Below are 110,255 nucleotides of genomic sequence, written 5' to 3'. Positions count from 1 at the left end.
TGCAGTTCGTCGTCGGCAGCCATCAGCGACTGGAGCGGGAGGCCGGTCATCAGGTCGCCCCCGTTGCCCTGGTAGACGCCGACGTTTCCGACCGGGTTCTGGGTCACCTTTGACCCGCTCCCGTAGACGGCGTTGTCGACGGTCGAGAAGTAGTACTGGGTGTTGATCCACTGGGTGACGACCAGCGGGCCCGCGAAGATGGCTTCGAGTGCGTCGCCGTCGGGGTCGGTCGACCAGTCGTACGAGTGGAGGAAGGCGCGGCCGTCGAGGTCGAGATTGCTGGTCAGTTCGCGGGGCCCGATGACGAAGCCAGCGTTGCCAGCCAGTCCCCATTCGGGACGCGTCTCGGCCCAGTCGGCGGCCCTGCGCTTGGTCTCGCTGACACCCTTCGATTCGGCAGCGTCCATCGACGCTGTCCGTTCGGCGGCCGCGTTCTCGCGAGCGGTGGCGAGGTCAGCACGCAACTGCTCGATGTCGGCAGTGTGGCTCTCCGGCACGTCGTGGTCGTACAGCTGGACCTCGTCGGTCGTCGTGTTGTGCTCGCCGGCGACGAAGACGGTGTCGTCGGGGATGTCGAAGCCGCGGTCACGGAGCGCCGTCTTGACGTCCTGGTCGTTACAGATCGCCGCGAGGACACGGGCATTCGGACCGCCCGGATTGCCGGCACAGGCACCACAGTCCAGACTCGAATCGTACGGGTTGTTCGTCGTCTCACTGGCGTGGCCGGTGAAGACCACGAGGCGGCTGAACTCGTCCCAGCCCATCAGTTCGAAGGCGGTGGCGGCGTACTCGACTTTCTCCTCGGCGGTCAGCCCGACCGGGAGATCGCCGGCGTAGGTGTACTGGTGGTGGACGACCTGGTCACAGAACTCGTGAGAGTCGGGCACCGCGTCGTCGGCAGTGTCGAACAGGTCGGCGACGCGGCCGGGAACGAGCGTGCGGGCCGCGAGCGCCAGCCCGTATCCACTGCCAGCGTTCTCCACGAAGCCGAAGGCGGTGGCAGGGTTCGATTTCAGCGTCTTGACGACTCCGCTCGCGGCCTCGCGGATGCTCGACCACCGGTCGTGGGTCGCCTGCGTGTCTCTGTCGGTTGGAATCTCGCAAACGTGGTGCTCTGGCTCGAGAATCGGCGGACAGGCATCGACCGACACCTCGGAGTCGTATCCCTGGTACTCCATCGGGATGCCGAAGAAGCCGGCGTAGCCGTGGGTTTCGTAGTCGCCCGTGGCCTCGATGTGCCGGCGGATGACCTCCGACCGGGTGTCGATACAGAAGACCAGCTGGGCGTCCGGGCGGCCTGCGGACTCGCGCTCGTCGAGGGACTGGCTCTCGGCGGCGACGCTCTCGACGAGTTCGGTCCGGTAACTTGCCTCCCAGGCGTTCAGGAACGCTTCCGCGAGTTCGTCGGCGGAGTCCGCGTCGGTGCTCTCGGGACCGGTCGCGGGGTCGATGTCGGCACCGAAGCTCTCGAGCAGCGAGAGGCGGACCGCGAGATAACCCGCAAGCGTGATCGGGTGGGTCGACTGCCAGACGTCCTCCTTCTCGGCGCGCTGCTTGATGAAGCCGGCCCAGCCGGGGAGCGCGGCCAGTTGTTTCTCGAAGATGGGGACCCACTGGCTCTCCGGGTACGGTTCCAGCACGGCTTCGATGGCTTCGAGTGGCGTCTCGGGCAGCGCTGGGGCGGCGCACTCGTCGGGGACGTCACCGTCGTGTGCAGCGACGTCCCGGAACGCGGTGTAGAACCCGGCCTCGCGGTTCGGCATCGACCACTGCGCACAGCCCTCGTCGAGGAAGGAGGACAGCCACTTCGTCAGCACGTGGTCGACCTGCTCGGTGGCGGTGTCCGGGTCAGCCGAATCGGCGGTGGTGTCCATACGCGCAAGCAGCGTCTCCGGGTCGTCCTCGAACCCGCGTGCTTCGAGCTCCGAGTCGAGTAGCTCGGGGTCGATCTGGCCGGCGTCGAGCGCTGCCTGGAACGCCGCCGGATTCGGATAGCCGCGACCACCCAGCAGGTGGCTCGCCTGGGTCACCGCCTCGCCGAACGGCAGGTGTTCGAACCCCGAGAGGGGGTTGGCCGTGACGAAGGAGTGGAGCGGCCACACCGACCCGACGGTGGTCGCTGCTTTCTCGATGCTGTTCTGGATGGTGGTTTCAGTGTTCATTGTAGTCCTCCTTGGTTGTCAGCACGGTGCTGGATGGGGGTTGACTCGCGTTCACGAGCAGCACGTAGAGACGCTGGCTGCGTTCGTGGATGCCGGTCTCCATGGCGCCGTAGATGGCGAGGAAGACGACGGCCACGATGACGTGGAGCACGGTCAGGTCGGTCGGCGCAGTGACGACGGGGAGCCCGGTCAGGAGTCCCAGGATCGTCTCGTAGACGAGGGCGTAGACGGTGATGGCCGGGAGGAAGACCAGCGGGACCGCGCCGTAGCGGACCATCGCCGGGAGCGAGGCGTGCTGGACCACGCTACGGGCCGCATGCAGCGTGGTGAGGACCACGAACAGGACGAGCAGGAGCCCGGTGTCGAGTTTCGTCCCCTTCCCCGTCAGCGCCGCGAACAGTGCGCCCCCGGCGAGTCCGGTCAGGAGCGTGACGGCGACACCGACCACGCTCGTCGTGTTCCGGGGCGTCCCCGTCGGGCTGGCGTGTTCGACCTGTGCGCCCGCGCCGAGGAACTGGTAGGCTTTGTAGAACCCGTGTAACACGAGGTGGGTGATGGCGGCCCCGAAGAAGCCGAGGCCGGCCTGCAGTATCATGAATCCCATCTGCCCAACCGTCGAACAGGCCAGTTTGCTCTTGACGTCCGACTGGACGGATTTGAGGAGCTTTCCGAGTAACGCGCTGGCCGCGCCGACGCCGGCGACCACGAGCATGAGACCGGGGTCGGCGGTGATGACCGGCGCGAAACGGAGGAGCAGGATTCCGCCTGCGTTGACGAACCCGGCGTGCATCAGTGCCGACGCCGGCGTCGGTGCGGTCATCGAGGAGAGGAGCCAGGTGTGGAACGGGAAGAGCGCAGACTGGATCATCGCGGCGAGCACGAGGGCACACGCGGCGACGAGCCACAGCGGCCCCCCGAGCGTCCCGGACGCCGTGGCGAGACCGGAGACGGTCGTCGCCCCGGTCGCCCACCACAGCGTCGTCAGCGCGACACCGAGGAGGACGCTGCTGGCGAGGAAGTACCGGCGGCCGACCGTCGCCGCCGCCTGTGCCTGTTTCCAGCCGGTGGCGGTGCCGATGAGTTTCGCCATCAACAGGCCCATCGCCAGCCACAGGAACCCGAACAGGGCGATGCTGTCGGCCGCGACGAGTCCCATCACGACCAGGGTGAAACCGAACACGGTGCCGAAGAACTCAGTCTCGTGGTCGCTCCCCGCCATGTAGCGGCGCGAGTAGCTGTGGACGATACCACTGAAGAAGGTGACGACCACCCACATCAGGACGGTCAGCCCGTCGATGGCGACCACGCCAGGAACCTCCCACGCGCCACCGAACTGGGCTCGGGCGGCGAGTGCAGCGATACTCGCGGCGAACAGCGACCACACGAGCCACGTGAATGCGACGGGCACGAGCGGCGAGTCGACCGTCGTGTCCGGGAGTGCTCCGACCGTCCTCTTCGAGGTTTGTCCTGACATCGTTTGTCCACCGTAACGACTCCTCCTGGCAACCGAGACGAATCGGTATACCAGTATCAGTCGTCTTCACCCGAACGGTGAACAGATTGACTATTAAATCTACTCATTTTCACAAATTGTTCGCATAATACTTGATTATAGAACGTTATGGTTTCTCACACCGTGCGGGTGGGCAACTGCGCATGGAACACGAGAGAACAGAGTCGAGCCGCGTCCCGTTCATCCACGGGCAGTCTTCTGCTGTTCGCGCGCGGCAGTACCAGCTATCGATGTTTGGGGACAGTTCGGTCGCGAATAGAGAGATTCTTACCGAATTGTTCGGGATTCCTTCCGGAGATACCAGACCAATCTGGTCCGATACGTGGGTACGGCGGTGCACGCAGTACTCGTCCTCGTCGGGCAGTCGTCCGACGCCATCGCGCGCGGACGGCTGACACGTCTTCGATTATTGGTCGGTCTCCGTGCGCCCGCCGGAATCGAATTTCCCGAACGGCGTCGTCTCGTGGCTCCGAACGAGGACTTCGTCGGTGACGTTGAGTCCCATATCGAGCAGTTCCTGTGCCACGGGCGTGATGTCGCCGTCTGACTCGCCAACGGCAGTCACGAGGAGGTTCTGTTCGCCGGTGACCAGTTCCTGAACCGACACGACGCCGTCGATCTTCAGTATCTCGGGGACGAGTTCACCACGTCTGGGTATCGACGCGGTGCAATAGAGCATCATTCGAAGCGGATAGCCCGACTGCTGATAGTCGATGCTGGCGCTGTATCCTTTGATGATGCCCTCGGATTCGAGACGCGAGATGCGCTTGCGGACGGTACTGTCCGAGGTCCCGGTTCGTTCGGCGATATCTCCGGACGACATGTTTCGGGCATCTTCCTGCAGTGCATAGAGAATCGCTCTATCCACGTCGTCTATCTCCTTGTCAGCCATACCAGTGGGTCCGCGGCAAAGGTACTTTATTTGTAGGTTGCTCCGGTTCCCTCGTTCCCTGCTTTCGCCTTCCAAAGTTCCTGACCTGCCGGGGATGACGTCGTCACCGCAAGAGACCGAGCTCTTGGCACTGACCGGAGAGCAGGGAAGACGTGTATGCCTTTTTCTCGGTTCGATGCAATAATGCAGTATCCGACGATGGTCTCGCTCCCAGAGCCGCTCCGCACACTGAAACCGAGCCGGCGTATCAGACACGTAATCTACTACTTCACCGGTCTGGTGATGCTCATCCTGTTCTACACGGTGGCGTACAACTTTGCGATGGCACGGGTGGAAGGCGTCGAACAGTCCATCTTCGCGTCGTTCGAGTTCGTCATCCAGACGATGACGACCACCGGCTACGGGCAGGACTCGGACATCTGGAGCCACCCTATGATGTTCCTGTTCGTCGCCATGATACAGATATCGGGCATCGCGACGGGCTTTTTCACGCTTCGCCTCATCATCATTCCACTGTTCACCGGTGCAGAGATAAATCTCGACGACCGGCTCAGCTCGAAGAACGGCCACGTCATCATCTGTGAGTACCGCCGGGACTCTGCGGTCCTCCTGGACGAACTCAGGGGACTCGATATCGATTACGTGCTCATCTCCTCCTCCAGAGAGAACGCCGAGGCGCTCTCGAACCAGGGCTACGCGGTGATCGACGGCTCCCCGCAGGAGGCAGAGACGTTCGAACGGGCGAGTATCGACACCGCACGGGCCGTCATCACCGACGCGGGGGACGCGAACGTCAACACGATACTCACCGTGCGGTCGGCCAGACCCGACATCGACCTCATCGCACTGACCGACGACAGCTCTATGACGGACATACTGCGCGACGTCGGCGCGGACACCGTGCTGTCACCACACGGTGTGCTCGGCCATCGCCTCGCCGAGAAGGCCGTCGCCTCGTTCAGTTCCGAACTCAGGGACACCATCGAGATCGGCGGGGACACGAAACTGATGGAGCTCCCGGTCTCGGACTCGAGCGAACTGGTCGGTCGCAAAATCAGGGAGACCCGGGTCAGGGAGCGAACGGGGGCGACCATCGTCGGGGCCTGGATCGACGGCGAGTTGCAGTTACCGCCGAGCCCGGACGCCGTCGTCCGTCCGAACACTGTCCTGCTGGTGTCGGGAAAGGAGAGCGCGCTCAAGGAACTGAGCGAGTTCACCCGGCCCCCTCGCGCGTTCACGGAACACGAGCGCTTCGTCCTCGTCGGGTTGGGGGAGGTTGGTCACGCCGCGAGGACGGTCATCCAGGAAGCGGGCGGACAGGTCGTGACAGTCGATATCGAAGACCGGCCCGAGGTTGACGTGGTGGGCGACGGCGGCTCGCGAGAGGTCTTGCGAGAGGCGGGCATCGAGGACGCCGGGGCCATCATCATCGGCGTCCCCGACGATTCGGTAGCGCTCCTCGCGACGGTGCTGGCACAGTCACTCAACCCGGAGATAGAGGTGCTCGTTCGTGTGAGCGATGCCGACACCACGCAGAAGGCGTTCACCGCCGGTGCCGACTACGTCCTGTCGGTTCCGCGGGTGAGCGCCAGGATGGTCGCCAAGGAGATACGTGGCGAGGACGTGCTCGCGCCGGCGAGCCAGGTCCGTCTCGTCCGTGTGCCGGCCACCCCGCTCGCCGGGTCGACCCTGATGGAGTCGAGTATCTACGAGCAGACCGGGTGTCGCGTCATCGCCATCGAAGACGGTGAGGGAGAGACGGTGGCGGTCGACCCCCAGTGGCAGTTCACCGGGGACGAACGGATAACCATCGTCGGGTCCGACGAGGGGGTGCAGCGGTTCCTCAAGCGGTTCGACGTCACGCCGACCGAGATGTCCTGATACCCGGCTCGTCGATTCTGTGTCGAACGTTTATCGTGCACTAGACATATCCCGGCAGCGGTGGTAGAGAGAGCAATGACACGACAACAACTGTCGAACGGCCTCGCAGCCACCCTGGAACGCGGCGGCGTCGCGCTCGGAGTGCTCGACAACACCTACAGCCCGACACTCGTCGAGTTCTACGGGGAACTCGGCGTCGACTTCGTCTGGCTCGACCTCGAACACGGTGGACCGGACCCGTGGGACGCGGGGCGGATGGAGGACCTGCTGCGTGCCGCAGACCGGACGGACCTCGAACTGCTCGTTCGACTCCCCGGTACGGACCCGACACTGCTCCGTAAATCCCTGGACCTCGGGGTCCGGAACGTGTTCCTCCCACGCGTCGAGACCGCAGCAGAGGTCCGAGCGGCCGTCAAGTCCGCACGGTTCCGCTACGATGGGGCCCCCGGCGACCGGGGGCTCGGGGCACCGCGGGCCAGACGATGGGGACTCGGTGCCGACTACATCGACACGGAAGACCGCGAGACGATGGTCGGCGTCACCATCGAGACGGAAGAATCCGTCGAGAACCTGGACGAGATCCTTTCGGTCCCCGAACTGGGGTTCGTCTTCATCGGCCCCCTCGACCTCTCGGTCTCGCTCGGGCATCCCGGAGAGATCGACCATCCGGCAGTCCAGGATGCGGTCGAGTCGGTTCGCTCTCGGGCCATCGATGCAGGGGTTCCCGTTGGTGGCCTCGGCTTCGGGATGGACGACGTCAACCAGAAGGTGGCAGACGGGTACCAGCTGCTGAACCTGGGGAGTACCACCGGTGCGCTCGAGCAGGCCGTCACCGGCTGGTTCGACGCGTACGAGGGGGAGTCGGCGGAAGAGTAGGGTTGTTGGAGGCAAAAGGACCCTCTCGGACGGCGGAGAATCGGAGGAATCGGCAGGTACCGGACCATGCTGAGCGACAGGTGCCGACGGCGGTGGCGGTCCGCGTCGGCGAGAATCGGCACTGTGTTCGGCAGACAGGAGCCCGGCCACCCGAGGTAGTGTATGGCAGACGTTCGGGGCGGTGCGTTGCTCCCTGTCGGGTGATTACCTCACCCTCACTCTACCGTAAGCGCCCCCCAGCCATAACATGCGCAGATTCTGGCACGTGACGAAACCACCGTGCGGGAACCGCGTAGAACGGCTTCGAGCAGGTGACTCGTCACCGTCGCCCGGGAACCGGAGGCCGTCCCGCCGTGTGTCTCGCGCCGCTCACAGAACCGGTGGCGTAATACGCCGGCCACGGCCACTTCTTTGCAACCAATGGGGACGCGACTCACCGACGCCATCGAGGACTACCTGTTGCTGTGGATACTGCTGTCTGTCGCCGCCGGGCTCGCCGTCCCCGCGGTCGCCGTCGTGACCGAAGCCTCGACCCTCGTCCTCGCGGTGATGATCGGGAGCATCTCGCTGACGCTCTCGGTCGACGAGTTCCGGCGAATCGAGTCGCGAGCGCTCGGGGTCGTCCTCCTCGGGCACGTCCTGATGCCGTTCCTCGCGTTCGCCGTCGCCCACGCCCTCGGTCTCTCGCCCGAACTGACTGTCGGGTTCGTCATCCTCGGTGCGGTCACGCCGGAACTCGTGACGCCGGTGATGACCGAACTCGCGGACGGAGACACGGCGCTCGCGACGACTGCACTGGTGGTCATCGGCGTCGGGAGCGTCGGGTTCATCCCCGCCGTCGTCGCCCTCCTCGCCGGCGGTATCGACGTGCCGACGCGCCCGATCGTGGAACAGCTGCTTCTGGCCGTGGTCGCACCGATGCTACTCGCCGTGGGTCTGCGGGCGTGGCGACCCGACCGTGTCGGGGCCTACGACGAGTTCTACCCCGCCGTCTCCGCGACGATGGTCGTCGTCATCATCGGTGGCGTGACCGCGGCGAATGCGGGCGTCGTCCGGTCGAACCTGTCGCTGCTCGCCGGCGTGGGTGCGGGCGTCGTGGCCCTGAACGTGCTCGGGTACGGCGTCGGCTATCTGCTCGGAACGTGGTCGGCCCGGCCGACCCGTATCGCCTCGGTCCTCTCGGTCGGGATGCGCGATTTCGCCGTCGCCGCCGCACTGGTCATCGCGGCCGGCCTGCCGACCATCGCGTCGCTTCCGGCGGTCGCCTTCGGGGTGGTGGAGATGGCGACGAGCGCGGGGCTCGCGAAGTGGTTCGGTCGGGCGGAGTGAGTCCGCACAGCAGCTCTCGGGGAAAAGCGGTGGTCGGTCAGTCGGTGGCAGACCCGTCCTGAGCGACAGTTGCCGGCAGGGGTGGCAGCCCCCGCCGGCGAGAATCGACACTGAGATTTGGCAGACAGGAAGTCGGCCCACCCCCGGTAGTGTATGGCAGACGTTCGGGGCGGTACGATGCTCCCTGTCGGGTGATTACCTCACCCTCACTCTACCGTAAGCGGTCCCCGGAGATAACACATCCAGTTGCTGAGTGGTGACGAAATCGCGGGGCGGGAACCACGTCGTCTACCACTGGGCCCGCTCCGAAATATCCTATAAAAACTCCGATGCATCTTTCTTCCTCGCAGCGAGACATGTCTGTATGCCCTCCAGCCGCCGTCGGCAGTTCCTGCAGGCTGCTGGCCCTGTCACGATGCTGTCACTCGCTGGCTGCACCATGGTCCAGGAACGTCTCGGTGACCTCCGGCGCAGTGCTCCCGAGCGACGGGTCGCTCCCGACTGGCAGCCCGCACCCGGAACGTGGGCCCAGCAGGGGTACGGCCCCGCGAACACCAACTACAACCCGCATGCGACGCCACCGCGCACCGAGCCCACGGTCGACTGGCGACGCGAGTTCGACTACTCGTCACGCGATGGCGGTTCGTTCGTCGTCGCCGAGGGACGGGTGTTCGTCGAACAGGAGTACGAACTGCTCGCCCTCGACGCCAGCGACGGACAGGTCCTGTGGACGCGCAGTACCGACGCACCGGCGCAACTGGCGTACGTCGATGGCCGGCTCTACCAGTTCAACTGGGACACCCCAGAAGCGGACATCGTCGCCTGGTCGCCGGACGGTGAGGAACAGTGGCGGACGACCATCCCGGACCAGATTCGAGATATCCACGAACAGTCCGGATACGTGTTCGTCGCGGGTCGGAGCCAGTACTGGACGCTCCACGCCGACACCGGGGCAATCGTCCGTGAGCGGGGCGACTGGGTTCGGAACATGGCGACGGCTGGCGAGGGACTGTACGCTGCGTTCGCGGGAATCCTGGTCAGGTACGAGGTCGACGGCCGAACGCTGTCGGAACGCTGGCGGGCGAAAAGCGACTATCCGGCGGTCTCGGGACACCCGGTGGTCGGAGAGGGTCGAATCTACGTCCCGCAGCACAACTTCCTCGACGACGGCGAACCCGTCGTGGTGTACGACACGGCTGGGAAGAAACGAGGTGGATTCGATGGTGACGGAACCTCGTATCTCACCCTCCTCGGCGACGGTTCCGTGCTCGTCCCGACGGAGCGTGACGGTGGTGGCCTCGTCGCGCGACGACCGGACGGCAGCCGACGGTGGCGGGCGGATGTGACGGGGCGAGCCGAGGCGATAGCCGCCGACGGGATGGTGTTCGGCGGGTTTCCACTGACCGCCCTCGATGGCGAATCCGGCGAGCGTCTCTGGGAGCTGGACGTGGGCGGCCCGCGTCGCCTGGCGGCCGTGGACTCCACGCTGTACGTGCGAACCCACGACAGTATGCTCGCGTTGCGGGCCTGAGGTCGGGAACGAGGAGAGTGGGCCGGTTCGTCAGACTCTACAGCCCGGCGACGTCCTCGATGGCGTCGGTCAGGGCCTTGATGGACTCGACGTCGTGTTCGCCCATGTGGCCGATACGGAACGTCTTCTCGCCGAGCGCGGAGCCGTAGCCGTTCGAGAAGACCATGTCGTACTTCTCGGAGACCTCCTCGATGGTCGCGGCGACGTCGATGCCCTGCGTGTTCTCGATGCAGGCCACCGTCTGGGACTCGTAGCCCTCCTCGGGGAACATGTCGAAGTGCTCGTACGCCCAGTCACGGGTGTACTCGGCCATCTCGCGGTGGCGCTCGCTGCGCCCCTCGTGGCCCTCCTCGAGCATGTACTTCATCTGCTTTCGGTAGGCCAGCATGACCGGAATCGCGGGCGTCGAGTGCGTCTGGCCCTTGCGGTCGTAGTAGTCGATGCAGCGCTGGAAGCCGCCGTACCACGACGCCGAGTCCTTCGAGACCTCGCGGTCGTAGGCGTCCTGGCTGACGGTACAGATGGCGAGCCCCGGGGGCATCGCGAACGCCTTCTGGGAGGACGCAAAGAGCACGTCGATGTTGTGCTCGTCGATGTCGACGTGATCACCACCCAGTGACGAGACCGCGTCGACGACGAAGTAGGTGTCCGGGTACTCGGCGATGAGGTCGCCGATCTCCTCGATGGGGTTACGGACCCCGGTCGAACTCTCGTTCATCACCGTCGCGACCACGTCGTAGTGCTTGTCGCTGGATTCGAGTTCTGCGCGGATGTCCTCCGGCTTGATCGCCTGCCCCCACTCGTACTCGAGTCGGTCGACGTTCTTCCCCAGTCGCTCGGCGACGTTGGCGTGGCGCTCGCTGAAGCTGCCACAGGTCGGGACGAGGATGTTCTCGTCGACGAGGTTGAGCGTCGAAGCCTCCCAGAACTCGGTGCCAGAGCCCGTGAGGATGATGACGTCGTTATCGGTGCCGAGGAACTCCTTCGTGTCCTCGACGATGGTCGTGTAGAGGTCCGTCATCCGGTCCATGCGGTGGCCGAACATCGGTTCGCACATCGCGTCGATGACGTCCTCGCGCACCCCGGTCGGGCCCGGGATATACAGTGTCTTGTCCGGATAGTCGTCCGTGTATTCGCGTTTCTCGGTCACTGAACCACCTGAATACGAACCACTGCGTCGCGGGGTATGATGGTACTTGTGATACCGGACCCATTGACGGGGCGGGACGCGAGAGGACCGCGGATGGTCGATACTGCAGTCCCGTCAGTAGAGACCCAGCGGGCGACAGGCGTCGAACCGGTCGTCCGTGAGGTACACCGCGCCATCCTCGACTACGACGGCGATGGGTGTGAGGAACTCCCCACGGCACGGCCCGCGGGTGCAGAAGCCGTCGTCGCAGTTGAACTGTGCACCGTGTTTGTGACAGACGATCTGCTCGTTCGTGACGAGTGCACCGAGGCCCCGGTCGAGTTTCACGTCGGGTTCGTGCGGACAGGCGTTCTCCCACGCGAGGACCGTCTCTCCCGCGCGACAGAGGATGGCCTCGATGCGATACCCGCCAGCTTCGACCTCGAACCGGAGCGTCCCGTTCGGGGGTATCTCGTCGAGTGTCGCGATTCGCAGATGCTCGAGTGCCGGGTCGGAACCGGTGTCGATGCCCATGCAGATGGTTTTAGGCGGGCCTAAAAAAGCGTTGTCGAGGGGGTCTGAGTACTCACCTGTTAGGGAGTATCGTGATGCACGACGGTCGCCTCGACTGCAGGTAATGAAGATAGTCCGCGCCGGCGTGGTCCTCCTCGTGCTCTGCCTGCTGGCGGTGCCCGTGCTGGCACACGTGCCGAGTTTCCCCGTCGACAATACCAGTCCCGAGCGGGCGGTCGAGGTCCCGGACGCGGTCAAGTCGTGGTCGTTCTACGACCGGCTCGACACGGGTGACGCGAAGTACTACCGGTTCTCGCTGGACGCTGGCGAGCGACTCCAGGTGTCGACGTTCACACCCCGGGACGGCGAGTTCACTCCTTCCATCGTCGTGATGAGTCCGTCGCTCGACGGGACCGAGGGCGTCCCGGCTGGCGTGACCGTCCCCGACGGGATGGGCGCTGTCGTGGTCGAAGGCGAGCGACCTGCCCAACCTGGCTACGAGCCGTTCGCGCCGTCGGCCAACTACCAGACCGCCGAACTCTCCCGGTCGGTCGAGTCACAGACGACCTACCTCGTGGCCATTTACGAACCCGAGAACCGGAGCGGCCCGGCCGGTGTCGCCCTCGGCTACTCGGAGGAGTTCTCGCCGGTCGAGTACCTGACCGTCCCGTTCGACCTGGTCCAGACACACCTCTGGGAGGGGAAGCATCCGCTCGTCGTCCTCGGCCCGTTCATGCTCACGGTGCTGGTCGGACTGAACCTCGTCTGGGAACGGCGAGGCCGCGACTGGCTACAGACGCCGGCGCTGGTGCTGCTGGCCGCTGCCGGTCTGGTCCTGGTCGGAACCGGCGTGAACACGCTCGTCCAGATGGGGCTCGCGCTGTGGCACACCGGCCCGACCGCCGGGGCGGTGGTCACTGCCATCTTCGTCGTCGTCCCTGTGGTCTGCGGGCTCTGGGCGGTCCGACTCGCGCTTCGGACGGACGGGACGGTGGCCGTCGGAACCCGGCTCGGGCTCGCGGTCGCAGGTGTCCTGTCGCTGGTGACCTGGGGTGGGTTCATCGTCGGACCGGTGGTGTTGCTGGGGATGGCTCTGGCTCCGGCGCGACTGGTAGAGGCGTAGGAAGCGGCGAACCGGACACACCGTCTCGTGTCCGTGCTCGGCGATGGTGTAGAATGGAGGCCGGGTACGAAGTGGCAGACCCGTCCTGAGCGACAGTGGCCGGCGGCGGTGGCAGTCCGCGCCGACCGAGATCGGTACTGAACTTGGCAGGCAGGAAGTCGGCCCACCCCCGGTAGTGTATGGCAGACGTTCGGGGCGGTACGTTGCTCCCTGTCGGGTGATTACCTCACCCTCACTCTACCGTAGGCCGTCCCCGAAAATAACACGTCCAGTTCCCGACTGGTGACGAAATCACGGGCCGGGAACCCGAGATCGGGTGCTGTCATGGCTATTCCGCGTGCGACCACGGTCCGGGGCGACCACGACACTCAGGACAGCCACGAGCCGTCGGCCACGATACCGCCACGGTAGGTCCAGACCCTGCTGCGGCCGACCAGCACGCCCCCCTTGCCGCCGGTCGTCAGCTCCGCCTCGCTGAGCTCGCCGTCGCGGTACGTCGCCTCGAGCTCGACCGTCGTGTCGACCTCGGCCTCGAAGCCGTCGTAGATGAACGCCGGACACGGCTCCGGGCCGGTCCCCTCGCGGCGGAGTCTGATGTCCACCAGCGCCTCACCGTCCGCGCCGGTCCGGTGGGTCACCGACACACGTTCGAACTCCTCGGGGGCGACGTCGACTGCTGCCTCGGCGAGGAGCGACTCGAAGGCGCGCGAGTCACGGAACCGTCGCTCGTATCGTCTCGCTTCGGCACCGTCGAGCTGGTGCTCCTCGACCATCTACCTGAGTATCGTCGAGGAGCCTGATGAGTGCTCTGGCAGAACGGTGCCAGTCCGTGCGGGACTGGCGGGAGTCGAACGCGGAGGAACGGGAGGTGTACCCGGGGCGAGGGACGGCGCTGCCGGGGCTACGAACCCGGTTCGACGCCGTGCCCCGGTCCCGACGGGGCGATGGTCGGGCCGAAGGCGGTGTCGGTGACGTCCTCGGCGAGCAGGAGGTTCCCGTCGAGGTCGACGTAGTCGAACGCGCCGAGGCCGGCCACGAGGTGGGCACTCGTGTGGATGCCGACCGCGCTCTCCAGCATACAGCCGACCATCAGCTCCAGGTTCGCCCCCCTCGCGATGTCGGCGATGGCCGCCGTCTCGAGCAGGCCGGACTTGCCCAGTTTGACGTTGATGACGTCGGCCGCGTCCTCGCGGACGACCCGGATGGCGTCGGCGGGCGAGAAGACGGCCTCGTCGGCAGCAACCGGCACGGAGACGCTGTCTCTGACCCGGGCGAGCCCCGCGATATCGTCCTTCGCGACCGGCTGTTCGAGCAGGGCGAGGTCGATGCCGCGCGCGGCGAGGCCCTCGACGAACCGCTCGGATTCGGCCGGGGTCCACCCCTGGTTCGCGTCCACCTTCAGCGTCGCCTCCGGGGCCGCCTCGTGGACGGCGACGACCCGTTCGAGGTCGGCGGCGACGCGCCCACCGGTCTTGACCTTGAGCTGGTCGAAGCCAGCCTCGGCCGCAGCCCCGGCCCGCTCGCCTGCCGTCTCGGGCGGCAGGATGGGCACCGTCAGGTCGGTCTCGACGGGGGTCGCGGGCCCGCCGAACAGCTCCGAAAGCGGAATCACCCGCTCGCGACAGTAGGCGTCGAGGATGGCCGTCTCGACCGCGAACAGGGCCGAGACGGCTCCCGGGAACGCGTCCCGGAGTTCACGCACGAGGGCCCGGTAGTTCCGCACGTCGCGACCTTCGAGGAGGGACGCGGTGGCCTGGGCCGTCGCGAGCGCGGCGCGCTGGGTCTCACCGGTCACCGGGGGGAGGGGTGAGCCTTCGCCGTACCCCCGGACGCCGGAGTCGGTCTCGACCGTCACGAGTACGTTCCGGGCCTGTTCGCGCGTCCCGAGGCTTATCTCGAACGGCTCCCGGAGGGACAGGTCGTGCGCGCTCGCGGTGAGGCTGGTGATGGTGGTCATAGCGAGTCACGGACCGCGGCGAGCAGTTGGCTCGGCCCGTCGGCCTCGTAGACGTTCGCGGCCGGCAGGTCGTACAGGTCGGCTGCATCCTCGCCGTCGGCCCAGGTCGAGACGGCGGCGACGGGGGCATCCGAGAGCGCTTCGATGGCGCGTCGTTCCGCCTCGACGCCGGCGACCGACAGCCGGTCGAAGTGTGTCCGGGTCTTCCGGGACGGGTCGTCGACCAGCACGACCGCGTCCGGGGCGGCACCCTGCAGAATCGAGAGCGTCACGCCCGAGTACGCGTGGTGCGTGAGGGCTGCCTGCCCTTCGACGAAGACGAACTCGTGGTCCGCTGCGACCGCACAGACGAGGTCCTCGACGACGCCGGCGGTGAAGTCCGCAGGGACGCGGTCGATGACGACCCCGCGGTCCGCACCGATCATGATGCCGGTCTGCCCGGTCGCGACCCAGCCCGCGTCGAGGCCGGCCGCCTGTGCGGCCTGGTACAGTTCGAACGTCGTGGTTCGCTTGCCCACCGCGCAGTCGGTCCCCATCGTCAGGACGACGGTGGCGTCCACGTCGAGGGACCGACCGTCGGCCACGCGCAGGTCGGACTCGGCGGGTGGTTTTCGCACATCGAACAGCGCGACACCACAGTCGTCGGCGAGGCCCTGCCACTCCTCGTCCTCGCTGAGGAAGACGTGCAGCCCCGAGACCACGTCACAGCCCGCGCGCATCGCCTGCTGGATGTCCTCGACCCAGGCGTCCGGCAGGGCACCGCCGGCGGGGGCGACGCCGATGACGAGCGCCGCTGCGTCGGGGGCCGTCTCCAGGGCCTCGGCCATGCTATCGACGACCGGGACGTCCGAAACGTCGTCCCTGCCGAGGACGCTGCCCGCGTCGGAGGCGGCACAGGTGGAGTCGATGACGGCCTGTGCGTCGAACAGCTCGCTGTGCATCACCACGCCGTTGGCGGTCTTCCCCCCCGTCGTGCCGAGTTCGCCTTCCGCGAGCACGATGACGGGCGTTGCCGGGTCGAACGCCGAGTAGAGGTTCATATCCCGGAGTCTCACGGAGTCGACCAAAGTACCAGCACCAGACATGTCCGGTGGGGGTCGGACACCCGTGCGACGACCAGACATGTCCGGTGGTGGGTATTAGCACGATACTCGACCAGTACTCTCCGTAGCATACCCATGTCACAAGCTGACAATCAGAGTACGGCCGCGATATTCAAGCGGCTCGTGAGTGGACGGTTCGGAAAGATAGCCCTGCCGGCGATAATCCTGCAGTCGGTGCTCATCGGCGGTGGCTACGCCAGTGGCCGCGAGGTCGTCACCTACGGCGCGAAGTACGGTTCGGCGGGCTGGTTGTCGATACTCGCCATCTTCGTCGGGTTCACCGTGATGGCCATGCTGACGTTCGAACTCGCCCGGACGTTCCGCGTGTACGAGTACAAGGGCTTCATCAAGCAGATAATCGGGCCGGCGTGGCCGTTGTTCGACGTCATCTTCCTCGCCATGGCGGTGCTCATCATCGCCATCATGGCGTCGGCCGCGGGGAACATCATGGAACAGACCATCGGCATCCCCTACCTCGGTGGCATCGTCGGCATCATCGGGCTGGTCGGCGTCCTGACGTACTTCGGTGCGGGCCTCATCGAGCGCTTCAAGATGGTCGGCACCGGCTTCCTCTACCTCGCCTACATCACGTTCGGCGTGGTCGTCCTGTCCCAGGTCTGGGGTGACGTCACCACGGTGTTCGCGAGCGCGAACACCTCGTACGTGGCTGACGCGGGGCTGGGGTCGGTCCTCTCATCCGGCGCGCTGTACGTCGGCTACAACCTCGCGGTGTACCCGGCCGTGTTCTTCTGTCTGCACCGCCAGGAGACGCGCAAGGAGTCCATCGTCTCCGGCCTGCTCGCCGGGCTGTTGATGACGATTCCGTTCACCCTGACCTACCTCGCACTGCTCGGGTTCTACCCGTCCGAGGCCGTCATGGGTGCCGAGGTGCCGTGGCTGGCGATGCTCGACCAGATCGGTAGCCCGGCCATCATCGCGCTCTACGGCGTCGTCATGGGCTGGACGCTCATCGAGACGAGCGTCGGCCTCATCCACGCCATCATCGACCGCGTCGACGAGAGCATCAACCAGCTGTCGACGGCGACGTTCGAGGACGCCGACGGCCTCACCCGCCTCCAGAGCGGCCTGCTCGGCGGCAGCATCCTCGTGCTCGCGACCATCCTCTCGCGGGTCGGCATCATCGCACTCGTCGCACAGGGATACACCATCATGGCGTACTTCTTCATCGCCCTGTTCGCCATCCCCCTGCTGACCGTCGGCCTGTACCGTATCGTCAACCCGACCGTGACCCTGCCGCTGCTGGACGTCCGGAACAACCGCCCCCAGCAAGAGAGGAATTAACACCGATAGTCAGCAACAGTACGAGGAGACACACATCATGGCACCCGATACACACGGCGAGCCGTCCACGCAGGGCGACGCGCCTGCCGGCGGCCCGACCCCGTCCGGCCAGGACGGCTACCAGCTCGTCCTCAAGCTCTCGCATCCCGACTGCTGGATGCGAGAGGTGACCGCCGAGACGGACGCGCGGTTGCTCGTCAACGCGGTGTATCTCGTCGAGGGGCACGTGAAGACCCACGTCGTCGGCTACGGCGAGTCGACGGCGGCGCTGGACGACCTCGTCAGGGTGACCACCGATTCCGAGCACACCGATTCGGTGACCGAGATGTTCAACCAGCAGGAGTTCGGGAGCGACTCCGTGCTGTCGAACAAGGCGCGCCGGAGCCTGCTCGTGGAGTACGACCCCGACGACAGCATCCACGACGCGCTCGTCTCACGCGGATTCCTGCCCCAGGAGCCCATCCGTATCCGTGACGGGTGGGAGTTCTGGACGGTTGCTGTCGACTACCCGCGCGAGAAGATCCAGGACCGACTGGACGCGGTGCGCGAGGAGAAGGACGCGGACATCGAGGTCCAGAAGATCACGAGCAGGAGCAGCGTCGACGCGCCGACGCTGGACGTCGAGACCCTCTCGGACCGCCAGCGCGAGGTGTTCGAGCTCGCCAGGGAACGTGGCTACTACGACCGGCCGCGGAACGTCTCGGGGAACGAGCTGGCCGAAGAAGTCGGCATCTCGAAGACGACGCTCCACGAGCACCTGCGGAAGGTCGAGGCCAAGCTGCTGGGCTCGAACTGACCGTCGCGACGAGCCAAGCGGCTCTGTCATCGACGTTCGAAAGAAACAGCGAGCGACGCGTGTCGGCTTAGTCGTCCGAGACGCCGAGGTCTGCGTCGTTGTCGTACATCGAGAAGCGTGCGACGTCGATGTGCTCCGAGAGCACGTACGCGCCACCCACGAGCAGGATGAACCCGATGAGCAGCGCCGGGACGGCAGGGAGACCGTAGCCGCTCCCGAGGAACAGGATCGTCGCGATGCTCCCGGCGAGGACTGCGTACGGGATCTGCGTGTTGACGTGGTCGACGTGGTCGCTCGCGGCGAACATCGACGAGAGCACGGTCGTGTCCGAGATCGGCGAACAGTGGTCACCGAACAGCGCACCCGTCAGGATAGCCCCGATGGCCGACGGGAGCGGTGCGCCGAGGTTGAACGCCAGTGGAATGGCGACCGGGAACAGGATGCCCATCGTCCCCCACGACGTGCCGATGGCGAACGAGATGAGCACCGAGGTGACGAACACGATGGCCGGCAGCATCGCGGCGGTGATGACGCCCTCGGAGATGCCGACGATGTACGGCCCGACACCCAGCGTCTGGGAGACGGCACCGATGGACCACGCGAGCGAGAGCACCGCGACCGGGAACATCACCATCTTGAAGCCCTCGAAGATGGCGTCGGAGACCGGTTCGAGCCCGATGCGGGCGTGCCCGACCAGGATGGCGAGGATGCTCCCCGAGGCCGCGAAGGCCGCCCACAGGATGGAGTCGGCCGTCGAGGCGTTCGAAATCGCGTCGACGAGTGCGGTGGTGAGGCCACCGAAATCCCCGTTCGACAGTGGCGTGAGGACGCCACTGATGGTCAGCCCGCCGGTGAACAGCAGGCTGAATCCGGTCATGAACACCAGCGTCACGATGGGGACCGCGAAGTACCACCAGCGCGGCTCGACGTGTTCGGGCGTCTCGATGTCGTCCTCCTGGGTCTCGATGAGCGGGTCCGCCCCGTCACGGAGGACCTTCCCGGTCTGTTCGGCCCGCTGTTCGGCGCGCTTCATCGGGCCGAACTCCCAGTCGGTCAGGATGACGACGAACACCAGCGCCATCGCCAGGATGCTGTAGAACCGGAACGGGAGGCTCTGGATGAACATCACGAACGGGTCGGCCTGGATACCGAGGTTCTCGAACTGCTGGCGGATGAGCCCGACCTCGAAGCCGAGCCACGTCGAGACGACGGCGATGCTTGCCGTCGGCGAGGTCGTCGAGTCGAGGATGTACGCGAGCTTCTCGCGGCTTATCTCGAACTTGTCTGTGATGGGCCGCATCACGGAGCCCGTGATCATCGTCGACGCGTAGGAGTCGACGAAGATGAGCATCCCCAGCATCGAGGTGCCCAGCTCCGCCTGCTTGCGCGTCTGGATGCGCTCGGCGATGCGGGTCGCGAGCGCCGACATCCCGCCGGAGAGGAAGATCATCCCCAGCATCGCGCCGACGAAGAATGTGAACAGCAGCAGTTTCATGTTCCACGTTGCGGTCACGTTGCTCACTACGAACTCCAGCGCGCGGGCCGCTCCTGCGATCGGGTTGTAGCCGACCAGGATGGTTCCACCGAGCCAGATCCCCGAGAACAGCGACAGCAACACCTGTCGCGTCTTGAGGGTCAGGCCGATGGCGACCAGCGCTGGCAGCAGACTGATGACGCCGTACGTTTCTCCGGGCATTGTCCGTCGGGTGCTTCCGGATTCCGATTGAAAAATGTAATGTTTTGCCTCATCTAAACCGAACGTATTGGCGTTCTAACAGGCAGATTCCTTCGAAATCGCCAGTTCAGTTCGTCCCGGCCGCGTCCACCGTCTCGTCGCCTTCTCGCGTCCACTTCTTCTCGACGGTCCCGTTCGCGAGCACGACCACGTCGCCGTTCTCGAGTTGGATGCGCGATTTTCGCAGGCCGATGCTCCTGACCTCGCCGGTGAACCCATCGGTCGTGACGCGGTAGCCGGGGTTGAAATCGGGGTCGCGCAGCAGGTAGACGCCGGCGACCGTGTCGGCGATCATCCCCGAGAGCGCGTAGGAGACACCGAGGGCGATGAAGCCGGTCGCGGTGCCGAGACTGGCGGCCACGTCGCCCATCCCGAGTATCTTCAGGAGCGCCAGTCCGGCGGCGAACCAGAGGAAGACCCCGATGACGGTCACACCGAGGCTAACGATGAGGTCCTGTTCCTCCGGGTAGAGGGCGTCGAGGGCGCTGTGTGCCAGTTTGAGCACTATCTTGATACCGACGTACGAGAGGGTGAGGAAGACGAGTCCCATCACGAGCCGGGGGAACGTGTCGAGTACCCCCTGCTGGAAGGTGGTGAGCGTCTCCTGGACGAGGTCGAGCAGGAAATCGGCTGGGCCAGCCATGGTCGGTGGATGACCGCCCCGGACAAAACGGTTTGGTGACACTACCCGTCGGTCACTCTTCGTCGGCCTGCCCACCCAGCCGGCCGGCGAGTTCGTCGGCGACGCCGGTCAGGTGCGCCGTCCCGAACAGGGCGACGAGGAGGCCGCCGAGCGTGTTGTAGGTGAGGTCGAGGACGGTATCGTCGAGGCCGTACTGCGTGAGGATACTCCCGCTCCCGAGGAGCTGGGCGACCACGCTGATGTAGAACTCGATGAGTTCCCACACCACGCCGAAGGCCATGACGAACACCAGCAGGTAGACGAACAGGAAGCGCGGGGGCAGGACGATGGCATCGGTGTGCTCTTCGAGCGCCCGGGCCACGGCGTAGGCGACGCCGGCGACGAGCGACGACGAGAGCGCGTGGGTCATGTGGTCCCACCACCAGGTCGAGCCATAGAGCGTCGCGAGGTCCGCGCCGGGAAGCGGAAGCGTCCCCAGCGCGTGCAGGAACATCGCGACGGTTATCCACAGCACGAGCCCGACGCTCATCGTGAACTTGTAGTTGCGTTCGAGGTAGGCCGGCAACAGGGTCACGAGGAGGCCGACGGCGGCGTTGATGGCGACGCCCGCGTTCCCCAGCCAGACCCCGACCGACAGGATGCCGAACATGACCGCCTGGAGGGCGTGGACCAGCGTCACCTGCCGGTCCGGCGTAAGCCCGACGCGACGCGCGACGCTCATAGGGGTTCCACCTCCTCGAACGACGGCGCCGTCGCAGGCTGCCGGAGCCGTTTCCGGAAGTACCACCGGAAGATCGCACCGCCGACGAGCCCCCCGAGCAGGGCCGCGGTGAAGATGTGCATGAGTTCCGTGTTCGTCTCGACGAAACTCGTCCCGAGGTACGCTGCCGAGGCAGCCGACCCGACCGCCCAGTAGCCGGCGAACGCGAGCGTCGTGAGCAGAGTGAACGCGACGGCGAACCCCGGCGTCATCCTGACGCTCGTGGTCAACTGGAGCGTCGAGACGAGCAACATCCCGAGGGCGGCGATACCGACGCCGGTGAGGACCAGGGCGACGAGACCGGTCGCTCCCACCGTGTTCCCGAACAGTGGAATCGTCGCGAGGAGCAGCAGTGGCCACGGGACGGTCCGTGTCCACGTGCCCGACACCAGTGCTGGTACGACCGCGATGCCGGCGGCCGTCCCCGCCAGAATCACGTCGACGACCCGGAGCGAAACCAGGCTATACACCGTCGCGACGACGAGGAACGCCACCAGCACCCAGGTGACGACCGCGTTCACCTTCCCGCCCGATACGAACCAGTCCGATTGTAGTTGCTGCGCCATTTCGTACTCCCCCGAGGACCGACCGACACGCATGTGGTAGCCCTTCACATGGGACGAGGAACCAGGGTCGAATAAGGATTGTTCGGTGGCGCTGGGGAATCCAGGGCCAACGCCCCAGTTCCAGTGTTCATCGGCCGGACACGTCTGCTCTCGTCCTTATCAGGAAAGCGCCCGTCTGACTAGGTACCATGGGACTGTTTCGGAAGTTCGGTCGGCGCTTCGGTCGGCTCAGCGAGGAGGCCCGCGAAGCGAAGGAGGCGAACGCGACCTACCGCTGTAGCGAGTGCGAGGCGGGCTTCTACGAACACGAGGGGAAGTGTCCGGAGTGTGGCGCGGCGGTCCTCGTCGAGCGGGATTCGTTCGACGGCCCGGAGGCGGACGACGAGTCCGCGGACGAGGGACCCACAGACGACGAACCGACGCCGGACCCAGCCGAAACCGAGGAGCCAGAGTAAGCATCGGTTCGCGCCGGCTAACGTTGTTGAGCGCGTCCCGAGACGTCTCACCATGGTCGATGGTGGCGACGAAGCGCGGTCGCTGGTTCACGAGACCGTCGGACTGGCCGCGGTACTGGCTGTTTCTTCTGGGAGTCATCTACCTCTGCTCGCACCTGTTCGAAGCGGTCGAGAAACGGGTGACGTGACGCCTACTCGGTCGGCCGGACCAGGATATGGGTCGCGAGCGACTCGGGGAGGCTCTCTCGCCCGGAGTCGCCGTCGACCGACACCGTGACCATCCCGAAGGGTGCGACCTCCTCGACCGTGAGCCGGGCAGCCGGTTCGATGCCGGCAGCGACCAGGTACGAGAGGGTCTCTTCGTCCTGCGTCGTGATGCGGGTCACCTCGACGCGGGACGACTCCGCGACCTCGACGAGGGCGACCGCGTCGGTGTCGGCGCGGACCGCCAGCTCGGCGTCCGGAATCGGGTCGCCGTGTGGGTCGAACGCGGGATGGCCCAGTTTGCGGTCTATCTCCCGGCAGAGCCGGTCGCTGATGTGGTGTTCCAGCGCGTCCGCCTCGGCGTCGACCTCGCTGATCGCGAAGCCGAACTGGTCGGTCAACAGGGTCTCGACGAGCCGGTGCTTCCGGACGACTTCGAGGGCCGCCTGCTCGCCAGCAGGGGTGAGGACGATGGGGCGATACGGCTCGCGGTCGATGAGGCCACGCTCGGCGAGCGTGTCGAACATGCTCGTCACGGTCGGCTGGCTGACGCCGAGGCGGTCGGCGAGCGTGGAGTTCGACACCCGACCTTCCGAGGCCCGTTCGAGGGCGTAGATGTGGCGCAGGTAGTCCTCCATGACCGTGGTCAGGGACCCGGTCTGGTCGTCGTCCGGTGAATCAGGGCTTGCGGTCGCCATCTCAGTCGGAGGTGGGCTGGCTCTCGCCCGTTTCGATACTGCCGACCTCGGGGGCGGTGTCCTCGCGGCTACGAGCCTGTATCTTCCCGATGAAGACGCTGACGGTGTAGATAGCGACGGCGACGAGGACGATGACGCCCCCGGCCGTGGCCTCGCCGTAATAGGCCGCGCCGATGCCGAGCAGGACGGCTATCTCGGCCAGGACGACCGAGACGAGCAGCGATTCGGTGAAGCTGCGGGACACCTGGGCAGCCCCGGCGACCGGGACGACCAGCATCGCGGCGACGAGGATGACGCCCATTATCTGCATCGCGCCGACGACGACGAGCGCGGTCAGCATCACCATGACGCGGTTGTACCAGTTCACGTTGATGCCGGAGACGGCGGCGGCCGTCTCGTCGAAGGTGACATAGAGGAGCTGGTTCCGGGTGAGCGCGACCACGCCCACGATGATGAGGAACAGCACCAGCAGGATGGCGGCGTTCTCGGCCGACACCGTCGAGAGGTTCCCGAACAGGTACTGGTTGATGCCCACGGCGAGCCCGCCGGCGTTGATGCTGATAAGCACCGTCCCCAGCGCGAACCCGGTCGAGAGCACGATGGCCATCGACACGTCGTTGTACGCGCCGGTCGCCTCGGAGATGAGTTCGATGAGCAGCGCCGCGATGACCGCGACGACGACCGCCGTCAGGTACGGCGAGACGCCGAGGTTCAACACGGCGTTCAGGAACAGCCCGATGGCGACGCCTGCGAAGGCGGTGTGGGCCAGCGCGTCACCGATGAGCGCGAGCTGTCGGTGGACCAGGAACGTCCCGATGAGGGGAGCCATCACGCCGATGCAGAGCCCGACGAGGATGGCCCGGTGCATGAAGCCGTACTGGAGCAGCTCGATACCGGTCACGTCGTACAGCCCGTTCATCAGCGCGGTCCACAGCGAGAGGAACCAGTAGAACGGGGCGAGAACCGGGTCGAGGGGACTGCCGGACTGGAGTGCCAGGCCGGACAGGGTGGCGGCTCCCGTCATCGCGAACCACCCAGGAACGTCGCCGCCGTCCCGAAGGCACGGCTGAGCGCATCACTCTGGACGAACTCCTCGGTCGGGCCGTCGAAGTATATCTCGCGGTTGAGACAGACCACGCGCTCGGCGTGTTCGGTGACCGCGCTCAGGTCGTGTTCGATGAGGAGCACGGTGATTCCCTCCTGGTTCAGGGATTCGAGCAGGTCGTAGAACGCGTCGACCGACTCGGCGTCGACGCCGACGGTCGGCTCGTCGAGCACGAGCAGGTCCGCCTCGCCGGCGAGCGCCCGGGCGATGAACGCCCGCTGGCGCTGACCGCCGGAGAGCTTGGTGACGCGGCGATTCTTGAACCCGGTCATGCCGACGGTCTCCAGCGCGCGGTCGACGATGGCCTCGTCCTCGGCGGAGAGGCGACCGAAGCCGACGTGGGGGAACCGCCCCATGCGGACGACCTCCCGAACCGTGATGGGCATCTCCTTCGAGGCGCTGGCGTGCTGGGCGACGTAGCCGATGCGAGCCCCGTCGTCGAACTCGTGGGAGGGTTCGTCGAACAGGCGTGCTTCACCCGTGTCGGGCCGCAAGAGGCCGAGCATGAGCTTCATCAGCGTCGACTTGCCCGAGCCGTTCGGCCCGACCACGGCGACGTACTCGCCCTGGTCGATGCGCAGCGAGATGTCTTCGACCACGGGGGTCGCGGTGTACCCGAAATTCACGTCCGAGAGGTCGACGACGGCCTCGCCAGCGACCGTCGCGTCCTCGGTGGCGGGCGTCGTCGTGCTCATTCGAAGTTCCTCCACTCCTCGGCCCAGCCGTCGGGGCCGACTTCCTCAGGCGACTTGTTCCCGAGCACGACTTCGAACGTGGGCATGTTGATGTTGTACGCGATCTCCTCGTAGCCCCAGTTGTTCTCGACCCAGTCCTCGCGGACCCCGGCGTAGGGCGTGACGGGGAAGTACCCCGAGACGTCCGTCTCGGCGATGAGCTGCTTCGCGGGTCTGCGCGTCTCGAACACGCCGGCACCGATGTACTCGATGCCGTACTCGTCGATGGTGTCTTTCGCCTTCGTGATGTCGGAGGGCTTCACGTCGCCACTCGCAGCGAGGTTGACGACCAGCGGGCGCATCTCGACGCCGTAGCGGGCACCGATGTACTGGAAGGCGTTGTGCGCCGCCAGCTGGACGACCTTGCGGTCCGCGCGGTCGAAGACGTCCTGGTAGTCCGCGTCGATGGTGTCGAGCACGTCGGACTTGTACGTCTCGGCGTTGCCGCGAATCGTCTCCTCGTGCTCGGGTGCGAGGTCGACGAGGCCCTCGGCGATGTTGTCGACCGACACCTTCGCGCGCTGGGGGTCGAGCCAGAAGTGCGGGTCCATCCCGCGACCCTCGCCGACACCCTCCTCTTCGGGGTCGAGGCTGGCTGCCAGGTCGGTCAGTTCGACGCCCTCGCGGACGTTGATGAGCTGGGTGTCCACGTCGTCGTCCTTCAGCGTCTGGATGGCGCGGTCGGCCCACGGCTGGAAGTCCTTCCCGACGTGGATGAACGCGTCCGCCTCGATGATGTCGCGGGTGACGCTCGCGTTGGGCTCCCACCCGTGGCCGTGCAGCCCGGTCGGGATGAGGTTCTTGACCGTGATGGGGGTGTCCCCGGTGAGTTTGCGCGCGAAGTCGAAGAAACTGAAGAAAGACGCGACTGCGACGGGGCCGTCCTCGGAGCTGCTCCCGGAGCCACCGCCGTCGCCGGAGCTGGTGCCGCCGGAGACACTGCCGAGACAACCAGCGAGGGCGGTGCCGAGAAGACCAGAACCTGCCGCTAATGCACGCCTACGAGTTACTTTTCGTCCGCTACCGGAACCAAAGTTGCGTTCTGCCATTACTTGGCTTAGAGATACGCTGCTATTTAGAAGTATTGTTCTAAATTAGGAATTAGACTAATCTAATCCTTGGTGTCAGACACCCCCGGAGATGCGGTCTGCCGGAGAAGATTCCGGTCGTCCGGGCTGTACGGCAGCCATACTACTTCGCCCCAAGAGCTTTCCATGGCCGCTTGCTGGTGCCGGTATGAACGACGAACGGGCGAGCGTGCCGGTAGCGTCACGACGGCGGGTCCTGCAATCGGTCGCGGGAGCCGGTGTGGCCTCGCTCGCCGGCTGTTCGTTGCTGGAGCGGGAATCGGACGGAACAGCAACGACCATCGAGGACGACCGCGCGCTGGAGCTGGCCGAGCGGTTCGCACCGCGTGTCTCGTTCGACCGGCACGAACGGTGGTTCCCGACGGATCCGCGCAGCTACGAGAGCGAACAGGACGGCGAGACCGTCGTCGACGGCTTCGACGCGTTCGACGGGTACACGAAGCGGTTCGCGGACGCGGGGGAACCGCCGGAACCGACGGTCTTCTACCACGCGGTCGAGTACGAGGAGTCGCCCCTGGCGGTGGTCCAGTTCTGGTTCTACTCGGTGTTCGACCAGTTCACGACGAACTTCCACTGGCACGACTGGGAGCTGCTGCAGGTGTTCGTCGATACCGACAGCGGCGACCCACAGCTGTTCGTCGCCAGTGCACACTCGCGGAAGGTGCCGAACAACGAGCACCTGGACCCACAGGTCCGCCCGCGAATCCTCGCCGAACTGGGCTCGCACTCCAGCACGGTCTCGCTCAACGAGCGCCCGGAGAGCTTCCAGCGGTTGCCCGTCGGCGATGTCGCGGCCGACATCACGAACCGCTCGCTTGAAGGCCTCGCGACGTTGTCGGATATCCCCGTCGCGTACGGTCTCCCGCGGGACGAAGGGGGGAGACTTCCCTACCTCGTCCCGGAACTCGACGGTGAACCCATCTACGAGCACGCCCAGCTCCCCTCGGTCGACAGCGACAGTCTCATCGACGAGGACCTCACGGTCCGGTCGTTCGCGGAACTGTCGAGTCCGCCGTCGCTCCCCGCCCGCGAGCGTGGGCTCGCGATGGACCACGCGGGGAGCGACGACGGGAGTGCGGACGTGAACTACGACCTGCTCCCGACGACGGCGGTCGAGCACATCTCGGCGTTCACCGGCCCGCAGTTGAGCTTCGAGTTCGCCATCCCGCAGTTCGCCGAGGACGCGTTCGCGAGTCACATCACCACGTCCGGGGTTCCCTGGCAGCAGCCCCGGTACGACGACCCCGCCGCCGACATCTCGGAGCCGGCACACCGAGCGACCCTCGCGGACCGGTACGATGCTATCGGGCAACCGAGCCCGATCAACAGCGTGGTCGCCGCGGTCTCGCGGACGGTCTCCTCCGACGACGCCCCCGACGGGCAGGGCGTGACGACCGAGTCGACCTCGGCCGAGAACATCGCACTCCTCGAAAGCGAGCCGGAGGCCGTCCCGACGTTCCGGGGCATCGCGATGGTGCAGGACGTCCCGGCCGGCGACCACCGGCTCACCGTCAACGGGGCCGGCTTCGAACCGCACAGCGAGTCGGTGACCGTCAGCGACGACGGGACACCCACGGCTGCCGGTGTCGAGGGCGAGATTCCCCTCGTCGCGAACGAGGACGCGGTGAAACTCCAGATCGACGCCGAGGGGACCGACGCCACCCTGTCACGCCTCGCGGTCGATGACGACTTCGGCGGCCGGCTGTACGACGCCCCGATGGACGGGCGAGACGCGGTGTACGTCCACCGCGGCGGCGCGTACACCACGGAGGTCAGGGACACCGACGATGCGGTCGGGGCGTTCCGGGTCCGACCGGACGACGGCGAGCAACCGATGACCATCGAGAAGCCTGACACGGGCAAGGCGTCGCTGGCGAGCTTCCTCGGCGATATCTCGCGGGAGACCGCGGCTGACGTGAAGACGGCGGTCGACGACGATGACGACACGGACAACGGCATGGCGAACGCCATCGACGGGCTGGTGAACGCGCTCGAGGCCATCGCCGACTCGGCCGACCGGGCAGCCGAGCGCGCCGCCGCGGGCGAGCGCGGAAACGCGGACAAGGCGTTGCAGGCCGTCACCGATTCGCTCGAACGGGCGTCCGAACGTCTCTCCGAGGCGCGCGAGTCGCTCCCCGGTCCGGTCGGCGACGCGGCCAGGCGACGCCTCGACCAGGCGAACCAGCGGGCCGAGCAGGCGCTCGACGCCGAGAAACTCTGAGAACCGACCTGCGGTTCCAAAACCACTTAGCCCCGGGGACCCCTCCCGACCCACATGAACCGGGACCGCTTCGTCACGCTCTCGCTGGTCGCGTTCGGACTGGTGGTGACCAGTTTCATCGTCCTCGGGGTGAGCAGGATATTCCTCGGCTACCGCACGGCACAGCTCCTGTCGGCACCGATCGGTCTCGTCGGGTTCACGCTGGTCGTCGTCCTCTTCCTCGATGCGGTCAAGACCAGGGTCGTCGGCTCACGGGAGTAGCGAATCGACTCGCAGGGGGTCGGTCGGTCACCCGTCGTGGAGTTCGAATCGCTCGCGACGGTACAGGTCGGTCTCGTCACTTGCGTCCTCGTCGAGTTCGTAGCCGTAGGCGAAGCTCCTGTCGTCGGGGTAGACGTGGAGCGAGCAGCTCCGGACGGGGCTGTAGACGGCGTGGATATCGTTCTCGCGGGGGTCGACCACCGCTGCCTCACCGGGTTCGGTCACGTCGCAGTCGAGGATGGAGAGCGTGTAGTGCTCCTCGTCGACCTGCTCGGCGGTCATATCGACGACGTGGAGGAGTCCGTCGACCAGCACCTCGAAGCACGGTCGCCCGTGGTGTTCGTGGGGAACGAGGCTGTAGCCCGGTGGCCACTCCATGAAGCGGATGACGTGGCCACCCGGCGCTCCTGCGACCTTCTCACGGGTGTAGTGGTCCGAGTCCGCGGGTGCCGGTTCCACCCCGTCGAAGAACCCCGGCTCCGCGATGGCCGCCTGCAGGAGACCGGGTCCCTCCTCGATGAAGACCTCGTCACCGCGGTCGAGGAGGGAACCAAGTCGGTCGTACACGTCGCGGACCTGTGCGTTCGGACCGGTCACGGCGTCCTGACTCATGGCACGCGGTACTCGACTGGCTCCTAAAAGTGTATGCCCCTTCGTCGTCGCTATCGGCAACAGTAGCCGACAAATAGTCGATATTTCTGGAATATCCCCAGTGATTATCACAGACTGGAGCCCCAGCCGTTCTCTGTCGCAATATTGCCTCGAACTATGACGAGGTCTCGCCACGCCGTCCGGGACGGAAGAAACGGTTTTTCCCCGCCCGGCCGAAGCGTGGTGTATGAACGTGAACGCGGTGGCCGACCTCGGCCCCGATGAACGACGCGCGCTGTTCGAGCGCGACGCCGGTATCGACGAGATCCGCGGGGACGTCCGCGACATCGTCGAACGGGTCGCCGAGGAGGGCGACGTTGCGGTCCGGGAGTTCTCCGAGGAGTTCGACGGCGTGGCGGTCGGGAACCTGGAGGTGTCCGACGCGGCCGAGCGCGCCTACGAGGACCTGGACGACGAACTGTGTGCGACCATCGAGACGGCGGCGGCGAACGTCCGCGAGTTCCACGAGCGACAGGTCCCCGAGGACTGGCGCGACGAGTTCGGCGGGGACGGGACACGGGAACTCGGCCGGCGCTTCCGCCCGCTCCAGCGCGTCGGCGTGTACGCGCCCGGTGGGACCGCAGCGTACCCGTCGTCGGTCATCATGGGGGTCGTCCCGGCGAAGGTGGCCGGCGTCGACGAGGTCGTCGTCTCCACCCCACCCGCCGAGGAGATGAATCCCGTCACGCTGGCGGCCATCCACGCTGCCGGCGCGGACGAGGTGTACTCGGTCGGCGGCGCGCAGGCGGTCGCCGCGATGGCCTACGGGACCGAATCCATCCCGGCGGTCCAGAAGGTCGTCGGGCCCGGCAACCGCTGGGTCACGGCCGCGAAGGCAGAGGTCCAGGGCGACGTCGCCATCGACTTCCTCGCCGGGCCCTCCGAGGTGCTCGTCCTCGCCGACGAGACGGCCACGCCCGAGTACGTGGCAGCCGACCTGGTCGCCCAGGCCGAACACGACCCGAACGCCTCGGTCGTCTGTGTTACCGACGACGAAGCCCTGGCCGAATCGGTCGCCGAATCGGTCGAGGAACAGGCTGCCGAGCGCGAGCGCGAGGAGACGATCCGCGAGGCCCTCGACAACGACGCCTCGGGCGTGTTCGTCGCCCGGTCGATGAGCGAGGCCATCCTCTTCGCCGAGGAGTACGCCGCAGAGCACCTCTCCATCCAGGCGGACGACGACGAGGCACTCCTCGCGCGCATCACCAACGCTGGGAGCGTCTTCCTCGGTCCCTACACCCCGGTCGCGGCCGGTGACTACGCCTCCGGGACGAACCACGTCCTCCCGACCGGCGGCGGCGCGAAACTGCACGGCGGCCTCTCGGTCGACTCGTTCGTGCGGTCGACGACCGTCCAGCGACTGGACCGCGACGGACTCGACTCGCTCGCCGACACCATCACGACGCTCGCGGACGCGGAAGGACTGGACGCCCACGCCGAGAGCGTCCGCAGGCGGTTCGACTAGTCGAGGTTCTCGGGAGCCAGGTCGATGTCGACGCCGATACCACAGACGGCGATGGGTTCGCCGTCGTCGTCGGTGAGCAGCGTGGCGCTGATGCGTTTCGGTACCTTCTCGCCCGACTTCGTGAGTACCCGCGCCTCGTAGACGACGGTCTCGCCGTCGTGGACCCGTTGGATGACGGATTCTATCTTCTCGTGGTCCTCCTCGGCGAAAAAGGCCTCCGGCGGGAGCTCACGCATCTCTTCTTCGGTGTAGCCCATCAGGTCCTGGAGCGCCTGGTTCCAGCGCCACGCCGACCCGTCAGGGTGTGAGATGTAGAACGTGTCGGGCAGGGCGTCGAGGGCAGCGTCGAACAGTTCGCGCTCCTCCCTGAGCTCTCGTTCCGCCTCGTGCTGTTCGGTCACGTCGCGGGTGTTGACGACCAGCCCCTGGACGGCGGGGTCCTCTTGGCGGTTCGTCGCCCGCGATTCGAGGACGTGCCAGGTCCCGTCACCGTGCTCGAACCGGTAGGTCGTCGACGGCCGTCGCGCCGGGTCGTCGACGCACTCGTCGAACGACCGAATCACCTCCTCGCGGTCTTCCGGGTGGACGTAGTCGAACGAGCAGTCGCCGCGGAGGTCGTCCGGTGGGTAGCCGAGAATCTTTTCGGCGGCCGGACTGACGTACTCGAACACCCCATCGACGTCCAGAATCGCGACCGAGTCCGAGGAGTACTCGATGAGCGCCTGGTAGCGCTCTCTGTTCCGGCGTCGCTCGCGCTCGGCCCAGTGCTTGGCGACGGCGTTCTCGATGCGGTTCGCGAGGACGAGATACCGGTCGGTGCCGCCACCCTTCTGGAGGTACTCGGTCACCCCCGCCGAAATCGCCCGACTGGCGATCTCCTCGCTGCCTTTCCCGGTGAACAGGATGAACGGGAGCGAGAGGTGGCGTTCCTGGACCGCAGAGAGGAACGTCAGCCCGTCCATACCGGGCATATCGTAGTCGCTCACGATACAGTCGAACGTCGTGTCACCGTCGAGGTGCGACAGGGCCGCCTCGACGTCCGTCTCGGTCTCGACTACGATCTCGTCGTGCTCGCGCTCCAGCATCGTCTTCGTCAGGTCGAGCAGTGCATCGTCGTCGTCGACATGCAACACGCGGATGGAGCGCGACATTCAGTGGGAGAATTCGCCGATGGGATTTAGAAGTATTGGCACACCGCCTGACATGTAATGCGTCCCCGGCAACACAGTTAACATCCGTGGCACCGATAGTTCGTAGCATGAGCACGGGAACTGCAGACGGGGAGGTCGGCCCCCGTATCGAGGTGTCGGAACTGGCCGCCGAGGAAGCCCTCTCGCTGCTCGAGGGAGAGGGGTTGGATACCGACGTCTCGGGACTTCGGCTGTTCGTTCAACAGGGGGGCTGTGCTGGCCTCTCCTACGGGATGCGCTTCGACGACGAACCGGAGCCCGACGATACGATCTTCGAACACCACGACCTGCGTGTCTTCGTCGATCCGGCCAGCCTGAAGTACATCGAGGGCAGCGTCCTCGACTACGAGGGTGGCCTCCAGGGCGCGGGGTTCCACGTCGAGAACCCGAACGTCGTCAGCGAGTGCGGCTGTGGCGAATCGTTCCGGACGTAACGACGACCGCTTTTCTCCGCGAGTCTCTGTCTTCCTGATGTGTTCGGAGTGATGACCACGTCCTCGACCCGGCAGTGGGAGTGTAGGGTCGTGGCCGTGTGGTCGCCGGGCTTCGGCCGTGAGACGAACGACACGAACCGATGAGAAGGACGCGAACCGCAAGCCCGCGTCTGACCGGGCGCGGGTCGCTGTGGAATCGCTCGTCGCTTACTCTTCGAGCTGGAAAGCCACCTCCACTTCGGCCTGGTATTCGCGATTCTCCGCCGAGGCGATCTCGACGCCGAGTTCCTGTACCTCGATCCAGTGGACGTTGTTGAGTGTGTCCTGTGCGCGGTCGATGGCGTCGTCGGCAGCGGCTTCGAAGCTCTCCGAACTCGTGCCGATGAGTGTTATCTTCTTGAATACCATTCATGTGCTACCACTCACCATGGTAACTTAAAGCTAGCCGCGTCGTCGGTCGGTTTTCGGGTGAGGGCTTGCGTGGTCAGGTCGTGTCCTGTTCGAATCGGGTGCGAATCGCGCCGACCACGTCCGTCAGGTACGCCTGGCCCCAGATGGCGACGATGAGACCCCCGAGGGTATTGAACAGGAGGTCCCGCATGGTGTCGTCGACGCCGAACTGCGTGAGGACCGCCTTCGACCCCATCACGTCTCCGAGCAGCCCCAGCGCGAACTCGACAACCTCCCAGATGACCCCGAAGGCGATGACGAACGAGAGGATGAACACGAACGTAAAGCGGGGCGGGAGGTAGATGTCCTCGCGGTGTTCGTCCAGCGCCCGGACCGTCGCGTAGCCGGCACCCGCGACGATCGAGGACGACAGTGCGTGGGTCATGTGGTCCCACCAGGAGGTGGCGACGTAGAGGTTCTTCGACATGCCGGGCAACCCGGCGGTCCCGAGCGCGTGCAGGAACACGGCCGAGGTTATCCAGAGCGTCAACCCGGTGTCCATCGGGATGCCGTAGTCGCGTTCGAGCAGCGCCGGCAGTTGCAACACGATGATACCGAGGCCAGCGTTGACGACGACGCCCGGGCTCGGCTGGTACAGGCCGACGAAGAAGAGCCCGACGAGACCGATCTCCATGGCACGGCTCAACCGGTGCTGGGTACGCTCCGAGATGCCGAGGTAGTCTCGGATTCTCATTCGTCGGCCACCTCGTCAGTGAGTTCCTTCAGCCGGTCGTGGGTGACCTCCTCGGCGGCTTCGAGCGCCCGACGGGCGACCTGTCGCCGCCGGCGGAAGTACAACTCGAAGATGACTCCGGCACCCAGTCCAGCGATGGTCGAGTAGACGAACTCCCACATCAGCAGGTCGAGGTCGTCGGGCCCCTCGTAGAACGCCGTCCCGAGGTAGAGATGTGAGATCCACCGGATGATGGCCCAGACGCCCGCGGCGGCGAGTGTCATGACGACGACGGTGAGGATGGCGAAGCCGACGGTCATCCGGACCGAGGTGAACACGTGGAGTTCGACCGCGACGATGAGTGCGACAGCCGCGACCGCGAGGTACGTCGCGAGCGCACTCGACAGCGCGTTCGTGGCGAACACCCGGCCGATGATGGGCAGCGCTGCGAGGGCGAGCACCTCCCACGGGAGCATCACACGGGGCGACCGGAACGCGACGGGTGGGACGAGCGCGAGTGCCGTGACGCCCGCAGCGAACGCCGCCCAGACGCGTTGACCGACGAGCGCCTCCTCGACGGCGGTCAGGGCGACGAGGAGGACGAGCGCCCACGCGAGCACGGCGTTGAGGCGATGTTCTTCGAACAGCCGACCGAGGTCCTGCGCCGACATACCGGGGGGTTGGAACCCGGCCCGTAAAAAAGGCTACCCGACGCGCCAGCTATCCCAGGGAGACCCCGAGCGAGCCGAGCGTCGCCAGCGAGTAGAGCACGGCGTACGCCGCGAGCGCGAGCGTGACCGCGGCGAGGCCGGTCAGGAACGCAGAGAACAGTCGGGCGGCGTCCCACTCGCGCTGCAAGCGCCGAAGCGACCGGAGCAGGCGGGCGCGGAACACGTCGGGGGCGGCCGCCACGGTCCCGACCGCGAGGATGCTGAAGACGAAGTGGTAGGAGACGTCGAGCGTCGGCGGTGGGATGAGGAACGCGACGCCACCGTACGCCACCCCGGCGAGGGCCCGAACGTCGAACGTCGGTCGGAATTCGTTGGAGGCGTCGAGGACGACCCAGACCGCGAGCCAGACGGTCAGGAGTTCGAGGGCGAACGCACCGAGCAGGTGGAGGGTCGGGTCGGGCGCGAGGGTGACGATATCGGTGAACAGGACGGTGTCGAGGGGCCACAGCATCGCGGGTGGCTCGCCCGTGAACAGGTCGCCCCACGGGTGGCTGGCGAGGCCGAACAACGCCAGCGCGAACGTCTCTCTCGCGCGGAGGGCAGTGCGCCACCAGACCGCCAGCGCGACGCCGACGCCCATGAGGGCGAACGCGCCCATCACGACGAACCCGAGCAGTCCGTGCTTGACGGTGGCGACGAGGATGAGCGTGCCGAGGAGGAACGTCCCCGCCAACCGGGCGTGGTGTACCCAGCGCCCCCTGACGGTCCAGAGGGCGAAGCCGACGGCGGCGAAGGGTGCGACGACGAGCGAGTGCGTCATCGCGCGGTGGACGACCGTGCTCGCGGACCAGAACGCGTTCGTGACGGCGAACACGCCGGTGAAGTCGGCGTGGGCGACGCCGACGATGGCGTACACCATGTCGGCGTCGGGGACGGCCGCGAACGCGCCGGCGACTGCGCCCGCGAGCAAGGCGCGCTCGCGGTCAACGCCCACGGCACGCCCGAGGAGGGCGACGAGGGCGAACGCCAGCAGCGCGTGGCCGACCATCATAACTACTGATGGTATGACAGGGGACCGGATAAGTTAGTCGCCGAAATGTGGGTAGTGCTACCGCGCCTCTGGGCGGTTCGGCAGGGCCTCGGCCAACTTCTCGACCGGGTGCGGCGGTGCCTCGGCCCCGGGTCGGTCGCCGAGCTGGGTGCGACAGGACGCGCCGGGTGCGACCGGCGTGCCCGCGGCTGCGTCGACCTGGTCGAACAGGATGCGCCCGATGGCCTGCGAGAGGTCGTAGTGTTCGGCCCCGTAGCCGAAGCTCCCGGCCATCCCGCAACAGCCGGAGTCCAGCGCCTCGACCCCGTAGCCAGCCCGGCGGAGGACCCCGACCGCGTGGTGGTCCCGGCCGATGGCCTTCTGGTTGCAGTGCCCGTGGTAGACGAGAGGTTCGTCGGGCGCGTCGAAGTCGATGCGCTCGTCGAGGCGGTGCCGGTCGAGGAAGCCACAGACGCCCGCGGTGGCAGCCATCACGGCATCGCGCTCCGGGTTCTGGGGAAGCAGGTCGCCGTACTCGTCCTGTACCATCACGGCGTCGGCCGGTTCGATGAAGACGACGTGCCAGCCGTCCTCAACGTGGGGCGCGACGTGGTCGACGAATTCGGCGGCCCGCGTTCGGGCCTCGTTGAGGAAGCCGAGCGAGTAGGCGGGGCGGCCGCTCGGCCCGAGGTCGGACGGGACCGAGACGTGGACCTGGGCAGCTTCGAGGACCGCGACGGCGGCTTTCCCGACCGCCGGGTCTGTGTAGTTCGTGTACGTGTCTGGGACGAGGACGACGCGGTGCTCGGCGTCGGATTCCGAAACCGTGGGTCCGCGGGACGTGAACCAGTCCGTGAAGCTCTCGCGCTCGAACGTCGGCAGTTCTCGTTCGGGGGCGACACCCGCAACCCGCTCCGCCACGGCGCGGGACCCAGGAACCTTCGTGGCCCAGTTCGACACCGGGGCGAACGTGCTGCCGAGTTCGGCCCACCGGTCGATGTCGCGAAAGAGCCGGTCGCGGAGGCTCGCACCCTCGCGCTGGTGGTGCTGGTGTTTCACCTCCGCCTTGAGCTTGGCGAGGTCGACCCCGGTCGGGCAGTCGCTCGCACAGCCCTTGCAGCCGACACAGAGGTCCAGCACCTCGGACTGGAAGCGCTCGGAGTGAATCTCGTCCTCGTCGAGTTCGCCCGAGATGGCCGCCCGGAGCATGTTCGCCCGACCGCGGGTCGACTGTATCTCCTCCTGGCTGGCGCGGTAGGTCGGACACATCGTTCCCGAGCCCTCCTGCCGGCAGGTGCCACAGCCGTTGCACAGTTCGACGAGGTGGCCGAAGCCGCCCTCGTCGTCGAAATCGAGCGTGGTCTGCGGTTCGACCGTCTGGTAGGCCGGGCCGTAGCGGAGGTTCTCGCGCATGTCCGCGCCGACACCCCGGTCGCTGGCTGGCCCGTGGTCGTCGGCCGAGTCGCGGTAGACGACGTTGCCCGGGTGGCACAGCCACTCGGGGTCGAAGGCGGTCTTGACGCGCTTGAAGGCGTCCCAGAGCTCGTCGCCGTACATCTTCGGGGTGAACTCGGTCCGGGCCATCCCGTCGCCGTGCTCGCCCGAGAACGAGCCGTGGTACTCGAGGACGAGGTCGGTCACGTCCTCGGCGATGGCGTGCATCGTCTCGATTTCGTCCCCGGACTTGAGGTTGAGGATGGGCCGGATGTGCAGGGTGCCGACCCCGGCGTGGGCGAAGTACGCCGCCGAGGTACCGTGTTTCTCCAGAATCTCCTCGAACTCCTGGACGTACTCGGCGAGTTGGGCGGGTGGCACCGTCGCGTCCTCGATGAACGGGTACGGCTTCGGGTCGCCCTCCAGCGACATCAGGAGCGGAATCGCGGCCTTCCGGAGCTTCCAGAGCTTCGCCTGCTCGTCGGGAGAGAACGCTTCGATGCGGTCGAAAGCGTCGCCCTCGGTCTGGAGCGTTCTCGTGACCTCGGCCATCGCCGCCTCGAAGTCCTCGTGCAACTCGGAGTCGAACTCGACCATCAGCAGGGCCGCCGAGCCGTCGGGAATGGGTTCGGCGTACTCGGCGTAGGCTGCCGAGTCGCGTGCCATCTCGACGACCCGGTCGTCGACGAGTTCGACCGCGCTCACGTCGTGGGAGAGGGCGTCGGGAACCGCGGCGAGTGCCGTCACGAGGTCGTCGTAGGCGTAGACCGCGAGCGCCCGGCTCTCGGGACGGGTCACGAGGTCGAGTTCGGCCTCGACCACGACGCCCAGGGTGCCCTCTGCACCCACGACGAGCTTCGCGAGGTTCATGACGCGCTCGCCGTCCTCCTCGCGAATCACCTTGTGGAGGTTGTACCCCGAGACGCTGCGCTTGAGGTCGGGATACCGTGACTCGATTTCGGTCTCATGGTCCTCGACGATGTCGCGGACCGCCTGGTACAGTTCCGCGACCCGGTCCTCACGGGCCACCAGCTCGTCCCACTCGGGCGAGTCGAGCACCACGTCGCCGAACTCGGCCAGGGTCCCGTCGGCCAGGACGACCTCGACCTCGCGAACGTATGCGTCGGTTATCCCGTACCGCACCGAGTGCGCGCCGGTCGAGTTGTTCCCGATGCCGCCGCCGACCGTCGCCCGGGCCGAGGAGGCCGGGTCGGGCGCGAACTGCAGGCCGTGCGGTTCCAGAACTGCGTCGAGGTCGTCCTGGACGATACCGGGCTGGATGCGGGCCACCTGGGCCTCCGGGTCGACCGAGAGCACGTCGTCGAGTTCGACGGAACAGTCGAGGACGACGCAGCCGGGGCCGATTCCCTGCCCCGCCAGCGAGGTCCCCGCCCCGCGGGGCATGATGGGCACGTCGTGCTCGGCCGCGACCGAGACCGCGGCCTGCACGTCGGCCGCGTCCTGGGGGACGACCACGCCCGCCGGACGAGCCTGATAGATGCTCCCGTCGGTGGCGTACAGCACCTGCGCGTACTCGTCGAACCGGACCTCGCCGTCGACCGCGTCACGGAGGTCGGCCGCGAGGTCGGCGTACGCCTCGTCATCGGGGTGGTCGAAGCCGAGCGCGTCGTGGCTGGGGCGTGGAGAGCCGTCGGTGGCCATTGTCGCATGTGAGCAGTGGACATGGTTTAACCGTTCGGGGGACTGCCGGTGACACCAGCTTTTTTGACCCGACATGGCCAACCCAAACTCATGTCCGAGATTCCTGACGCGCCCGACGTGGGCGAACTGACACCACCGAATCGAACCTTGATGGGCCCCGGCCCGAGCGACGTGCATCCCCGTGTTCTCCGGGCCATGAGCACCCCGCTCGTCGGCCACCTCGACCCCTCGTTCATCGAGATCATGAACGAGGTGCAGGAGCTGCTCCGGTACACGTTCCAGACCGGGAACAAGTGGACCATCCCGGTCTCGGGGACCGGTTCGGCCGCGATGGAGGCCGCCATCGGGAACGTCGTCGAACCCGGCGACACGATGCTCGTTCCGACGAACGGCTACTTCGGCGGCCGGATGGCCGAGATGGCCCGCCGCGCCGGCGGCAGTGTCGTCGAGGTCGACGCGCCGTGGGGTGAACCCCTCGACCCGGCCGACGTGGCCGACGCCTTCGACACGCACCAGCCAGACGTGTTCGGGTTCGTCCACGCCGAGACGAGCACGGGTGTCCGCCAGCCACAGGTCTCCGAACTCACGAGCATCGCCCACGAGCACGACGCGCTCGTCATCGCGGACACCGTCACCAGCATCGGCGGCGTCGAGCTTCGCGTGGACGAGTGGGACATCGACGTGGCCTACGCCGGGCCGCAGAAGTGCCTCTCCTGTCCGCCGGGTGCCTCGCCCCTGACGCTCAACGACGCCGCGATGGACAAGGTGCTCGCCCGCGAGGAGCCCGCCCGCTCGTGGTACCTCGACCTCTCGCTACTGGAGGGCTACTGGGGCGACGAGCGCGCCTACCACCACACCGCGCCCATCACGAACGTCTACGCCCTGCGCGAGGCGCTGCGCCTCGTCGCCGAGGAGGGCATCGAGAACCGCTGGGAGCGCCACCACGAGATGGCCGGCGCGCTGAAGGCCGGTGTCGAAGCGATGGGCATGCAGATGAACGCCGCAGAAGAGTTCTGGCTTCCGAGCCTGAACGCGGTCCGCGTGCCCGAGGGCGTCGAGGACGGCGAGGTCATCTCGCGGCTCATCGACGACTACGACCTCGAGATCGCGGGCGGGCTCGGCGCGCTCTCGGGCGACATCTTCCGCATCGGCTGTATGGGTCACTCGGCGCGCCCGAAGAACGTCTCCTACCTGATGAGCGCGCTGGGCGCGGTGCTCGACGATATCGGTGCTGACGTCGACGCAGAAGCCGGTATCGCGGCGACGGCGAACCGACTGTAGTCGGCCCGACCGTCACCCTCTCTCTGTTCTAACTCGGTGGCGCGCGCTCGACCTCGTACTGGTCGTTGTCGTCGACACCGATGACGGCCCATTCGTAGCCGGGATTCGCTTCCTGGACCCTGCGACGAACGCGCTGTGCCCGCTCTTTGTTGGTCACGAAACAGTGCAGCGAGTCTGTTCCCGCGATAGGTGGCTCACGTAAGTCCGTGGTCGCGGTCACGTGCACGACCTTCCAGTCGCGTTCTGCTCGGAACTCGTCTCCGTCCCCAGTGACGGTGTACCCCAGGCGGTCGAAAACCCTCCTGGCCTGCTCGCCGATGTGGCGGTTCGTGTTAACAGGGCACATTCGCTAGTCCGTACCGCACCGAAGGTAATAAATATTCACCCGTTTTTCACGTTTGAAATCAAGACAGCTCGCGAAGTACGTTCGAGAAGTAAATCGAGACGTGATTTCTCACCAGACGTTCTGGAATTCGCGGCGGTTCGGCGGCTCTTACTCGTGGGCGGCGTCCCACTCGGTGGGCTTGCGGAGGTTCCCACACGCGTTGCACTGGATGCGGCCCATCGTGTCCATCGCGTTGTCGAACGTCTCGCAGTTCACGCAGAAGTAGCCGTACTTGCGCTCCTGGTCCGGGGTGCGGTAGGTGACCATGAAGGGAGCCTTCGACCCGCGGTCACCCTCGCGCTGGGAGACGTACACCGTCTCGCCATCGTCGGTGGTTCGTTCCTCCAGTGCGGATTCGCTCATGGCCACGGTTTGGGAGGGAGCCCGCTTAGGTCTGTTCGTCCGGGCTGTCGGACACGACGCTGGTCGAAGCCCGCAAGAAATTTCTCTCCCGCCAACAGGATTTTCGACGTGACCCTCCGCGTCCTCCACTACGCAGACCTCGAAGCCGCCTACGACGTGCCCGAGCGGGTCGGTCGCCTCGTCACCGCCATCGACGAGCTTCGCGACGACCACACCGTCGTCACCGGGGGTGGCGACACCACCGGTCCCAGCGTCCTCTCGATGGCGACCGGCGGCCAGCAGGCCCTCGACTTCTTCGAGTCGGTCCAGCCCGACGTGGACGTCTTCGGCAACCACGAGTTCGACGATTCACCAGAGCGAGCCCGGGAACTCGCCCGCGAGTCACCACAGACCTGGCTCAACGCGAACGTCTTCGACGACGGGGTGCGCTTCGCCCGCGAGGAGACCTCACCCATCACGACCGTCGAGACGGCCGGTGGGACGGTCGGGTTCTTCGGACTGTCACCCCCGGACCTCGCCGACATCAAGCCCCACCTCGACTTCGACGTGACGGACCCGGTCGAGGCGGCCACCGACGCGACCCACGTCCTCCGCGAGCAGCACGACGTGGACCACGTCGTCGGCGTCTCGCACTGCGGTGACGACACCGCCCTCGCCGAGCACATCGACGCCGCGGCCGTCCTCGGCGGTCACGACCACGAAATCCGTGACGAGGTGGTCGCCGGGACCCGGCTGGTCCGCACGGGCGCGGCCGGCCGGTACCTCGTGGACGTGCGCATCGAAGACGACGGCAGCACGAACACGCGCTGGCACGACGTGACCGAGTTCGAACCGGACGAGAACATCACGACCGCCCTCCACGACCGGCTCGCCGACCTCGGCCTCGGCGAGACCGTCACGCGAATCGACGGCCCGGTCTCCCGGGACGTTCGAGACGGAGCCTCGCCGGTCGGCCACTTCGTCGCCGAGGCGTTCCGCCGGGCTGGTGACGACGGCGATGCCGAGGTCGGCCTCATCAACAGCCTGACCATGCGGGACTGCGGCGTGCCCCTCGACGGCGAGGTGACGCTTGCCGACCTGCACTCGCTGGTGCCCTTCGGTGGGCAGCTCGTGATGCTCGAACTCACCGGTGCTGACCTGCGCGCCGTCGCCCGGGAGGCGGCTGGCTGGCACCTCGACCGCGACATCGAGCTCTGGAACGGCCAGTTCGCCGGGCTCGAACTCACCTGGAATCCGGCCGCGGGCCGGGTCGAATCGCTCTCGGTCCACGGCGAGCAGGTCGTCGTGGATGGCGATCTGGTCGCACCGGACCAGCGGTTCTCCGTGACGACCATCCGGTACCTCGCCGTCGAGGACGTGGAGTACCCGACCCTCACCGAGGACCAGGTCGTCGCCGAACCCGGCGGGGTCCACGACGCGATGGCGACACAGGCCCGCGAACACGGGATTCCGACCCGGCCGCCGGGCTGGCTGACGCGTCGACAGGCAGGCGAGAAGCCGAAGCCGACAAGTCGGTAGTCCGAGTCTCCCGACGCATGCCCCTCCGCATCCTCCACTACGCCGACGTCGAACGCGCGACCGACGACCCCCAGACACTCGGTCGTCTCGTCGGCCTGATTCACTCCCTGCGCGACGAGGAGACGCTCGTCGTCGGTTCGGGCGACAACTTCGCGCCCGGCGTGCTCTCGCTCGTCACGAAGGGCCGGCAGGTCCTCGACTTCTACGAGGCGGTCCAGCCCGACGCGGACACGTTCGGGAACCACGACTTCGACCACGGTCTCGAGGTGACGAGGGACGTGGTCCGCGACGCGCCGATGCCGTTCGTCTGCGCGAACGTGTTCGACGGCGACGGCGACGACGCCGACCGCTTCGCCAGCGAACACGGCACCGTCCCCTGGCTCGTCGCCGAGGCTGGCGAGCATCGCGTCGGCCTCGTCGGCGTCACGACGCCGGACACACCCGACATGAACCCGAAAGCCACGTCACTCGACTTCCGCGATCCGGTCGATGCCGCGGCCCACGCGGTCGATGCGGTCCGCGAGCGCGACGTGGACCACGTCGTCGTGCTCTCGCACCTCGGAAGCGGTGACGACCTGCTCGCCGAGGCACTCGACGTGGACTGCATCCTCGGCGGGCACGCCCACAGAGAGCGAATCGACACCGTCGACGGGACGCTCGTCGTGCGTCCCGGTGCGACCGCCAGCGGCCTCGGCGAGGTCGTCTTCGACGGCCGCCCACGGGCCTATCGCCACCCGCTCCGGGACGCACCGGTTCACGAGGGCGTGGTCGAGGCACTCGAAACTCGTCGGAAAGCAGCCGGGCTCACCGATGTCGTGGACACGGTCGACGACCCGATTCGGGTCACCAGAAGCGCGAGCAAGCAGGGCGAGAGCCGGCTCGGCAACCTCGTCACCGACGCCTACCGATGGGTGGCCCAATCCGACGTGGCCGTCCACTCGACCGGTGGCCTGCGCCCCGGCGACGACCTCGCTGGCGAGGTGACTGCTGCGGACCTCGTCGGGCTGTGCCCGTTCGACAACGAACTCGTCCTGGTCTCCCTCACCGGGGAGCAACTCCGCCGGACCGTCGCGAACCTCGGTCTCGTCCAGTACGACTCGGCCGACATCGAATCGCACTGGTTCGGCCACGTCAGTGGCCTGGCGCTCGTCTGGGACGACGAGCGCCGGGCCGCCCGGTCAATCGCGGTCGCCGGGGAACCAGTGGACGACGACGGGACCTACACGCTCGCGACCTCCGAGTACTACGTCGAATCCTCGCACCTGTTCGACGCGTTCGGGCCCGAAGACGTGACCGAGCGCCTGGGACCGCAGTACGAAGCCATCGTGGACTACTGTCGGACGAACGGTGTCGCGGCGTCGGTCGAGGGACGCATCAAGCGCCCGCTCCTCGACGGCCGGACGGTGCTGTCGCGCCAGGACTGAACGGAAACCCGGGGCCAGACCGTGTCGAAGCGTACTTGCGAGACCCACCGCAAGCAACCGTGTATGTCCCCCCGTCTTCTCCACTACTCCGACGTCGAGAACGCCTACGACGACCCCGAGCGCATCGGTCGCCTCGCCGGCACCATCCAGGACCGCGACGGCGACGACGCCCTGGTCGTCGGGACCGGTGACAACACCGCCCCGGGCGTGCTCGCGCTGGTCAACGAGGGCCGCCAGGCTATCGACTTCTTCGAGGCCATCGACGCCGAACTGGAGACCTTCGGGAACCACGACTTCGACTTCGGGGCCGAGGCGACCCAGGACCTCGTCCGCGACTCGCCCCAGACCTGGCTCACCGCCAACGTCCGCCAGAACGGCGACCGCTTCGCCACAGCCCACACCGAGACGTGGACCATCCGGGAGGTCGACGGTGCCCGAATCGGCTTCTTCGGTGTCACCGACCCCCGGACGCCCTCCATCAACCCGGCGGCCACCGGCCTGCGCTTCACCGACCCCATCGCGGCTGCCGAAGAGGCCGTCGCAGACCTTCGCGCCGAGGGCGTCGATTACGTCGTGGCGGTGTCGCACCTCGGCAGCGACGACGAGGAGCTCGCCGTCTCGGTCGACGTGGACTGCATCCTCGGCGGCCACGTCCACAGCGTCGTCGAGGAGCACATCGACGACACGCTGCTGGTCCGCCCGGGCGTCAACGGTGCAGCCATCTTCGAGGTCGAACTCGGCCCCGATGGCGCGAGTGCGACCCGTCACGACCCGAGCGACGGCCCTCTCGACGAGTCGGTCGCCGACGCGCTCCGCGCCCGGATGGACGAGGCCGACCTGACCGAGGTCGTCGCCGAAGTGGACGAACCCATCGCACGCAGCCACGCGGCAGCCTTCCGCGGTGAGAGCCGAATCGGGAACTTCGTCGCCGACGCCTACCGCTGGGCGACCCGATCCGATGTCGGACTCCAGAACTCCGGCGGTATCCGCGAAGGCGACGACCTCGCGGGCGAGGTGACCGTCGGCGACCTCATCTCGGTCGTCCCGTTCAAGGAACCCGTCACGGTCGCCGAACTGACTGGACAGGAGTTGCTCGACACGCTCCGGCAGGCCAGCGGAGCGAACGTCGCCTTCGGCGAACCCGACTGGTGGCACGCCCACCTCTCCGGCGCGCACGTCACCTGGGACCGCGAGACCCACGAACTGGTCGAGGCGACCGTCGACGGCGAGCCCATCGACCCCGACGCGACCTACACGCTGGCGACGACGGACTACCTGTTCCACACCGACCACGAGTTCCCGGCGCTCGACGACCAGCACCGCACGGGAACCTTCGACATCCAGTACGAGGTGCTGGCCGCCTACGCCCGCGAGTGCGGGGTCGACCCCGTCGTCGAGGGCCGTATCGTCTGGAACGGCGACGACTGAGGCTGGGTACCTACTCCGCGACGCTGATGAGTGAGAAACGTTACGTGTAATCGTCGACTAGATTCGCCAGATGACACGCGTCGTGGTCCCCGTCCGGTATCCGCTGACGAAGCATTCCCGTCGCACCCTCGAATCGGCTGTCGAGGTGGCTCGCGAGCACGAAGCCGCGCTGACCGTCCTCCACGTCAACCTCTACCAGGAGTCCAAGCGCGTGACTCGCGCCGACCTGAAGCGAGCGACCGAGCGGGAGTTCGGTCCGCTCGAACACGTCCGGTACGTCGTCCGGCGTGGCTTCCTGGTCGAGGAGACCATCCTCGACGAGATCGCGTCCGAAAGCGCCGACATCGTCGTCATCGGGAACAAGCAGGCCGGCCGCTGGCGACGGATGCTCCAGAAACTCGTCGACGACCCCAACATCGACCAGTACCTCAGGAGGAACCTCGACTGTGAAGTGATAACCGTCAAGGCGGCCTGACGGGTTATTCGGGCCCGCGACCGCCGGTTCCCGGTGAGTCCGACTCCATCGAGCCGGTGCCACCTGCACTGCCCGGACCCTCGGCAGCTCCATGGGCGCCAGCGCTCCCCGACCCACCCGGGCGCGCATGGCCGTTCCCGTCCATCGAGACGGGCAGTTCGCCGCTCGTCTCGTCGAAGACGACGTGCGAGTGCGGGTACGCGATGGCCACGTCGGCGTCTTCGAGCTTCGTCCAGACGTTCTCCTGCACTTTCGACCGGACGGTCAGCAGTTTGTAGGGCTGTTTCGCCCAGTAGCGCAGCGTCAACTTGACGCCGTGGTCGGCGTAGTCGTCGATGTAACACGTCGGGGCTGCCGGGTATCGCGCCGCGCCGATGCGGATGTCCGGGCCACCCGGGATGACCATGTCGACCTCCTTGGCCGCGTCCGCGATGAGTTCGCGAGCCTCGTCGAGGTCACCCTCGTAGGTCACGATGATGGAGAGCGACAGTCGTGTCCGCTCGTCCTCCGCGGAGTAGTTGATGACGTCCCGGCCGCGGATAGAGGAGTTGTCGATGACGAGGAACGTGTTGTCGAGCGTGAATATCTTCGTGTACCGGATGGTGATGTCCTCGACGAAGCCGGTCGTCTGCCGGTCCGCGAGTTTTATCATGTCGCCGATCTCGTAGGGCTGGTCGGCGAGGACGAATACCCCGTTGATGATGCTCCCGACGATGGGTGCGAGGACGATACCGAGCACGGCAGAGAACACCGTCACCGAGAGCAACACGTTCCCCAGGCCGAGGCCCACGAGTGGTGCGGCGATAGCGAACGCGAGGCCCATCACGCCGAGGCGGACCATCCGGAGGACCGTCCGGGTGACACTCGGGCGCTGGAGTCGCTGCGCGATGGTTCGGCCGAACAGCCGGACGACGAGCTTCGAGAGGTACCAGGCGAAGACGATGATGGCCACCGCCAGCACGAGGTTCACCAGCTGGTCGCTGGGGAACCACTCCGGGACGATTCGGTCGAGTTGCCCGGCGAGAACGTCGCTCACGGCGTCGACGCCACTCGCGTCGTCGGTGGTCGTCGTCGTCCCCGGATTCGAGCCGTCACCCGCCCCGCCAGGCGAGGTCGTCGTGGTTTCGGCCCCGGGGGCCGTCGTCGCCGACGTGTTCGTCCCGTCCTGGTCGAAGACCGCGCCCGCTGGCATGTTCGACCCCTCACGCCCACCCGAGAAAAGGGTTGGGAAGACGGAGAGAAGGCGAGACCCGCTCGAAGAGACTCTGTCGGCGTGCCGACGGTGAGATCATTCCGGGAACGGGCGGTCGAGCTTGGCCGCCAGGTCAGCTTCGACCGCATCCCACTCGGAGTCGAGGATGCTGCAGAAGACGCTGTCCTGGGGCTCGCCGTGGATGAGCATATGCTTTCGGAGGATACCCTCCTCGGTCGCGCCGATACGGTCGAGCGCATCCCGTGCTGGCTGGTTCCGGGCTGCGGTCTCGAACTGCACGCGGACGCAGTCCCAGTGCTCGAACGCGTGTCGAAGCATGAGGTACTTCGCCTCGGTGTTGGCGGGTGTCCGTTGCTGGTCAGGGGTCACCCACGTCCAGCCGATCTCGACGCTCCGGTTCGCCGGCCGAATGGCACAGAACCGGGTGGAGCCGATCACCTCCCCGGTCTGCTGACGGACGGTCGCGAACGGAAGAGAGGTCCCATCCTCCTGCGCCGACAGCGCTTCCTCGACGAACGCCCGCATCGCATCCGGCGTGGAGTAGTCGTCGGCGAACCAGCGGAAGATGTCCGGGTCGGCCCCGGCCGTCTGCAACCCGTCGAGGTGGTCCTCGACGGACAGCGGCTCTAACTGCACGTACTCCCCGTCGAGTGTCGTCGGTTCGACGTTCATAGCGCTAATCGACGATAGCCGCCGATAACGTTTCGGATGCTGACAGTGCTGTCACAGGTCGCTCAGACAGTCACCAACCGGCCACCGCTGTGGATGGGCGCAGTCGAACATCGCCCACATTGACAGGATTCGATTCTGGAACCCAGTGCTACTCGGATTTCAGTAAATCATTTAGGGTCAGCCCGCAGTGTGTACGATATGCCATCAGACGATCTCCGCGGAACCATCGAACGCGTGGGGGACCGGTTCAATCTCGGGGAGTACGAGATAGACGCCTACCTCACCGTCCTCGACCACGGCCAGCTCACGGCGAGCGAAATCGCCGACCGGACGGAGATTCCCCAGCCCCGCGTGTACGACACGGTCCGAAGCCTCTCCGACAGGGGCCTCGTCGAACTCCGCGAGTCCCGCCCGATGAAGATAATCGCGGTCGACCCCGACGACGCCTTCTCGGACGTGCAGTCGTCGCTCGTCGAGATGGTCGACGAGCTCGCGGCCCGGTACACCGCACCCGCACGGGACACAGAGGCAGTGTCGCTCGTCAAGTCGCGCTCGACCATCCTCCGGTACCTCGAGGAGGTCATCGACGCCGCCGAGTACGAACTCTCGCTCTCCCTGACGCCGGACCTGCTCGAACGCTTCCAGGACCTCCTCGCGACCCGGCACCACGAGGGTATCAGCATCGAGTTGCTCGTCACGCCCGCCTCCAGCGCGCCGGACCCGGACGAGTACGACTACAGCCGCGTCGCGACCTCGGTGCGGGCTCGCCGCGGCATCACCAGTCCGGTCATCGCGGTCGCCGACGGCGAGTACTCCATCTACGCGACCCAGGACGCGCTCCGCGACGACCAGGACCGCTACGGCGTCATCTTCAACCGCTCCGCGCTCGGCTTCCTCGTCTCTGGCTTCTTCGGGACCGTCCTCTGGACGACCGCGAGCGAACTCTACAGCAACGGCGAGGACCGACCGTTCCCCCGTCGCTACTCCTCGATTCGGCGCACCGTCAAGGACCTCATGGAGGAAGGTGGCGAGTTCTACGCGACCATCGAGGGCCGCGACGTGGAGACGGGCGCGCCCCGCATCGTCCGTGGCCTCATCACGGACATCTCCTTCGAGATGACCGAGGAGGTCGCCGGACTCACCCTCGAAACCGAGGACGGCGAAGCGCTCACTGTCGGTGGGCGCGTGGCCGCACTCGAGGACATCGAGGCACACGAGATAACGGTCGGCCGGAACGAACCCCCTAAAATCGACCGCTGAGGCCGTTCTTCCGCCGACTCAGAGCTCTTTCTCACCGTTGTCCGTGACGACCGACTCCAGCAGCGACACCGGCGTCTCGTCGTAGGCCGGGTTGCGCACGTCGAAGCCCTCTGCAGGCTCGCGCATGACCTCGCTCGGCGAGCGGAACTCGTTCTCGAAGATGAACCCGTCTTCGATGACCTTCGCACCCGAGCCGACGACGGTCACCGGCACGTCGCACTGGGCCGCCGTCGCCGCGATGGGGAAGGTCCCGACGCGGTTGTACAGCGTGTCCTCGACGATGCAGTCCATCCCGATGAGGACCCGGTCGCACTCGTCCATGTAGTAGCCTGCTCCGCTGTCGGTGAGCAGGTGGGTCTCGACACGGTCGTTCCCGGCGAGGGTCCGGGCCGTCTTCCGGCCGAGGTAGCGCGGGCGCGCCTCGGTGACGAAGACGTCGATGTACGCGCCATCGCGGGTCGCCAGCTCGATGGCCTCGAGGACGGTCGAGGAGTAGTCGTGTGTCAGGATGGTCGTGCCGTCCTCGACGAGCGACTTCGCGTTCTCGGCGGCACGGTGCTTGCCGTGTTCCACGTCGTCGACGACCGACTCGATGGCCTCGCTCAGCGCGGCCTTCGCGTCGTCGACGGTCTCCGGTTCGGCCCGGGCCACCGAATCGACGACCCCCCGCATCGCGTTGTGGAGGGAGGCGTGGGACTGGTTCGCCCGCTGGAGCGCCTTCGCGTTGCGCTCCAGCCCGCGCTCGAACTCCTCGACCGTCGCGTACTCGCGGTCGAGCAACTCACGGAGGGCTTCGGTCGCCTTGATGGCGACGACGGACGAGGAGTGCGTCTGCATCTCTTCGATCTCCTCGACTGTCTCGTCTATCATGTCCTAACCGTCTGCGGTGGCGGTGAAAATCCTTTCCACTACGCGGGTCGGGTCGCCCGGGAGCCGCCCAGCTAAGGTCGTCCGGTCCCAACGACCGGCATGGTCGAAGTCACGTACTACTGTCCGTACTGCGAGGCGCTCACGAGCCTGGAGCGCGACGCCTACATGGCGGACAAGTGTGTCACCAGGGAACCGCTCGACGGCTGGACCTACGAGAGCACGACGGGCGAGTACGAGGACGCCGACGGGGTGGAGTTCGTCTGTCTCGGCGACGCCGACCCGGACCAGGACGGCTGCGGTCGGACGTTCTACCTGAACTTCGTCAAGTTCGCAGACGGCGAGGAGGTCCCCCACCGGATGCCCGACATCGACCGACCGCGGTTCGACTTCAACGCGTAGGGACCGGGGCGTGTCCTTTTTAGCTCGCCCTGTTCTGTAGGGCGATGATGGACGACGAGATACTCGACCACCAGCGCGAACTCGTTCGCCTGCTCGAAGAACAGGGCTGGGACGTGACCGAGACGGAGCTCTCGGTGTACGAGAGCCCCTGGGAAGACGAAGACACGCCGGAGGCGAGCATCACGCTCAGCGCGCGCAAGGAGTTCCCACCGGAAGACGACGAGGGGGACGACGACAACCCGTACCGGGTGAAGTGAGTCGGGGCTCGAATGGTGGCGAACAGGCGGCACCAGCTCTCGGTCGCACGCCCGGTGTGCCGCACAACCGCCTCGGCCGGAACGTGACTGCTCTCAGACCACGCAGTGTCTGGCTGCCCCATCACGGATAAACGCTCGTCGCCCGACTGCCGGAAAACATTGAACTGGCATCACTGCGGAACTCGAAGCGATGAGTAGCACCGCCGCGCTCGCTCTCGGTGTCGCGACGCTGCTCCCCTTCGGCGTTCTCCACTGGTGGGTTCGGAAGCGAGGCGGGACTGACGGTCCCTTCTACCGGCTCTACCGCATTGGCTTCCCGGTCTGTGTCGTGACGACCGCACTCGCGCTGGCGCTGGCGCTGGCGGTCGCGCTGCCCGGCGGCCTGGTTCAGGGCGAGTTCCTCGGACGGGTGGACCTGCTGGTGGGCGTTGCTCTCGTGGCCGCGGTGGGCGGATTCGCGGTCGCGACCGCCGTGGTGGTCACCGGTGACAGAACGGGTGAGTCGGCGTGAACCTCTCGGACCGACAGCGCAAGTTCGTCGCCGGCGTCGCACTGTTCCTGCTCGTGACGAGTCTGCTCGCCATCGTCGCCGCCGCCGGTGGAAAGTACGGTACCAGCGAGAGCGTCGTCGAATCGCTGGGGTTCGAGTCGTCCCAGTCGCTGGTCGCGGCGTACGGGCTGGGCGGGCTCGCGGCGGCACTCGGGCTCGGAAAACTGGTCAGTATGAACAAGAGCGACGAGGAGCGTCACGGGCTCGACGACCGCTGAGAGTCGCTAGCCCTTGATGTTGCAGACGGGGAAGGTCCGGACGACCTTGTCCCCGATACCGAGTGCGTCGCTGACGCGGACGACCTCGTCCACGTCCTTGTACACACCAGGGGCTTCCTCGGCGATGGTCGCGCCGGACTGGGCCTTGACGTAGATGTGCTGTTGCTCGCGAAGCTCCTGTTGCACGTCGCCGCCCCAGTAGTCCTTCTTCGCCTGGGTGCGGCTCATGAGCCGGCCTGCACCGTGAGCGGTCGAGCCGAACGTCTCCTTCATCGAGTTCTCGCCGCCGCGGAGGACGTAGCTGCCCGCGCCCATGCTGCCGGGGATGATGATGGGCTGGCCCACGTCCTGATAGGCGGGCGGGAGTTCGGGTCGGCCGGCGGGGAAGGCCCTGGTGGCCCCCTTGCGGTGGACGTACAGTTCGCGCTCCTCGAACTCGACGGCATCCTCGTCGGGGACGGCCTCGCCGTTCGCGTCGATGCCGACCCTGTGCGTCTCCTTCTTCCCGATGTTGTGGGCCACGTCGTACAGCAGGTCCATCTCCATGTCCTCCCAGTCGCGGCCGAACACCTTCTCGAACACCTGCCGGGTGCGGTGCATGATGAGCTGGCGGTTCACCCACGCGAAGTTGATGGCGGCACACATCGCGCCGTAGTAGTCCTCGGCGAGTTGCGAGCCGGCAGGCGCGGCGGCGAGTTCCTTGTCCGGGAGCTGCTTGAGGAGGCCCGCGTGGGTCTTCTCTATCTTGCGGAGGTAGTCGGTGCAGGTCTGGTGCCCGAGGCCGCGCGAGCCACAGTGGATGAGGACGACGACCTGGTCCTCCTCGAGGCCGAACTCTGCTGCGACGTCGTCGCGGTACACGTCGGTCACACGCTGGACTTCGAGGAAGTGGTTGCCCGAGCCGAGGCTGCCGACCTGGTTCTTGCCACGGTCCTTCGCCTTCTGGGATATCTTCGAGGGGTCGGCGTCGTGGCGCACGCCTTCGTCCTCGCAGTGTTCGAGGTCTTCCGGGACGGCCCAGTCGTTGGCCAGCGCCCACTCCATCCCGTGGTCGAGGATGTTCTCGATGTCGTCGATGGTCCCCTCGAACACGCCGCCGCCGCCGAGCCCGGACGGGATGTTGGCGAACAGCGCCTCGACGAGTTCCTCCTCGCGACCCTTGAGGTCGTCGTAGGTCAGGTTCGTCTTCATCATGCGGACGCCGCAATTGATGTCGTAGCCGATCGCGCCCGGCGAGATACAGCCGTCCTTCGCGTCCATCGCACCGACCCCGCCGACGGGGAAGCCGTACCCCTGGTGCCCGTCGGGCATGCAGATGGCGTACTTCGTGATGCCGGGGAGCTGAGTCGAGTTCTTCAGCTGTTCGAGCGTCTTGTCGTCGCTTATCTCCTCGAGCAACGACTCGCTGGCGAGCACGCGTGCCGGGACGCGCATCTCCCCTTCCTGTGGAATCTCCCAGACGTAGTCACGAACCTTGTGGAGGGTGACGTCGCCTGCCTCGTAGGTGTCCATACCTGAAGATGGACGCGGCACCCCGGAAAGGATTTCGTTGATGGTCCCGCGGTTTCTCCCGCCCACCGGGGAATCAGACGTCCAGCACGACGTACGCCCGCCAGCCGTCGTCGGTCTCCTCGACGGTCATGTCGGAGTAGGTGACCGCCTTGATGTCGCGGGCGTTCACGTCGCTCAGGGGGACGCCCCGTGCGCTCCCGGCCAGGTGCCACTCGCCGGCTCGCTCCTGGACCGTCGCCTGGTTGTCGACCGGCAGGACGAGGCGCACGTCGCGCTCATAGATGAGTTGGTCGAGGTAGTCGAACAGGAGGGCTTCGACGTTCTCGGCGTCGATGTCGACCGAGAAACGGTCGCCGGAGTCGGGCCACTCGTCGCACATCGCGGCGGTGAGGCCGTCGGCGACGGCGGCGAACGTCTCGTCGAGGGAGTCGCCGGTGGCCTCGACGGCCACGTCGGCGGTGTGCTCGCGGAGCTGGAAGCTCATGGGGTGTCACTACTCGCCACGTCCGCCTCTGTCTGTCGGTTCTCGATGGGGTCGGTCGCCTCGTCCTCCGGTCGGCGGTCCATGCGCCCTTCGGCCTGCTCGAACGCCGCCATCTGGCTGAGTTCGGCCTCGGAGAGACGTGCATCGCCGTTCGACGCGGCGTCACCCGTCGCGACGCCCGTGGTCACGATGGTCCGGATACCCTCCTCGACGGTCATATCGACGTCCTCGACGCGGTACTCGGGCACGTGGACGAGGTTCCCGCCCATCACCGGGTTGGGCGCGAGCGGGAGGAACAGCGTCACCATGTCGTTGCGGCCCGCGGCTGCCTGGAGTGCGGACGGTGTGTCGGCGGTGAGGAACCCGAGCGTGTACGTGTCCTTCTGGGGGAACTCGACCAGTTTCACGTCACGGAAGTTCTGCTGGTCGCTCTCGACGATGACGTTCGACATCTCCCGGAAGCTGTCGTACACCGAGCCGATGCCCGGAATCGCGCTGATGAGGGCGTCAGCGTACTCGATGCCGCGCTCGCCGTAGGTGAACCGCGTGAGAAAGCCGAGGCTGAGGATGGTCCCGACGAGGAGAACCAGCGTGAGGGCCTGCAGGACCAGGTCGGCGGTCGCGGGCGTGATGGCCGCGAAGAGCTGTGCCTCGGCCGGACTCAGGTTGTACGCCTGGAGGAACTCGACGAAGACGGAGAGGAACGCGAACACGTACCCGGCGAGGACGTTCAGGACGACGACCGTAACGATGAGGGGGACGACGATGGCCAGTCCGGCCACGAAGGCGTCCCTGATGGTATCGACGACGGTCCGACCGGCCTCGCGGGTGCGTTCGAGTTCCTTCCCATCTGCTGACAGCATTGCTAACGCAAACGGGTCGGGGCGTTGAAAAACCAGGGCCAACACGGTTCGACCGCCCCAGACCGCGGTACCCACACCCCGCAGGAGGGTTCAGTGGCCCGTGGTCCCCCTGGGACTGCCGGTGGAATTATATCGTCGTACCCACCACTTACAGAACAGTGAGCGTCAACATCGACACGCGCGTCGTCGGTCCGGGGAACGACGAGTACGTCGAGGATGCGTGGAAGCTCAAAGAACGCATCCGACAGCGTGAGGGCGTCCTCAAGCAGCGAAAGGGGTTCTTCAGCGACGCCTACCGTCGTTCGAAGGTCCACCTCTTCGTCGAGGACGGCGTGACCCCGAGCATCATCGGGTTCTGTGCTGTCCGTCGAGACGGGTACATCCTCTTTCTTGCCGTCGACCCCAGTCACCGTGGCGAGGACATCGGGAAGAAGCTCGTCGCGATGGTCGCGGAGGAGCACCGTTCGGTGACATGCCACGCACGCACGACGAACGAGAACGCGCTACGGTTCTACGAGCACCTCGGGTTCGACATCAAACGACGCATCGACAACTATTACGAAGACGGCGGTGACGCCTACTATCTGAAGCTCGGTGACGACGCGAGTCTGACCGCCAGACTCTCGGAGTTCATGCGACGGTAGGTCCCGTTCTGGACCGCCGACGAGTGGAGTCCGCTAGGTTCTTTAGACACCTCCCCCAACGAATCGAGAGCCATGGAAGAGCGCACCCGACGGTACCTCCGCGGTCGCTTCCGCGACCACTATCGACAGCTGTCGGTGACGCCCCCGCCGGACGCGAACGAGCGTGAGTGGGGCTGGGTCACCTGGAGTACCGGCGGGACGACGATGGTCCGGCACAACTCCTGGCTGGACATCGGTGACCTTGAGACCTTCCTCGCGGACGAGCGCCCGCGCCACGTCTACTTCTCGGCCGGGCGCTACGACGACCCCGGTGCGAGTTCGATGTCGAAGAAGGGGTGGCGCTCCTCGGACCTCGTCTTCGACCTCGACGCCGACCACCTGCCGGGGGTCGACCCCGAGACGGATTCGTACGGCGAGATGCTCGAAACCTGCAAGGGTGCGCTCTTTCGACTCCTCGACCTGCTGGAGGACGACTTCGGGTTCGACGACCTGACCGTCGTGTTCTCCGGGGGGCGAGGGTACCACGTTCACGTCCGCGACGAGGGCGTGAAGGAACTCGGTCGCGGCCATCGGCGCGAGATCGTCGACTACGTGCTCGCGAGCGACGTCGACTTCGACACGTTGCTCCAGCACGAGGCGGTCGCGGGTATGGGACTCGAGAACCCTGCGGACAAGCGGACGCTCGATACCACCGGCGGCTGGGGACGACGTGTCCAGCGACGGATCGACGACTACGTCGACGACCTGCTCGAACTGGACGACGACGACGCACTGGACCGGCTCCAGTCGCTCGACGGCGTCGGCGAGAAGAAAGCCCAGGGCATCCTGCGGGCGGTCAAGACGAACGTCGACCAGATTCGCGCGGGCAACGTCGACGTCCACCCGGCCTTTCTCACCCTCGCCCGGACCCTCGCCGAGGAGACGTTCACGGGTGAGACCGCGCCCATCGACGAGCCGGTGACGACCGACATCAACCGCCTCATCCGGCTGCCGGGGAGTCTCCACGGCGGGAGCGGGCTGGAGGTCAAACGCATCCCGCGAGCCGAACTGGCCGAGTTCGACCCGCTCCACGACGCCGTCCCGCGGACGTTCATCGGCAGTGAGATACAGATCACCGTTCCCGACCCGGTCGACGTACATCTTGGTGGCGGTACATTTACGTTGGAGCGAGGCGCACACACTGTACCGGAATACGTGGGCGTGTTCTTGATGGCCCGCGGGCAGGCTGAGAAGGGGAAAGAATGAATCTCAACGAACTTCGCTCCGCGCTCGACACGGAACGGCAGAAGGGTGGACTCCAGCAACTGCGCGACTCGTTCTACCAGGAGGTCGCCGAGTACGTCGAAAAGCTGAAGGCGACGCGCGAGGAGGCCGCGGCCGAGGCCGAGGACCCCTTCTCCTCGCCCGAGATTCAACGCCTCACCGACGAGATAGAGACCGCGAAGAACGCGGCCGAGTCCCTCTACGAGCGCCGCCTCGGGAAGCTGGTCAAGCAGGCCAGCCTCGCCGCGGCGGACATGGCCAACGCCGAGCAGGTCGAGGGGCTCACGGCAGAGGAACGCCACCTCTACGACGACCTCGTCAGCCGCATCGAGGAGAACAAGGGGCACATGCTCGAAGTGGTCTCCGGCAACGCCCAGACCACACCGGCTGCCCAGGCAGCCGAAGAGGGTGACGACGGCGCGGATGCAGACCCCACGGCCGACCCCGCGCCGACGTTCGACCCCGACCCGGCGACAGACCCGCCCGGAGCCACCGACCAGACCGCTTCTTCAACACCAGATTCGACGGCCGGCGACGACGCTGACGTCCGCGGCGACTCCGACATCTCGGCCGCCGAGGCGCGCGCAGTCGCGGACGATAGCCCCGCAGACGCGGATTCACAGGACGGCGGCGTCTCGGCGGCAGACGTGATGGGCGATGCCTCGCGCGCCGAGGACCCGGCCCCGCAGGGCGCGCCGCCGCAGGAGCCGACCGACCCCGAAGCCGACGCTGACTCCACCTCCGAGGCGACAGGTGGACAGGATGAGCCGGCGGCGGCCGAGGACGTCGAACGGACCGAGGTACTCATCACGCGGGACGTGGGCGACATCTTCGGCGTCGACGAGCGCGAGTACTCGCTCTCGGCGAACGACGTGGTCGACCTCCCGTCGGCCAACGCCGACCCGCTGGTCGAACGCGACGCCGCGAAGAAACTGGAGTAGCTTTTTCGCGGCCCTTCACCAAGGTTTTCCCATGACAGGCACGGTCGAGTCTATCCACATCGCCCGGGAGTCCGGCGAACCCGTCGAGGCCGTCGAGTCGGTCGAAGCCGTGGCGGGCGCGGGCCTACGCGGAGACCGCTACTTCGACGAGTCGGGGACGTTCTCGGACGGGATGCCGCGGGGTATCACGCTCATCGAAGCCGAGGCCCTCGAAGCCGCCGAGCGCGACCACGACTTCACGCTCGAACCGGGCGAGCATCGCCGGAACGTGACGACCCGCGGCGTCGCCCTGAACCACCTCGTCGAGGAGGAGTTCCGCGTCGGGGACGCGGTGTGTCGCGGCGTCGAACTGTGCGAGCCCTGTTCGTATCTCGAATCGCTCACGAAGGAGGGCGCGGTCTCGTCGCTGGTCCACCGGGGCGGTCTGCGGGCCGAAATCGTCGAGACCGGCGACCTCGCGGTCGGCGATTCGGTCGAACAACTGTAAAACGAAATCAACTTTAGCCCCCGTTTCGTTGCCGCGGCTATGCTCGATATCGGCGAGGAAGCTCCGGACTTCGAACTGTCCGACCAGAACGGTGAGGCCGTCGCGCTGTCCGACTACCGCGGCCAGCGCGTCGTCCTGTACTTCTATCCCCGGGCGAACACCGAGGGCTGCACCACGCAGGCCTGCTCGTTCCGCGACAACTGGGACAGCTACGAGGACCTCGACATCGCGGTCCTCGGCGTCAGCGACGACACCGTCTCGGACCTCAAGAAGTTCGAGGCGGACCACGACCTGCCCGTGACGTTCCTCTCCGACGAGGACGGCGAGGTGTCGACCCTCTACGAGTCCTACGGCGAGAAGAAGATGTTCGGCAACACCTTCGACGGCGTGTTCCGCAACACGTACGTCATCGACGAGGAGGGGACCATCGAACTCGCCTACGAGGGCGTCGACCCGGAGGAACACGCGGAGACGATTCTCGCGGACCTGAATCTGGACTGACCGGCCGTCGGTTCTAGCGGTGCCCCCGACGGTCACCGCGTCGTTCTCGATTAGGGACTGGTTTTTACTACCCGAACGGTGTCATTTATCCAAATGGCGTCGGCCGGCCCTCTCGGGGTGTTGCTCGACCACACGCAGGACAAGATCGTCCTCCTCGACGCGGACGGCGAGGTCACGTACGCGAACGAGGGGGCGAGACGGATCCTGGGCTTCGACCCCGAGACGCTCATCGGACAGAACGCGTTCGAGTACCTCCACCCGGACGATACGGCGCGGGTGCGAGCGGCGTTCGAGCGAACGATACAGAACGAGAACTACACCGAGACGACGGTTGAGTACCGTCACCTGACGAAAGACGGGTCCTGGGTGTGGTTGGAGGCTCGAATGTCGAACGTGACCGACGACTCGCTCGATGGGTACGTGGTGAGTTCGCGGTGTATCACCGACCGAATCGAAGCCCAGCGCGAGAGCAGGGAGACCACCACCCGGCTGGAGGAACTGTCCTCGACGACCGGCGAGGTGCTGTGGATGTTCGACAGGGACTGGTCCGAACTGCTGTTCGTCAATCCGGCATACGAGGCGGTGTGGGGTCAGCCCGTCGAGGCGCTCGAATCGAACCCGAGCGTGTTTCTCGAACAGATCCATCCCGAGGACGTGCCAGCGGTCGAGGACGCGATGGCGCGCCTCTCAGGGGGCGAGTCCGTCGAGATAGAGTTCCGGGTCGGCCCGGACGAGGACTATCATGCGTGGCTCTGGGTCCAGGGCGAGCCGGTATTCGAGGACGGCGAGGTCGTCAGGGTGACGGGGTTCTGCCGGGACATCACGGACCGATACCGGCGAGAGCGGCAGCTGTACGTGATGGACAATCTCCTGCGGCACAACCTGCGCAACAGCCTCGGTGTCATCCTGGGGAACGCACAACTCATCGAAGAGGACGTCCCCGAGATGGTGAACCGGACCGCGGTGATTCGCCAGACGGGCGAGGAACTCCTCGCGAGTGCGGAGAAGGAACGAGAGATAATCGACGTCATCACCGACACGGTCAGGCCCCGGCGACTCGACGTCGCGAGCCTCGTCGCCGAAAGCATCGAGATACTCCTGGCTCGCTTCCCACGGGCTCGAATCGAGTCCGATGTCCCGGACGAGGCGTACGCGTTCGTCATCGACGAGTTCGGGCTCGCCGCCCTGGAACTCCTGGAGAACGCGATAACCCACAACGCGAGCGAGGAGCCGAGAGCCTGGGTCGGCATCGAACAGGGCGAGGACACGCTCACCCTCACTGTCGAGGACGACGCGGCGGAGATACCGGACGTCGAGGCCTGCGTCCTCACGGGCGACCACGAGATGGACGACATCTACCATAGCAGCGGTCTGGGCCTGTGGCTCGTCTACTGGGTCGTGGAACTCTCGAACGGGGACATCACGGTCGAATCACTGCCGGAGGGCGGCAACCGCGTCCAGCTCGTTCTGCCGACACGAGAGGAGTGACTGTCACTCGGGTTCTCTGTGGTCAGTCTCGCGACAGATTTCGATTCTCGTCGCTGTGTCGCTATCGCTGTGGCCGTTGCGGTCGCGGTCGTAGTAGAACGTAGCACCTGCGAGCGAAGCGAGGTGACTGTGTCACCTCGATGTCGAACGGGCCGCAGGCCCGTGAGACCGAGCGAGCAGCCTTTTTAGCGTAGCTTTTTCAAGGAGAGGTTCCCGCAGCACGCCGAAGGCGTGCGAGGAAACCCGAGGCCGAAAAAGGTCCTCGTTATTGGAACGTCCGACCGAACTCGCGCTCCTCGAGTTCGGGCTGTTCCCGGCCGAAGCGCTGTTCGATCTCGTTGTAGCGCTCTTTGGTCTCCTCGGTCACGCTCGCGGTGACCTCGTCGAGCGCGTGCTCGAAGTGCTCCTTGGTGATGCGGACGTTGGTGACGGACTCGTCCATGTCCTCGGGTGAGACCGTGTTGATGAACTCGCGGGTCGCGGCGAGTGAGGCTTCGCGGCAGACGGCCTGGATGTCCGCGCCGACGTAGCCTTCGGTCTTCTTCGCCAGCCAGCGGAGGTCGACACCGTCTGCGAGCGGCTTGTTCCGCGTGTGGACCTCGAAGATCTTCTCGCGACCGTCCACGTCGGGGACGGGGACGTGGACGTGGCGGTCGAGCCGGCCAGGGCGCAGGAGTGCGCTGTCGATGAGGTCTGGGCGGTTGGTCGTCGCGATGACGACGACGTCCTCCAGGTCCTCGAGCCCGTCGAGCTCGGTCAGGAGCTGGGAGACGACGCGTTCGCCGACGCCGGAGTCACCGGAGTGGCGGCCACGTTCGGTGGCGATGGAGTCGATCTCGTCGAAGAAGATGACGGTCGGTGCGTTGGACCGTGCCTTCTCGAACACCTCGCGGACGCCCTTCTCGGACTCGCCGACGTACTTGTTCAGCAGTTCCGGCCCCTTGATGGAGATGAAGTTGCTGTTGGCCTCGTTGGCGACGGCCTTCGCGAGCAGGGTCTTCCCGGTGCCCGGCGGGCCGTACATCAACACGCCGCGGGCCGCTTCGAGGTCCATGGACTTGAACACCTCGGGGTAGTCGAGCGGCCACTGGATGGTCTCGCGGAGACGTTCTTTGGTGTCTCCGAGCCCGCCGACCTCGTTCCACGTGACGTCGGGGACCTCGACGAACACCTCGCGCATCGCCGAGGGTTTGACCGACTTCATCGCGTCTTTGAAGTCGCCCTCGGTGACTTTCAGGTTCTCGAGGACCTCGGCGTCGATCTCCTCCTGTTCGAGGTCGAGTTCGGGGCGGATGCGCCGGAGCGCGTTCATCGCAGCCTCCTTCGCGAGGCTCTCGATGTCCGCGCCGACGAACCCGTGGGTGTTCTCGGCGTACTGGTCGAGGTCCACGCTGTCCGACAGCGGCATGCTTCGGGTGTGGACCTGCATGATCTCGAGGCGGCCCTCCTTGTCGGGGACGCCGATCTCGATCTCGCGGTCGAAGCGCCCACCGCGGCGGAGCGCGGGGTCGAGCGCGTCGACGCGGTTGGTCGCCGCGATGACGGTGACCTGGCCGCGTTCTTCGAGCCCGTCCATCAGCGAGAGAAGCTGGGCGACGACGCGGCGTTCCACGTCGCCAGAGGCCTCACTGCGCTTCGATGCGATGGAGTCGATCTCGTCGATGAAGACGATGGCGGGGGCGTTCTCTTCGGCCTCCTCGAACACCTCGCGGAGTTGCTCCTCGGACTCCCCGTAGTACTTGGACATGATCTCGGGGCCCGAGATGGTGTGGAAGTGCGCGTCGATCTCGTTGGCGACGGCCTTCGCGATGAGGGTCTTCCCGGTGCCCGGCGGCCCGTGCAGGAGGACGCCCTTCGGGGGCTCGATGCCGAGTTGCTTGAACAGCTCGGGGTGGCGCATCGGCAGCTCGATCATCTCGCGGACCTGGTCGAGTTCCCTGTCGAGGCCACCGATGTCCTCGTAGGTGATGTTCGGGACGCCCTCGCGGCCGCCCGCACTGACGCCACCGCTTATCTGCTCGGCGGGCTTCTCGCTGATCTGGATGTCGGTCGAGTCGGTGATGATGACCGTGCCAGAGGGCTGGGTCGATGCGATCTTCAGCGGGACGGACTGGCCGCTCCCGGCCATGGGGCCAAAGGAGAGCGAGAACGGGACGGTCTGACCGCCCGTGACCGCCTGCCCGCTCAGCTTGTCGCGGACGAGCGGGCCGATGTTCCCGCGGATACGGAGGTTCTGCGGGAGCGCGACGGTGACGCTCTTTGCGGGCTTGACGTCGGCCTTCTCGACCTCGACGCGGTCGTCGATACCGACGTTGGCCTGCTGGCGGATACGACCGTCCATGCGGATGACCTTCTGGCCCTGGTCTTCGGGGTAGCCAGGCCAGACGCGGGCGACGGCCCCGCCGTCACCCTTGCCGCTGATCTCGATGTAATCGCCGTTCTCCAGGTCCAGTTCCTGCATCGAGACGCGGTCGATGGCGGCGAGGCCGCGGCCCGCGTCCTTCTGTTTGAGTGGTTTGACGGTGAGTTTCATGCATCGACCTCCACTTCGATAGTGAGGATGCCGTTTCTGATAAACGCTCGCGCTGCACCGGGGACGTCTATCTCGAACTGGTCGTGGTCGTCGCTCGGAACGACGATGACGGTGTTGCCGGCGACGTCCACGGTCGCCTCAGAACCGAGGGTGCCAAGGTCGGCGGCGATGACGTGCACGTCGTCGTAAGCGTAGTGGCGAACGAACCGCTCGCTTCCAGAGACGAATTCTTGTAAGTGCATGTTCTTGCTAACCCTAAGTTAGTCTTCCTACTATATAAACCCTCCGACGCCAAAATCGGGGTACGGGAGCGGGTTCGACTGACTACGATGTAACTGCGGTTCACGTCGCCTTAGGCTTTATGCCGTCGACCGACCAAGCCACAGGTATGCAGACTATCACGCACCACGGACGGACGACGGCGTACGAGGTATCCGACCGCGGTGGCGACGGGGCTCCGGTCATGTTCGTCCACGGCAGTGGCGGGACACATCACCTCTGGAAGTCCCAGGCACGCCTGAGCGACGAACGACCGGTGATTACGCTCGACCTGAGCGGCCACGGCGAGAGCGAGGACATCGACGCCGACCCCGGGTACGAGACGCTCTCGGCGTACGCCGACGACGTGCTGGCCGTCGCCGAGGAGACCGACGCGAGGGTCGTCGTCGGGAACTCCCTCGGTGGTGCCATCGCCCTGCACGTCTTGCTCGAGCGCGACCACGACTTCGACGGCGTGGTTCTCGCGGGCACCGGCGCGAAGCTCGCCGTCCTCGACGACTTACGCGAGTGGCTGGCGACCGACTTCGACCGCGCCGTCGAGTTCCTGCACGGCGAAGACAGGCTGTTCCACGACCCGGACCCACAGCTCGAAGAGCTTTCCATCCAGGGGATGCGCGCCTGTGGCCGCGCTGTCACCGAGCGGGACTTCCTGACCTGCCACGAGTACGACGTTCGTGACGACGTCGGGGATATCGACGTGCCCGCGCTCTGTCTCGTCGGCGAACACGACTACCTGACGCCGCCGCACTACCACGAGTTCCTCGCCGAGCGCATCGACGACTGCGAGCTGACGGTCGTCGAGGAGGCGGCCCACCTCGCGATGCTGGAGCAGCCGGAGGCGTTCAATGCGGCGGTCGCGGGGTTCTGTGAGCGGCTGGAAGAATAGGTTCTACTAGGCTCTACTAGGCTCTAGTACGCTCTCGGTCGAGGACTGGCCGAAGCTGGCAGTCCTCAGTACAGCTCGTCCAGGTCTTCTTCGACGTGGCTGTGTTCCTCGCCGGGGAACTCGCCGGATTCGACGGCCTCGCGGTAGCCGTCGATGGCATCCGCCATCTCCTCGCGGAGGTTGCCGAACTCCTTGACGAACGACGGCGTCCAGTCCGAGAGGCCGACCGCGTCGTCCACGACGAGCACCTGCCCGTCACAGTCCGGGCCGGCCCCGATGCCGATGGTCGGAATGTCGATGGCCTCGGTCACCTTCGCGGCGACGTTCGCGGGGACGTGTTCGAGGACGAGTGAGAACGCACCGGCTTCCTCGTGCTGGCGCGCGAGGTCGAGGATGCGCTCGGCTTCCTCGTTCGAGGTGCCCTGTCGCGCGTAGCCGAGCTGGTTGACGCGCTGGGGCGTCAGCCCGAGGTGGGCCTGGACGGGGATACCGAGCTGGACCATCTTCTCGGTGAGTTCGACGGTGTGGGGCCCCGATTCGATTTTGATCGCGTGCGCGCCCGCCTCCTTGAGCATGCGCCCCGCGTTCTGGATGCTCTCCTTGTCGTCGTGGCCGTAGGAGAGGAACGGCATGTCCGCGACGACGAGGGCGTTCTCGGTGGCGCGCGAGACCGCGGCCGTGTGGCTCGCCATCTGGTCGACCGTGACCGGAAGGGTCGAGTCGTGGCCGAGGACCGTGTTGCCGAGGCTGTCCCCGACGAGGATGATGTCGATACCGCGTTCGTCGACGATCTCGGCGGTCACCGCGTCGTAGGCGGTGAGCATCGTGATGGGCTCCTCCCCCGACTTCGCGAGCACGTCTCGCACCGTGGTTGGCATAGGCAAGATTTGCACAGGGGGGTTCAAACGCCTGCCGATTGTCGGCGAAACCGGCAGTGCTTATGTGGTGGCGGCCGCAGTCTCGGGCGTGTCACAGGAGGTCGATTCGGTGCCGGACGAGGAAGCCGATTCGGAGAGCGAGGCCGACGCCGAGGACGCGTCGTCGGGGCCGAGCACCCGCGAGGCCGTCGAGACCGACGACCTCTACGCCTGGGTCATGCAGACCACCTTCGTCGTCACCATCTGTACCGGCGCGCCGCTGGTGGCGATCTTCTCGATACTCTTCGACCTCCAGACGTGGAGTGCAAGGGCGGAGTTCGCCGTCAGAATCGGGGCCATCGTCTGGTTCCTCACCGCCATCGGCGTGTTCATCTACGCGAAGCGGGTCCGCGGGTTGACCCCGGCCTGAGACCACCCGGACCCTTCTCGGGTCGCTACACCCACTCGAAGTCGAGTCCTGCCCGCTGTGCCGTCTCCTCGTCGCGTTCGGTGTCGCCGACGAAGACGACGGTACCGGGCTCCAGTTCGATAGCCGAGACCGCCGCGAGCAACGGCTGGGGATGCGGTTTGTATTCGGCGACGGTGTCGCGGCCGACGACCGCGGCCACGTGGTCCGCGAGGTCGTGGGTCTCCAGGGCGATGTGGCAGGCGGCCTCGCAGTTGAGCGAGCACACCGCGATGGGACGGTGGTCGTCGGCGAGGTCGTCGGCGAGCGAGAGCCGGTCGGAGTTGCGCGCACCCTCGCGCTCGTGGACCGCGATGGCTTCGTGCACCGGGTCGCGCAGGCCGTGGGTGTGGGCGTCCTCGAACAGTCCCCAGAGGTCCCGGCCCTCGGGCGAGACGCCGGCGTCCTCGTACACCGCGGCCACGTCGCGGGCGACCGCCGCCCAGTCGACGTTCAGGCGGACGAGCGTCCCATCGAGGTCGTAGACGATGCCCTCGTACTCGCGAGTCACGAAGTGCAGTACGGAAGCCAGCCGATTAAGCGGGTCGGTTCGGGGTCCCTCGCGAGTAACGTCCCCCCAGAAACCGCGTAGTTTTTCATCGTCGCAAGCGCATGACAGAGTATGACGGTCACCGTCACTTCCGGTGGGAACGTCCACGACCAGACGCAGTCTCGGTCGGGGTGTTGCTGCCGTCTCGACGACGGTGGCCATGCGAACAATTGGCACACTGCAGGGGTGTGGCCGTGATGACACTGCTTCGCGCCATCCGCATGGTGCGCGAGGACGTCAAGGCCGTGCTCGACCGTGACCCCGCCGCGCGCGGGACGCTGGAGGCGCTGACCTGCTACGCCGGCCTGCACGCCGTCTGGGGCCACCGTGTCGCGCACAGGCTCTGGAACGCGGGCTATCACCTGCCGGCGCGCGTCCTCTCGCAGTTCGTCCGCTTCATGACCGGCGTCGAGATCCACCCCGGCGCAACGCTGGGTCGCCGGGTCGTCATCGACCACGGGATGGGCGTCGTCATCGGCGAGACCGCCATCGTCGGCGACGACGTGCACATGTACCACGGGGTCACGCTGGGCGGGAACTCCCCGCGCCCCGAGAAGCGCCACCCGACGGTCGGCGACCGCGTCATCATCGGTGCGAACGCCACGCTCATCGGCGACATCACGCTCGGCGACGATTCGCGCGTCGGGGCCGGCTCGGTGCTCACGACCGACGTGGAACCGGGAGTCACCGTCACGGGGATTCCGGCGACCCCGTACGAGAGCAAATCGACGGCGGAGGAGACGGACGAGGCAGACGCCGACGACACTGCCGACTCCGTCGTCGACGACGCCAGCTCTGCCGGCGAGACGGTCGAGCCGGTCGACGCGCCGGCCGACGAGGACGCGACCGACACCGGTTCTGACGGGGTCACTCCCGAGACCGAAGGCGTCGAGGCCGACGACTAATCGGCGTCCGCGACCGCGTTCTCTCGCGCACCGTTTTCGACCGATTCGACGTCCAGCGAGCCGTCGCGCCGGTCCGCCTGCCCGACGCGCGGGACGGTGACCACGATGCCGTCCTCGCCCACGGTGACCGCCCCGTCTGCCGCAGTGACGGGAAACGGCGGCACGAACCGGACCGAGTGTTCGGTCCGGTCGGTTCCATCCGCCGTCTCGCGTTCGCCGAGCAGCCAGACGCAGACGGCCCCGTTCTCGACCCGGCAGTCGTAGTGCTGTTCGGGCTGGGCGAGTCGGTCGAACGCGAGTCGCAGGTCGTCGGGCGTCGCCGTGACCGTGGCGTCGACCGAGTGTCGCTGGCGCGCCATCGCGACGCGCTCGACGAGCCTGCCGATAGCCGGGACGAGCGTTCCCGCGACGAAGCCGCCACCCTGGAGCCGACGCCAGGTGTAGGAGGGAGCACTGGCAGGGGCCGAAGGTGGGCCCTGGCGTCCCTCGCGGGTGAACGCCTCGCCGTCACGGTGGAACGTCGCCTCGGCCTCGACCGCGGTGTCCGCGGCACACGGGCGGAGGACCGGTCTGACCAGCTTGATGCCGCCCGTCGCCTGGGAAAGCCGTGTCACGACGACCTGCGAGCAATCGAGGGTGACCGGCTGGGAGAGCGTGGTCGTCGCCGAGAGCTCGTCGTCGCCCGAATGGACGACGCGCTCGACCTCGGTGCCGCCGTCACCGGTCGCTGCGACCCTGAGCGTCACCGAGTCGGTCTCGCCGATAGCGGTGGTGAGTCGACACGTCAGCGCGTCCGGTGAGACTGTCTCTGGCACTGTCCGGAGGATTCGAGAAGCGACGCTATAGGGGTTTTTTCGCCTCGTTGAGAGCTTCGGGGGAGTCGCCGACCGGCTCAGGCCCACTCCACGGTCACGACCCCGTCCTGTCGGTCGCTGGGCGGACAGCGCGGGACGACCGCGACGAGCTGGTCCGCCGTGACCGTCACCCGGGCGTCCTCGGCCGTAATCGGATACGGCGGCGCGACCGCGACGGCCACGTCCTCGTGGTGCGTCTGGACGGTGCCACTGCCGGGTTCGCGGCCGGAGCCGCCTGCCGTCGCCGCGGCCCGCGGGTCGTGTCGACGGTGTTCGGCCAGCCCGGTCAGGAACAGTTCGCCGTTGCGGACCGAGGCGTCGCAGGTGAAGCTCCGGCCGGCCGGTCGTGGCGCGGTCACGCGCATCGTCCCGTCGGCGTCTTCGACGGTCACGGCATCGTTGCGGGTCGACCGGGCCGTCGCGACCTGGAACAGTCGTTCACCGACCGACCGGACCGCGGGGGCGAGCGTCTCCGCAACAGGTCCCTCGCGGTCGTCGTCGTACCAGCGATACCAGAACTCGCGGGGGCGGTCGCGCCGGTCGGGCAGGGAGACCTCCTCGCGGACGAACCGGTCCGCGACCCACCGGAACGAGACAGCGTCACGGACCACCGGTTCGGCCTCGCGCTGGCGGAGCGCGGGGGCGTAGCCGACCCGTCGCCCGTGGTCGGTGTCGGCGGTCTCGGTGATGTCGAGCCGTGCCCCTTCGAGGGTGAGGTGCGCGTCGACGGCCGCGGCCCCGGTCGTCGTGTAGCGAGCGCCGTCAGCGTCCGTCGCGGTGAACGTCCGTGAGACCTGGGTCCCGTCTCGCAGTGGCAGCAGTTCGAGTTCGACGCGTCGCTGCCGGGCGTCTGCCGGGTCGAACACCCCGAGAAGTTCGTCTACGACGGTCCGGTCGCCACCATCCATCGTTCTGGACTCGCCTGAGGGACTGATAAATCTGCTGTCTGCTTTCGGTCAGTCGAGCAGGTGACGGGCGATGATCTTCTTCTGGATCTCCGAGGTGCCCTCGTAGATGGTGAGGATCTTCGCGTCGCGGTAGAAGCGCTCGACCGGGAAGTCGGTCGTGTAGCCGTAGCCACCGTGAATCTGGACGGCCTCGTTGGTCACGTCCATGGCGGCCTCGCTGGCGAAGTACTTGGCCTGGGAGGCGGCGAACGCGGTCTCCTGCTGGTCGCCCTGGGCTCTCTTGCGGGCGGCCTCGCGGGTGAGCAGGCGACCCGCGGTGATCTTCGTCTGCATGTCCGCGAGCTTGTGGCGGATGGCCTGGAAGTCCGAGATGGGCTGGTCGAACTGCTCGCGGTCCTGGGCGTACTGCAGTGCCTCGTCGAAGGCGGCCTGTGCGAGGCCGACCGACTGCGCGCCGATGGCGATGCGTCCCCCGGTGAGGATGTGGAACGCCGCCGAGAGGCCCTTGCCCTCCTCGGTGAGCTGGTACTCCTCGGGGATGCGAACCCCATCGAACATCAGCGTGGTCGTGTCGGAGGCGCGCAGGCCGAGCTTGTCCTCCTTCTTGCCGACTTCGAGCCCCTCGACCTCGTCCTTGGGGACGAGGAACTGGGTGATGGAACCGGGGTCGTCGCGGTCGGTCTTCGCGAACAGGATGATGACGTCGCTTCGCTTCCCGTTCGTGATCCACTGCTTCTTGCCGTCGATGACGAACTCGTCGCCGTCGCGGCGGGCGACGGTCGACATCTCGGCCGGGTTCGAGCCGGCATCTGGCTCGGAGAGTGCGAACGCCCCGATGGGGCGACCCTGCGCCATCTCCGGCAGCCAGGCTTCCTTCAGGTCGTCGTCGCCGAACTCGGCGATACAGGAGGTGGCGAGCCCGTGGACCGAGAGTGCGGTCGCGACCGACAGCATCCCGTAGGCCATCTCCTCGTTGATGATGGCGTACGTCATCGGGTCGGCGTCGTAGCCGCCGTACTCCTCGGGGACCGTCAGCCCCGTCAGGTCGAGGTCGGCGAGCTGGTCCCAGACGTCCTCCGGGAAGGTCTGCTCTGCGTCGCACTCCGCCGCCACCGGGCGCAGTTCCTCCTCGGCGAACTCCCGGACGACGTCCCGGACCGCCGCCTGCTCCGTTGTCAGTTCCATACTACCGTGTACGGAGACGGGTGGAAAAAGTTGCCTGATTATCGTTCGACGAACGCGTCGACCGGGGTCGCGTCGGTCCAGACCCGCTCGAACACCGACTTGCCCCAGTCGATCCCCGCCTCGGTCTCGACGACGAGTTCGCTCTGTGGGTCGTAGCAGCCGTCCAGCGTCGGCAGCGAGAGGCAGAGCCCCTCGTCGGTCAGGGCCATGGCGAACTCGGCAGTGGTGACCCTGATGTCGAGGTGGGCCGTCGCCTCCTCGCTCGGCCCCGTCGTCCCTTCGGTCTCCTGGAGGAGTTCGGGCGTCACGAGCAGGCGAGGCGTCGGGTCGTCACAGCCGATGAGCGCGTCCGCGAAGCGGTCGTCGTACACCGGCGCGATGACGTCCACCTCGGCGGCGCCGGCGATGGTCTGTTTGACACATCGTGCCGCGCGGAACGGGTCGGCGTCGGGCGATTCGACGACCTCACAGCCGTCGAGCTGGTTGAGGCTCCGTCGGCCGCACTCCGGGAGGGCGGACACGTCGTGGTTCCGCCAGTACTCCTCGGCGTCGGCCAGGACTCCCTCGACGGCCTGTATCTCGTCCAGCAGGTCTCTGACCGCCCAGCCCGTGCCGGTCAACGCCCAGTCGCCGTCGTCGCGTTCGTAGATGTAGCCACGTCGCTGGAGCCGGTTCAGGGCGTCGTAGATAGCTGACTCGCTCGCGGGCGCGGCCTCGACCACCTCCTGCCGAGGGCGTGGAGACGCGGCGAGCGTGTGCAACACCGTCCGCCGAGCCCTCGAGTTCCAGACGAACTCGAGTCGTTGCGTGGGACCAACCATGCCCCACTCTGCTCACGCCGTCGACATATGACTTCTCTTCTAGAGAGACTTATTACACGGTCCAGACAGACGAAATCGTTCCTCTCGGGCTGGACTGTTCCGGCAGGGGTGGAACATCCCATCGCCCTTGGAATGATAATCTTTAGACAGATAGGCGTTGAAATAGCGATTGCTGTCTGTCGGTGCAGACGACGGCCGACCCCCTCACCGGCCGTCGCCATTCCTGACCACGAATCGCCGGCTCCTGACCCCTACTCGCCCTGTCCCCGCAGGTCGGCGACGACAGCAGCGGGAGCCGACCCGATGCCCCCGCCCTGGGCGAACCGGTCGCTCCCACCCCCACCGCCGCCGTGTTCGTCGGTCACCGACGACACGACTGCTGCGGCGTCGTGGCCGTCCGCCGCCCCCACGACAACGAAGGTGCTGTCCGTCTCGCCTACGAGTGCGACGACGTCGGCACGATCCCCCGCTGCCGCTCGGACGACGGACTGGAGGTCGTTCGGCCCCACGTCCGCGACCGACCCCACGAGCCACGTTCTGCCGTCCCGTTCGACCACGTCGAGTGCAGCGAGCTGTGATTCGACGAGGTTCGTCCGCATGTCGGCGAGGTCGGACTCCAGCGACGAGACCTCGTCCTGTAACCGTTCGATACCGTCCGGCACGTCGTCCACGCTCGTCCCGAGCGTCCGAGCCGCGGCCAGGGCCGACCGCTTCTCCACTGCGCGCCGGTCGATGCTTCGCGGGCCGACCGCGAACTCGACCCTGGTGAGCCCCTCACCGGGGTTCGACCGGTCGAGCACCGTCACCGGCCCGATCTCCCGGGTGTTTCGGACGTGGGTGCCACCACACGCGGCCACGTCCAGTGGCCCCGCCGAGGGCTGGCCCGGCGTCACATCTCCCTCGCCGACGGTGACCAGTCGAACCGTGTCCGCGTCCGCGAACACGTCCTCCTCTGTCTTCGTGTTGAACGCGACGAACTCGTTCTCCTCGACCGCCTCGAGCGAGACCTCCTCCCACGTCACCTCTCGGGACTCCCACACCGCCAGGTTCACCAGGCGTTCGAGTTCGACCAGCACGTCGTCGTCGACCGTCGTCGAGGTCTCGAAGTCGACGCGGACCTTGCCCTCGTCGGCGGCTGGCTCCCCGGACGCGGATTCCTCGGCCGGGTCGGAGGCGGCCGAGATGCCGAACCCACCGTACCCGAGGTCGTCGAGGAGTTCCCGGGCCACGCCGTAGAGGACGTGGCTGGCGGTGTGTGCCCGCATGCAGTACATCCGGAACGTCCAGTCGATGTCACAGACGACGGTCTGGCCCTCGCGGAACGTCGGGTCCGCGGCCAGCGTGTGGACGTGTGTGCCGTCTTCGGCCTGCTGGACGTCGGCGACGGGCACGCCACCGATGGTGCCGCGGTCGGCGGGCTGGCCGCCGCTCTCCGCGTAGAAGAAGCTGGTCTTGAGTCGGACTTCACGTCCGTCGACGGCCGCCACGTCCGTCGAGAAGCGGGTCGTGTACGGCTCCGCCGCAGCGTTCTGGGTCATCGAGAAGCGAGACACGCCCAGCGAACAAAAACGCTGTGGGGCTACGGGTGTGGACTACGAATCCGCGAGTTCGACGTCGAGCATGTCTTCGAGCGCCGTGATGAGGCCGCCACCGATGCCGGCCTGGGTGGCACGGCCCTGTTCGATGGCGATGATGTCGGACTCGTCGACGCCGAGTTCGCTCGCGAGTTCCTCGCGCTGGAGGCCCTTCTTCTGGCGTTTCTCGGTGACGATCTTCCCGTAGTCCTTCACGAGGTACGGGAGCGGGTCGTCGTCGTAGTTCGTGCCCTCCTCCTCCCAGCGCTTGGAGTCGCCGTCCCAGACGTCGTTCGCCTTCGCGGCGTTCTGGACCGCCCGACGTTTCCGGTCCGACTCGTCCTGCTGGTTCGAGCGATTGCTCCCGCTCGACTGCTGCTTTTGCGCGTCGTCGTGGGGCGCACACGAGGGACACACCTGGAGTGTCGCGCCCGCGACGTTCGCCCGCCGCAGGCCGTCGCTGGCCGCGCCGCAGAGTTCACAGGTGTCACCGTCGCTGCCACCCGACGAACCGCCCGTCGAGTATTTCGGCATATCCCCCCCTACCGTGGCGTCCCATTTGAATACCCCGCTTTGTCGCGTTCCACCATGCGACGGGGCGGCACCGTCGCCGGAAAAGGACACGCTTTTATTTATCCCCCCAAAACGATTGAGTGCAGCAAGACACAGCGAGCGTGGGTAGCCAAGCCAGGCCAACGGCGCAGCGTTGAGGGCGCTGTCCTGTAGAGGTCCGCCGGTTCAAATCCGGTCCCACGCATCGCACAGGTGGCCACCAACTCAGCCACCAACACGATGCGGGTGCTCTCCTAACGGACAGCACCCACGCACAACTTACTGACGAAGCAACACTCGAAGAGAGTTGGCTTCGTCTTTCTCTCCAGGAAACCGACCGACGGGAGCGCTGTCGATGTGACTTCCGCGACCGACAGGCTTCTTACCACGTCGCCGGTTTTCACCCCCTGAGAACTGGGCCCCGTATTATGCTGATTCATTCCTAACCATCGGTCAGAGGTCCCGAACAGATGACAGACATCTCGACGACAGACCGCCGCACAGTCCTCCGAACAGCGGGTATCGCCCTCGCGACAGCTGGCCTCGCTGGCTGTCTCGGCTCGAACAGCCAGGGCGAGGCGACGACTCCCGAACCGACCGAGACGCCCACCGAGATGGAACCCGCACCCGATACTGGCACCGCGACGGTGCAGGTCGGCCCCGACGGGGAGTTCGTGTTCACGCCCGGAACCGACGACCCGCTCACGGTGACCGCCGGCACGACCGTAAAATTCGTCTGGGAGTCGAACACCCACAACATCCTCGTCACGTCGCAGCCCGAGGGGGCAGACTGGCCGGGCCACGAGCCCATCGAGAACGAGGGGTTCGAGTACGAGTACACGTTCGAGGTCCCCGGAACCTACGAGTACGTCTGTGAGCCTCACGAGTCGCTCGGGATGCTCGGCGAGATCGTCGTCGAGGAATGAGTCACCCCCCGTAACTCGCCTCCCGACTGTCCGACTGAGTAACCGCTTTCTGCCTGCGTTCCCGAGACCCTCGCATGGAGAAGACGGTCAAACGGAACGTCCCCGCCGTGACGGCAGTGCTGACGGTGGTCTCGCTCGCGCTGGTCATCGGGGCGGCGCGCCAGCTCATCCCGAAGTCGATACTCCCGAAGGCCCCCGAGTGGCTGGTCTCGGCGATTCCGCACGTCAACGCGGTCATCAGTCTCGTCGCCATCGGCGTCATCATCGCTGGCCTGCGCGCCATCAAGCGCAAGGAGTACGAGCGCCACCGGAAGCTGATGCTCGCTGGCGTGGGCCTGTTCTTGCTGTTCCTCGTGCTCTACCTCTACAAGGTCGCGCTGAAGGGGCCACACCCGTTCCCGGGGACGGGGCTGGTCGAGGTCGCCTATCTCGGGATACTGGCCATCCACATGATACTGGCAATCGTCTGCTTGCCCCTGCTGTACTACGTGCTGTTGCTGGCGTGGACGCACCCGATGGGCGAGCTGAAGGACACGAAGCACCCAAAAATCGGCCGCATCGCCGCCCCACTGTGGCTCGTCTCGTTCGTGCTGGGGAACGTGGTGTACGTCCTGCTCTATCTGGTCTACTGATTTTTCGGGAAACCTACTGCTCGTCCCACCACTGGTCTGCCGTCACGGCGTAGATGTTCGAGTCGTGGTGCTCGCCGCCGACGAACGCCCAGTTCGGAAGGGTGCCGACGTGGCGCATCCCGATGGATTCGAGCAAGGCGTTGGATTTCTCGTTGAAGGCGAAGGCCTCGGCCCGCACCGTCTCCATGCGGCGCTCCTCGAACAGGTAGGTGATGAGGGTGCGCGTCGCGTCTTTGCCGTAGCCCTGGCTGTGGGCGTCGGCCGCGAGCCAGCACGAGAGCATGGCGTGGCCGTGGCGCTCGTTCATCCAGGACGACCGGATGACGCCGACCGCTTCGTCGTCGTTCTTGGGGACGATGAGCAGGGTCAGGTCGTCGTCCGAGGAGACCTCCTCCTCGAACCACTCCTCGTGTTGCGTCTCGTTGCGTGGCTGGGCGATACCGAGGGAGACGCGGACGTCGGGGTCGTTGACGCCTTCGGTGACGAACTCGATGTCCTCCTCTTCCATGGTACAGAGGTCGACCGAGTCGCCGGACAGGAATGTCGCTCCGGGCATGGGAGGGCGTTCTCCCCCGATTACAAAAAGCCGTGTTCAGGTGTGGTACCGTGTGTCGTCGTGGTGGGTCGGTCGCTCACCGGCGACGGTCTACTCGCCAGCGTGTTCGGGCAGCCACTCGTCGGCGGTCACGGTGTAGAGCCACACGTCGTGGTGCTCGCCGTCGACGAACACCCACTCCGGCCACGTCCCGGTCCGCTCGAAGCCGACGGATTCGAGCAGACCCGCGGACGCCTCGTTGAACGCGAAGACACAGGCCATCAGCGACCGGATTCGGCGCTCACGGAAGGCGTACTCGACCATCGTCCGGGCCGCGTCGGAGCCGTAGCCGTTGCGGTGGTGCTCGGGGGCGACCCAGTAGCCGAGTTCGGCGGTCCCGTGGGTCTCCTCGATCTCCGCGATGGTGACCACGCCGACGGGCTCGCCGTCGGCGACGATGCACAGGTTCACCTCGTCATCGCCCGAGGCGACGTTCTCGAGCCAGTCGCGCTGCTCGTCGAGGTTGTACGGGGTGTGGTTTCCGATCGGGACCCGGACCGCCGGGTCGTTGATGCCGTCACGGAGGAACTCGATGTCGTCCTCCTCGAGGGTGCAGAGGTCGACCGTCTCGCCTGAAAGGAAGGTTGCGCCGGGCATTACCGGTGATTCTCCGGGCGACGGGATAAATCAGCCACAGGTGTGCTAGCAGTGCAGCAGCCGCATCACGGCAGTCGCCGGCACATCACGGCCACTCGTCCGCCGTGACCGCGTACAGGTTCACGTCGTGGTGCTTGCCGTCGACGAACCCCCAGTCCGGCAACGTCCCGGCGCGCTCGTAGCCGACCGATTCGAGCACCTTCGCCGAGGCCTCGTTGAACTCGAATACCTTCGCCATCACCGTCCGGAGCCGGCGTTCGGTGAACGCGTACTCGGTCGCGGTCCGGAGGGCGTCCGTCCCGTAGCCGTTTCGCTGGTGGTCGGGCGCGACCCAGTAGCCGACCTCGGCGTGGCCGTGGTGTTCGTCGAGGCCGTTGAGCGAGATGTTGCCCACCGGCTCGTCGTCGGCCACGATGACGAGTTTCACGTCGTCGCCCTTGCAGACACGGTTCTCGAACCAGTCCTCCTCCATCTGCATGTTGTACGGCGTCACGCTCCCGAGGTTGGGTCGCACGTCGGGGTCGTTCATCGCGTCGCGGAAGAATTCGAGGTCGTCTTTTTCCACCGGACAGAGGTCGACCGTCTCGCCGGAGCAGAACACTGGGCCGGGCATAGCTGGTGGTTCGCCGGGGCAGGGCGTAAGTAATCGGGTGCTGTGTCAGTCGTCCGCGGCGAGGTCCGCCCCGCCGATGACGGGACGCTCGACCTCGCGATCGGTCGACTCGCCCTCGATGTCGTAGGGGTACTCGCCGGTGACGCAGCCGAGACAGAGGTCGGCTCTGGCGCTGTCGAGCGCGCTCGCCACGGCGTCGATGGAGAGGTACGCCAGCGAGTCCGCGCCGATCTCCTCGCAGATGTCGTCGGTGGTCTGGCCCGCCGCGATGAGTTCCTCGCGGGTGGCCATGTCGATGCCCATGTAACATGGTGCGACGATGGCCGGCGCGCCGATGCGCATGTGGACCTCCTCCGCGCCGAAGTCCTTGAGCAGGGAGACGAGCTGGTTCGAGGTGGTGCCGCGGACGATGGAGTCGTCGATGATGGTGACGGTCTTGCCCTCGACGGTGGACTTGATGGGGTTGAGCTTGAGGCGGACCGCGCGCTCGCGCTCGTCCTGGGTCGGCATGATGAACGTCCGGCCCACGTAGCGGTTCTTCATCAGGCCCTCCGCGAAGTCGGTCTCCGCGCCGTCGTCCTGGGCAGCTTCGGCGTAGCCGGAGGCGAACGCGCGCCCGGAGTCGGGGACGGGCATGACCACGTCGGTCTCGATGCCCGATTCGTCCCAGAGGTGGCGGCCGAGTTCACGTCGGACCTCGTAGACGAGGTGGTCGTCGATGACGGAGTCGGGGCGGGCGAAGTAGACGTGTTCGAAGAAGCAGTGGGCGGTGTTCTCCTGGTCGACGAGCTGGTAGGAGTCGAATCCTGTCCCGTCCTCGTGGAGGACGACGAGTTCGCCCGGTTTCACGTCCCGGACGAGCTCGCCGTCGAGGGTGTCGATGGCGGCCGATTCGGAGGCCAGCACGTAGCCGTCCTCCAGTTCGCCGATACAGAGCGGGCGATTGCCTTCGGGGTCGCGCACGCCGAGGACCGTCTCGTCGTGCATGATGGTGAGCGAGTACGAGCCGTGGATGCGGCTCATTGTTCGCTTCACGGCTCGGACCAGGTCGGCTTCGAGGAGGTTGCGCGCGAGGTCGTGCGCGATGACCTCGGTGTCGCCATCGGAGGTGAACGCGTGGCCGAGGCCTGCGAGCTCGTCGCGGATCTCGTCGGCGTTGACGAGGTTCCCGTTGTGGCTGAGCGCGAGCGACCCGGACTTGAACGAGACGGTGAAGGGCTGTGCGCAGGACTTGTCGACGCTCCCGGCGGTCGGGTAACGGACGTGACCGATACCGGACTCGCCGTTGAGCGTCTCGATGTCGGACTGGGTGAAGGCGTCGCCGACGAGTCCCATCGCGACGTGGTCGTGTTGCTGGAAACCGTCGTGGGTGACGATACCGGCTGACTCCTGACCGCGGTGCTGGAGGGCGTACAGCGAGTAGTACAGCGGTCGCGCGGCATCACGGTCGGCGAGGGAGACACCGACGACACCACACTTCTCTGTCGGACCGTCCATCTGCGGGCGTTCGCCCGGCCCCTGTGTCATGGTCGTGGCTGAGGTGCCCGATGGTAAAAATCCCCGTGGTTGTGCGCTAATATCGACTCGCGACTGGTTAGATATGCACGGGTGTGCATACTTTCGCCGTCTGGAGCGGGGTCGAGGCGACACCAGAAGGGCTATCGGCGACAGTGCACGTTGCGAGCCCGAAGAGTGTCGCGGGGGCACCACCACGCGAGGTGGATGGGTCCGTGACAGCGCCGCGGCTCACGGGTCGATTGCTGTGAAGAGAGAAACCTTCGAATCTACTCGCCGGCCTTCGACTGCCAGGCGTACTCGCGACGCCTGGCGGAGTCGCCGAATCCGCAGGACGAGCAGACCTTCTTCTTCGAGTGGTACGACTTCTCACCACAGCGTCGGCACTTGACGTGTGTGGTGGTGTTCTTCTTCCCCTGGGAGGGTGTTCCTGCGCCAGTCATGGGCTTATCGAGACGACGTTATCGCCGCGTATAATGGTTGTGTTGTCGTCCTGTTCCAGGACGAGATTCATGTGCTGGTCGTAGCCAGTGAGTTCTCCCTCGTACGCTTCGCCGTCCTTGAGTTTGACCGTGACGTCCTCGCCGACTGCCGCTTCGAGAACATCGAGCGGTCGTCCACTCTGTTCGCTCATACCTCGAAGGCCTTCCGTCGCGTGCTTAAACGTACCGAGTTAGTTCGACCGAAGAACGGGTCGATTCGGGCGTGAGGGCGCTCGCGCGGGGGGACGTGAGAGTCGTGTTACACGTCGACGGCGAACGAGTCGTAGCGACTCGCCTGCCCGGCGAACGCGGCCAGGAGTTCCGCGACCTCCTCCAGGTCGTCGGTATCGATGACCTCGACGGGGGTGTGCATGTAGCGGTTCGGGACGCTGATGTTGACGGTCGGGACACCGCCGCGGGCGACGAAGAACTCCCGCGCGTCGGTGCCGGTTCCCATCCCTGCCGCCTGCAACTGCACGTCGATATCGGCGTCTGCCGCGGCCTTGCGGACCGCCTGCGTGACGACCGGGTGGTTCGCACTGCCCCGCCCCACCACCGGGCCCGCGCCGAGTTCGATGTCGCCCGCCTTGTCGGGCTGGCCACCGGGGTAATCCGAAACGTGGGTCACGTCGACCACGAGGACGGCGTCGAGGTCGAGCTGGAAGCCGACCATCTTCGCGCCCCGCGTGCCGAGTTCCTCCTGGACGGTCGAGACCGCATACACGGTCGCGTCGACCCCCGCCTCGGCGGCCATCCGGAGCCCTTCGGCGGCGGTCCACGTGCCGACCCGGTTGTCCATGCCACGGGCCGCGACGCGCGTGCCCATGAGTTCCTCGACCGTGCTGGAGAACGTGATGGGGTCGCCGACCTCGACGACCGCTGTGGCCTCGTCCCTGTCTGCCGCGCCGATGTCGACTGCCTGCTCCGAGATGTCGTCGATCTTGTCGTCGTCGGGGTCGCGGAGGTGGATGGCGGTCTGGGCGATGACCCCGGAGACGGGCCCGTCGGCGGAGTGGACGGTCACGTGCTGGCCCTTGGTCACTGTGCGGTCGGAGCCGCCGATGCGGCCGAGGTGAATGAACCCGTCGTCGTCGATGCGGTTGACGATGAAACCGATCTCGTCGGCGTGGCCGGTCAGGGCGATGTTCGGGCCGTCGTCGCTCCCCTCGTACACCGCGACCGCGTTCCCGTACTCGTCGGTGCGGACCTCGTCCGCGAACTGTTCGACGTAATCGACCCAGACGCGCTGGCCGCGGGTCTCGTAGCCCGACGGGCTCGGCGTCTCCAGCAGTTCCGTGAGGAAGTCCCACTGCGAATCGTTCATATCCGTGCCTGGGACGGGGACGGTTTGAAGCCCCCGGTTCGATGTGAACCCTGATTACGACAGGGCGACTGTCCGGTGAACACAACGCCTAAGGCCACTGTCGCAGAACTGACTAGTATGGAGAAATTCACCTTGCTCGAACTGCACCTCAACGACCAGGTCAGTTTCAGTAACGTCATCGGCAGCGACGCGGTCGACGAGGACGTCGAGGCGGCGACAGACGGCGGGACCGCGGCGGTCGCGGCCGACGAAGCCACCGAATCCGAATCCAGCGACGAGGACGCCAGCAGCGGGGCCCCGAACCCGCTGTTCCTGCTCGCTGGCTTCGTCGCCCTCGTGCTGGTCGCCGTCGGCGTCCGGAAACTGTTGGGCGACGACGACGCCGCGGAGCTCGGGCCCGAGATGGTCGAACTGGAAGACGAATAGACAGAAGGGTTTTGCCCGCAGGGGCCCAACTCGGGTCCGTGAGTCTCTTTCGTAGTGTTCGCGCGGTCGCCTCCTCCTCCAGTGGCGACGGCGTCATCGACTGGCACGCGGTCGCCGAAGCGGCGAAGGGTGCGACCGACCCCGGCTCGGTACGCCTGACGGACGCCGAGAAAGCTGGCTATGCGACGGACGTCCGGGACGCGCGAGACCGCGTCCGGGAGGTCGCCGGTATCGACTTCGACGTCCCGCGAACCATCGAGATACAGCACCGCCACCACTGGATCGACGCGAACATCGACACGTTCCGTCGGGTCCTGCACCCACTCGAAGCGCAAGAAGGGTCGATGTTCCCCGGCCTCGCCCGGACCGTCAACACCGGCACGATGTCGTTCATGCTCGGGTTCCTCGCCCGGAACGTCCTCGGGCAGTACGACCCGCTGTTGCTGGCCGGTGACGAGGTCGACGCCGACCACGCGCTGTACTTCGTCCACCCCAACATCGACCGCGTCGCCCACGCGCTCGACGTGGACTACCCGCGGTTCCGGCGCTGGATCGCCTTCCACGAGGTCACCCACGCCGCCGAGTTCGGGGCCGCCCCTTGGCTCTCGGAGTACCTCGAGTCCCGCATGGAGGAGGGCCTCGCGGAGCTCAAACACGGCCAGCTCGACCGCGAGGCGTTCCGCGAGATGAACGCCGCGATGACGGTCGTCGAGGGCTACGCGGAACTCCTGATGGACCACGCCTTCGACGACGAGTACGAGGACCTCCGCCGGAAGGTCGACGCCCGCCGGAAGGGGGCAGGCCCACTGAGCAAGCTCGCAAAGCGCCTGCTCGGCCTCGGGCTCAAGCGCCAGCAGTACGAACGCGGGAAAGACTTCTTCGAGTACGTCGCAGCCGAGCGCGGCATCGCCGCCGCCGGCGTCGTCTGGGACGGGCCAGAGAACCTGCCGACCGAGGAAGAACTCGAGTCGCCGCGGAAGTGGATTGCTCGCGTGAACCCCTGAGACGGGACGACTTGACCGGACAGGGACGCTGTTTTTCTCCGGTTTCGACGTATAATCCACGTGAAGCGTCGCGAGCTTCTGGGAGCCGTGTCTGCAGCGGTGACGACTGGCATGGCCGGCTGCAGCGGCGTGCTCGGCCCCGCGACAAGGACGAGGTCCCACGGACGGTCGACCTCTCGCTGACCAACGAGTACGTCCAGGGCGCGACAGCGTCGGTCACGGTCGACCCGGGTAGCTGGAGCCCGATCTCCGTCGAGGTTCCCATCAGTGGGTCGTTCGAGGCGACGATAACGGTCGGCGAGCACACCGAGACCGTCACCTGGAACACCTGCCCGTACTCGGGCGGCGGTATCTGGCTGTACGTGCAAGACGGAGAACTGGTGATTCTCCGGGAGAACTAGCGTCGTTCTCGCGAACTCCCCTGTCGGAACGCGTGGACGAGGTACGCCCACAGCAACGCCCCGGCGACGGCCCCACCGACGAGGCCGCCGAGGATGTAGAGCATGGACGCTTCGACCTGCAGCGCGACCATCGCCCCCGACGCGGCGACCATCCCGACGAAGACGTAGCGGAGTCTGTTCATCCCGGTGCGGCGGTCGTCCTCTGACATCGAGGGTCCGACCATCTTAGAGATCGTGTGGTGCAGAGACGTGCATGCTCACGAACTGCCACTCATCGTCGGCCTCGTCGATGCACTCCAGGGTCCCACTCCAGCGCGAGTCGAAGCCCCAGCGCTGCCCGGTCTCGACGTTGGTCCAGGCCAGCCGGACCTCGTCGTGGAAGATGGCGTAGTCGTCGCGCTCGGTGACCGACAGGTCGTGGCTCTCGACGGTCCACTCGTCGGTCGTCTTGGCCTGCTGGCGCAGGGCCTCCGCGACGGTGTCGTAGCCGCTGTACTGGTTGCTTATCGCGCCCTTCCAGGTCGCGTCATCCTCCAGAAAGTACGGATACAGCGGTTCACCACGACGGAGGGCTTCGTAGTAGTCCCTGACAGTGTCCTCGGCGCTCATGTTCGTGCGAAAGGGACGGGGTGGCTTGAAAGCACCTCTCCACCGAGGTTCAAATACCATGACGCGGCCACCGACGGTATGCACTGAGAATCGCCCCGGCGGGCGTCGCGGGTGCGCGGTGCGGCCCGCCGGGAGTCGGCCATCGGTACCGCCTGTTCGCCACCTCGTCAGCGAACGTGTCCCGGAATCACATGAAGCCGCGGTCGACCTCGTCGTCACCGATGAGGTCGTCCAGCTCGCTGTTGAGCACCTTCTCGGCGTCCTCGAACGTGGTCGCGAGGTCGTCCAGCTTCTCGGGACGGTCGTACTGGTCGTACTCCATCGGGCCGAACGCGGGGCTCTCCAGCGCGTCCATCATGTCGTCGAACAGGTCACCCGGCGTCGTGGGAGCGTCCGCGTGGGCCTGGAGCACCGCCTGCAGCTTCTTGGCCTTGTCCTCGGCGTCGTCCTCGTCCTCGGGTGGTGACTGGACAGCGAAGCGACTCGCCTCCTGCTGTTCGGGGAAGAACGAGCCGATCTCGTCGTCCAGCTTGCGCGCCACCTGCGTTCCGACGCCGCGGACCTCGTATGGGTTCTTCGCGTAGGTCTTGAGGTGGTAGACGCCGCTGTTTCGGTGTCCGACGTAGAAGTCCTCGCCCAGGCCGTTCGCCCGGTCGCCGGCGACGGCGCGCCAGCCCTCCGGGTCTGCCTTCGACTCGACTACCTCGGAGACGATATCGTCCCAGTCTCGAACCCGCATACTGCCGAGTATTCACTGCGGAGGAAAGAACGTATCGCTGGCGGCCGACTCAGTCGTGGTTCTGGTCTGGTACGAGGAGCGTGTTCTCTATCAGCGCGTCCATCCCGCGACGGATTCGCTGTGAGATCGCACTGTCCGAGATTCCGAACTCGTCCGCGAGTTGTGTGAGGGTGGTCCCCCGTGGGACGTCGAAGAACCCCTGCTCGTGGGCAGTGACGAGGGCGCTGTACTGCGATTCGGTGAGGCCGAAGTCGGTCCAGGCCTCGGGACGTTCCTCGGGCGTGTGAAGCCGCAGCAACGTCGGTTCGATACCGTTGTCCTGGCAGTGCTGGTGGAACCGCGAGACGCCGGTGTGGTCGTCGAACTGAACGCTGAAACGCCCCTCATCGTTCGTCCCGGAGGCGTCGAGGAGCACCCCCTCTGAATCGAGAATCGATTCCAGCAGCCCCCCGAGATGTGGCTCCCACTCCATCCGGACGAGCCAGTCGTTCCCGATGTTGTCCAGGATGGTGACTTCCTCCACCTCCTCCTGCCCCTGGAGCGCCTGCTCGATGTCAGTCTTCTCCGTTACATCGCCGGACACCCAGACGAACGGGATGACCCGTCCCTTCAACGGCACGATACGCTCCATCTGGACCTCGACCTCCCCGAGCGATTGCAATACGGGACCCAGCGGGAAGTCCTCCGGAGGGACCTGAAACGTCGCGATGATACTCATGAAGGTCTCTGTAGTCACATAGACGACACAACGTATAAACAGTCACCGAGGCAGCAGCTACCAGACCTGTAGCCGTTTCAGCAGTCGATCCCCACAGTGAGAGCCAGTGTTTATAGCCGAGGCCGACGGAACACCGACAGTGACTCTGCGAGGCGTCGTCACGGACGTGGGGGAAGAGCGAACCGTCAACACGAGCCACGGCACCTCGGAGCTCGTAGAGGTCGGACTCGACCGACACGAGGACGAACCGACGAGTGTGACGCTCTGGGGGCGGTGGACCGAGACTGCCGAGGTTCTCGAACCGGGGATGGAACTGCTCGTGACGAAGCCAGAGGAAGACGAGTTTCAGGGCGAGCTGTCGTACTCGACGACAGGCGACTCCTACGTGGTCGTCGAACCGGACTTCCTCGTCAACGTGACCGACATCCGCCAGTGGGTCCAGTGTCCGCGGCTGTACTACCTCAACAAGCTCTCTCCTGTCCCGCTGGCGTATCCCGTGACCAAAGGGACCATCGTCCACCAGGTGTTCGGCGACCTGCTCCGCGGGCGCGACCTGGACGAATCAGTCGAGGACCGGGTTCGGGGGAACGCACTCGAACTAGGGTTGCTCCAGAAATCCGCCGAGGACGTCGAGCGCGAGGTCGAGCAGAACGCCCGCGCCATCGAGGGCTGGCTGGCCCAGGGGCGATTGAGCGACCAGGACGAGTGGCGCTCCGAGCAGTTGCTCATCTCCGAGACGTTCGGCATCAAGGGGCGGGCCGACGCCATCCGCCGCGGCCAGCCGGTCGAACTGAAGACCGGGAAGAACCTCAAGTCCGACCCGCGCTTCCCCGACAAGATACAGGCCGCGGCGTACGCCCTGCTGCTGCAGGAACGCGGGGTGCCGGTGAACACGGGGACGCTGCTCTACACGAAGAACAAGGCACTCGACAAGGACGAGTTCACTGGCGACTTCTCGCCCGCCAAAGAGTTCTCCATCGGGAATGGTTTACTGAAATTTGTCGTGCGGGCCCGCAACGAGCTCGCCGCGATGGAGTTCGGCGTGGACGTTCCCACTGGGTACGAGGCGGATTCGAACTGCGAGTACTGCTTCGAGAGCGACACTTGCATGGTCGTCTCGGGCCGGCTGAACCAGGAGTCGAAGGCCGGGCAGATCGGGCGAGCGCTCCCCGAGGAGGAGCGCGAGTACTTCGACCGGATGTACCAGGCCATCGAGGCCGAACGTCGCGAGTCCCACCGGTCGTTCGCGAAGCTTTACAAGCAGACTGCGGCGGAACGCGCCGACGAGGACCGGGCGCTGGTCGACCTGGAACCAGCAGGAAAACGGGAATTGCCGGCCGGCCGGTGGGAGTTGCGTGCCGAACGAACTTCGTCGGCGGTCTCGAAGATTCGAGAGGGCGACTACGTCCTCGCCAGCGACGGCGACCCCATCCGCGGCCACGCCGAACTCGCCCGCGTCGAGAAACTGGCCGACGGGGAAGTCGTCCTGACCGCGGACGAGCCGGTCGACGTGCACCGGCTCGACACCTACCCCTCGGAGATGGGCATCAGCCGGATGCTCACGGCGGTCCACGACGCTCTCCTGAAGGGCGATTCTCGCCGGAAGGACGTGCTGTTCGGTCGTGAGGAGCCAGCGTTCGAGGAGACGGACGAGGTGTTCATCGACAACAACGACGCGCAGGACGAGGCAGTCCGGAAGGCCGTCACCGCCAAGGACTGCGCGCTCATCCACGGCCCGCCCGGGACGGGGAAAACCTACACCATCGCGCGAGCCATCCGGGCGATGGTCGAGCGGGGCGAGCGCGTCCTGCTCTCGGCGTTCACCAACCGCGCGGTCGACAACGCCCTCGAAGCCTTGCGCGACCAGGGGTTCGAGGACAGCGTTGCGTCGGAGACGCAACGAGCAGACGGCGAAGCCGTCGATATCTGCCGGGTCGGGACCGAATCGGGCGTCCGCGAAGACATGCTCGACCTCCGGCTCGACCAGACCGGCGACCCCGAGGAGTGCGTCGAGACCCTCGAATCGGCGTCCGTGGTCGCCGCCACGACCGCGACCTGTGGTGGGACGGTCATGCGGAACCAGGACTTCGACGTGGCGCTGGTCGACGAGGCAGGCCAGTTGACGGAGCCGGGGACCCTCGCAGCGGTGAACCTCGCGTCGCGCTTCGTCCTCGTCGGCGACCACCAGCAGCTTCCACCCGTTGTGCGGGCGGACGACGAGTTCCTCCACCGGTCGCTGTTCGAGCGACTCGTCACGGAGTACCCGGACGCCGGCATCTTGCTCGACCGGCAGTACCGGATGTCCCAGCGCATCCAGGCGTTCTCCTCGCGCGAGTTCTACGACGGCCAGTTGCGTCCCGCTACCGGCGAGGTCGCCGGACGGTCGCTCGCAGACCTGTCCGGGTTCTCGGTCGACTCGCTGCCGGAATACCTCCGCGACGGCGTCGTCATGGTCGACACGCCGGGTGACGACAACCGCCACACCGACGCGGTGGAGGCGACAAAGGTCAGAGAAGTCGTCCAGGCCTACCTCGACGCTGGCCTCTCGCCAGAGGACGTGGGCGTCATCGCCCCGTTCCGGGCGCAGGTCGCCGAAATCGGCAAGGAGGTCCCCGAGGACGTCGCGGTCGACACCGTCGACCGGTTTCAGGGGTCGGCCAAGGAGGTCATCGTCGTCTCCTTCGTCGCCTCCGGAGACCTCGACAGCCCCATCTTCGAGGACTATCGGCGGATGAACGTCGCGCTGACACGGGCCAAACGCGCCCTTGTCCTCGTCGGAGACACCGCGACGCTGGAGACGGACGAGGTGTACGCCAGGATGGTGGACTGGGCGTCGCGCTGAATCGACGGACCGGTAGACCGCCGTGAGAGCCCGTACTCCGCGACTGTTCGGGAGGGAAACACGTTATCACGACTCGCCACATACCGCCAGCTATGCCGAGGACGCGTGTGGCCACCAGAGCCGGTGTCGAGGATGTCGACCTGCAGGGTCAGACCGTTCTGGTAACCGGTTCGACGACCGGCATCGGCCGGGAGACCGCGCTGGCGCTCGGAAGCCTCGGTGCCCGGGTCCTCGTCCACGGTCGTGATCGGCGTGCCGGTGCCGAAACGGTCCACGCCCTGCAGGAGCAGGGGACCAGCGCGGAGTTCTTCCGCGCGGACTTCGCCAGTCTCGCCGACGTCCGTGACTTCGCTGACGACGTCAAGACGACGACCGGCGAACTCGACGTGCTGGTGAACAACGCGGGCGGCTACTTCCGACAGGGTCGGCTCACCGAGGAGGGTGTCGAGTACACGTTCGCGGTGAACCACCTCGCGCCGTTCCTCCTGACGAACCTGTTGATGCCCACGCTCCGTGCGGCTCCGGCCGGCCGTGTCGTCACCGTCTCATCGGAGGCCCACCGGAACGGGAAACTTGACCTCGACGGGGTCGAATCGCTCGAGGACTACTCGTCGTTCTCGGCGTATGCTCGTTCGAAGCTCGCGAACGTGCTGTTCACGTTCGAACTCGCACGGCGGCTGGACACCGTGACCGCGAACTGCCTGCATCCGGGCGTCGTCCCCGGCTCGGGTTTCATGCGGGACCTGCCGATGCCGATTCGCAAGCCCGCACAGTTCTTCGGGTCGCTCCTCGCGTGGGTCCCGTTCGTGCCGGTCGAGTCGGTCCGCGAAGGGGCCGAGACCCCGACGTTCCTCGCGGCGTCGCCCGAGGTCGCAGCCGTGACAGGTGCGTACTTCGACAATTGCCGCCAGCGTCGGGCCGCACCGGCCGCCCGTGACGAGGACGCCCAGCGACGGCTCTGGGAGTACAGCGTCGAGGCGGTCGGGCTCCAGGATGCCGAAGGGGTCTGAGACCGCCGTCTCACTTGGGTCCAGACACGAAAGCTTGAAACAATGTGCCAACGGAGAACCGGTAATGATTCGATTGGTCGGGTTGAGTGAGGCGATTAGAGAGGCGTTCCCCGCCGAGTACGCCGACGTGTACGCCGGTGTGACGAATCTCGGTGACCCGGGGGTCCTGACCCTCCTGCTCGCGGTGCTCTACTGGGGGTATCGGCGGGAATCGACCGCCCAGCTGGTCGGCTACGCCTTCGTCGCGTTCTCGCTGACCGTCTTGCTGAAGGGCGTGTTCGCGCTGCCCCGGCCACCGGCATCGGTTCGCCTCATCGAGACCACGGGCTACGGGTTCCCGAGCGGTCACGCCATCGCCGGTGCGGTCGTCTACGGCGGCATGGCGGTCGAGTTCGGGTGGCTGGAGTCCCGACTGCGAACTGCGGCCGCAGCGACTGTCGGCCTCGCGGTCGGGTTCTCTCGTGTCGTGCTGGGCGTCCACTACCTTGGCGACGTGCTGGTCGGGTTCGTCATCGGGGGTCTGGTCCTCTACGTGGGCCGCAGTGTCTGGGCGGGCCGCCCGATCGTCGGCTACGCCGTCGCAGCCGTGGTGGCCGTACCGGCACTCTTCGTCACGGGGGCGAGCGAGCTGGCCGTCACGTTGTTCGGGTCGTGTCTCGGTGGTGTGGTCGGCTGTCGCGTGCTCTCTGGCGTCGACGTGCCTGCCTCCTGGACGAATGCAGCCGCCCTCACAGTACTCGGCCTCGCGTTCGTGGTCGCCTTTCGTGAACTCGGCGCGGCCTTCGACGGCTCCATCGTGGGGATGGCGGTCCACGACGCGGTGCTGGTCGCCGGAATTCTCGCACTCCCGGCCATCGTTCAGGCTCTTCGTGATGCGATTCCGGTCCTCTCGGACTCCACCACCCGCACGAAGTAGCACACTGCTGATATTTGCGAGGCTCTTTAATACTGCCATGCCATATCGTACCACATGGGAAGTACCATCTCAGACGTCGAGGACGAAAACCTCGCGGAGGAGTCCGTCGACGAGCGGGAACGTGAAGACGAGTTGCGGGCTGCCCTGGCGAGCGTCGCCGCCGGTATCGTCGGGACGACGTTGATGACGCTGGTGCTGGTCGTGGTCAACGCGGTGTATGGGCCCAGCCTGGACGTGTTCGGCACGCTGGCAGAGCTCGCGGGTGGTGGCTCGAACGTCCCACTCGGGTTCGTGCTGTTCTTCGGTGCGGGGGCCATCGCCTGGCCGTTGCTGTTCGTCACCCTCGGCGCGTACCTGCCGGGGAAGACCCGCCCACAACAGGGCATGGTGTTCGCTGCCATCCTCTGGACCGGGTTCGTCACGGCGTTCGCGACGCGGTACAGCGGGAGCGACCTGGTGGTGTTCTTCGTGTTCTCCATCGTGACCCACCTGGTGTACGGGTTCTTGCTCGGATTCGTCACGGCCCGGCTGACGGGTCACTACGAGCGCCCCGAGATCGCGGTCTGAGCACCCCGAAACTGCCGGTCGGGACAGCCCACTGACCCGAACTCCGAACCAATTCTAGAACGACTTGCGACCCTCTCCGAAGAGAGTCGAGTCGGACCTTGAAAAATCGCTTTTTACGGCCTCTACCTCCGGTCAGATGAAGACAGATGTCAGACGCACTCACTTCCACGCGCCGTCGCTTCCTGACCATCGCTGCCGGTTCGACCGCCATCGGACTGGCCGGCTGCCTCGGTGGCGACTCGGGCGGGAGCCCGACCGACGAGGAACCGATGGCCGACGACGAGATGACGGACGACGGGATGGACGACACCATGACCGACGACGGTGACGAGATGACCGAGGGTGACGACATGATGAGCGTCACCTTCACCGTCACCGTCGAGAACGTCTCCGAACCCGGGACCATCACGACGGGCGCTGGCGACGAGGTCGCCGTCCCGCTCTCGCCCGGGGCCTACGCCATCCACGACGACATGGCGACCGCGTTCTCCCCCGGGTCGGCCGCGAGTTCGGGCCTCGAAGCCCTCGCCGAGGACGGGAGTCCTGGAACCTACGCCGACGAACTCGCCGGCGCGGACCACGTCGAGAAGACGGGCACCTTCACCACGCCCGATGGAGCCGACGGCCCGGCACCCATCTTCCCCGGCGAGACGTACACGTTCGAGGTGAAAGCCCACGCCGGCCAGCGGCTCTCGCTGGCGACGATGTTCGTCCAGTCGAACGATCTGTTCTACGCCTTCGAACCGACGGGTCTCCCGCTGTTCGAGGACGAACAGCCCATCTCGGGCGACGTGACCGACCAGCTCCTGCTGTGGGACGCCGGCACGGAACAGAACCAGGAACCGGGTGCCGGCGCGGACCAGGCACCGCGTCAGTCCGGCCCTGACACCGGGGCCGCCGAGGACGGGGTGGTTCGAACCATCGACGAGGTCGACGACATGTACCAGTACCCCGAGACCGAGGAGGTCATCAAGGTCACCATCACCCAGATGTAGGTCGTGTCGGTTCGGCCCCTCACTCCTCCCCGCCCGCCATCGCTCCCGTCCCCCTGAATGAATCGTCCCCGATCTCGTCGAGGACCCGCTCGTGGAACTCCTGTAAGGCCGCGCTCTCGTCCTCGGCCAGCACCACGTCGCTCGCCATGAGCGTCGCCAGCCCGAACGCCCGGGGCGTCGGCGATTCGACCCGGGTGTGGGTCACGTCCAGTTGCCCGGCCTCGATGGCCCGGACGATCTCCTCGATGCCCGCGACGTTGAGCTTGTCCTCCAGTATCTCCCGGTAGGTCTCCTCGATGACCGCGAACTCGTCCAGGTCCTCGGCGAACCCGAGCAGCATCTCGCTGGAGACCTGCTGTTGTTTCGCCGACTTCTCGTACCCCTTGTACCGCTTGAGTATCATCAGGGCCCGCGTCGCGTTGATGCGGAAGTACCGCTGGAGGAGTTCGGTCTCGGCGAGGCTCTGGCGGAGCAGGGTTCGAACCTCGGTCGCGTCGAGTGATTCCACGAGGCCGACCACGTCGACCTTCCGGTTCAGCGGCATCGACAGCACGAACCCGTTGTCGGCGACGCTCAGGCCCACGTTCGCGTTCGTCTCCTGTGCGCAACGGTAGGCGAGCAGCCGCGAGAAGCCGTCGTTGAACCGGCGGCCGTACGTCGAGTGGACGTAGTACTGGCGCTTGTACTCCTGGCGGTCTATCTCCTCCTCGATGGCGAGCCGGGAATCCGTACTCAGGCTCTCCGGGCCCGTATATCGAATCTGCTCGTCGAACATCCGCGCGATGGCCCGGACGCTGTTGTCGTCGAGGGGGAAGTTGCGGAGCCAGTGGCGGACCGCGGCTGCGCCGCCCCGCTCGTGTTTCGCGAGCAGGTCGCCCTGGAAGCTGGCGAGTTCCTTCCCGAGGTCGTACGAGAGCGGAAGGCGTTCCGAATACCACGAGGGCACCGTCGGGGCGGCGCTCGTCGGGTCGACGTACACCTTCGATCCTCGTCGATAGCGGAACTCGAAGTTGCGCCCGCCCAGGACGAACACGTCACCGGGTTCGAGCGTGTCGAGGTAGTTCTCGTCGAGCTGGCCGACCCACTCGTTGTCCGCCCGGGTGAACACCTCGCAGGTGAACGAGTCCGGGATGGTCCCGATGTTGGTCATGTAGATGACGCGGGCGAGGCGGCCCCGTTTGCCGATCAGGGTCTCCCCGACGGGGAAGTCCTCGTAGTGGTACTCGCCGTCGGGCGGGTCGTTCTCGTCGCGCCAGATCTTCGCGTAGACGTTGCGGTCCTCCAGCCCCTCGTAGTCCGCCGTGAGGTACCGGACGAGCTGGGCCCAGTCCTCGTCGGTGTACTCGCGATAGGGCCACGCCGACCGGAGGATGTCCAGAATCTCGGCTTCGGGGCGGACCTCGGCGATGGCCATCCCGTAGACGTGCTGGGTCGCCACGTCCTGCGGTTTCTCGGGAATCGCGACCGAGTCGACGAAGCCCTCCTGAGCTTTCTTGAGCATAACCGCACACTCGACCAGTTCGTCGCGGTCGAGCGCGAACACCCTCCCAGTGACGGTCTGGCCGACGCGGTGGCCCGCCCGCCCGACGCGCTGGAGCAGCGATGCCACGGACTTCGGGGAGCCGACCTGCACCACCAGGTCGACGTGGGGCATGTCGATACCCAACTCGAGGCTGGTCGAGGTGGTGACCACGTCGAGGTCGCCCTCCTTGAGCTTCCCCTCGATACCCTCACGGACGTCCTTCGACATGCTTCCGTGGTGGCAGCCCGAGTTCTCCTCGTCGTAGCCCGGGTAGTCCTCGCGCAGGCGCTGGAGGACGCGTTCGGCCCCCGAGCGCGTGTTCGTGAACACGAGGGTGTTGGTGTGGTCCTGTATCAGGTCGTGCAGCTGGTCGTAGAACCGCCCGGTGACGACCTGTCCCGGCGTGTCGATGAGGTCGTCGGTGGGACACCGGAGTTCGAGGTCGAACTCGCGGGCGAACCGCGTATCGACGATCTCGTACTCCCGGGGCTCGCCGTCGTCCTGCCCGACGAGGAACTCCGCGACCTGGTCCAGTGGCTCGATGGTCGCCGAACAGCCGATTCTGGTGGGCGAGTCGTGCGTGAGTGCCTCCAGTCGCTCCAGCGACACCGAGAGGTGGGTCCCGCGCTTCGAGGCCGCCAGCGAGTGTATCTCGTCGACGACGACGTACTCGATGGTCCGCAACTTCTCGCGGAACTTCGGCGAGTCGAGCAGGATGGCCAGCGTCTCCGGCGTGGTGTTGAGGATGTGCGGCGTCTCCTTCAACATCTTCTGGCGCTCGTTGCTGTCGGTGTCGCCGTGGCGGATGGCGTGGCGTATCTCGCCCACTGGTTCCCCGCGGTCGGTGGCGATGTCGCGGATGCCCTCGAGTGGCTCGGTGAGGTTCCGGTGGATGTCGTTGGCGAGTGATTTGAGGGGCGAGACGTAGAGGCAGTACACCGAATTGTCGAGGCCCTCGTCCTGCTCGCGTTCGCGGGCGAACAGTTCGTTCAGGATGGCCGTGAAGCTCGCTAGCGTCTTCCCGGAGCCGGTGGGTGAACAGATGAGCGAGTTCTCGCGCTCGTGGATGAGGGGGATGGCCTCCTTCTGGGGTGGCGTAAAGAAGCCCTCGTTCTCGGCGGCGAACTCGCCGAACTGCTCGACCCACCAGCTGCGGACTGCCGGGTCCAGCATGTCGAGGACGTGCTCGTCGTCGAGGGTGACCGTCTCCGGGTCGCCCTCGAACGCCTCGGTCTCGGCGAGCAGCGCTCTCCCGTCCATTGGCGGGGTCTCGGGGTTGCGTATGCAAGTGCCTTTGCCCTCGGGGGCACGCCACGGTAGGCGAACGGATTTGCCTATGGAACTCGTCATGTCGTGTATGGGAGGGGAGAACGGCGAGCCGGAGGAGCGGTCGCCGAGTCCGGAGTGGAGCGCGCTTGCGGGCGAGACCGCTCGCGTGCCACGGGCGGCCATCGTCGACGAGTGGGAGGCCTGCGTCGAGGCTCTGGAGACCGACTCACAGCGGAGTGTGGCGGTCCTGCGAGGCGTGGCTGCACTCGCCGCCGAGGACCCCGACGCGGTCGAACACACCATCGTCGACGTGGCCCCGTATGCCTCCTCGGGGGCGACCAACGTCCGCCAGCAGGCGACCCTCGTGCTGGCGCGCCTGGCCGAACACCATCCGGGTTCGGTGGCGGTAGCGGTCGACCAGCTGGGGGTGACCGTCGCGAACGCGCCGGACCTGCCGAGCCGGCGCCGGGCGACCACGGCGCTGGCCCGACTCGCGAGAACGGAGCCCGAGGCGGTCGCTCGCGTCGCCGACCGGCTCGTCTCCCAACTGGAGAGCGACGACGACTTCCTGGGAGAGGATGCCGCGCTCGCACTGGGTCGGATCACGCACCGCGGCACCTTGCCGGTCGACCTCGACCTGGACGTGGACGACCTGCTCCCGCTGTACGTGGCCGCGCTGGGAGCGCAGTTCCGCCGGGCGGTCCGGGTGGACGCCCTCGACGACTGCCTCGCCGTCGGCGAGGAACTCGACGACCTGCTGGCGAGCGTCACCGGCTGTGAGGGCCTGCGGGACACGCTCTCGGTCATCCTCGACGCGGTCGACGTTGCGGCTGCCCACGGCGGTGTCGCACCCGAGCCACTCAGGGACCGGGTCGCGGCGGTCGCCGAGCGCGCCGAGCGCGTGACCGAAGAACGATAGCGCTCGGCGGAGCGTCAGGGCTTTCCCGGTGGCCGACGCGCTCTCAGCCATGCGAGTCACCTTCCTCGGGACCGGGAGCGCGATGCCCACCGGCGACCGCTTCCAGACCGGTATCCTGCTCGAAGACGACGAGCCGTTGCTGGTCGACTGCGGTAGTGGCGTGTTGCACCGCCTCGCGCGGACGAACGTCGGCTACGAGGGCGTCGAGACGGTGCTGCTCACGCATCACCACCTCGACCACGTCTCCGACCTCATGGCGCTGCTGAAGGCACGCTGGTTGGCGGGTGAGGAGACCCTCGAAGTCGTCGGCCCAGCGGGCACGCAAGACCTCGTCGACGGCCTGCTGGACGTCCACGACTACCTGCAGGGGCGCGTCGACCTGACGGTGCGCGAGGTCGGCGCGGAGGAACCGTTCTCGGTGGCTGGCTTCGAGGTCGAGGCGTTCGAGACCCGCCACTCGATGCCCTGTCTGGCGTACCGGTTCGACGACCGGTTCGTCTTCTCGGGCGACAGCGAGGCGTTCCGCGAGCTGACCGCGTTCGCGAACGAGGCCGCCGTCCTGGCCCACGACTGCTCGTTCCCGGACGGTATCGACGTCTCGAACCACCCGACCCCGTCACAGCTCGGTGAGTCGCTGGCGGGGCGCGACATCGGCCGCGTCTACCTCACACACCTCTACCCGCACACCGTCGGCGAACACGGCGACATGCTCGACGCTATCGAAGCGTCCTACGACGGCGACGTGCGGTTCGCCGAGGACATGCTGTCGCTGACCATCGAGTAGCGAAACGTCTCCGCCGTTCTCGCGAGTTTATTCAAGGGTCGTATGGCAGTAGATTTATGAGAGGTTGGTTGTTAGTAGTTTCATAACAACACAACTGTCGTATGAGTAGTCAACACAGCAGAGCCGGTTCCGGCACGCGGGTGATTCCCGCATGACGGCCATCGACCGGCTTTCTGACGGAATCACGTCGCACAGTCGCATCGTCATCGTGATCATGCTCGTCCTCACGGTCGTCATCGGGGCGGGCGCGGCCCAGGTGAGCTCGGACTCTGGCCTCAGCCAGTTCGAGAGCGACTCACCGGAGGCGAAGGCGTCCGACTACATCAGCGAGAACTTCTCGTCAGGTGACCAGGACACACAGATAACACAGGTCATCGTCAGGAACGAAGGGACCAACGGGAACGTCCTGACGAGAGAGTCCCTGCTCCAGTCGCTCGAATACCAGCAACAGATTCGAGCGAACGAGACCATCAACAGGACCTTCATCGAGGAGAACGCCATCATCGGCGTCTCCAACATCGCCGCAATCGCGGCCATCACACAGGAACAGGCCGGTGAGCTACAGGCTCGCGGGGCCCAGCTCCAGCAGCGACAGCAGGAACTCCAGCGACAGCAGGAACAGCTGAACGAGTCCTTCGCGGAGTTCGAGGGCGACAGGGCGGCACTCGAACAGCGGAGCGAGACGCTCAACACGACTGTCGACCTGCTGAAGGCCGAACTCACCGAACTCCGAGAGAACCCCGACGCGAGTATCCGGACCCAGTTCGAGCAGGTCAAGGCGAACACCTCGGTTCGGCTGAACGAGACGCAGTACCGGACGTTCAAGCAGGCGGCCGAGGACCTCCGGAACGCACAGAGCCAGTCCGAGATAGATGAGGCGTACACCCTCGGGACCCAGGGCGTCCTGCAGGCGGAGTTCGCCGACCTCCAGCAGCAGAGTGAGGAACTCCAGGAACGCGGCGAGGAACTCCAGCAGCAGGCCGACCAGCTGGAACAGGAGGGCCAGGCACTCCAGGAGGACTTCGCCGAGTTGCAGGCCGACCAGCAGGCACTCCAGGAGTCGGGCTCGCCCTCGCTGGCCGAGCAGATCGACCAGCTCGAGTCGATGAACGCGTCCGAGGTCGACGAGGTCCTCGGAATCGTCCTCGCAGAACCTGACGACGGCAACGGTGGGTCGCCGTTCGCGGGCCAGGCACTCCAGCTGATGGAGAAGGACTACGAGCCGGGCTCGACCACCGCGACCGCCCGGATGATGATCATCCAGCAGCAGACCCAGATAGACAGCGACATCCAGAGCAGTGACTCGGTCGCCGACCAGACCATCGAGACCCAACTGGAGATGCAGGACCTCGCCCAGGCCGCGTCCAGCGGGAGCGGTGACGAGTACATCGTCTTCGGCTTCGGTGTCATCTCCCAGGAGATCGACCAGTCGCTGTCGGACTCGCTGGCGATCGTCGGACCGTTCGCACTCCTGTTCGTCGTCGTGACGCTCGTCGTCGCCTACCGCGACCTCCTCGACATCGTGCTCGGGCTGATCGGCATCTTCGCCGCGCTCATGTGGACGTTCGGCATGATGGGCTACCTGAACATCGCGTTCAACCAGATCATGATCGCAGTCCCGGTGTTGCTCATCGGGCTGTCCATCGACTACGCCATCCACATCTTCATGCGCCATCGCGAGGAGCGCCTGGACGACAACACCCCGAGTGACGTGCGCGGCTCCATGCAGTACGCGCTGGCCGGCGTCGGCATCGCCCTCGTCTGGGTGACCGCGACGACGGTCATCGGGTTCCTCTCGAACCTGACCAGTCCGCTCTCGGCGATTGCGGACTTCGGTATCGTCTCCTCGTGGGGTATCGTCTCGGCACTCGCCATCTTCGGCGCGTTCATTCCCGCGCTGAAGGTCGAGGCGGACGAGCTGCTGGAGGGCTTCGGCTTCGACCGCAAGAAGCGCGCCTTCGGGACCGGTGGCGGTCGGTTCAGTCAGGCCCTCAAGGTCGGCTCCGTGCTCGCGAAGAAAGCCCCCATCGTCGTCATCCTCGTCGCGCTCACCATCTCTGCGGCAGGTGCCTACGGCGGGAGCCAGGTGGACACCTCGTTCGCCCAGGAGGACTTCATCGCGGGCGAACCGCCGTCGTGGATGTACGAACTCCCCGAGCCGTTGAAGCCGGGTGAGTACAGCGCCAAGCAGAACCTCGACTACGTCAACGACCACTTCCAGCGCGAGGACTCCCAGGCACAGGTGTTGATACGAGACGGGGTGACGGACCCACAGACGTTACAGGCGCTCGATGCAACCAAACAGCGCATCGATGCGGGTGACTACGACACCCCGTTCGCCGGCGCGAGCGGGACGGTGAACATGCGCTCGCCGCTGACCGTTATGGCCCAGGTCGCCGCGGAGAACGAGACGTTCAACCAGACGTTCACCGCCGCCGACACCGACGGTGACGGCGTGCCCGACGAGAACATCACCGGTGTGTACGACCAGCTGTTCGAGGTCGCGCCGGGGGACGCTGCCGGCGTCATCCACCAGACCGAGGACGGTTCCTACGTCGCGATGCGACTCGTGGTGCCGATTAAAGGTGGCGCAGGGACCGGTGAAACGACCACCGAGATGCGCGCCATCGCCAGCGACGTGCAGGACTCCGCGTCCCTCGATGATGCAGCCGTCATCGCGACCGGCTCGCCCATCGTGAACGAGATCGTCCAGAACGACCTGCTCGAGACGGTCATCCAGAGCCTCGTCATCACGCTCATCGCGGTGTTCGCGTTCCTGATGATCGCGTACCGCATCACGGAAGGGAGTGCGACCCTCGGCATCGTCACCCTGCTGCCCGTCGCCCTCTCGGTGGCGTGGATTCTGGGGACGATGTACCTCATCGGCATGCCGTTCAACGTGCTGACGGGGATGATCACGAGCCTGACCGTCGGGCTCGGGGTCGCCTACAGCATCCACGTCTCCGAGCGATTCAACCTCGAACTGGGCCGCCGCGAGGACCAGTGGGAGGCGATGGACACGACAATCACCGGAACCGGTGGTGCATTGCTCGGCTCTGCGGCCACCACGGTCGGTGGCTTCGGCGTGCTGAGTTTCGCCATCTTCCCGGCACTGCAACAGTTCGGCGTCATCACCGCGCTCACCATCATCTACGCGTTCCTCGCGAGCGTGCTGGTGCTGCCGAGCCTGCTCGTCGTCTGGTACCGCTACGTCGGCGGGACCGACGACATGGTGCAGATAGAGCAGGAGGCCGTCCCGGCAGGTGCCGACGACGGCCCGACGACGGTCGATGCGACACCCAACGGCGGCGTGGCGGCCGAGGCTGCCGCCCAGCCGGCAGATGACTCGACGGAATCGAGCACGGACGATGCCGGCGAGTGGACGCCGCTCGTCTCCGAAGAGTCGGCTGCGCCCACCGAACAGTCCGCTGACGCTGACGAACCGGCGAGCATGCCGACCGTCCGTGGGACCCGCGAGGTCTCCGACGAGACGCCGACGCCCGGCAGCGAGTTCACCGCGTCCCTCACCATCCCCGACGCGGAGGGGCGCGTCATGCTCTCCGAACGGGTGCCCGGCACCGGTGGCGAGGTCTCGGAACTCTCGCCGACGCCGACCTCGTACTCGATGGTCGGCCGCCGGCTGTACGTCCTGTGGGAGCTGGACCAGCCGACCGACCTCTCGCTCTCGTACTTCGCCGGCGTGCCGGCGGATGCGAAGGCCGGCAAGCGACTCGCGTTCGAGTCGACGCTCCGGACCTCGGCTGGTGACGGCACCATCGACGGCCCGTCCGAGTTGACGGTGATGACGCCGTTCCTCCGCGAGGTGCTCGACGCACCGGTCACGCAGGCGACCCTCGACGAAGCCAGCCAGAAGGCCCGCGACGGAAAGCTCACGCGTGAGGAGCTGGAGGTCCTCTACGACCGCTGGCTCGACGCCGATGGCGACCTCGGTGCGGAATCGACCACCCAGCACGACGGAGGTGCCGGCTTCCAGTAATGACTGCAAACGAAGACGAGGCCATCGAATCCCTGGAACGTCTCGGGCTCACCAGCTACGAGGCCAAGGTGTTCATCGCGCTGCAGAAGCTGGGGACCGGTACCGCCCGGGAGGTCTCCCGGGTGGCGGACGTGCCGCGCTCACAGGTGTACAGCGTGACAGAGGGGCTGGAGGAGCGCGGACTCATCGAGGTCCAGCAGTCCAGCCCGATGCAGTACCGGCCGGTCAGCACCGACGAGGCGCGCTCGATGCTGCGAGAGCGCTTCGAAAGCGAGTCCGACCAGGCGTTCGATTACGTCGAGACGGTGCGAGAACAGTTCGGCGACGACCAGGAGGAACAGGAGGCCATCTGGACCATCCGCGGTCGCGAGCGCATCTCCGACCGTGCGGCCGACCTCATCCGGCGTGCCGACGAGTCGGTGGCCTACGCCGCGGCCTCGCCCGAGCTCGTCACCGAAGACATCACCGAGGCGCTCCGTGCGTGTGCCGAGCGTGGCCTCGAGACGGCGGTGCTGAGCGAAGAACCCGCGGTCCGCGAGCTGTTCGCAGACGAGCCCGGTATCAGGACCGACGAACCCGCGAATCCACACAAGGGTGCCCCTGACGAGGGTGGCCCCTGCCGGGGCGTGTTCGTCGACGACAACGCGCTGCTGTTGAGCGTCGTCGGCAACGGGCAGGACCTGCCGGGTATCGACCGCGAGACCGCGTTCTGGAGCGAGGAGACGAACTTCGCGAAGATGCTCATCCAGCTGGCGAAATCGGCGGGCGGCCCTGTCGAGTAAGTCGCGCCGCCACTGGTTGAGCGAGCGGTTCTTTCGAGAAGGGGTACCGTTGCTCCGAGCTATTCGACCAGTGGCATCGCACGAAGGGATGGGTAGGGGTGGCGGAAAGGTGGTGGTGGAAAGGGGGTGGTGGAAAGGGGGTGGATGGCGGAAGGCGTTCGAGCGGAACGCGAGGACCGTCAGGGCACGAGTGGGGGCTGTGATTCGGTTGGCACGGTTGTGGGATGCTGACTGACCTGTGCTTCTGCCGCATCTACTGCTATCGACTGGTGGCTATTGGAGGTGCACCCAACGAGAATAGGGTCGGTCGGGGTACGGTGCTCAGACGACCACGACCCGGGGGAGGTCGAGCGTCGCGGAATCGAGCAACGTCTGGTCGACGCCCGCGATGTCGCGCTGTGAGACGACACGCGAGGAGTTGTTCGTGGTGTTCGTGTTCTCGCTCGGTGCATCGACCTCGCGCGTCAGGGTGAGCCCGGAGTCAGACGGGATGTAGACCGTGTTCGGGTTCGTCCGGAGCGCCTCGATGTAGCGCAGTTGCAATATCTCGGGGTTCTCGCGAAGCGCCTCGCCCTTGATCTTGATCTGTTCCGCCTCGGCCTCGGCCTCGATGACCGCCCGTTCTTTCTCCTTCTTCTCTATCTCTATCTCCGTCTCCTTCTTCTCAAGGCGCTTCTCGGTCGCCTGCTTCTCGTTGATGGCCTCGACGACCTTCGGCGGGAGCTGGACGTTCCGTATCTGGACGGTCTCCAGTTCGACCCCGTTGGTCCCGAACTCCGTGCTCAACTGGGAGTTGATGCAGGTGCGGAACTTGTCGCGGTCGGTCGAGTATATCTGGAGACCCTCGTACTCGGCAGCACAGCTACGGACCGCAGAGCGGGAGGTCGGCCGAACGATCTTCCGGTTTATCTCCTCGTTCGAGGTGCCGACGGTCGAGTAGATGGTGTCGACCTCGTTCGGGACGACGTGGTACCTGACCGTGACGTCGATGTCGAGCTCCATCCCCTCCGAGGAGAGTGCCGTGATGGAGTCGTCGCGGTTCGACTTCGCGCCCTCACCGGAGGAGGAACTCATCGTGTACTCCTGGGTTCGGACGTCGTAGTGGTGTGCGCCGTCGAGGACGGGAATCTTCAGGTGCCAGCCGGGGCCGTACACGCCCACGACCTTGCCCTGGCTGGTGTGGACGGCCCGGGTCCCTTCGTTGACTGTGACGATACCGCCGAAGATGAACGCGACGAGGACGACGACCAGCACGAGCAGTGTGATGCCCGCGATAGCGATGACGAGCCCCCGTCGGCCGTTACCGCCCCCGCCACTGCTACTGGACCCGCCGCCACCGAAGTCGATGTCGAGATCGTCAGAACTCATGGGTGGCTCTCACTGCGGGTCGGACGACCAATTCGTTTTCTATTCCATCTGCTCGAAAATAGGACAGGTTAGTCGAGTCGGTACCGGAGGAGTGCCGCGATTCCGCCGAGGTTCTTCAGCTGCTGCCCCGGTGGGAACTCGCTGGAGAAGACGGTTATCTCACCACCCTTGCGCTCGACGTTCGTGATGAGGTCGTTCACGTCGAGGTCCCACTCGCCGTCGGGGCCGCGCTCGGCGCGCAGCTTCTCGTCGAGGACGAGTAACCGGTCGATAGCGCCGTAGTCGGCGGCCTTCGCGACCGATTCCGGCCCGTATGCGGCCTCGTGACCGGTGGCGATTCGCGTGGTCAACTCGTCGATGTACTCGGCCTCCTCGGCGATGCGGGTCTCGCGCTGGACGTCCTCGACCGCCCCGCGTTTCAGGACCTCGTGGACGCCCCGGTCGCCAACCGAGGCCGTGTCGACCACGGTCGTCTTCTCGGCGACCTCGGGGTGGTTCTGCTCGATGTACTTGAACGCGTCCTGTTTGGTGAACCCGGGACCGGCGAGGATGACGGCGTCGACGTCCATCCGGGCCAGTGCCTGGGCGAGGTCCGCGAACAGTTCCGAGCGCCCGCGGGCGTACTCGCCCTTGCCCGTCGTCCCCGTGAACGAGCCGCGGTCCTCGGTGCCGTACTGGGCGACGGTGTGGATGTGCGCCTCGCCCTCCTCGATGGTCGCGATGGCCACGTCGGGGTTGTCGGCGGACTCCTCGGCCTCTTTCAACCTATCGAGCTGGTCCGGCTTCCATATCTTCTCGACCTCTATCTCGTCGTGTTCCTCGACGTTGAGCGTGTGGTGTAGCCCGAGCTGGTCCTCGCGGGAACAGCGCTCGATGGTCCCGGAGACACGAAGCCGGTTCGCGAACTTGTGGAACTCCACCTCCTCGACGCCCAACGTGATGTGCATGTGCTCGCGTTCGCCGCCGGTGTCGCGCAGTTGCTCGTCGGCGCGCTGGATACGTCGCGTCGTGTCGCCGGCGACGAGGTCACCGGGCTCGAGGACGTACTGCAGGTGCCACAGGTCGTCGATGGTCTCCGGAACGAGCGTGATGCGTTCCGTGCGCCCGTCGACCTGCACCCGGTTCTTTATCTGCATATGCCCGAGTCCGGCCTGGGGTCGTACATGCCTTTCCTTTCTACCGGACCACCCGCCCGTAGCCCACCCCGACCAGCCGGGCGGCGACCTGGCTGGTGTAGACCGTGACGGCCAGCGCGAGGAGCCCCCCGACCCCGCGGCCCGCGAGCACGACACCGAACAGGGTCGCACCGAGGGTTCCCACGGTGAACGCGACCACCCAGGTCAGGAAGTACGCGCTGTCGCGGTAGACGTAGCCACGGCCGCGCGGGTCGAGGGCAGTGACGAGTGGCTCCCCGTCGGCCAGTGCCGCGAGTGCCCCCGGGTAGAGGTAGACGATAGCGAGGGCGAGACAGAGGGTGACGGTCGTCCCGAGGACGAAGACCGCGCCACCGACACCGGACACGTCTGCCGGTGAGAGGGAACCGGCACCGCGGACGGTGACGAGGAGGACGGCGGTCGGAACGGACAGGTAGATGCCGGTCACGGCCGCGGTGCGGACGCCATCGCGAGCCAACCCGCGGAGCGACCGGGCTGGGGGCAGCTCTGTCGCGCCCTCGATGGTCGTGGCGACGAGCCTGTGGCAGTAGCCCGCCCAGAGGACGAGTGGGGCAACAGCAAGCAACGCCGGTATCAGCGAGAGCGCGCTGGGATACAGGCCGACCGCGAACCGGGCGAGGAGGGATGCGGTGAGGCCGAACCCGGCGAGGGCTGCCCACACACTCCTGGCGTCGGGACCACGGAACGGGTACCGGAACGTGTCGAGGAGCACTCAGGGCACACCTCGTCGGGTGGGCGTACGGGTCATGATTCGCGGTCGAACCCGGAGTCGCAAGTGCCTGCTGGTTCGGATTCGAACACGGGAAAACCCGACGTTAGCGACGTTTCACGGCCTGAAACGTACGCATAGCTATATATCCCAAAGGTGTGATACACCCACATGGCAACTGATGATATCACCGCTGACCCCGTAGCCACGGCAGACAGTTCCGTCCCCACCGACTCGACCACGCACACGCCCTCGGAGACCAGCCTCGGCGTCGACGAGAACGTCGCGGGCGCACTCGCGTACGTGTTCGGCGTCATCTCCGGCGCGATCGTGTTCGTCCTCGAATCGGAGAACGAGTTCGTGCGGTTCCACGCCGCCCAGTCCATCGTCCTCTCCATCGCGATATTCGTGGCGGCGTTCGCCCTCACGCTGGTGAACGTCGTACTCACGTTCGCCATCGGCGGGCTCCTCGGTGGCCTCATCTCGCTCGTGCTCTCGCTCGTCGGGCTTGTCTTCGGGTTCGCCGCGTTCGGGATATGGGTGTACATGCTGGTCCGGACGTACCAGGGCCGGACCATCCGGCTGCCGGTCGTCTCCGGCATCGCGGACAGCCTGGTCTGAGAACGAAGCGACGAAACCCTGCCTCGACTACTCGTCGAGGATACGGCTCCCGCCCGGCGGGAGGAAGTGCTGTATCTTGTCCGGGCTCGCGACCTTCCTGACGAACGAGGTGTCCGTGAACTCTTCACGGAACTGCCGGTAGATTCGCTTGGCCACGTCTCCCTGTGCGTAGCGACCGGGCTCGACCCGGCTGTTCACCACCGTCCGGTCCTCGATGGCCGACGGCGGCCCGCCGATGACTCGCGTCAGTGGTTCGCACTGGATGCCGACGGCACAGCCGACGGCCGTGTCGTTGTGGTAGGTCCGGTCGCCCCGGATGGCGAACGAGCCCTTCTCGAGGTACTCCCCGCTCTCGGGCGTCTTGGTCACCTGGTTTCCGTCGACCTCGTACACGTCCGCGGCGAAGACGCCGTCCTTCCAGACCGAGGAGTACGTCACCGCGAACTGTGCGGCCTCCTCGATGCTCGACTCGGGGAAGTCGACATCACGAGAGGGTTCGCTCGGGTCGGTCGCCTTCATGATGGTGACGGGTGCGCCGTGTGCCTGCGTGTGGAACACCTTGTCTCCCTTGTCGAGGTATTTCTTGACCAGCTCCTCGTTCTGGTCGGCGTTCCGGCCACCGATGACGAGGAAGCCGTCGCTCGTGTGGAACCAGCGGAAGCGCTCGAACCACTTCTCGTCGGTCCGGATGGGCACCGACTGGAGGGCGAGCCAGTCGGTTTCTGTATCCTCGTCGTCGTTGTCCTCGCCGTCATCGTCGCGGGCGTCCCACTGGTCGCGGCGCTCCTTGATGTCCGCGAGTTCCTCGCGGGTGTCCTCGATGGCCGCCAGCGCACCCTCCTTCTTCTCCTCGATGCGCTTGGCCTCGGTGTACAGCCGGTCGGCGTTCTTCTCGACGCCCTCGAACACGTCCACGGTGACCTGGGTCCCGTCGAGGTCCAGCGTGACGGTCCGCTCGGCCCCGTCCACGGAGACGACGGCCTCGGCCTCCGGGATACCCTGCTCGGCTCCCTGGTCGAACTTCGCGGCGATGTCGTCCCACGGGACCTCCTCCTCGCGGGCAGCCCGGATGGTCGAACAGACCTCGTCGACCAGCCCGTAGTGGCCGTACAGCAACTCGGCCTTCTCGCGTTCGGCCTCGGCCTGCTCGTCGAAGCCCTCGATCGCGCCCTCCTGCTGCTCGATGATGCGCTCGTGCTTGGCGATCTGTTCGGCGAAGTCCGGGCGATTGGACCCGGCCTTGCTGCCGCCGGACTCCTCCTCGTCCTCCAGTTCGAGTTCGTAGAAGTAGTCGTCACAGGCACCGTTGAACGTGTCGTACACGTCGCTGGCGAGGTCCTCGCGTTCCTCCAGCGGAACCGGTGTCACGTCGAGAACCCGGCGGCTGCCCTCGTCGTCTTCCGGCTCCTCGTAGTAGATTCGGGGGTCGAGGTCGGCCGAGGAGAGCGAAGTCGCGAGGCGCTGGACCGCGTTGTAGAGCGCTTTGTACTCGGCTTCCCCGGCGTCCTCGATGTCCATCGCCTTCTCCACGCCGGCGCGCTGACACAGCTCCTCGCCCCAGAGCCCGCCCCAGTTGAGCTGGGTCGCGAGCGTCCGGACCACGTCGGTGTCAGACTCGTTCATCTTCGCGACGAACGGCTCGTAGTCGACGGTCAGCGGGTTCAGCCGCGACTCGGGGAACTCGTACAGCGACCCCGGCGCGACGGTCCGGGATTTCAGGCGCACGGTGTCCAGACAGTCGACGACCTCGTAGTTCTCGTCGCAGACCGCGACGTTCCCGTGCCCGAACAGCTCGACGATGATCTTCGTGTCCTTGTCCTCACGGGTGAACGAGAACTCGAGGATGCGGTCGAACTCGAACTGTTCGACGCCCTCGAAGTCCGCCCCGGAGAGCCGGTTGCGCAGCATCATCGCGAAGTTCGGCGGGCGACCGGGGGCGTCGGGGACGTGACTCGGCGCGGCGACGTGGGCGCGTTTCGTGTCGCCGACCTCCAGGAGCAGCTCGACCCGGCCGCGCTCGAAGTCGCGCATCTTCAGGCGAATCATGTCGTCGCCGTAGAGATACGCCTTGTCGAGTTTCGCGCCCTTGTAGGCGTTCAACTCGGAGACGAGGGCGGCGAGGTCGACGCTCGTCAACTCTCGCTTGGGTTCCATGGGCGAGATTTTTCGTGGGGAGGGTAAGGGCCTGTCGTTCAGGGCCGCCAGCACAACTGTTATGCCGACACTTCGAGTCAATCAAGTAACAGATGGCCGCAGGTCCACCCTCCGCCCCCGACGGCGCATCGATGGTCCCCCTTCCCGCCCGTGTCGTCGGTGCCGGGACGATGGCCCTGGTCGTCGTCGCGCTGATGTGTTACGGTATCTATCTGGGTATCGTCGGAAAAGGGTCGAATACGGCCGTCCTGCAGGTCTGTTTCGGGCTGTTCGGGCTCGGACTTCTACTCGTGCTCTGGGACGAACTGACCGACTTCTTCGACGAGTCGATGCCGTGACAGTCCGCCAACGCACGCTGACACTGGCAGATGTGTGGGAGTGGCCGACCGGCCTAATCGTCGGCCGGGGCCACTTCCTTCTGTGACAGTCGGGCGACGACCTCCTCGGTGGTGGCGGTCTCGTGCGCGATGAAGCCGTAGTTGGTGTAGGCGGCTTCGAGTGCGTCCTTCCCGGCGGCCGCGGTCGCGTCGGTGACGACCAGTACCTCGAACCCGGCCTCGACCGCGTCACGGAGGTGTGATTCGACGCAGAGGTTCGCACTCATGCCAGCGAGGACGATGGTGTCGATGCCACGCTGGCGGAGTTGCGTGTTGATGTCGTTGCTCCAGAAGCCACTGAGCTGTTTGTGTGGGGAGCAGACGACGGTGTCGTCGCCTGGTTCGAGTTCGGGGATGAACTCGCTACCCGACCCGGCGAGGTCGAACATCCTGGTGTCGAACATGATCTCGTCGATGGGGTTCAGGTGTTGCCAGCTCTCGTACTCGTCGGCGTCGTAGTAGTGCGGGGAGTAGAACACCGTGATACCGCCTTCGCGGGCGGCGTCACGGAGCTGGACGAGGTGCTCGACGACGTCGTTCTCCTCGACCGTCTCGCCGATGTGGTCCCAGACCACGCTCTCGGGCTTCAGGAAGTCTACCTGTGGGTCGGTGATCAGCAGCGCTGTTCGTTCGGGGGTGATGGTAACGGGCATCTACATCACTAGCTAGCGGTAGACCATGCGCACAGATATGCGAATTCGAGGGTTCGCCGCAGTTATCCACCCCTGACACAGTCGCTGCGATACTTCCGACACCGTTGCAGGTGCGACCCACGGTCACACCACCGAACGCTTCGGTCGTCCCGCTCGTCTCTACAGCCGCTTTCTGACGGTACAATCGGGTGATGACGTTACAACCGCTTGCTCACGTACGGGCCGTCGGCTGCCACCTTTTGCGCTGCGCTCGCTCACGATGTTCGCTCGCTCGGCAAAAGCTGGGCGAAAATCGCGGGTGCTCCCTCCGGTCCGCGCCCGCGTCTACAACCGCTTGCTCACGTAGGGCCCGTCCTGGTGGTACCCGAGCTTGTTCCGGTAGTACTCCCGGGCACCGATGCCTGAGATGACGCTGACCTTGTCGTAGCCCGCGTCGGCCGCGAGTTCCTCGGCCTTCGCCAGCAGCTTCTTCCCGTAGCCCTTGTGCTGCCAGTCGTGGCTCTGCTGGCCGACCTCGACCATGGGGCCGTAGACGTGCAGTTCGCGGACCAGCGCGGCGTTCTGGAGTTCGCGGCGGACGGGGTCACCCGGGAAGCGCAGGCGGCAGAAGCCGACGAGGAGGTCCTTCTCGGGGTCCTCGTAGCTGATGAAGTGCTCGGTGCCGCCGGCGGCCTCGTAGGTCATCACGTCGAGTTCGACGTCCTCGGGCACCTCGTCGTTCATGCCGACCTCGCGACACCGGATGCAGTCGCAGGTCCAGCCGTGTTCCTCCATCTTCTTCCAGGCGAGCTGGCGGAGGTTGGACTTCCAGACGCCAGCGTCGATGAAGTCCGCGGGGATGTCGCGCTGGACGCGCTGGAGCCGGGTGTACTTCGGAATCATCGACTTGACCTCGGCGACGATCTCGGCGGCCGTCTCGTTGTCCAGGGGCTCGTACTCGCCCTGATACCAGTCGTCGTACACCATGGTCCCGCGGACGACCAGCGTCGGGTAGATTTTGAGGTAGTCCGGCCGCCACTTCTCGTCCTCGAACAGCCGGCGGAAGTCCTCGATGCACATCTCCTTGGACATGCCGGGCTGGCCGGGCATCATGTGGAAGCCGACCTTGAACGCCGAATCACGCAGACGCTGGTTGGCGTCGATGCTGGCCTGCGCACCGTGGCCGCGGTGCATCTCGCGGTTGATGCGCTCGTAGGTGGTCTGGACGCCGACCTCGACCTTCGTGCCCCCCAGGTCGAGCATGCGGTCTATCTGCTCGGGGTCGCACCAGTCGGGCTTGGTCTCGAACGTCGTCCCGATGTTGCGGATGCGTCCGGTCTCGTTCTCGGCGATGACGTCTTCCAGATATTTGAACTCGTAGTCGTCGAAGTCCTGTGCGAAGCTCTCGCCCTCGGCGGGTTCGGGCTGTTTGTCCACGTCGTAGTCGTTCATCGCCTCCAGGGCGCGCTTGACGAACCACTCCTGGTAGTCGTGGCTCCGGGCGGTCATCGTCCCGCCCATCAGGATGAGCTCGACCTTGTCGACGGGGTGGCCGATCTCGCGGAGCTGTTCGAGCCGCAGGGTGACCTGCCCGTACGGGTCGTAGTCGTTCTGGACGCCCCGGGCCGCCGCGGGCTCGTGGCCGGTGTAGGACTGCGAACTGGAGAACTCGCTGGCCGGGCCGCCGGGGCAGTACAGGCACTTCCCGTGCGGGCACATGTGCGGCGAGGTCATGATGGCTACCGGAGAGACGCCCGAGGCCGTCCGGACGGGCTTGCGCATGAGGACGCCCTCCAGCTCCTCGCGGCGTTCCTGGGGCGCGTGGTCGAGTATCTCCGAGTTCTTGGGGACCTTCGGAGCGGAGTGACGCGAACAGGCCTGCAACTTGGCCGACTCCACGTCGTCGCGCTCCAGCTCGCCCGCGAGGATCTGCTCGATGAGGTCCTCGCAGACGGCCGCGAACGCGTCTGTCTCGGTCGGGTCCGTCTCGGTACTCATTGGTATGGCATCGCCGTGTAACGGCAAAAAGGGTGTCGGGACGGGTTCGACGTGCTGTGGTCGGCCAGCTGTCGCCGCCCTCCCTTATATATCGAATCGCGGAACCGTCATATCGCTACGGCCCGTATAGGGCGCACTCTGGGGGGAGCACAAGTGGGAGTACCAACAGTCGTTCCGCTGGCCGAATCGCTCGCAACCGACCCGACGTGGACAGGGGGGAAGGGCGCGAACCTGGCGACACTTGTGGGTGCAGACCTGCCGGTCCCGGCCGGGTTCTGCGTCACCACGGCGGTCTACTGCGAGGTGGTGGCTGACCCGACGGTCCAGGCCCGCATCGCGGCCCTGGCCGACATCGACCCGGCCGACACCGAGGCTATCAAGGAGGCGGGGCGGCGAACCCGGGAGGCGATTCGGGCCAGGCGTCTCTCGCCCGAGGTCCGCCAGGCAATCATCGGGGAACTCGGCATCCTCGGCATCGACGACGCCTACGCCATCCGGTCCAGCGCGACCGCCGAGGACCTGCCACACGCCTCGTTCGCGGGCCAGCACGACACGATTCTGAACGTCGTTGGCCCGAACGCGGTGTGCGAGACGGTCGTCGAGTGCATGGCGAGCGCGTTCACCGACCGGGCCATCGTCTACCGCCAGCGGAACGGCATCCCGCACGAGGAGGTCGGCTGCGCCGTCGTCGTCCAGCGCATGGTCTACCCCGAGGCGTCGGGTATCCTGTTCACCGCGGACCCCGTCTCTGGAAACCGGACCCGCGTCACCATCGATGCGGGCTACGGCCTCGGGGAGTCACAGGTCGGGGGCCTCGTCACGGCGGATACCATCCACGCCGACGCCGGTACTGGGAACGTCCTCGACTACACCGTCGGCGAAAAGCGCCAGGCCGTCCACGCCACGCCGGGAGGTGGCACCGAGACGACGCAGGTCTCCGCGAAGAAGCGCCGCCAGCGCGTCCTCACCGACGACGAGGTCCGCGGCCTCGTCGACATCGGGAACCAGGCGCACGACCTGTTCGGGAGCCCGATGGACGTGGAGTGGTGCCGCGACGACGACCGCTTCCTCATCCTGCAGGCGCGCCCCATCACGACCCTGTTCCCGGTCCCCGAGCCGGCACCGGCCGACGGCCAGGTGCACCTCTACTACAGCTGGAACCACAAGGAGGCCATGTCGGCGGCGATGCCGCCCCTCGTGGTCGACGTCTGGCGGAGTCTCCTCGACGAGTCGATGACCCGGTTCGGCTTCGAGGGGCTGTCCGAAACCGCCGTCGCGGGCGGCCGTATCTACCAGGACCTGACGCCACTCGTCCGGACCCCACGGCTCCGCGAGCGCTATCTCCGGGCGATGGCCAGCGTGGACGAGCCGGCGGCCGTCGCCATCGAGAACTTCCTCGACGAGCGCGACCCCTGGCCCGACGAGGACGGGCTGGTCACGACGGTCGGTCGCGGCGTCCGAACCGGGCTCCACGCCACACCACTCGTCTCGCGCATCGTCGGCAGCGCCGTCGGGGCACTCGCCCTGGGCGACCCCGCGACCGTCGCGGACCGGCAGCGCGACTGGTACGACGAGTTCGCCACCGAGGCGGTCGAACGAATCCGCGCCGAAGAGACCGTCGAAGAGCGGGTCCAGGCCGCACGCGATGAACTCTCTGGCTCCCTGTTCGGCGTCGTCGGCCGGTTCTTCCCGTTCTACGCCACGTTCATCGCGGGGGCCGCGCTCCGGCGGCTCTGTCCCGGCCAGGAGGCTGACATCGATGCCCTCGGGCGCGGGCTCGCCGGCGACGTGGTCACCGACATGACGCTCGCCCTGGGTGACCTCGCGGACCTCGCACGGTCACTCCCGGCGGTCGCCCGGGCCATCGAGGCCGGACAGGACCGCGAGACCGTCGCGGCTGTCGAGGGCGGTTCGGCCTTCGACGCCGCGCTCCAGACGTTCCTCGACGAGTACGGGTTCCGCGGCCCGAACGAGATAGACATCTCGCGCCCGCGGTGGAACGAGGACCCCACCCAGTTGCTTCAGGCGATTCGTGGCGCGCTCGTGTCCGACGTACCAAGCGGTCACCAGGAACACTTCCAGGCCCTCGTTCGGGAGGCCGAAGCTGCCGCGACGCGACTGGAGGTCGCCGTCGCCAGGGACGTCCAGGCGACGATGCGCAGGGCGAACCTCGACTACGTCGAGGCCCAGGCTCGCGCCGCCGCCGTCCGCCGGCTCGTCGCCGTCTACCGTGGCTACCTCGCCCTCCGCGAGCACCCGAAGTACGGCATCGCCCGGCTACTCGCCGAGACCCGGGCCCAGTTCGTCGCGGCCGGCGAGACGCTCGAAGCTGCCGACGTGCTCATCGACACCGAGGACGTGTGGCTCCTCCAGCTCGACGAACTCCAGGCCGCCCTCGCCGGCGAGCCCATCGCGCCCGATATCCGCCGGCGAAAGGCCCTGTTCGCCCACCACACCGCCATGTACGCCCCGCGGGTCATCACCAGCGAGGGCGAGGCGCTGGGCGAGCCACGCATCGCCGATGACGGCGCGCTCGAAGGGACACCCGTTTCCCGGGGCGTCGTCGAGGGCATCGCCCGGGTCATCCGCGACCCCACGAAGGAGACGCTCCGACACGGCGAGATCCTCGTCACGGAGTTCTGTGACCCCGGGATGACGCCGCTGTTCCTCAACGCGGCCGGCCTCGTCACCGAGGTCGGCGGCCGGATGACCCACGGCTCCCTGGTCGCCCGCGAGTACGGCATCCCCGCAGTCGTCTCGGTCCCATCGGCGACGGCCCGCATCCAGACCGGCGAACGCATCCGCGTCGACGGGACGCATGGCACCGTCGAGGTGCTGGACCGGGTCCCGGTCGAGGAGTTCCAGAAGGTGTACGACGTATCCGGGACGCCAGCAGACGAACCGACAGAGGGCGACACCAGACGGGTACCAGAGCGCAGCCACGGAACGGAATAGACGGGACGCGACCGCCACAGTCGTTTCAGCGTTCCAATCTTTATTGCGAGTCGGTCGGTGTGAGTGGGTATGGCAGTCGACCCTCGACGCGTCTGGTGGCTGGTGAAACCGACGTGGCCGGTGGTGTTACTCGCTGCTGTCGCAACGATGGTCGTGACACAGCAAGAGTGGCGCACCTGGCAGACCGGCGGCCGTGCGGTCGTCGAGTACCACTACTTCTGGCCGGCCTACACCTGGTCGCACACGGATTACGTCCAGGGCCCAAGCTCGCTGGCGCTCACCTGGAACTTCGCCCTCGGGATGGCCCTCTGGTATCTTCCGGCGGTGGCCGTCGACCGGACCGTCCGGGCTGCAATCGGGGCAGTCGGTGTGACCGATCTGGCACCGCCGAGCCTCACTCGACTCGTCGACGTGCTCTCGCTGCGGCTCTCACTCGCGCTGTTGACGCTGGCGTTCGCCCTCGTTGGAAGCTTCTCGCCGATCGCACTGTCGGTTTACTCGCTGCCGGGCTTTCTCCTCGTCAAGTTCGCACTCCCCGTCTGGGGCATCGACATCTACACGGAGTACACCATGGCGTACTACAGCCCCGTCGCGTTCCCCGCCTGGTACGGCCTGTTCGCACTGTTCGGTGGCGTCGCCACTCGAATCGGTAACTGGCGAGAGAGAAGAACGGAGAACGCGACGTAGTCGCGTCGGCTATCGACGACTGCTCAGGGCTTGAACGACTTCGCGATGGCCGAGACCGTCGCGTTGAGCACGTCGTCGCGCTCGCCGGCGAGGTACTCCAGGTGGCCGTCGCGGCCACCGACGACGCTCAGGCCAGCGTCGGAGACGACTTCGGCGACCTCGTCGGCGACCTCGCGGACGTCGACGTACTCCGTGCTGCGGAGGTAGAGGTCGTCGTCACCCAACGCGAGCGTGACGAGCGGCTCGTCCGTCTCGGCGGCCTGCTCGCGGTGGAGCGAGTCGAGCAGGAGTT

General features: G+C 66.4%; 109 protein-coding genes, 1 tRNA gene and 1 pseudogene (2 of these 111 only partly in view). 51 read left to right on the top strand and 60 right to left on the bottom strand.

Features of this window, described 5'->3' with window-relative positions; genetic code table 11:
• From ACSC1S_RS10445 to ACSC1S_RS10435, 3 genes are all read right to left on the bottom strand, one after another.
• Positions 1-2,162, bottom strand: partial view of a DUF2309 domain-containing protein gene (locus tag ACSC1S_RS10445; protein ID WP_435364235.1) — the 5' portion only. Its footprint begins 244 nt before the window's first position; the window shows 2,162 of its 2,406 coding nt (coding positions 1-2,162); it begins with the start codon at positions 2,160-2,162; its stop codon lies beyond the left edge, outside the window.
• The gene (locus tag ACSC1S_RS10440; protein WP_435364234.1) at positions 2,152-3,636 is read right to left on the bottom strand and encodes a proton-conducting transporter transmembrane domain-containing protein; all 1,485 of its coding nucleotides are present in this window, start codon (positions 3,634-3,636) and stop codon (positions 2,152-2,154) included. Before ACSC1S_RS10440 ends, ACSC1S_RS10445 begins: the two co-directional genes overlap by 11 nt.
• Positions 3,637-4,081: 445 nt before the next feature.
• The gene (locus tag ACSC1S_RS10435) at positions 4,082-4,567 is read right to left on the bottom strand and encodes an Lrp/AsnC family transcriptional regulator (protein ID WP_435364233.1); all 486 of its coding nucleotides are present in this window, start codon (positions 4,565-4,567) and stop codon (positions 4,082-4,084) included.
• A gap of 198 nt (positions 4,568-4,765) precedes the next feature.
• Here ACSC1S_RS10435 and ACSC1S_RS10430 point away from each other — a divergent pair, with 198 nt between their 5' ends.
• The 4 genes from ACSC1S_RS10430 to ACSC1S_RS10415 all read left to right on the top strand — a co-directional run bounded on the left by ACSC1S_RS10430 (position 4,766) and on the right by ACSC1S_RS10415 (position 10,184).
• On the top strand, positions 4,766-6,448 hold the full coding sequence (locus tag ACSC1S_RS10430; protein ID WP_435364605.1) for a potassium channel family protein: 1,683 nt from the start codon (positions 4,766-4,768) through the stop codon (positions 6,446-6,448).
• Between the two features lie 75 nt (positions 6,449-6,523).
• Positions 6,524-7,324 carry an HpcH/HpaI aldolase family protein gene (locus ACSC1S_RS10425; RefSeq protein WP_435364232.1) on the top strand — a complete coding sequence of 267 codons (801 nt, stop codon included), beginning with the start codon at positions 6,524-6,526 and terminating at the stop codon, positions 7,322-7,324.
• 420 nt (positions 7,325-7,744) lie between these two features.
• Entirely contained in the window at positions 7,745-8,653 is a 909-nt protein-coding gene (locus ACSC1S_RS10420; RefSeq protein ID WP_435364231.1) for a bile acid:sodium symporter family protein, read from the top strand.
• Between the two features lie 364 nt (positions 8,654-9,017).
• Positions 9,018-10,184, top strand: a complete 1,167-nt coding sequence (locus tag ACSC1S_RS10415; RefSeq protein ID WP_435364230.1) for an outer membrane protein assembly factor BamB family protein — start codon at positions 9,018-9,020, stop codon at positions 10,182-10,184.
• A 37-nt stretch (positions 10,185-10,221) separates the two neighbouring features.
• Here ACSC1S_RS10415 and ACSC1S_RS10410 read toward each other — a convergent pair whose 3' ends face one another.
• Positions 10,222-11,334: a pyridoxal-phosphate-dependent aminotransferase family protein gene (locus ACSC1S_RS10410; protein WP_435364229.1), complete on the bottom strand. Its 1,113-nt coding sequence runs from the start codon at positions 11,332-11,334 to the stop codon at positions 10,222-10,224.
• Between the two features lie 114 nt (positions 11,335-11,448).
• Entirely contained in the window at positions 11,449-11,847 is a 399-nt protein-coding gene (locus tag ACSC1S_RS10405; RefSeq protein WP_435364228.1) for a Rieske (2Fe-2S) protein, read from the bottom strand.
• A 103-nt stretch (positions 11,848-11,950) separates the two neighbouring features.
• On the opposite strand from ACSC1S_RS10405, the gene ACSC1S_RS10400 reads away from it, so the two are divergent.
• Entirely contained in the window at positions 11,951-12,949 is a 999-nt protein-coding gene (locus ACSC1S_RS10400) for a hypothetical protein (protein ID WP_435364227.1), read from the top strand.
• 368 nt (positions 12,950-13,317) lie between these two features.
• On the opposite strand, the gene ACSC1S_RS10395 is transcribed toward ACSC1S_RS10400, so the two are convergent.
• The 3 genes from ACSC1S_RS10395 to ACSC1S_RS10385 all read right to left on the bottom strand — a co-directional run bounded on the left by ACSC1S_RS10395 (position 13,318) and on the right by ACSC1S_RS10385 (position 15,946).
• On the bottom strand, positions 13,318-13,722 hold the full coding sequence (locus tag ACSC1S_RS10395) for a hypothetical protein (RefSeq protein ID WP_435364226.1): 405 nt from the start codon (positions 13,720-13,722) through the stop codon (positions 13,318-13,320).
• A gap of 128 nt (positions 13,723-13,850) precedes the next feature.
• Positions 13,851-14,906, bottom strand: coding sequence for a dipeptide epimerase (locus ACSC1S_RS10390; RefSeq protein WP_435364225.1), 1,056 nt, complete (start codon positions 14,904-14,906; stop codon positions 13,851-13,853).
• Positions 14,903-15,946, bottom strand: a complete 1,044-nt coding sequence (locus ACSC1S_RS10385) for a DUF1611 domain-containing protein (protein ID WP_435364224.1) — start codon at positions 15,944-15,946, stop codon at positions 14,903-14,905. Before ACSC1S_RS10385 ends, ACSC1S_RS10390 begins: the two co-directional genes overlap by 4 nt.
• 138 nt (positions 15,947-16,084) lie before the next feature.
• Between ACSC1S_RS10385 and ACSC1S_RS10380 the strand changes: the two genes are divergently transcribed.
• Both ACSC1S_RS10380 and ACSC1S_RS10375 read left to right on the top strand, forming a co-directional pair.
• Positions 16,085-17,311 carry a YkvI family membrane protein gene (locus ACSC1S_RS10380; RefSeq protein ID WP_435364223.1) on the top strand — a complete coding sequence of 409 codons (1,227 nt, stop codon included), beginning with the start codon at positions 16,085-16,087 and terminating at the stop codon, positions 17,309-17,311.
• 37 nt (positions 17,312-17,348) lie between these two features.
• Positions 17,349-18,107 carry a helix-turn-helix domain-containing protein gene (locus ACSC1S_RS10375; protein ID WP_492766633.1) on the top strand — a complete coding sequence of 253 codons (759 nt, stop codon included), beginning with the start codon at positions 17,349-17,351 and terminating at the stop codon, positions 18,105-18,107.
• A gap of 67 nt (positions 18,108-18,174) precedes the next feature.
• Here ACSC1S_RS10375 and ACSC1S_RS10370 read toward each other — a convergent pair whose 3' ends face one another.
• From ACSC1S_RS10370 to ACSC1S_RS10355, 4 genes are all read right to left on the bottom strand, one after another.
• Positions 18,175-19,803 (bottom strand): Na+/H+ antiporter NhaC family protein, encoded by a 1,629-nt coding sequence (locus ACSC1S_RS10370; RefSeq protein WP_435364222.1) that lies wholly within the window; start codon positions 19,801-19,803, stop codon positions 18,175-18,177.
• Positions 19,804-19,909: 106 nt separating this feature from the next.
• Positions 19,910-20,485 (bottom strand): mechanosensitive ion channel domain-containing protein, encoded by a 576-nt coding sequence (locus ACSC1S_RS10365; protein WP_435364221.1) that lies wholly within the window; start codon positions 20,483-20,485, stop codon positions 19,910-19,912.
• Between the two features lie 52 nt (positions 20,486-20,537).
• Positions 20,538-21,206, bottom strand: a complete 669-nt coding sequence (locus ACSC1S_RS10360; RefSeq protein WP_435364220.1) for a DUF2238 domain-containing protein — start codon at positions 21,204-21,206, stop codon at positions 20,538-20,540.
• Positions 21,203-21,811 carry a hypothetical protein gene (locus ACSC1S_RS10355; protein ID WP_435364219.1) on the bottom strand — a complete coding sequence of 203 codons (609 nt, stop codon included), beginning with the start codon at positions 21,809-21,811 and terminating at the stop codon, positions 21,203-21,205. The genes ACSC1S_RS10360 and ACSC1S_RS10355 overlap by 4 nt, the downstream gene beginning before the upstream one ends.
• A 188-nt stretch (positions 21,812-21,999) precedes the next feature.
• Between ACSC1S_RS10355 and ACSC1S_RS10350 the strand changes: the two genes are divergently transcribed.
• On the top strand, positions 22,000-22,266 hold the full coding sequence (locus ACSC1S_RS10350; RefSeq protein ID WP_435364218.1) for a zinc ribbon domain-containing protein: 267 nt from the start codon (positions 22,000-22,002) through the stop codon (positions 22,264-22,266).
• A 59-nt stretch (positions 22,267-22,325) separates the two neighbouring features.
• Positions 22,326-22,454, top strand: coding sequence for a hypothetical protein (locus ACSC1S_RS10345; RefSeq protein ID WP_435364217.1), 129 nt, complete (start codon positions 22,326-22,328; stop codon positions 22,452-22,454).
• Positions 22,455-22,457: 3 nt separating this feature from the next.
• Here ACSC1S_RS10345 and ACSC1S_RS10340 read toward each other — a convergent pair whose 3' ends face one another.
• The 4 genes from ACSC1S_RS10340 to ACSC1S_RS10325 are packed head-to-tail and all read right to left on the bottom strand — an operon-like array spanning position 22,458 to position 26,056.
• Positions 22,458-23,168, bottom strand: a complete 711-nt coding sequence (locus tag ACSC1S_RS10340; RefSeq protein WP_435364216.1) for a metal-dependent transcriptional regulator — start codon at positions 23,166-23,168, stop codon at positions 22,458-22,460.
• Between the two features lies 1 nt (position 23,169).
• Entirely contained in the window at positions 23,170-24,192 is a 1,023-nt protein-coding gene (locus ACSC1S_RS10335) for a metal ABC transporter permease (RefSeq protein ID WP_435364215.1), read from the bottom strand.
• On the bottom strand, positions 24,189-24,968 hold the full coding sequence (locus tag ACSC1S_RS10330) for a metal ABC transporter ATP-binding protein (protein WP_435364214.1): 780 nt from the start codon (positions 24,966-24,968) through the stop codon (positions 24,189-24,191). The genes ACSC1S_RS10335 and ACSC1S_RS10330 overlap by 4 nt, the downstream gene beginning before the upstream one ends.
• The gene (locus tag ACSC1S_RS10325; RefSeq protein ID WP_435364213.1) at positions 24,965-26,056 is read right to left on the bottom strand and encodes a metal ABC transporter substrate-binding protein; all 1,092 of its coding nucleotides are present in this window, start codon (positions 26,054-26,056) and stop codon (positions 24,965-24,967) included. The genes ACSC1S_RS10330 and ACSC1S_RS10325 overlap by 4 nt, the downstream gene beginning before the upstream one ends.
• A 187-nt stretch (positions 26,057-26,243) precedes the next feature.
• On the opposite strand from ACSC1S_RS10325, the gene ACSC1S_RS10320 reads away from it, so the two are divergent.
• Both ACSC1S_RS10320 and ACSC1S_RS10315 read left to right on the top strand, forming a co-directional pair.
• Positions 26,244-28,316, top strand: a complete 2,073-nt coding sequence (locus tag ACSC1S_RS10320; RefSeq protein ID WP_435364212.1) for a hypothetical protein — start codon at positions 26,244-26,246, stop codon at positions 28,314-28,316.
• A gap of 54 nt (positions 28,317-28,370) precedes the next feature.
• On the top strand, positions 28,371-28,577 hold the full coding sequence (locus ACSC1S_RS10315) for a hypothetical protein (RefSeq protein WP_261651761.1): 207 nt from the start codon (positions 28,371-28,373) through the stop codon (positions 28,575-28,577).
• A 27-nt stretch (positions 28,578-28,604) separates the two neighbouring features.
• On the opposite strand, the gene ACSC1S_RS10310 is transcribed toward ACSC1S_RS10315, so the two are convergent.
• Positions 28,605-29,189 carry a cupin domain-containing protein gene (locus tag ACSC1S_RS10310; protein WP_435364211.1) on the bottom strand — a complete coding sequence of 195 codons (585 nt, stop codon included), beginning with the start codon at positions 29,187-29,189 and terminating at the stop codon, positions 28,605-28,607.
• A gap of 226 nt (positions 29,190-29,415) precedes the next feature.
• On the opposite strand from ACSC1S_RS10310, the gene hisD reads away from it, so the two are divergent.
• Complete coding sequence (hisD, locus tag ACSC1S_RS10305; RefSeq protein ID WP_435364210.1) at positions 29,416-30,693, top strand: histidinol dehydrogenase; 1,278 nt, start codon at positions 29,416-29,418, stop codon at positions 30,691-30,693.
• Here hisD and ACSC1S_RS10300 read toward each other — a convergent pair.
• Positions 30,690-31,844 carry a PAS domain-containing protein gene (locus ACSC1S_RS10300; protein ID WP_435364209.1) on the bottom strand — a complete coding sequence of 385 codons (1,155 nt, stop codon included), beginning with the start codon at positions 31,842-31,844 and terminating at the stop codon, positions 30,690-30,692. The two genes, hisD and ACSC1S_RS10300, sit on opposite strands and share 4 nt — an antisense overlap.
• 107 nt (positions 31,845-31,951) lie before the next feature.
• On the opposite strand from ACSC1S_RS10300, the gene ACSC1S_RS10295 reads away from it, so the two are divergent.
• Positions 31,952-32,317, top strand: coding sequence for a HesB/IscA family protein (locus ACSC1S_RS10295; protein WP_435364208.1), 366 nt, complete (start codon positions 31,952-31,954; stop codon positions 32,315-32,317).
• 207 nt (positions 32,318-32,524) lie between these two features.
• On the opposite strand, the gene ACSC1S_RS10290 is transcribed toward ACSC1S_RS10295, so the two are convergent.
• The 5 genes from ACSC1S_RS10290 to ACSC1S_RS10270 form a co-directional block, all read right to left on the bottom strand.
• Positions 32,525-32,725 carry a dodecin gene (locus ACSC1S_RS10290; protein WP_435364207.1) on the bottom strand — a complete coding sequence of 67 codons (201 nt, stop codon included), beginning with the start codon at positions 32,723-32,725 and terminating at the stop codon, positions 32,525-32,527.
• 76 nt (positions 32,726-32,801) lie between these two features.
• Complete coding sequence (locus tag ACSC1S_RS10285) at positions 32,802-33,461, bottom strand: DUF2238 domain-containing protein (protein WP_435364206.1); 660 nt, start codon at positions 33,459-33,461, stop codon at positions 32,802-32,804.
• Positions 33,458-34,111 carry a hypothetical protein gene (locus ACSC1S_RS10280; protein WP_435364205.1) on the bottom strand — a complete coding sequence of 218 codons (654 nt, stop codon included), beginning with the start codon at positions 34,109-34,111 and terminating at the stop codon, positions 33,458-33,460. The genes ACSC1S_RS10285 and ACSC1S_RS10280 overlap by 4 nt, the downstream gene beginning before the upstream one ends.
• 49 nt (positions 34,112-34,160) lie before the next feature.
• Positions 34,161-35,162: a metal-dependent hydrolase gene (locus ACSC1S_RS10275; protein ID WP_435364204.1), complete on the bottom strand. Its 1,002-nt coding sequence runs from the start codon at positions 35,160-35,162 to the stop codon at positions 34,161-34,163.
• Positions 35,163-35,219: 57 nt separating this feature from the next.
• Positions 35,220-38,237, bottom strand: a complete 3,018-nt coding sequence (locus tag ACSC1S_RS10270) for an FAD-binding and (Fe-S)-binding domain-containing protein (protein WP_435364203.1) — start codon at positions 38,235-38,237, stop codon at positions 35,220-35,222.
• A gap of 90 nt (positions 38,238-38,327) precedes the next feature.
• On the opposite strand from ACSC1S_RS10270, the gene ACSC1S_RS10265 reads away from it, so the two are divergent.
• Complete coding sequence (locus ACSC1S_RS10265) at positions 38,328-39,518, top strand: pyridoxal-phosphate-dependent aminotransferase family protein (RefSeq protein WP_435364202.1); 1,191 nt, start codon at positions 38,328-38,330, stop codon at positions 39,516-39,518.
• Between the two features lie 28 nt (positions 39,519-39,546).
• On the opposite strand, the gene ACSC1S_RS10260 is transcribed toward ACSC1S_RS10265, so the two are convergent.
• Positions 39,547-39,864 (bottom strand): DUF7116 family protein, encoded by a 318-nt coding sequence (locus tag ACSC1S_RS10260; RefSeq protein WP_435318764.1) that lies wholly within the window; start codon positions 39,862-39,864, stop codon positions 39,547-39,549.
• Between the two features lie 147 nt (positions 39,865-40,011).
• The gene (locus tag ACSC1S_RS10255) at positions 40,012-40,266 is read right to left on the bottom strand and encodes a DUF5816 domain-containing protein (RefSeq protein WP_261651749.1); all 255 of its coding nucleotides are present in this window, start codon (positions 40,264-40,266) and stop codon (positions 40,012-40,014) included.
• A 108-nt stretch (positions 40,267-40,374) separates the two neighbouring features.
• On the opposite strand from ACSC1S_RS10255, the gene ACSC1S_RS10250 reads away from it, so the two are divergent.
• From ACSC1S_RS10250 to ACSC1S_RS10235, 4 genes are all read left to right on the top strand, one after another.
• Positions 40,375-41,784, top strand: coding sequence for a bifunctional metallophosphatase/5'-nucleotidase (locus tag ACSC1S_RS10250; protein ID WP_435364201.1), 1,410 nt, complete (start codon positions 40,375-40,377; stop codon positions 41,782-41,784).
• 17 nt (positions 41,785-41,801) lie between these two features.
• Positions 41,802-43,208, top strand: a complete 1,407-nt coding sequence (locus ACSC1S_RS10245) for a bifunctional metallophosphatase/5'-nucleotidase (RefSeq protein WP_435364200.1) — start codon at positions 41,802-41,804, stop codon at positions 43,206-43,208.
• A 63-nt stretch (positions 43,209-43,271) separates the two neighbouring features.
• Positions 43,272-44,636: a bifunctional metallophosphatase/5'-nucleotidase gene (locus tag ACSC1S_RS10240; RefSeq protein WP_435364199.1), complete on the top strand. Its 1,365-nt coding sequence runs from the start codon at positions 43,272-43,274 to the stop codon at positions 44,634-44,636.
• 70 nt (positions 44,637-44,706) lie between these two features.
• Positions 44,707-45,111 carry a universal stress protein gene (locus ACSC1S_RS10235; protein WP_435318760.1) on the top strand — a complete coding sequence of 135 codons (405 nt, stop codon included), beginning with the start codon at positions 44,707-44,709 and terminating at the stop codon, positions 45,109-45,111.
• Between the two features lie 4 nt (positions 45,112-45,115).
• Here the strand turns inward: ACSC1S_RS10235 and ACSC1S_RS10230 are convergent, their stop codons facing one another.
• Positions 45,116-46,303 carry a mechanosensitive ion channel family protein gene (locus ACSC1S_RS10230; protein ID WP_435364198.1) on the bottom strand — a complete coding sequence of 396 codons (1,188 nt, stop codon included), beginning with the start codon at positions 46,301-46,303 and terminating at the stop codon, positions 45,116-45,118.
• 96 nt (positions 46,304-46,399) lie between these two features.
• On the bottom strand, positions 46,400-46,996 hold the full coding sequence (locus ACSC1S_RS10225; RefSeq protein WP_435364197.1) for a GNAT family N-acetyltransferase: 597 nt from the start codon (positions 46,994-46,996) through the stop codon (positions 46,400-46,402).
• Positions 46,997-47,194: 198 nt separating this feature from the next.
• Here ACSC1S_RS10225 and trmB point away from each other — a divergent pair, with 198 nt between their 5' ends.
• Positions 47,195-48,256 (top strand): HTH-type sugar sensing transcriptional regulator TrmB, encoded by a 1,062-nt coding sequence (trmB, locus tag ACSC1S_RS10220; protein WP_435318757.1) that lies wholly within the window; start codon positions 47,195-47,197, stop codon positions 48,254-48,256.
• Positions 48,257-48,274: 18 nt separating this feature from the next.
• On the opposite strand, the gene ACSC1S_RS10215 is transcribed toward trmB, so the two are convergent.
• Positions 48,275-49,126, bottom strand: a complete 852-nt coding sequence (locus tag ACSC1S_RS10215) for an eIF2B alpha/beta/delta subunit family protein (protein WP_435318756.1) — start codon at positions 49,124-49,126, stop codon at positions 48,275-48,277.
• 99 nt (positions 49,127-49,225) lie between these two features.
• Between ACSC1S_RS10215 and ACSC1S_RS10210 the strand changes: the two genes are divergently transcribed.
• The 4 genes from ACSC1S_RS10210 to ACSC1S_RS10195 all read left to right on the top strand — a co-directional run bounded on the left by ACSC1S_RS10210 (position 49,226) and on the right by ACSC1S_RS10195 (position 50,550).
• Entirely contained in the window at positions 49,226-49,525 is a 300-nt protein-coding gene (locus ACSC1S_RS10210; protein WP_435318755.1) for a DUF7969 family protein, read from the top strand.
• 47 nt (positions 49,526-49,572) lie between these two features.
• Complete coding sequence (locus ACSC1S_RS10205; protein ID WP_435318754.1) at positions 49,573-49,782, top strand: hypothetical protein; 210 nt, start codon at positions 49,573-49,575, stop codon at positions 49,780-49,782.
• A gap of 190 nt (positions 49,783-49,972) precedes the next feature.
• A complete protein-coding gene (locus ACSC1S_RS10200; RefSeq protein ID WP_435364196.1) occupies positions 49,973-50,293 on the top strand; it encodes a hypothetical protein in 321 nt (106 codons plus the stop codon).
• The gene (locus tag ACSC1S_RS10195) at positions 50,290-50,550 is read left to right on the top strand and encodes a hypothetical protein (protein ID WP_435364195.1); all 261 of its coding nucleotides are present in this window, start codon (positions 50,290-50,292) and stop codon (positions 50,548-50,550) included. The genes ACSC1S_RS10200 and ACSC1S_RS10195 overlap by 4 nt, the downstream gene beginning before the upstream one ends.
• Positions 50,551-50,556: 6 nt before the next feature.
• Here the strand turns inward: ACSC1S_RS10195 and ACSC1S_RS10190 are convergent, their stop codons facing one another.
• The 3 genes from ACSC1S_RS10190 to ACSC1S_RS10180 form a co-directional block, all read right to left on the bottom strand.
• Positions 50,557-52,062, bottom strand: coding sequence for an RtcB family protein (locus tag ACSC1S_RS10190; protein ID WP_435364194.1), 1,506 nt, complete (start codon positions 52,060-52,062; stop codon positions 50,557-50,559).
• A gap of 73 nt (positions 52,063-52,135) precedes the next feature.
• Positions 52,136-52,546 (bottom strand): archease, encoded by a 411-nt coding sequence (locus tag ACSC1S_RS10185; protein WP_435364193.1) that lies wholly within the window; start codon positions 52,544-52,546, stop codon positions 52,136-52,138.
• The gene (locus ACSC1S_RS10180; RefSeq protein WP_435364192.1) at positions 52,543-53,409 is read right to left on the bottom strand and encodes a DUF502 domain-containing protein; all 867 of its coding nucleotides are present in this window, start codon (positions 53,407-53,409) and stop codon (positions 52,543-52,545) included. Before ACSC1S_RS10180 ends, ACSC1S_RS10185 begins: the two co-directional genes overlap by 4 nt.
• Positions 53,410-53,567: 158 nt before the next feature.
• Here ACSC1S_RS10180 and ACSC1S_RS10175 point away from each other — a divergent pair, with 158 nt between their 5' ends.
• The 6 genes from ACSC1S_RS10175 (at position 53,568) to ACSC1S_RS10150 (ending at position 58,733) form a co-directional block, all read left to right on the top strand.
• Positions 53,568-54,053: a GNAT family N-acetyltransferase gene (locus tag ACSC1S_RS10175; RefSeq protein ID WP_261651734.1), complete on the top strand. Its 486-nt coding sequence runs from the start codon at positions 53,568-53,570 to the stop codon at positions 54,051-54,053.
• 72 nt (positions 54,054-54,125) lie between these two features.
• Positions 54,126-55,298 carry a DNA primase small subunit PriS gene (gene priS / locus ACSC1S_RS10170; RefSeq protein ID WP_435364191.1) on the top strand — a complete coding sequence of 391 codons (1,173 nt, stop codon included), beginning with the start codon at positions 54,126-54,128 and terminating at the stop codon, positions 55,296-55,298.
• On the top strand, positions 55,295-56,257 hold the full coding sequence (locus ACSC1S_RS10165) for a hypothetical protein (RefSeq protein WP_435364190.1): 963 nt from the start codon (positions 55,295-55,297) through the stop codon (positions 56,255-56,257). The genes priS and ACSC1S_RS10165 overlap by 4 nt, the downstream gene beginning before the upstream one ends.
• Before the next feature lie 31 nt (positions 56,258-56,288).
• Positions 56,289-56,744 carry an MOSC domain-containing protein gene (locus ACSC1S_RS10160; protein WP_435364189.1) on the top strand — a complete coding sequence of 152 codons (456 nt, stop codon included), beginning with the start codon at positions 56,289-56,291 and terminating at the stop codon, positions 56,742-56,744.
• A gap of 39 nt (positions 56,745-56,783) precedes the next feature.
• The gene (gene bcp / locus ACSC1S_RS10155; protein WP_435364188.1) at positions 56,784-57,245 is read left to right on the top strand and encodes a thioredoxin-dependent thiol peroxidase; all 462 of its coding nucleotides are present in this window, start codon (positions 56,784-56,786) and stop codon (positions 57,243-57,245) included.
• A gap of 93 nt (positions 57,246-57,338) precedes the next feature.
• Positions 57,339-58,733 carry a PAS domain S-box protein gene (locus ACSC1S_RS10150; RefSeq protein WP_435364187.1) on the top strand — a complete coding sequence of 465 codons (1,395 nt, stop codon included), beginning with the start codon at positions 57,339-57,341 and terminating at the stop codon, positions 58,731-58,733.
• A 265-nt stretch (positions 58,734-58,998) separates the two neighbouring features.
• On the opposite strand, the gene ACSC1S_RS10145 is transcribed toward ACSC1S_RS10150, so the two are convergent.
• Together ACSC1S_RS10145 and ACSC1S_RS10140 are read right to left on the bottom strand one after the other, a co-directional pair.
• Complete coding sequence (locus tag ACSC1S_RS10145) at positions 58,999-61,266, bottom strand: CDC48 family AAA ATPase (protein WP_435364186.1); 2,268 nt, start codon at positions 61,264-61,266, stop codon at positions 58,999-59,001.
• Positions 61,263-61,508 carry a DUF7127 family protein gene (locus ACSC1S_RS10140; RefSeq protein WP_435318743.1) on the bottom strand — a complete coding sequence of 82 codons (246 nt, stop codon included), beginning with the start codon at positions 61,506-61,508 and terminating at the stop codon, positions 61,263-61,265. The genes ACSC1S_RS10145 and ACSC1S_RS10140 overlap by 4 nt, the downstream gene beginning before the upstream one ends.
• A 146-nt stretch (positions 61,509-61,654) precedes the next feature.
• Between ACSC1S_RS10140 and ACSC1S_RS10135 the strand changes: the two genes are divergently transcribed.
• Positions 61,655-62,431, top strand: a complete 777-nt coding sequence (locus tag ACSC1S_RS10135; protein WP_435364185.1) for an alpha/beta fold hydrolase — start codon at positions 61,655-61,657, stop codon at positions 62,429-62,431.
• A 65-nt stretch (positions 62,432-62,496) separates the two neighbouring features.
• Here the strand turns inward: ACSC1S_RS10135 and panB are convergent, their stop codons facing one another.
• Positions 62,497-63,309 carry a 3-methyl-2-oxobutanoate hydroxymethyltransferase gene (gene panB / locus ACSC1S_RS10130; protein WP_435364184.1) on the bottom strand — a complete coding sequence of 271 codons (813 nt, stop codon included), beginning with the start codon at positions 63,307-63,309 and terminating at the stop codon, positions 62,497-62,499.
• Positions 63,310-63,526: 217 nt separating this feature from the next.
• Between panB and ACSC1S_RS10125 the strand changes: the two genes are divergently transcribed.
• Positions 63,527-63,718 (top strand): DUF5822 domain-containing protein, encoded by a 192-nt coding sequence (locus tag ACSC1S_RS10125; protein WP_435364603.1) that lies wholly within the window; start codon positions 63,527-63,529, stop codon positions 63,716-63,718.
• Positions 63,719-63,743: 25 nt separating this feature from the next.
• On the opposite strand, the gene ACSC1S_RS10120 is transcribed toward ACSC1S_RS10125, so the two are convergent.
• Positions 63,744-64,265, bottom strand: a complete 522-nt coding sequence (locus ACSC1S_RS10120; RefSeq protein WP_435364183.1) for an HAD family hydrolase — start codon at positions 64,263-64,265, stop codon at positions 63,744-63,746.
• A gap of 236 nt (positions 64,266-64,501) precedes the next feature.
• On the opposite strand from ACSC1S_RS10120, the pseudogene cysE reads away from it, so the two are divergent.
• Positions 64,502-65,011 (top strand): annotated as a pseudogene (gene cysE, locus ACSC1S_RS10115) (serine O-acetyltransferase); the annotation flags it as partial.
• A 194-nt stretch (positions 65,012-65,205) separates the two neighbouring features.
• Here the strand turns inward: cysE and ACSC1S_RS10110 are convergent.
• The 6 genes from ACSC1S_RS10110 to ACSC1S_RS10085 form a co-directional block, all read right to left on the bottom strand.
• On the bottom strand, positions 65,206-66,024 hold the full coding sequence (locus tag ACSC1S_RS10110; RefSeq protein WP_435364182.1) for a hypothetical protein: 819 nt from the start codon (positions 66,022-66,024) through the stop codon (positions 65,206-65,208).
• A gap of 77 nt (positions 66,025-66,101) precedes the next feature.
• Positions 66,102-66,971 (bottom strand): hypothetical protein, encoded by an 870-nt coding sequence (locus ACSC1S_RS10105; RefSeq protein ID WP_435364181.1) that lies wholly within the window; start codon positions 66,969-66,971, stop codon positions 66,102-66,104.
• Between the two features lie 48 nt (positions 66,972-67,019).
• A complete protein-coding gene (locus tag ACSC1S_RS10100) occupies positions 67,020-68,156 on the bottom strand; it encodes an acyl-CoA dehydrogenase family protein (protein ID WP_435364180.1) in 1,137 nt (378 codons plus the stop codon).
• Between the two features lie 38 nt (positions 68,157-68,194).
• Positions 68,195-68,977, bottom strand: coding sequence for a helix-turn-helix transcriptional regulator (locus ACSC1S_RS10095; RefSeq protein ID WP_435364179.1), 783 nt, complete (start codon positions 68,975-68,977; stop codon positions 68,195-68,197).
• 251 nt (positions 68,978-69,228) lie between these two features.
• Positions 69,229-70,515: an alanine--tRNA ligase-related protein gene (locus ACSC1S_RS10090; RefSeq protein WP_435364178.1), complete on the bottom strand. Its 1,287-nt coding sequence runs from the start codon at positions 70,513-70,515 to the stop codon at positions 69,229-69,231.
• A 54-nt stretch (positions 70,516-70,569) separates the two neighbouring features.
• Positions 70,570-71,085, bottom strand: coding sequence for a helix-turn-helix domain-containing protein (locus ACSC1S_RS10085; protein ID WP_435318733.1), 516 nt, complete (start codon positions 71,083-71,085; stop codon positions 70,570-70,572).
• Between the two features lie 138 nt (positions 71,086-71,223).
• Here ACSC1S_RS10085 and ACSC1S_RS10080 point away from each other — a divergent pair.
• The 3 genes from ACSC1S_RS10080 to ACSC1S_RS10070 all read left to right on the top strand — a co-directional run bounded on the left by ACSC1S_RS10080 (position 71,224) and on the right by ACSC1S_RS10070 (position 72,661).
• Positions 71,224-71,308 (top strand) — tRNA-Leu (locus ACSC1S_RS10080).
• Between the two features lie 265 nt (positions 71,309-71,573).
• Positions 71,574-72,029, top strand: coding sequence for a plastocyanin/azurin family copper-binding protein (locus tag ACSC1S_RS10075; RefSeq protein WP_435364177.1), 456 nt, complete (start codon positions 71,574-71,576; stop codon positions 72,027-72,029).
• A 74-nt stretch (positions 72,030-72,103) separates the two neighbouring features.
• On the top strand, positions 72,104-72,661 hold the full coding sequence (locus ACSC1S_RS10070) for a DUF420 domain-containing protein (protein ID WP_435364176.1): 558 nt from the start codon (positions 72,104-72,106) through the stop codon (positions 72,659-72,661).
• Between the two features lie 13 nt (positions 72,662-72,674).
• Here ACSC1S_RS10070 and ACSC1S_RS10065 read toward each other — a convergent pair whose 3' ends face one another.
• The 7 genes from ACSC1S_RS10065 to ACSC1S_RS10035 all read right to left on the bottom strand — a co-directional run bounded on the left by ACSC1S_RS10065 (position 72,675) and on the right by ACSC1S_RS10035 (position 77,787).
• On the bottom strand, positions 72,675-73,217 hold the full coding sequence (locus ACSC1S_RS10065; protein WP_435364175.1) for a GNAT family N-acetyltransferase: 543 nt from the start codon (positions 73,215-73,217) through the stop codon (positions 72,675-72,677).
• Positions 73,218-73,307: 90 nt separating this feature from the next.
• The gene (locus ACSC1S_RS10060) at positions 73,308-73,853 is read right to left on the bottom strand and encodes a GNAT family N-acetyltransferase (RefSeq protein ID WP_435364174.1); all 546 of its coding nucleotides are present in this window, start codon (positions 73,851-73,853) and stop codon (positions 73,308-73,310) included.
• A gap of 85 nt (positions 73,854-73,938) precedes the next feature.
• Positions 73,939-74,466 (bottom strand): GNAT family N-acetyltransferase, encoded by a 528-nt coding sequence (locus ACSC1S_RS10055; RefSeq protein ID WP_435364173.1) that lies wholly within the window; start codon positions 74,464-74,466, stop codon positions 73,939-73,941.
• A 45-nt stretch (positions 74,467-74,511) separates the two neighbouring features.
• Positions 74,512-75,993: an amidophosphoribosyltransferase gene (gene purF / locus ACSC1S_RS10050; RefSeq protein WP_435364172.1), complete on the bottom strand. Its 1,482-nt coding sequence runs from the start codon at positions 75,991-75,993 to the stop codon at positions 74,512-74,514.
• Between the two features lie 257 nt (positions 75,994-76,250).
• The gene (locus tag ACSC1S_RS10045; RefSeq protein WP_435318725.1) at positions 76,251-76,424 is read right to left on the bottom strand and encodes a 50S ribosomal protein L37e; all 174 of its coding nucleotides are present in this window, start codon (positions 76,422-76,424) and stop codon (positions 76,251-76,253) included.
• Positions 76,421-76,615, bottom strand: a complete 195-nt coding sequence (locus tag ACSC1S_RS10040; RefSeq protein WP_261651708.1) for an LSM domain-containing protein — start codon at positions 76,613-76,615, stop codon at positions 76,421-76,423. Before ACSC1S_RS10040 ends, ACSC1S_RS10045 begins: the two co-directional genes overlap by 4 nt.
• Before the next feature lie 107 nt (positions 76,616-76,722).
• Positions 76,723-77,787, bottom strand: a complete 1,065-nt coding sequence (locus ACSC1S_RS10035) for a M20/M25/M40 family metallo-hydrolase (RefSeq protein WP_435364171.1) — start codon at positions 77,785-77,787, stop codon at positions 76,723-76,725.
• 117 nt (positions 77,788-77,904) lie between these two features.
• On the opposite strand from ACSC1S_RS10035, the gene ACSC1S_RS10030 reads away from it, so the two are divergent.
• Genes ACSC1S_RS10030 through ACSC1S_RS10020 form a run of 3 tightly spaced genes read left to right on the top strand, consistent with a single transcriptional unit; the run spans position 77,905 to position 79,618 of the window.
• Positions 77,905-78,213, top strand: coding sequence for a hypothetical protein (locus ACSC1S_RS10030; protein ID WP_435364170.1), 309 nt, complete (start codon positions 77,905-77,907; stop codon positions 78,211-78,213).
• A 38-nt stretch (positions 78,214-78,251) separates the two neighbouring features.
• Positions 78,252-79,217, top strand: coding sequence for a zinc-dependent metalloprotease (locus ACSC1S_RS10025; protein ID WP_261651705.1), 966 nt, complete (start codon positions 78,252-78,254; stop codon positions 79,215-79,217).
• 11 nt (positions 79,218-79,228) lie between these two features.
• Positions 79,229-79,618: an Ig-like domain-containing protein gene (locus ACSC1S_RS10020; protein WP_435364169.1), complete on the top strand. Its 390-nt coding sequence runs from the start codon at positions 79,229-79,231 to the stop codon at positions 79,616-79,618.
• On the opposite strand, the gene ACSC1S_RS10015 is transcribed toward ACSC1S_RS10020, so the two are convergent.
• The 4 genes from ACSC1S_RS10015 to ACSC1S_RS10000 form a co-directional block, all read right to left on the bottom strand.
• The gene (locus tag ACSC1S_RS10015; protein WP_435364168.1) at positions 79,615-79,827 is read right to left on the bottom strand and encodes a DUF8527 family protein; all 213 of its coding nucleotides are present in this window, start codon (positions 79,825-79,827) and stop codon (positions 79,615-79,617) included. The genes ACSC1S_RS10020 and ACSC1S_RS10015 overlap by 4 nt on opposite strands.
• Positions 79,828-79,843: 16 nt before the next feature.
• On the bottom strand, positions 79,844-80,227 hold the full coding sequence (locus ACSC1S_RS10010; RefSeq protein WP_435364167.1) for a nuclear transport factor 2 family protein: 384 nt from the start codon (positions 80,225-80,227) through the stop codon (positions 79,844-79,846).
• 187 nt (positions 80,228-80,414) lie between these two features.
• Positions 80,415-80,966 carry a hypothetical protein gene (locus ACSC1S_RS10005; RefSeq protein WP_435318719.1) on the bottom strand — a complete coding sequence of 184 codons (552 nt, stop codon included), beginning with the start codon at positions 80,964-80,966 and terminating at the stop codon, positions 80,415-80,417.
• A 49-nt stretch (positions 80,967-81,015) separates the two neighbouring features.
• Positions 81,016-81,702: a helix-turn-helix domain-containing protein gene (locus ACSC1S_RS10000; protein ID WP_435364166.1), complete on the bottom strand. Its 687-nt coding sequence runs from the start codon at positions 81,700-81,702 to the stop codon at positions 81,016-81,018.
• Between the two features lie 121 nt (positions 81,703-81,823).
• Here ACSC1S_RS10000 and ACSC1S_RS09995 point away from each other — a divergent pair, with 121 nt between their 5' ends.
• From ACSC1S_RS09995 to ACSC1S_RS09975, 5 genes are all read left to right on the top strand, one after another.
• Positions 81,824-84,526, top strand: a complete 2,703-nt coding sequence (locus tag ACSC1S_RS09995) for an AAA domain-containing protein (protein ID WP_435364165.1) — start codon at positions 81,824-81,826, stop codon at positions 84,524-84,526.
• A 92-nt stretch (positions 84,527-84,618) separates the two neighbouring features.
• Entirely contained in the window at positions 84,619-85,536 is a 918-nt protein-coding gene (locus tag ACSC1S_RS09990) for an SDR family oxidoreductase (RefSeq protein ID WP_435364164.1), read from the top strand.
• Between the two features lie 64 nt (positions 85,537-85,600).
• Positions 85,601-86,452 (top strand): phosphatase PAP2 family protein, encoded by an 852-nt coding sequence (locus ACSC1S_RS09985; RefSeq protein ID WP_435364163.1) that lies wholly within the window; start codon positions 85,601-85,603, stop codon positions 86,450-86,452.
• A 54-nt stretch (positions 86,453-86,506) separates the two neighbouring features.
• A complete protein-coding gene (locus tag ACSC1S_RS09980) occupies positions 86,507-87,019 on the top strand; it encodes a DUF6789 family protein (RefSeq protein ID WP_435364162.1) in 513 nt (170 codons plus the stop codon).
• Between the two features lie 146 nt (positions 87,020-87,165).
• Positions 87,166-88,014, top strand: coding sequence for a spondin domain-containing protein (locus ACSC1S_RS09975; protein ID WP_435364161.1), 849 nt, complete (start codon positions 87,166-87,168; stop codon positions 88,012-88,014).
• Positions 88,015-88,033: 19 nt separating this feature from the next.
• Here the strand turns inward: ACSC1S_RS09975 and ACSC1S_RS09970 are convergent, their stop codons facing one another.
• On the bottom strand, positions 88,034-90,796 hold the full coding sequence (locus ACSC1S_RS09970; protein ID WP_435364160.1) for an ATP-dependent helicase: 2,763 nt from the start codon (positions 90,794-90,796) through the stop codon (positions 88,034-88,036).
• 97 nt (positions 90,797-90,893) lie between these two features.
• Here ACSC1S_RS09970 and ACSC1S_RS09965 point away from each other — a divergent pair, with 97 nt between their 5' ends.
• The 4 genes from ACSC1S_RS09965 (at position 90,894) to ACSC1S_RS09950 (ending at position 97,287) form a co-directional block, all read left to right on the top strand.
• On the top strand, positions 90,894-91,724 hold the full coding sequence (locus ACSC1S_RS09965) for a hypothetical protein (RefSeq protein WP_435364159.1): 831 nt from the start codon (positions 90,894-90,896) through the stop codon (positions 91,722-91,724).
• 49 nt (positions 91,725-91,773) lie between these two features.
• Complete coding sequence (locus ACSC1S_RS09960; protein WP_435364158.1) at positions 91,774-92,508, top strand: MBL fold metallo-hydrolase; 735 nt, start codon at positions 91,774-91,776, stop codon at positions 92,506-92,508.
• A 151-nt stretch (positions 92,509-92,659) separates the two neighbouring features.
• Positions 92,660-96,505: an MMPL family transporter gene (locus ACSC1S_RS09955; protein WP_435364157.1), complete on the top strand. Its 3,846-nt coding sequence runs from the start codon at positions 92,660-92,662 to the stop codon at positions 96,503-96,505.
• Positions 96,505-97,287 (top strand): TrmB family transcriptional regulator, encoded by a 783-nt coding sequence (locus tag ACSC1S_RS09950; RefSeq protein WP_435364156.1) that lies wholly within the window; start codon positions 96,505-96,507, stop codon positions 97,285-97,287. The genes ACSC1S_RS09955 and ACSC1S_RS09950 overlap by 1 nt, the downstream gene beginning before the upstream one ends.
• Before the next feature lie 321 nt (positions 97,288-97,608).
• Here ACSC1S_RS09950 and ACSC1S_RS09945 read toward each other — a convergent pair whose 3' ends face one another.
• The 3 genes from ACSC1S_RS09945 to ACSC1S_RS09935 all read right to left on the bottom strand — a co-directional run bounded on the left by ACSC1S_RS09945 (position 97,609) and on the right by ACSC1S_RS09935 (position 100,542).
• A complete protein-coding gene (locus ACSC1S_RS09945; protein WP_435364155.1) occupies positions 97,609-98,655 on the bottom strand; it encodes a prohibitin family protein in 1,047 nt (348 codons plus the stop codon).
• Between the two features lie 68 nt (positions 98,656-98,723).
• Positions 98,724-99,791: an mRNA surveillance protein pelota gene (locus ACSC1S_RS09940; RefSeq protein ID WP_435318706.1), complete on the bottom strand. Its 1,068-nt coding sequence runs from the start codon at positions 99,789-99,791 to the stop codon at positions 98,724-98,726.
• 40 nt (positions 99,792-99,831) lie between these two features.
• Positions 99,832-100,542: a DUF4013 domain-containing protein gene (locus ACSC1S_RS09935; RefSeq protein ID WP_435364154.1), complete on the bottom strand. Its 711-nt coding sequence runs from the start codon at positions 100,540-100,542 to the stop codon at positions 99,832-99,834.
• A gap of 168 nt (positions 100,543-100,710) precedes the next feature.
• On the opposite strand from ACSC1S_RS09935, the gene ACSC1S_RS09930 reads away from it, so the two are divergent.
• Complete coding sequence (locus tag ACSC1S_RS09930) at positions 100,711-101,160, top strand: DUF4870 domain-containing protein (RefSeq protein WP_435318704.1); 450 nt, start codon at positions 100,711-100,713, stop codon at positions 101,158-101,160.
• Between the two features lie 27 nt (positions 101,161-101,187).
• On the opposite strand, the gene rqcH is transcribed toward ACSC1S_RS09930, so the two are convergent.
• Positions 101,188-103,314 (bottom strand): ribosome rescue protein RqcH, encoded by a 2,127-nt coding sequence (rqcH, locus tag ACSC1S_RS09925; RefSeq protein ID WP_435364153.1) that lies wholly within the window; start codon positions 103,312-103,314, stop codon positions 101,188-101,190.
• A gap of 92 nt (positions 103,315-103,406) precedes the next feature.
• On the opposite strand from rqcH, the gene ACSC1S_RS09920 reads away from it, so the two are divergent.
• On the top strand, positions 103,407-103,652 hold the full coding sequence (locus tag ACSC1S_RS09920; RefSeq protein WP_435364152.1) for a hypothetical protein: 246 nt from the start codon (positions 103,407-103,409) through the stop codon (positions 103,650-103,652).
• Positions 103,653-103,705: 53 nt separating this feature from the next.
• On the opposite strand, the gene ACSC1S_RS09915 is transcribed toward ACSC1S_RS09920, so the two are convergent.
• Positions 103,706-104,344 (bottom strand): cysteine hydrolase family protein, encoded by a 639-nt coding sequence (locus tag ACSC1S_RS09915; protein ID WP_435364151.1) that lies wholly within the window; start codon positions 104,342-104,344, stop codon positions 103,706-103,708.
• Between the two features lie 324 nt (positions 104,345-104,668).
• A complete protein-coding gene (locus tag ACSC1S_RS09910) occupies positions 104,669-106,321 on the bottom strand; it encodes a tRNA uridine(34) 5-carboxymethylaminomethyl modification radical SAM/GNAT enzyme Elp3 (RefSeq protein WP_435364150.1) in 1,653 nt (550 codons plus the stop codon).
• A 153-nt stretch (positions 106,322-106,474) separates the two neighbouring features.
• On the opposite strand from ACSC1S_RS09910, the gene ACSC1S_RS09905 reads away from it, so the two are divergent.
• A complete protein-coding gene (locus ACSC1S_RS09905; protein ID WP_435364149.1) occupies positions 106,475-109,276 on the top strand; it encodes a PEP/pyruvate-binding domain-containing protein in 2,802 nt (933 codons plus the stop codon).
• Between the two features lie 69 nt (positions 109,277-109,345).
• Positions 109,346-109,963, top strand: coding sequence for a hypothetical protein (locus ACSC1S_RS09900; RefSeq protein WP_435364148.1), 618 nt, complete (start codon positions 109,346-109,348; stop codon positions 109,961-109,963).
• Between the two features lie 23 nt (positions 109,964-109,986).
• Here the strand turns inward: ACSC1S_RS09900 and ACSC1S_RS09895 are convergent, their stop codons facing one another.
• Positions 109,987-110,255, bottom strand: partial view of a DHH family phosphoesterase gene (locus tag ACSC1S_RS09895; protein ID WP_435364147.1) — the 3' end only. 1,918 nt of this gene lie beyond the right edge of the window; 269 of the gene's 2,187 nt are visible here — the last part of the coding sequence; its start codon lies off the right edge, out of view — the gene reads right to left on this strand; the stop codon is at positions 109,987-109,989.

This window comes from Haloarchaeobius pelagicus (genome assembly GCF_051207375.1).
In the GTDB taxonomy this organism is placed as follows: domain Archaea; phylum Halobacteriota; class Halobacteria; order Halobacteriales; family Natrialbaceae; genus Haloarchaeobius.
This window is presented reverse-complemented; position numbering and strand designations above follow the sequence as displayed.

Bases quoted from the DNA above. Each gene is read 5' to 3' on its own strand.
- ACSC1S_RS10440 (WP_435364234.1), bottom strand. From the start codon at position 3,636: ATGTCAGGACAAACCTCGAAGAGGACGGTCGGAGCACTCCCGGACACG.
- ACSC1S_RS10435 (WP_435364233.1), bottom strand. From the start codon at position 4,567: ATGGCTGACAAGGAGATAGACGACGTGGATAGAGCGATTCTCTATGCA.
- ACSC1S_RS10430 (WP_435364605.1), top strand. From the start codon at position 4,766: ATGGTCTCGCTCCCAGAGCCGCTCCGCACACTGAAACCGAGCCGGCGT.
- ACSC1S_RS10425 (WP_435364232.1), top strand. From the start codon at position 6,524: ATGACACGACAACAACTGTCGAACGGCCTCGCAGCCACCCTGGAACGC.
- ACSC1S_RS10420 (WP_435364231.1), top strand. From the start codon at position 7,745: ATGGGGACGCGACTCACCGACGCCATCGAGGACTACCTGTTGCTGTGG.
- ACSC1S_RS10415 (WP_435364230.1), top strand. From the start codon at position 9,018: ATGCCCTCCAGCCGCCGTCGGCAGTTCCTGCAGGCTGCTGGCCCTGTC.
- ACSC1S_RS10405 (WP_435364228.1), bottom strand. From the start codon at position 11,847: ATGGGCATCGACACCGGTTCCGACCCGGCACTCGAGCATCTGCGAATC.
- ACSC1S_RS10400 (WP_435364227.1), top strand. From the start codon at position 11,951: ATGAAGATAGTCCGCGCCGGCGTGGTCCTCCTCGTGCTCTGCCTGCTG.
- ACSC1S_RS10395 (WP_435364226.1), bottom strand. From the start codon at position 13,722: ATGGTCGAGGAGCACCAGCTCGACGGTGCCGAAGCGAGACGATACGAG.
- ACSC1S_RS10390 (WP_435364225.1), bottom strand. From the start codon at position 14,906: ATGACCACCATCACCAGCCTCACCGCGAGCGCGCACGACCTGTCCCTC.
- ACSC1S_RS10385 (WP_435364224.1), bottom strand. From the start codon at position 15,946: ATGAACCTCTACTCGGCGTTCGACCCGGCAACGCCCGTCATCGTGCTC.
- ACSC1S_RS10380 (WP_435364223.1), top strand. From the start codon at position 16,085: ATGTCACAAGCTGACAATCAGAGTACGGCCGCGATATTCAAGCGGCTC.
- ACSC1S_RS10375 (WP_492766633.1), top strand. From the start codon at position 17,349: ATGGCACCCGATACACACGGCGAGCCGTCCACGCAGGGCGACGCGCCT.
- ACSC1S_RS10370 (WP_435364222.1), bottom strand. From the start codon at position 19,803: ATGCCCGGAGAAACGTACGGCGTCATCAGTCTGCTGCCAGCGCTGGTC.
- ACSC1S_RS10365 (WP_435364221.1), bottom strand. From the start codon at position 20,485: ATGGCTGGCCCAGCCGATTTCCTGCTCGACCTCGTCCAGGAGACGCTC.
- ACSC1S_RS10360 (WP_435364220.1), bottom strand. From the start codon at position 21,206: ATGAGCGTCGCGCGTCGCGTCGGGCTTACGCCGGACCGGCAGGTGACG.
- ACSC1S_RS10355 (WP_435364219.1), bottom strand. From the start codon at position 21,811: ATGGCGCAGCAACTACAATCGGACTGGTTCGTATCGGGCGGGAAGGTG.
- ACSC1S_RS10350 (WP_435364218.1), top strand. From the start codon at position 22,000: ATGGGACTGTTTCGGAAGTTCGGTCGGCGCTTCGGTCGGCTCAGCGAG.
- ACSC1S_RS10345 (WP_435364217.1), top strand. From the start codon at position 22,326: ATGGTGGCGACGAAGCGCGGTCGCTGGTTCACGAGACCGTCGGACTGG.
- ACSC1S_RS10340 (WP_435364216.1), bottom strand. From the start codon at position 23,168: ATGGCGACCGCAAGCCCTGATTCACCGGACGACGACCAGACCGGGTCC.
- ACSC1S_RS10335 (WP_435364215.1), bottom strand. From the start codon at position 24,192: ATGACGGGAGCCGCCACCCTGTCCGGCCTGGCACTCCAGTCCGGCAGT.
- ACSC1S_RS10330 (WP_435364214.1), bottom strand. From the start codon at position 24,968: ATGAGCACGACGACGCCCGCCACCGAGGACGCGACGGTCGCTGGCGAG.
- ACSC1S_RS10325 (WP_435364213.1), bottom strand. From the start codon at position 26,056: ATGGCAGAACGCAACTTTGGTTCCGGTAGCGGACGAAAAGTAACTCGT.
- ACSC1S_RS10320 (WP_435364212.1), top strand. From the start codon at position 26,244: ATGAACGACGAACGGGCGAGCGTGCCGGTAGCGTCACGACGGCGGGTC.
- ACSC1S_RS10315 (WP_261651761.1), top strand. From the start codon at position 28,371: ATGAACCGGGACCGCTTCGTCACGCTCTCGCTGGTCGCGTTCGGACTG.
- ACSC1S_RS10310 (WP_435364211.1), bottom strand. From the start codon at position 29,189: ATGAGTCAGGACGCCGTGACCGGTCCGAACGCACAGGTCCGCGACGTG.
- hisD (WP_435364210.1), top strand. From the start codon at position 29,416: ATGAACGTGAACGCGGTGGCCGACCTCGGCCCCGATGAACGACGCGCG.
- ACSC1S_RS10300 (WP_435364209.1), bottom strand. From the start codon at position 31,844: ATGTCGCGCTCCATCCGCGTGTTGCATGTCGACGACGACGATGCACTG.
- ACSC1S_RS10295 (WP_435364208.1), top strand. From the start codon at position 31,952: ATGAGCACGGGAACTGCAGACGGGGAGGTCGGCCCCCGTATCGAGGTG.
- ACSC1S_RS10290 (WP_435364207.1), bottom strand. From the start codon at position 32,725: ATGGTATTCAAGAAGATAACACTCATCGGCACGAGTTCGGAGAGCTTC.
- ACSC1S_RS10285 (WP_435364206.1), bottom strand. From the start codon at position 33,461: ATGAGAATCCGAGACTACCTCGGCATCTCGGAGCGTACCCAGCACCGG.
- ACSC1S_RS10280 (WP_435364205.1), bottom strand. From the start codon at position 34,111: ATGTCGGCGCAGGACCTCGGTCGGCTGTTCGAAGAACATCGCCTCAAC.
- ACSC1S_RS10275 (WP_435364204.1), bottom strand. From the start codon at position 35,162: ATGATGGTCGGCCACGCGCTGCTGGCGTTCGCCCTCGTCGCCCTCCTC.
- ACSC1S_RS10270 (WP_435364203.1), bottom strand. From the start codon at position 38,237: ATGGCCACCGACGGCTCTCCACGCCCCAGCCACGACGCGCTCGGCTTC.
- ACSC1S_RS10265 (WP_435364202.1), top strand. From the start codon at position 38,328: ATGTCCGAGATTCCTGACGCGCCCGACGTGGGCGAACTGACACCACCG.
- ACSC1S_RS10260 (WP_435318764.1), bottom strand. From the start codon at position 39,864: ATGTGCCCTGTTAACACGAACCGCCACATCGGCGAGCAGGCCAGGAGG.
- ACSC1S_RS10255 (WP_261651749.1), bottom strand. From the start codon at position 40,266: ATGAGCGAATCCGCACTGGAGGAACGAACCACCGACGATGGCGAGACG.
- ACSC1S_RS10245 (WP_435364200.1), top strand. From the start codon at position 41,802: ATGCCCCTCCGCATCCTCCACTACGCCGACGTCGAACGCGCGACCGAC.
- ACSC1S_RS10240 (WP_435364199.1), top strand. From the start codon at position 43,272: ATGTCCCCCCGTCTTCTCCACTACTCCGACGTCGAGAACGCCTACGAC.
- ACSC1S_RS10235 (WP_435318760.1), top strand. From the start codon at position 44,707: ATGACACGCGTCGTGGTCCCCGTCCGGTATCCGCTGACGAAGCATTCC.
- ACSC1S_RS10230 (WP_435364198.1), bottom strand. From the start codon at position 46,303: ATGCCAGCGGGCGCGGTCTTCGACCAGGACGGGACGAACACGTCGGCG.
- ACSC1S_RS10225 (WP_435364197.1), bottom strand. From the start codon at position 46,996: ATGAACGTCGAACCGACGACACTCGACGGGGAGTACGTGCAGTTAGAG.
- trmB (WP_435318757.1), top strand. From the start codon at position 47,195: ATGCCATCAGACGATCTCCGCGGAACCATCGAACGCGTGGGGGACCGG.
- ACSC1S_RS10215 (WP_435318756.1), bottom strand. From the start codon at position 49,126: ATGATAGACGAGACAGTCGAGGAGATCGAAGAGATGCAGACGCACTCC.
- ACSC1S_RS10210 (WP_435318755.1), top strand. From the start codon at position 49,226: ATGGTCGAAGTCACGTACTACTGTCCGTACTGCGAGGCGCTCACGAGC.
- ACSC1S_RS10205 (WP_435318754.1), top strand. From the start codon at position 49,573: ATGGACGACGAGATACTCGACCACCAGCGCGAACTCGTTCGCCTGCTC.
- ACSC1S_RS10200 (WP_435364196.1), top strand. From the start codon at position 49,973: ATGAGTAGCACCGCCGCGCTCGCTCTCGGTGTCGCGACGCTGCTCCCC.
- ACSC1S_RS10190 (WP_435364194.1), bottom strand. From the start codon at position 52,062: ATGGACACCTACGAGGCAGGCGACGTCACCCTCCACAAGGTTCGTGAC.
- ACSC1S_RS10185 (WP_435364193.1), bottom strand. From the start codon at position 52,546: ATGAGCTTCCAGCTCCGCGAGCACACCGCCGACGTGGCCGTCGAGGCC.
- ACSC1S_RS10180 (WP_435364192.1), bottom strand. From the start codon at position 53,409: ATGCTGTCAGCAGATGGGAAGGAACTCGAACGCACCCGCGAGGCCGGT.
- priS (WP_435364191.1), top strand. From the start codon at position 54,126: ATGGAAGAGCGCACCCGACGGTACCTCCGCGGTCGCTTCCGCGACCAC.
- ACSC1S_RS10165 (WP_435364190.1), top strand. From the start codon at position 55,295: ATGAATCTCAACGAACTTCGCTCCGCGCTCGACACGGAACGGCAGAAG.
- ACSC1S_RS10160 (WP_435364189.1), top strand. From the start codon at position 56,289: ATGACAGGCACGGTCGAGTCTATCCACATCGCCCGGGAGTCCGGCGAA.
- bcp (WP_435364188.1), top strand. From the start codon at position 56,784: ATGCTCGATATCGGCGAGGAAGCTCCGGACTTCGAACTGTCCGACCAG.
- ACSC1S_RS10150 (WP_435364187.1), top strand. From the start codon at position 57,339: ATGGCGTCGGCCGGCCCTCTCGGGGTGTTGCTCGACCACACGCAGGAC.
- ACSC1S_RS10145 (WP_435364186.1), bottom strand. From the start codon at position 61,266: ATGAAACTCACCGTCAAACCACTCAAACAGAAGGACGCGGGCCGCGGC.
- ACSC1S_RS10140 (WP_435318743.1), bottom strand. From the start codon at position 61,508: ATGCACTTACAAGAATTCGTCTCTGGAAGCGAGCGGTTCGTTCGCCAC.
- ACSC1S_RS10135 (WP_435364185.1), top strand. From the start codon at position 61,655: ATGCAGACTATCACGCACCACGGACGGACGACGGCGTACGAGGTATCC.
- panB (WP_435364184.1), bottom strand. From the start codon at position 63,309: ATGCCAACCACGGTGCGAGACGTGCTCGCGAAGTCGGGGGAGGAGCCC.
- ACSC1S_RS10125 (WP_435364603.1), top strand. From the start codon at position 63,527: ATGCAGACCACCTTCGTCGTCACCATCTGTACCGGCGCGCCGCTGGTG.
- ACSC1S_RS10105 (WP_435364181.1), bottom strand. From the start codon at position 66,971: ATGGATGGTGGCGACCGGACCGTCGTAGACGAACTTCTCGGGGTGTTC.
- ACSC1S_RS10100 (WP_435364180.1), bottom strand. From the start codon at position 68,156: ATGGAACTGACAACGGAGCAGGCGGCGGTCCGGGACGTCGTCCGGGAG.
- ACSC1S_RS10095 (WP_435364179.1), bottom strand. From the start codon at position 68,977: ATGGTTGGTCCCACGCAACGACTCGAGTTCGTCTGGAACTCGAGGGCT.
- ACSC1S_RS10090 (WP_435364178.1), bottom strand. From the start codon at position 70,515: ATGACCCAGAACGCTGCGGCGGAGCCGTACACGACCCGCTTCTCGACG.
- ACSC1S_RS10085 (WP_435318733.1), bottom strand. From the start codon at position 71,085: ATGCCGAAATACTCGACGGGCGGTTCGTCGGGTGGCAGCGACGGTGAC.
- ACSC1S_RS10075 (WP_435364177.1), top strand. From the start codon at position 71,574: ATGACAGACATCTCGACGACAGACCGCCGCACAGTCCTCCGAACAGCG.
- ACSC1S_RS10070 (WP_435364176.1), top strand. From the start codon at position 72,104: ATGGAGAAGACGGTCAAACGGAACGTCCCCGCCGTGACGGCAGTGCTG.
- ACSC1S_RS10065 (WP_435364175.1), bottom strand. From the start codon at position 73,217: ATGCCCGGAGCGACATTCCTGTCCGGCGACTCGGTCGACCTCTGTACC.
- ACSC1S_RS10060 (WP_435364174.1), bottom strand. From the start codon at position 73,853: ATGCCCGGCGCAACCTTCCTTTCAGGCGAGACGGTCGACCTCTGCACC.
- ACSC1S_RS10055 (WP_435364173.1), bottom strand. From the start codon at position 74,466: ATGCCCGGCCCAGTGTTCTGCTCCGGCGAGACGGTCGACCTCTGTCCG.
- purF (WP_435364172.1), bottom strand. From the start codon at position 75,993: ATGACACAGGGGCCGGGCGAACGCCCGCAGATGGACGGTCCGACAGAG.
- ACSC1S_RS10045 (WP_435318725.1), bottom strand. From the start codon at position 76,424: ATGACTGGCGCAGGAACACCCTCCCAGGGGAAGAAGAACACCACCACA.
- ACSC1S_RS10040 (WP_261651708.1), bottom strand. From the start codon at position 76,615: ATGAGCGAACAGAGTGGACGACCGCTCGATGTTCTCGAAGCGGCAGTC.
- ACSC1S_RS10035 (WP_435364171.1), bottom strand. From the start codon at position 77,787: ATGAACGATTCGCAGTGGGACTTCCTCACGGAACTGCTGGAGACGCCG.
- ACSC1S_RS10030 (WP_435364170.1), top strand. From the start codon at position 77,905: ATGGAGAAATTCACCTTGCTCGAACTGCACCTCAACGACCAGGTCAGT.
- ACSC1S_RS10015 (WP_435364168.1), bottom strand. From the start codon at position 79,827: ATGTCAGAGGACGACCGCCGCACCGGGATGAACAGACTCCGCTACGTC.
- ACSC1S_RS10010 (WP_435364167.1), bottom strand. From the start codon at position 80,227: ATGAGCGCCGAGGACACTGTCAGGGACTACTACGAAGCCCTCCGTCGT.
- ACSC1S_RS10005 (WP_435318719.1), bottom strand. From the start codon at position 80,966: ATGCGGGTTCGAGACTGGGACGATATCGTCTCCGAGGTAGTCGAGTCG.
- ACSC1S_RS09990 (WP_435364164.1), top strand. From the start codon at position 84,619: ATGCCGAGGACGCGTGTGGCCACCAGAGCCGGTGTCGAGGATGTCGAC.
- ACSC1S_RS09985 (WP_435364163.1), top strand. From the start codon at position 85,601: ATGATTCGATTGGTCGGGTTGAGTGAGGCGATTAGAGAGGCGTTCCCC.
- ACSC1S_RS09980 (WP_435364162.1), top strand. From the start codon at position 86,507: ATGGGAAGTACCATCTCAGACGTCGAGGACGAAAACCTCGCGGAGGAG.
- ACSC1S_RS09975 (WP_435364161.1), top strand. From the start codon at position 87,166: ATGTCAGACGCACTCACTTCCACGCGCCGTCGCTTCCTGACCATCGCT.
- ACSC1S_RS09970 (WP_435364160.1), bottom strand. From the start codon at position 90,796: ATGGACGGGAGAGCGCTGCTCGCCGAGACCGAGGCGTTCGAGGGCGAC.
- ACSC1S_RS09965 (WP_435364159.1), top strand. From the start codon at position 90,894: ATGGGAGGGGAGAACGGCGAGCCGGAGGAGCGGTCGCCGAGTCCGGAG.
- ACSC1S_RS09960 (WP_435364158.1), top strand. From the start codon at position 91,774: ATGCGAGTCACCTTCCTCGGGACCGGGAGCGCGATGCCCACCGGCGAC.
- ACSC1S_RS09955 (WP_435364157.1), top strand. From the start codon at position 92,660: ATGACGGCCATCGACCGGCTTTCTGACGGAATCACGTCGCACAGTCGC.
- ACSC1S_RS09950 (WP_435364156.1), top strand. From the start codon at position 96,505: ATGACTGCAAACGAAGACGAGGCCATCGAATCCCTGGAACGTCTCGGG.
- ACSC1S_RS09945 (WP_435364155.1), bottom strand. From the start codon at position 98,655: ATGAGTTCTGACGATCTCGACATCGACTTCGGTGGCGGCGGGTCCAGT.
- ACSC1S_RS09940 (WP_435318706.1), bottom strand. From the start codon at position 99,791: ATGCAGATAAAGAACCGGGTGCAGGTCGACGGGCGCACGGAACGCATC.
- ACSC1S_RS09930 (WP_435318704.1), top strand. From the start codon at position 100,711: ATGGCAACTGATGATATCACCGCTGACCCCGTAGCCACGGCAGACAGT.
- rqcH (WP_435364153.1), bottom strand. From the start codon at position 103,314: ATGGAACCCAAGCGAGAGTTGACGAGCGTCGACCTCGCCGCCCTCGTC.
- ACSC1S_RS09920 (WP_435364152.1), top strand. From the start codon at position 103,407: ATGGCCGCAGGTCCACCCTCCGCCCCCGACGGCGCATCGATGGTCCCC.
- ACSC1S_RS09915 (WP_435364151.1), bottom strand. From the start codon at position 104,344: ATGCCCGTTACCATCACCCCCGAACGAACAGCGCTGCTGATCACCGAC.
- ACSC1S_RS09910 (WP_435364150.1), bottom strand. From the start codon at position 106,321: ATGAGTACCGAGACGGACCCGACCGAGACAGACGCGTTCGCGGCCGTC.
- ACSC1S_RS09900 (WP_435364148.1), top strand. From the start codon at position 109,346: ATGGCAGTCGACCCTCGACGCGTCTGGTGGCTGGTGAAACCGACGTGG.